The 115343-nt window shown below is 41.2% G+C and carries 98 protein-coding genes and 1 other RNA gene (1 of these 99 only partly in view); 26 read left to right on the top strand and 73 right to left on the bottom strand.

From position 1 onward, the window contains the following. Positions 1 to 134 precede the first annotated feature (134 nt). Entirely contained in the window at positions 135 to 527 is a 393-nt protein-coding gene (gene rpsI, locus ABJV04_RS00765; protein ID WP_303472592.1) for a 30S ribosomal protein S9, read from the bottom strand. 11 nt (positions 528 to 538) lie between these two features. Further along, complete coding sequence (gene rplM / locus ABJV04_RS00760; protein WP_348489194.1) at positions 539 to 967, bottom strand: 50S ribosomal protein L13; 429 nt, start codon at positions 965 to 967, stop codon at positions 539 to 541. 507 nt (positions 968 to 1474) lie between these two features. Here rplM and ABJV04_RS00755 point away from each other — a divergent pair. Continuing rightward, a complete protein-coding gene (locus ABJV04_RS00755) occupies positions 1475 to 3556 on the top strand; it encodes a trypsin-like serine protease (RefSeq protein WP_348489193.1) in 2082 nt (693 codons plus the stop codon). Here ABJV04_RS00755 and mazG read toward each other — a convergent pair. The 7 genes from mazG to ABJV04_RS00720 are packed head-to-tail and all read right to left on the bottom strand — an operon-like array spanning position 3545 to position 10125. Next, a complete protein-coding gene (gene mazG, locus ABJV04_RS00750; protein ID WP_348489192.1) occupies positions 3545 to 4381 on the bottom strand; it encodes a nucleoside triphosphate pyrophosphohydrolase in 837 nt (278 codons plus the stop codon). The two genes, ABJV04_RS00755 and mazG, sit on opposite strands and share 12 nt — an antisense overlap. Next, complete coding sequence (gene relA / locus ABJV04_RS00745; protein WP_348489191.1) at positions 4359 to 6515, bottom strand: GTP diphosphokinase; 2157 nt, start codon at positions 6513 to 6515, stop codon at positions 4359 to 4361. Before relA ends, mazG begins: the two co-directional genes overlap by 23 nt. Positions 6516 to 6533: 18 nt before the next feature. Further along, complete coding sequence (gene rlmD, locus ABJV04_RS00740) at positions 6534 to 7988, bottom strand: 23S rRNA (uracil(1939)-C(5))-methyltransferase RlmD (RefSeq protein WP_348489190.1); 1455 nt, start codon at positions 7986 to 7988, stop codon at positions 6534 to 6536. A gap of 2 nt (positions 7989 to 7990) precedes the next feature. Next, positions 7991 to 8374 carry a holo-ACP synthase gene (gene acpS, locus ABJV04_RS00735; protein ID WP_348489189.1) on the bottom strand — a complete coding sequence of 128 codons (384 nt, stop codon included), beginning with the start codon at positions 8372 to 8374 and terminating at the stop codon, positions 7991 to 7993. Between the two features lies 1 nt (position 8375). Then, on the bottom strand, positions 8376 to 9107 hold the full coding sequence (pdxJ, locus tag ABJV04_RS00730; RefSeq protein ID WP_348489188.1) for a pyridoxine 5'-phosphate synthase: 732 nt from the start codon (positions 9105 to 9107) through the stop codon (positions 8376 to 8378). Further along, positions 9104 to 9832 carry a DNA repair protein RecO gene (gene recO / locus ABJV04_RS00725; RefSeq protein WP_348489187.1) on the bottom strand — a complete coding sequence of 243 codons (729 nt, stop codon included), beginning with the start codon at positions 9830 to 9832 and terminating at the stop codon, positions 9104 to 9106. The genes pdxJ and recO overlap by 4 nt, the downstream gene beginning before the upstream one ends. An 11-nt stretch (positions 9833 to 9843) precedes the next feature. Further along, entirely contained in the window at positions 9844 to 10125 is a 282-nt protein-coding gene (locus ABJV04_RS00720; RefSeq protein WP_216046961.1) for a hypothetical protein, read from the bottom strand. 372 nt (positions 10126 to 10497) lie between these two features. Here ABJV04_RS00720 and ABJV04_RS00715 point away from each other — a divergent pair, with 372 nt between their 5' ends. Together ABJV04_RS00715 and ABJV04_RS00710 are read left to right on the top strand one after the other, a co-directional pair. After that, positions 10498 to 11958: a sensor domain-containing diguanylate cyclase gene (locus tag ABJV04_RS00715; protein ID WP_348489186.1), complete on the top strand. Its 1461-nt coding sequence runs from the start codon at positions 10498 to 10500 to the stop codon at positions 11956 to 11958. A gap of 121 nt (positions 11959 to 12079) precedes the next feature. Further along, positions 12080 to 12733: a hypothetical protein gene (locus ABJV04_RS00710; protein WP_348489185.1), complete on the top strand. Its 654-nt coding sequence runs from the start codon at positions 12080 to 12082 to the stop codon at positions 12731 to 12733. On the opposite strand, the gene mutT is transcribed toward ABJV04_RS00710, so the two are convergent. The 19 genes from mutT to mraZ form a co-directional block, all read right to left on the bottom strand. Next, a complete protein-coding gene (gene mutT, locus ABJV04_RS00705) occupies positions 12705 to 13094 on the bottom strand; it encodes an 8-oxo-dGTP diphosphatase MutT (protein WP_348489184.1) in 390 nt (129 codons plus the stop codon). The genes ABJV04_RS00710 and mutT overlap by 29 nt on opposite strands. Positions 13095 to 13151: 57 nt before the next feature. Beyond that, positions 13152 to 15872, bottom strand: a complete 2721-nt coding sequence (gene secA / locus ABJV04_RS00700) for a preprotein translocase subunit SecA (protein WP_348489183.1) — start codon at positions 15870 to 15872, stop codon at positions 13152 to 13154. 87 nt (positions 15873 to 15959) lie between these two features. Then, positions 15960 to 16862 (bottom strand): M23 family metallopeptidase, encoded by a 903-nt coding sequence (locus ABJV04_RS00695; protein ID WP_348489182.1) that lies wholly within the window; start codon positions 16860 to 16862, stop codon positions 15960 to 15962. Between the two features lie 285 nt (positions 16863 to 17147). Further along, positions 17148 to 18062 carry a UDP-3-O-acyl-N-acetylglucosamine deacetylase gene (lpxC, locus tag ABJV04_RS00690; protein WP_348489181.1) on the bottom strand — a complete coding sequence of 305 codons (915 nt, stop codon included), beginning with the start codon at positions 18060 to 18062 and terminating at the stop codon, positions 17148 to 17150. Positions 18063 to 18351: 289 nt separating this feature from the next. Beyond that, the gene (gene ftsZ / locus ABJV04_RS00685) at positions 18352 to 19518 is read right to left on the bottom strand and encodes a cell division protein FtsZ (protein ID WP_348489180.1); all 1167 of its coding nucleotides are present in this window, start codon (positions 19516 to 19518) and stop codon (positions 18352 to 18354) included. A gap of 84 nt (positions 19519 to 19602) precedes the next feature. Beyond that, positions 19603 to 20832, bottom strand: a complete 1230-nt coding sequence (gene ftsA / locus ABJV04_RS00680; RefSeq protein ID WP_348489179.1) for a cell division protein FtsA — start codon at positions 20830 to 20832, stop codon at positions 19603 to 19605. A 21-nt stretch (positions 20833 to 20853) separates the two neighbouring features. Beyond that, positions 20854 to 21600 carry a cell division protein FtsQ/DivIB gene (locus tag ABJV04_RS00675; RefSeq protein ID WP_348489178.1) on the bottom strand — a complete coding sequence of 249 codons (747 nt, stop codon included), beginning with the start codon at positions 21598 to 21600 and terminating at the stop codon, positions 20854 to 20856. Then, positions 21600 to 22547 carry a D-alanine--D-alanine ligase gene (locus ABJV04_RS00670; RefSeq protein WP_348489177.1) on the bottom strand — a complete coding sequence of 316 codons (948 nt, stop codon included), beginning with the start codon at positions 22545 to 22547 and terminating at the stop codon, positions 21600 to 21602. Before ABJV04_RS00670 ends, ABJV04_RS00675 begins: the two co-directional genes overlap by 1 nt. Next, positions 22544 to 23998, bottom strand: coding sequence for a UDP-N-acetylmuramate--L-alanine ligase (murC, locus tag ABJV04_RS00665; RefSeq protein ID WP_348489176.1), 1455 nt, complete (start codon positions 23996 to 23998; stop codon positions 22544 to 22546). Before murC ends, ABJV04_RS00670 begins: the two co-directional genes overlap by 4 nt. Then, the gene (murG, locus tag ABJV04_RS00660) at positions 23995 to 25083 is read right to left on the bottom strand and encodes an undecaprenyldiphospho-muramoylpentapeptide beta-N-acetylglucosaminyltransferase (protein ID WP_348489175.1); all 1089 of its coding nucleotides are present in this window, start codon (positions 25081 to 25083) and stop codon (positions 23995 to 23997) included. The genes murC and murG overlap by 4 nt, the downstream gene beginning before the upstream one ends. Continuing rightward, positions 25080 to 26354, bottom strand: coding sequence for a cell division protein FtsW (ftsW, locus tag ABJV04_RS00655; protein WP_348489304.1), 1275 nt, complete (start codon positions 26352 to 26354; stop codon positions 25080 to 25082). Before ftsW ends, murG begins: the two co-directional genes overlap by 4 nt. Positions 26355 to 26374: 20 nt before the next feature. Continuing rightward, positions 26375 to 27679, bottom strand: a complete 1305-nt coding sequence (gene murD, locus ABJV04_RS00650; RefSeq protein WP_348489174.1) for a UDP-N-acetylmuramoyl-L-alanine--D-glutamate ligase — start codon at positions 27677 to 27679, stop codon at positions 26375 to 26377. A gap of 9 nt (positions 27680 to 27688) precedes the next feature. Continuing rightward, a complete protein-coding gene (mraY, locus tag ABJV04_RS00645; protein WP_348489173.1) occupies positions 27689 to 28771 on the bottom strand; it encodes a phospho-N-acetylmuramoyl-pentapeptide-transferase in 1083 nt (360 codons plus the stop codon). After that, positions 28765 to 30156 (bottom strand): UDP-N-acetylmuramoyl-tripeptide--D-alanyl-D-alanine ligase, encoded by a 1392-nt coding sequence (gene murF / locus ABJV04_RS00640; RefSeq protein WP_348489172.1) that lies wholly within the window; start codon positions 30154 to 30156, stop codon positions 28765 to 28767. The genes mraY and murF overlap by 7 nt, the downstream gene beginning before the upstream one ends. Further along, positions 30153 to 31679 carry a UDP-N-acetylmuramoyl-L-alanyl-D-glutamate--2,6-diaminopimelate ligase gene (murE, locus tag ABJV04_RS00635; protein WP_348489171.1) on the bottom strand — a complete coding sequence of 509 codons (1527 nt, stop codon included), beginning with the start codon at positions 31677 to 31679 and terminating at the stop codon, positions 30153 to 30155. Before murE ends, murF begins: the two co-directional genes overlap by 4 nt. Then, positions 31679 to 33418 carry a penicillin-binding transpeptidase domain-containing protein gene (locus tag ABJV04_RS00630; protein ID WP_348489170.1) on the bottom strand — a complete coding sequence of 580 codons (1740 nt, stop codon included), beginning with the start codon at positions 33416 to 33418 and terminating at the stop codon, positions 31679 to 31681. Before ABJV04_RS00630 ends, murE begins: the two co-directional genes overlap by 1 nt. Beyond that, positions 33415 to 33735, bottom strand: coding sequence for a cell division protein FtsL (gene ftsL / locus ABJV04_RS00625; RefSeq protein ID WP_348489169.1), 321 nt, complete (start codon positions 33733 to 33735; stop codon positions 33415 to 33417). The genes ABJV04_RS00630 and ftsL overlap by 4 nt, the downstream gene beginning before the upstream one ends. Next, positions 33732 to 34682 (bottom strand): 16S rRNA (cytosine(1402)-N(4))-methyltransferase RsmH, encoded by a 951-nt coding sequence (gene rsmH, locus ABJV04_RS00620; RefSeq protein WP_348489168.1) that lies wholly within the window; start codon positions 34680 to 34682, stop codon positions 33732 to 33734. The genes ftsL and rsmH overlap by 4 nt, the downstream gene beginning before the upstream one ends. Next, positions 34679 to 35137: a division/cell wall cluster transcriptional repressor MraZ gene (mraZ, locus tag ABJV04_RS00615; protein ID WP_348489167.1), complete on the bottom strand. Its 459-nt coding sequence runs from the start codon at positions 35135 to 35137 to the stop codon at positions 34679 to 34681. Before mraZ ends, rsmH begins: the two co-directional genes overlap by 4 nt. Before the next feature lie 490 nt (positions 35138 to 35627). On the opposite strand from mraZ, the gene ABJV04_RS00610 reads away from it, so the two are divergent. After that, a complete protein-coding gene (locus tag ABJV04_RS00610; RefSeq protein ID WP_348489166.1) occupies positions 35628 to 36695 on the top strand; it encodes an aldose epimerase family protein in 1068 nt (355 codons plus the stop codon). Positions 36696 to 36741: 46 nt separating this feature from the next. Here the strand turns inward: ABJV04_RS00610 and ABJV04_RS00605 are convergent, their stop codons facing one another. Both ABJV04_RS00605 and ABJV04_RS00600 read right to left on the bottom strand, forming a co-directional pair. Next, positions 36742 to 37521 (bottom strand): SapC family protein, encoded by a 780-nt coding sequence (locus tag ABJV04_RS00605; RefSeq protein WP_348489165.1) that lies wholly within the window; start codon positions 37519 to 37521, stop codon positions 36742 to 36744. Positions 37522 to 37744: 223 nt separating this feature from the next. Beyond that, positions 37745 to 39361: a glycerol-3-phosphate dehydrogenase/oxidase gene (locus tag ABJV04_RS00600; protein ID WP_348489303.1), complete on the bottom strand. Its 1617-nt coding sequence runs from the start codon at positions 39359 to 39361 to the stop codon at positions 37745 to 37747. 385 nt (positions 39362 to 39746) lie between these two features. Here ABJV04_RS00600 and ABJV04_RS00595 point away from each other — a divergent pair, with 385 nt between their 5' ends. Next, on the top strand, positions 39747 to 40943 hold the full coding sequence (locus ABJV04_RS00595) for a dipeptidase (RefSeq protein WP_348489164.1): 1197 nt from the start codon (positions 39747 to 39749) through the stop codon (positions 40941 to 40943). Here ABJV04_RS00595 and ABJV04_RS00590 read toward each other — a convergent pair. The 3 genes from ABJV04_RS00590 to ABJV04_RS00580 all read right to left on the bottom strand — a co-directional run bounded on the left by ABJV04_RS00590 (position 40940) and on the right by ABJV04_RS00580 (position 43061). After that, the gene (locus tag ABJV04_RS00590) at positions 40940 to 41383 is read right to left on the bottom strand and encodes a hypothetical protein (RefSeq protein WP_348489163.1); all 444 of its coding nucleotides are present in this window, start codon (positions 41381 to 41383) and stop codon (positions 40940 to 40942) included. The genes ABJV04_RS00595 and ABJV04_RS00590 overlap by 4 nt on opposite strands. A gap of 311 nt (positions 41384 to 41694) precedes the next feature. Beyond that, a complete protein-coding gene (locus ABJV04_RS00585) occupies positions 41695 to 42324 on the bottom strand; it encodes a hypothetical protein (RefSeq protein WP_348489162.1) in 630 nt (209 codons plus the stop codon). Positions 42325 to 42599: 275 nt separating this feature from the next. Beyond that, entirely contained in the window at positions 42600 to 43061 is a 462-nt protein-coding gene (locus tag ABJV04_RS00580) for a DUF4190 domain-containing protein (protein WP_348489161.1), read from the bottom strand. 495 nt (positions 43062 to 43556) lie between these two features. Here ABJV04_RS00580 and ABJV04_RS00575 point away from each other — a divergent pair, with 495 nt between their 5' ends. Further along, on the top strand, positions 43557 to 43934 hold the full coding sequence (locus tag ABJV04_RS00575; RefSeq protein WP_348489160.1) for a hypothetical protein: 378 nt from the start codon (positions 43557 to 43559) through the stop codon (positions 43932 to 43934). A gap of 142 nt (positions 43935 to 44076) precedes the next feature. Here ABJV04_RS00575 and ABJV04_RS00570 read toward each other — a convergent pair whose 3' ends face one another. The 4 genes from ABJV04_RS00570 to ABJV04_RS00555 are packed head-to-tail and all read right to left on the bottom strand — an operon-like array spanning position 44077 to position 47404. Then, positions 44077 to 44250: a hypothetical protein gene (locus tag ABJV04_RS00570; protein WP_348489159.1), complete on the bottom strand. Its 174-nt coding sequence runs from the start codon at positions 44248 to 44250 to the stop codon at positions 44077 to 44079. Next, on the bottom strand, positions 44219 to 44581 hold the full coding sequence (locus tag ABJV04_RS00565) for a hypothetical protein (protein ID WP_348489158.1): 363 nt from the start codon (positions 44579 to 44581) through the stop codon (positions 44219 to 44221). The genes ABJV04_RS00570 and ABJV04_RS00565 overlap by 32 nt, the downstream gene beginning before the upstream one ends. A gap of 11 nt (positions 44582 to 44592) precedes the next feature. After that, positions 44593 to 47160 carry a hypothetical protein gene (locus ABJV04_RS00560; protein ID WP_348489157.1) on the bottom strand — a complete coding sequence of 856 codons (2568 nt, stop codon included), beginning with the start codon at positions 47158 to 47160 and terminating at the stop codon, positions 44593 to 44595. Beyond that, complete coding sequence (locus ABJV04_RS00555) at positions 47150 to 47404, bottom strand: hypothetical protein (RefSeq protein ID WP_348489156.1); 255 nt, start codon at positions 47402 to 47404, stop codon at positions 47150 to 47152. Before ABJV04_RS00555 ends, ABJV04_RS00560 begins: the two co-directional genes overlap by 11 nt. Before the next feature lie 582 nt (positions 47405 to 47986). Here ABJV04_RS00555 and ABJV04_RS00550 point away from each other — a divergent pair. Together ABJV04_RS00550 and ABJV04_RS00545 are read left to right on the top strand one after the other, a co-directional pair. Then, positions 47987 to 48541: a hypothetical protein gene (locus ABJV04_RS00550; RefSeq protein WP_348489155.1), complete on the top strand. Its 555-nt coding sequence runs from the start codon at positions 47987 to 47989 to the stop codon at positions 48539 to 48541. A gap of 11 nt (positions 48542 to 48552) precedes the next feature. Next, positions 48553 to 48945, top strand: coding sequence for a hypothetical protein (locus ABJV04_RS00545; RefSeq protein WP_348489154.1), 393 nt, complete (start codon positions 48553 to 48555; stop codon positions 48943 to 48945). 129 nt (positions 48946 to 49074) lie between these two features. Here the strand turns inward: ABJV04_RS00545 and ABJV04_RS00540 are convergent, their stop codons facing one another. Beyond that, on the bottom strand, positions 49075 to 49527 hold the full coding sequence (locus ABJV04_RS00540) for a hypothetical protein (protein WP_348489153.1): 453 nt from the start codon (positions 49525 to 49527) through the stop codon (positions 49075 to 49077). Positions 49528 to 49765: 238 nt separating this feature from the next. Continuing rightward, a complete protein-coding gene (locus ABJV04_RS00535; protein WP_348489152.1) occupies positions 49766 to 50326 on the bottom strand; it encodes a recombinase family protein in 561 nt (186 codons plus the stop codon). 528 nt (positions 50327 to 50854) lie between these two features. On the opposite strand from ABJV04_RS00535, the gene ABJV04_RS00530 reads away from it, so the two are divergent. The 3 genes from ABJV04_RS00530 to ABJV04_RS00520 are packed head-to-tail and all read left to right on the top strand — an operon-like array spanning position 50855 to position 53446. Further along, positions 50855 to 51628 (top strand): ABC-three component system protein, encoded by a 774-nt coding sequence (locus ABJV04_RS00530; protein WP_348489151.1) that lies wholly within the window; start codon positions 50855 to 50857, stop codon positions 51626 to 51628. Next, on the top strand, positions 51628 to 51849 hold the full coding sequence (locus ABJV04_RS00525; RefSeq protein WP_348489150.1) for an ABC-three component system middle component 7: 222 nt from the start codon (positions 51628 to 51630) through the stop codon (positions 51847 to 51849). Before ABJV04_RS00530 ends, ABJV04_RS00525 begins: the two co-directional genes overlap by 1 nt. Then, positions 51842 to 53446, top strand: coding sequence for a DUF2326 domain-containing protein (locus tag ABJV04_RS00520; protein ID WP_348489149.1), 1605 nt, complete (start codon positions 51842 to 51844; stop codon positions 53444 to 53446). The genes ABJV04_RS00525 and ABJV04_RS00520 overlap by 8 nt, the downstream gene beginning before the upstream one ends. A 39-nt stretch (positions 53447 to 53485) precedes the next feature. Here ABJV04_RS00520 and ABJV04_RS00515 read toward each other — a convergent pair whose 3' ends face one another. The 17 genes from ABJV04_RS00515 to ABJV04_RS00435 all read right to left on the bottom strand — a co-directional run bounded on the left by ABJV04_RS00515 (position 53486) and on the right by ABJV04_RS00435 (position 71623). Next, positions 53486 to 54787: a tyrosine-type recombinase/integrase gene (locus ABJV04_RS00515; protein ID WP_348489148.1), complete on the bottom strand. Its 1302-nt coding sequence runs from the start codon at positions 54785 to 54787 to the stop codon at positions 53486 to 53488. 76 nt (positions 54788 to 54863) lie between these two features. After that, positions 54864 to 55238: RNase P RNA component class A (gene rnpB / locus ABJV04_RS00510), an RNA gene on the bottom strand. An 819-nt stretch (positions 55239 to 56057) separates the two neighbouring features. Next, positions 56058 to 57062 carry an AgmX/PglI C-terminal domain-containing protein gene (locus ABJV04_RS00505; RefSeq protein ID WP_348489147.1) on the bottom strand — a complete coding sequence of 335 codons (1005 nt, stop codon included), beginning with the start codon at positions 57060 to 57062 and terminating at the stop codon, positions 56058 to 56060. Beyond that, positions 57059 to 57589, bottom strand: a complete 531-nt coding sequence (locus ABJV04_RS00500; RefSeq protein ID WP_348489146.1) for a biopolymer transporter ExbD — start codon at positions 57587 to 57589, stop codon at positions 57059 to 57061. The genes ABJV04_RS00505 and ABJV04_RS00500 overlap by 4 nt, the downstream gene beginning before the upstream one ends. Positions 57590 to 57602: 13 nt before the next feature. After that, positions 57603 to 58142 carry a biopolymer transporter ExbD gene (locus ABJV04_RS00495; RefSeq protein ID WP_348489145.1) on the bottom strand — a complete coding sequence of 180 codons (540 nt, stop codon included), beginning with the start codon at positions 58140 to 58142 and terminating at the stop codon, positions 57603 to 57605. Positions 58143 to 58148: 6 nt separating this feature from the next. After that, positions 58149 to 58802, bottom strand: a complete 654-nt coding sequence (locus ABJV04_RS00490) for a MotA/TolQ/ExbB proton channel family protein (RefSeq protein ID WP_348489144.1) — start codon at positions 58800 to 58802, stop codon at positions 58149 to 58151. A 124-nt stretch (positions 58803 to 58926) separates the two neighbouring features. Then, positions 58927 to 59271: a hypothetical protein gene (locus tag ABJV04_RS00485; RefSeq protein ID WP_348489143.1), complete on the bottom strand. Its 345-nt coding sequence runs from the start codon at positions 59269 to 59271 to the stop codon at positions 58927 to 58929. Further along, positions 59268 to 60071, bottom strand: coding sequence for a tetratricopeptide repeat protein (locus tag ABJV04_RS00480; RefSeq protein WP_348489142.1), 804 nt, complete (start codon positions 60069 to 60071; stop codon positions 59268 to 59270). The genes ABJV04_RS00485 and ABJV04_RS00480 overlap by 4 nt, the downstream gene beginning before the upstream one ends. Next, positions 60058 to 63006, bottom strand: coding sequence for a tetratricopeptide repeat protein (locus ABJV04_RS00475; RefSeq protein WP_348489141.1), 2949 nt, complete (start codon positions 63004 to 63006; stop codon positions 60058 to 60060). Before ABJV04_RS00475 ends, ABJV04_RS00480 begins: the two co-directional genes overlap by 14 nt. Beyond that, a complete protein-coding gene (locus ABJV04_RS00470) occupies positions 63003 to 64955 on the bottom strand; it encodes a hypothetical protein (RefSeq protein ID WP_348489140.1) in 1953 nt (650 codons plus the stop codon). The genes ABJV04_RS00475 and ABJV04_RS00470 overlap by 4 nt, the downstream gene beginning before the upstream one ends. 18 nt (positions 64956 to 64973) lie before the next feature. Beyond that, positions 64974 to 65510, bottom strand: coding sequence for a hypothetical protein (locus tag ABJV04_RS00465; protein ID WP_348489139.1), 537 nt, complete (start codon positions 65508 to 65510; stop codon positions 64974 to 64976). A gap of 8 nt (positions 65511 to 65518) precedes the next feature. Further along, the gene (locus ABJV04_RS00460; protein ID WP_348489138.1) at positions 65519 to 66661 is read right to left on the bottom strand and encodes a DUF3570 domain-containing protein; all 1143 of its coding nucleotides are present in this window, start codon (positions 66659 to 66661) and stop codon (positions 65519 to 65521) included. 13 nt (positions 66662 to 66674) lie between these two features. Then, a complete protein-coding gene (locus ABJV04_RS00455) occupies positions 66675 to 66893 on the bottom strand; it encodes a DUF4266 domain-containing protein (protein WP_348489302.1) in 219 nt (72 codons plus the stop codon). An 80-nt stretch (positions 66894 to 66973) separates the two neighbouring features. Continuing rightward, positions 66974 to 67486, bottom strand: coding sequence for a TlpA disulfide reductase family protein (locus ABJV04_RS00450; RefSeq protein WP_348489137.1), 513 nt, complete (start codon positions 67484 to 67486; stop codon positions 66974 to 66976). A 37-nt stretch (positions 67487 to 67523) separates the two neighbouring features. Next, positions 67524 to 68132, bottom strand: coding sequence for an outer membrane beta-barrel domain-containing protein (locus ABJV04_RS00445; RefSeq protein WP_348489136.1), 609 nt, complete (start codon positions 68130 to 68132; stop codon positions 67524 to 67526). A 5-nt stretch (positions 68133 to 68137) separates the two neighbouring features. Beyond that, a complete protein-coding gene (locus ABJV04_RS00440) occupies positions 68138 to 68878 on the bottom strand; it encodes an SH3 domain-containing protein (protein WP_348489135.1) in 741 nt (246 codons plus the stop codon). Positions 68879 to 68890: 12 nt separating this feature from the next. Continuing rightward, the gene (locus ABJV04_RS00435; protein ID WP_348489134.1) at positions 68891 to 71623 is read right to left on the bottom strand and encodes a hypothetical protein; all 2733 of its coding nucleotides are present in this window, start codon (positions 71621 to 71623) and stop codon (positions 68891 to 68893) included. Between the two features lie 799 nt (positions 71624 to 72422). Here ABJV04_RS00435 and ABJV04_RS00430 point away from each other — a divergent pair. The 4 genes from ABJV04_RS00430 to ABJV04_RS00415 all read left to right on the top strand — a co-directional run bounded on the left by ABJV04_RS00430 (position 72423) and on the right by ABJV04_RS00415 (position 79444). After that, positions 72423 to 73676, top strand: coding sequence for a hypothetical protein (locus ABJV04_RS00430; protein WP_348489133.1), 1254 nt, complete (start codon positions 72423 to 72425; stop codon positions 73674 to 73676). A 2-nt stretch (positions 73677 to 73678) separates the two neighbouring features. Next, positions 73679 to 76147: a LamG domain-containing protein gene (locus ABJV04_RS00425; protein ID WP_348489132.1), complete on the top strand. Its 2469-nt coding sequence runs from the start codon at positions 73679 to 73681 to the stop codon at positions 76145 to 76147. A 36-nt stretch (positions 76148 to 76183) separates the two neighbouring features. Further along, positions 76184 to 77782: a hypothetical protein gene (locus tag ABJV04_RS00420; RefSeq protein ID WP_348489131.1), complete on the top strand. Its 1599-nt coding sequence runs from the start codon at positions 76184 to 76186 to the stop codon at positions 77780 to 77782. Between the two features lie 546 nt (positions 77783 to 78328). Continuing rightward, a complete protein-coding gene (locus ABJV04_RS00415; RefSeq protein WP_348489130.1) occupies positions 78329 to 79444 on the top strand; it encodes a TonB family protein in 1116 nt (371 codons plus the stop codon). 435 nt (positions 79445 to 79879) lie between these two features. Here ABJV04_RS00415 and ABJV04_RS00410 read toward each other — a convergent pair whose 3' ends face one another. The 6 genes from ABJV04_RS00410 to phoB all read right to left on the bottom strand — a co-directional run bounded on the left by ABJV04_RS00410 (position 79880) and on the right by phoB (position 89671). Then, positions 79880 to 82531, bottom strand: coding sequence for a TonB-dependent receptor (locus ABJV04_RS00410; protein WP_348489129.1), 2652 nt, complete (start codon positions 82529 to 82531; stop codon positions 79880 to 79882). Positions 82532 to 82682: 151 nt separating this feature from the next. After that, positions 82683 to 85481, bottom strand: a complete 2799-nt coding sequence (locus tag ABJV04_RS00405; RefSeq protein ID WP_348489128.1) for a hypothetical protein — start codon at positions 85479 to 85481, stop codon at positions 82683 to 82685. 270 nt (positions 85482 to 85751) lie between these two features. Further along, positions 85752 to 86588 carry a 2OG-Fe(II) oxygenase gene (locus ABJV04_RS00400; RefSeq protein WP_348489127.1) on the bottom strand — a complete coding sequence of 279 codons (837 nt, stop codon included), beginning with the start codon at positions 86586 to 86588 and terminating at the stop codon, positions 85752 to 85754. A 36-nt stretch (positions 86589 to 86624) separates the two neighbouring features. Beyond that, on the bottom strand, positions 86625 to 87584 hold the full coding sequence (locus ABJV04_RS00395) for a phosphate ABC transporter substrate-binding protein (RefSeq protein WP_348489126.1): 960 nt from the start codon (positions 87582 to 87584) through the stop codon (positions 86625 to 86627). After that, positions 87581 to 88927 (bottom strand): phosphate regulon sensor histidine kinase PhoR, encoded by a 1347-nt coding sequence (gene phoR / locus ABJV04_RS00390; protein ID WP_348489125.1) that lies wholly within the window; start codon positions 88925 to 88927, stop codon positions 87581 to 87583. The genes ABJV04_RS00395 and phoR overlap by 4 nt, the downstream gene beginning before the upstream one ends. Before the next feature lie 54 nt (positions 88928 to 88981). Next, complete coding sequence (gene phoB / locus ABJV04_RS00385; protein WP_348489124.1) at positions 88982 to 89671, bottom strand: phosphate regulon transcriptional regulator PhoB; 690 nt, start codon at positions 89669 to 89671, stop codon at positions 88982 to 88984. 321 nt (positions 89672 to 89992) lie between these two features. Here phoB and ABJV04_RS00380 point away from each other — a divergent pair, with 321 nt between their 5' ends. Continuing rightward, positions 89993 to 91720, top strand: a complete 1728-nt coding sequence (locus tag ABJV04_RS00380) for a HAMP domain-containing sensor histidine kinase (protein ID WP_348489123.1) — start codon at positions 89993 to 89995, stop codon at positions 91718 to 91720. 236 nt (positions 91721 to 91956) lie between these two features. Further along, positions 91957 to 92856, top strand: a complete 900-nt coding sequence (gene rdgC, locus ABJV04_RS00375; RefSeq protein WP_348489122.1) for a recombination-associated protein RdgC — start codon at positions 91957 to 91959, stop codon at positions 92854 to 92856. 96 nt (positions 92857 to 92952) lie between these two features. Here the strand turns inward: rdgC and ABJV04_RS00370 are convergent, their stop codons facing one another. After that, positions 92953 to 93786, bottom strand: coding sequence for an HDOD domain-containing protein (locus ABJV04_RS00370; protein WP_348489121.1), 834 nt, complete (start codon positions 93784 to 93786; stop codon positions 92953 to 92955). Between the two features lie 272 nt (positions 93787 to 94058). Between ABJV04_RS00370 and ABJV04_RS00365 the strand changes: the two genes are divergently transcribed. Together ABJV04_RS00365 and ABJV04_RS00360 are read left to right on the top strand one after the other, a co-directional pair. Beyond that, positions 94059 to 95738 carry a Zn-dependent hydrolase gene (locus tag ABJV04_RS00365; protein WP_348489120.1) on the top strand — a complete coding sequence of 560 codons (1680 nt, stop codon included), beginning with the start codon at positions 94059 to 94061 and terminating at the stop codon, positions 95736 to 95738. Positions 95739 to 96089: 351 nt separating this feature from the next. Beyond that, positions 96090 to 97862 (top strand): EAL domain-containing protein, encoded by a 1773-nt coding sequence (locus ABJV04_RS00360; RefSeq protein ID WP_348489119.1) that lies wholly within the window; start codon positions 96090 to 96092, stop codon positions 97860 to 97862. On the opposite strand, the gene ABJV04_RS00355 is transcribed toward ABJV04_RS00360, so the two are convergent. Genes ABJV04_RS00355 through folB form a run of 4 tightly spaced genes read right to left on the bottom strand, consistent with a single transcriptional unit; the run spans position 97859 to position 99945 of the window. After that, entirely contained in the window at positions 97859 to 98230 is a 372-nt protein-coding gene (locus ABJV04_RS00355) for a histidine triad nucleotide-binding protein (protein ID WP_348489118.1), read from the bottom strand. The two genes, ABJV04_RS00360 and ABJV04_RS00355, sit on opposite strands and share 4 nt — an antisense overlap. A 57-nt stretch (positions 98231 to 98287) precedes the next feature. After that, entirely contained in the window at positions 98288 to 99088 is an 801-nt protein-coding gene (locus ABJV04_RS00350) for an undecaprenyl-diphosphate phosphatase (RefSeq protein WP_348489117.1), read from the bottom strand. Beyond that, complete coding sequence (gene folK, locus ABJV04_RS00345) at positions 99085 to 99588, bottom strand: 2-amino-4-hydroxy-6-hydroxymethyldihydropteridine diphosphokinase (protein ID WP_348489116.1); 504 nt, start codon at positions 99586 to 99588, stop codon at positions 99085 to 99087. Before folK ends, ABJV04_RS00350 begins: the two co-directional genes overlap by 4 nt. A 3-nt stretch (positions 99589 to 99591) precedes the next feature. Next, complete coding sequence (gene folB, locus ABJV04_RS00340) at positions 99592 to 99945, bottom strand: dihydroneopterin aldolase (protein WP_348489115.1); 354 nt, start codon at positions 99943 to 99945, stop codon at positions 99592 to 99594. A 124-nt stretch (positions 99946 to 100069) separates the two neighbouring features. On the opposite strand from folB, the gene plsY reads away from it, so the two are divergent. After that, a complete protein-coding gene (plsY, locus tag ABJV04_RS00335) occupies positions 100070 to 100696 on the top strand; it encodes a glycerol-3-phosphate 1-O-acyltransferase PlsY (RefSeq protein ID WP_348489114.1) in 627 nt (208 codons plus the stop codon). Between the two features lie 31 nt (positions 100697 to 100727). On the opposite strand, the gene ABJV04_RS00330 is transcribed toward plsY, so the two are convergent. Both ABJV04_RS00330 and tsaD read right to left on the bottom strand, forming a co-directional pair. Continuing rightward, positions 100728 to 101558 (bottom strand): hypothetical protein, encoded by an 831-nt coding sequence (locus ABJV04_RS00330; protein WP_348489113.1) that lies wholly within the window; start codon positions 101556 to 101558, stop codon positions 100728 to 100730. A 235-nt stretch (positions 101559 to 101793) separates the two neighbouring features. After that, on the bottom strand, positions 101794 to 102807 hold the full coding sequence (gene tsaD / locus ABJV04_RS00325) for a tRNA (adenosine(37)-N6)-threonylcarbamoyltransferase complex transferase subunit TsaD (protein ID WP_348489301.1): 1014 nt from the start codon (positions 102805 to 102807) through the stop codon (positions 101794 to 101796). 234 nt (positions 102808 to 103041) lie between these two features. Here tsaD and rpsU point away from each other — a divergent pair, with 234 nt between their 5' ends. From rpsU to rpoD, 4 genes are all read left to right on the top strand, one after another. Beyond that, the gene (gene rpsU / locus ABJV04_RS00320; protein ID WP_008845199.1) at positions 103042 to 103257 is read left to right on the top strand and encodes a 30S ribosomal protein S21; all 216 of its coding nucleotides are present in this window, start codon (positions 103042 to 103044) and stop codon (positions 103255 to 103257) included. 88 nt (positions 103258 to 103345) lie between these two features. Then, positions 103346 to 103789, top strand: a complete 444-nt coding sequence (locus ABJV04_RS00315) for a GatB/YqeY domain-containing protein (RefSeq protein ID WP_348489112.1) — start codon at positions 103346 to 103348, stop codon at positions 103787 to 103789. Between the two features lie 124 nt (positions 103790 to 103913). Next, the gene (dnaG, locus tag ABJV04_RS00310) at positions 103914 to 105698 is read left to right on the top strand and encodes a DNA primase (protein ID WP_348489111.1); all 1785 of its coding nucleotides are present in this window, start codon (positions 103914 to 103916) and stop codon (positions 105696 to 105698) included. A gap of 286 nt (positions 105699 to 105984) precedes the next feature. Continuing rightward, the gene (gene rpoD, locus ABJV04_RS00305) at positions 105985 to 107814 is read left to right on the top strand and encodes an RNA polymerase sigma factor RpoD (RefSeq protein WP_348489110.1); all 1830 of its coding nucleotides are present in this window, start codon (positions 105985 to 105987) and stop codon (positions 107812 to 107814) included. Positions 107815 to 108060: 246 nt separating this feature from the next. Here rpoD and ABJV04_RS00300 read toward each other — a convergent pair whose 3' ends face one another. From ABJV04_RS00300 to ABJV04_RS00285, 4 genes are all read right to left on the bottom strand, one after another. Beyond that, positions 108061 to 108699, bottom strand: coding sequence for an alpha/beta fold hydrolase (locus ABJV04_RS00300; RefSeq protein ID WP_348489109.1), 639 nt, complete (start codon positions 108697 to 108699; stop codon positions 108061 to 108063). A 2-nt stretch (positions 108700 to 108701) separates the two neighbouring features. Continuing rightward, positions 108702 to 109820, bottom strand: a complete 1119-nt coding sequence (locus tag ABJV04_RS00295) for a hypothetical protein (protein WP_348489108.1) — start codon at positions 109818 to 109820, stop codon at positions 108702 to 108704. A 71-nt stretch (positions 109821 to 109891) separates the two neighbouring features. Next, positions 109892 to 113002, bottom strand: coding sequence for an efflux RND transporter permease subunit (locus ABJV04_RS00290; protein ID WP_348489107.1), 3111 nt, complete (start codon positions 113000 to 113002; stop codon positions 109892 to 109894). 9 nt (positions 113003 to 113011) lie between these two features. Beyond that, entirely contained in the window at positions 113012 to 114079 is a 1068-nt protein-coding gene (locus ABJV04_RS00285; protein ID WP_348489106.1) for an efflux RND transporter periplasmic adaptor subunit, read from the bottom strand. 105 nt (positions 114080 to 114184) lie between these two features. On the opposite strand from ABJV04_RS00285, the gene ABJV04_RS00280 reads away from it, so the two are divergent. Next, entirely contained in the window at positions 114185 to 114724 is a 540-nt protein-coding gene (locus ABJV04_RS00280) for an NUDIX hydrolase (RefSeq protein ID WP_348489105.1), read from the top strand. A 102-nt stretch (positions 114725 to 114826) separates the two neighbouring features. Next, on the top strand, positions 114827 to 115343 hold the beginning of the coding sequence (locus tag ABJV04_RS00275; RefSeq protein ID WP_348489104.1) for an acyl-CoA dehydrogenase family protein. Its footprint extends 1247 nt past the window's final position; the window shows 517 of its 1764 coding nt (coding positions 1–517); it begins with the start codon at positions 114827 to 114829; the stop codon falls past the right edge of the window.

Below are 115343 nucleotides of genomic sequence, written 5' to 3'. Positions count from 1 at the left end.
AAATATTCCTAAGTTTTATAGGATTAATCTACTCTGAGGCATTTGAATTAAATGTAATAGACAAAAAAATACAAATTTTTAACAATAAAAAACCCAGCGTTGCTGGGTTTTTTGAAATATTCGTAACGTAAAAATTAACGTTTTGAGTATTGAGGACGCTTACGTGCTTTATGAAGACCCACTTTCTTACGCTCAACTTTACGTGCATCACGAGTTACAAACCCGGCTTTACGTAGCGCTGGACGAAGTGCTTCGTCATATTCCATCAATGCACGAGTAATACCGTGACGGATTGCACCAGCTTGACCACTAATACCACCACCGGCTACGGTGACGTATAGGTCAAATTTATCAGTCATTTCAACTAGCTCAAGTGGCTGACGAACAACCATGCGTGCTGTTTCACGACCGAAGAAAACATCCAAAGGACGCTTGTTAACTACAATGTTACCACTACCTGGACGTAGAAAAACACGAGCGGTAGAGCTTTTGCGACGGCCAGTGCCGTAGTATTGAGTATCTGCCATTTTTCTGCTCCTTAAATGTCTAGAACTTGAGGCTGTTGAGCAGCATGTGAATGCTCAGTACCAGCGTACACTTTCATTTTGCGGAACATAGCACGTCCAAGAGGACCTTTAGGCAACATACCTTTTACCGCTTTCTCGATGATCATTTCAGGCTTGTGAGCTTGAAGTTTCTCAAATGTTGTATCTTTCAATCCACCTGGGTAACCAGTGTAGGAATAATAGATTTTGTTCTGTGCCTTACGGCCAGTAACAGTCACTTTATCAGCATTGATTACGATAATGTAATCACCAGTGTCAACATGTGGAGTGTACTCTGGCTTATGCTTACCGCGTAAACGTATCGCGATTTCTGTGGCCAAACGGCCTAGTGTTTTGTCTGCGGCGTCAACCACATACCAGTCGCGTTTTACCGTCTCTGGTTTTGCAACAAAAGTTTTCATTTTAAAATACCCGAAATATATAAATTGTTACTGGTTAATTTTCTGCTTTGGTTAAATATCAAATGCATTGCATCGATATTTCGCCATCCAGAAAACCTCTTAAATCAATATTTTGACCCCTTCGAGTCGATTGATTCTTCCACTTTCCCAAAGTGGGCGTAACTGGGCAGGGCGCGAATTATACAGAAGTTTTCATAAAACGCGAGGGGGTATTGCAAGTTTTTTAGTCAATATTGGTAATCAGTTCATATTCTATTCATTTAACCTGATCCATTGTATGTCCTAATCTCGTTGCAATAGCAGTAGTGCGATTCTGAAAATAACATAAATGGGCGCAGAATAGCCGATGCATAAGCAGCTCATAAATTTACTCGGAATTAGGGATATAACCGTGTTTAAGATATATTGCGCTAGTTTATTAAACCTTAGGTAAATTCTAGGGTCATAACTCGCACTATTTAGAATATGTGTTTTGAGTTATTACAACTTTTCTATGGAGTCCGTTAGATGAAGTACAGTAAGTGGGTTTTGTTGGCCATTGCCGCCACTCAAGTAAATATTGCCATGGCGACTAGCCTACGCTCTGAGCAGATCGAACTAAGCAAGCAAAATAGTGATTCGAAAAGTTCGGTTATCACCCCTCTTATTGTCGGAGGTGCATCGGCAGACGAGGGAGAATACCCCTTTATGTCGGCACTGGTTGTGGTGGGCACGGAAATAGAAACCACGGTTTCGGTAAATAGTAGCGATTACGAATCCAACTCATTCGGTTTTGGTCCAGACGGCGAAGCAACAGGTTCGTTAGTTGACTGTGGAATTGGTGATTCGCAGTGCCAAGGAGTCAGCAATAACATTTGTTTGATTGAACGAGGAGAAATTAACTTCTCTGAAAAAGCGCTCAATTGTGAATCTGGCGGTGGCATTGGTGCCATTATCTATAACAACGTGGATGGACCTTTAGAGTCAGGTACCTTAGGGGACGACTTTAGCGGTAGTATTCCGGTTGTAGGAATTTCTCAACAAGATGGACAGGCATTAGTCGACTTGCAAAATGCCACAGCTAGTATCACTTCTACGACCCTACCAGGTACTGCCCAAGATGTGGTTTGTGGCGCAACCTTTTTAGGTGAACAATGGATACTAACCGCCGCCCACTGCGTAGATTCTGAATTTGCAGATCAGTATCGAGTTAACGTAGGGGAATATGATCTAAGAGATGGTGCCGACCAAGCCATCGCCATTAAACGTATTTATTCCCACCCTAACTATGATTCAGAGTCATTCGACAATGATGTGGCACTGATTGAATTGGTAGAAAGTGTCGAAGGTACGGCGATTCAACTTGCAGATGCTAGCACCACTGACCAATTAGCTATCGAAAATACCATCGCCACCTCAATTGGTTGGGGTGGACGCACCGGCTATTTACCCAATGAAGGTCCTACAGGCAACTTCCCAGATATATTACAAGAAGTAGAATTACCGTTGCTCACCAATAGCCAATGTCGCAATGAATTAGCCAGTTCACAAGGGATCAACCAAGCCAATACGGGCATTACTGAACAAATGATTTGTGCCGCGCTGGACTCTGGCGGTGCAAGTGCCTGTCAAGGAGATAGTGGTGGTCCTTTATTTGTTGAAACCAGTTCTGGTCCTATGCAACTGGGTATTACCAGTTGGGGCATCGGCTGTGCGGCTGAAGGTTATCCTGGCGTATATGCCAGAGTAGGTGCGTTACTTGATTTTATTAATGCTACCCGCTCAGGTGTGGGTATCACCGGCAATTCAAAAATCACCAACACTCCAGTGGATGTTGCTTTCCAGCAAGAGTTTACAGTTACCAATAATTCCACCAGCACCATAATGCCAACCATCAGCTTATCGAACAACAGTGACTTTAGTATCGACAGTTCACAATGTACAACTTTAGCCCCACAACAAAGCTGTCAGCTACTCGTTACCTTTAATGCACAAAGCCAAGGACTAAAATCCGCGACCATATCAATCACCTCTGATGTGCAAGATATCCCCACTGGCAGTATTAACATTCAAGGTTATGCTGTTGGCGCAGCCTCTGATTTAGCCAGTTCCATAGGCACGCAAAGTTCAGCCGTAAGCTTATACAGTGGCGGCGATGTGTCCTGGCGTAGTAATTCTCTAGGTGGGGTAGTCAGCGGCAATATATCTGGCAACGAACAGAGCATATTAATTGCCAGTATTGAAGGCGCCGGTACCCTTGAGTTTGAATGGGCAGTTTCATCAGAAGAAAACGAAGATGAGCCAAGCGAACCCTATGACGCCCTCTATTTATTGATAAATGGTGTAGAAATAGAGTTTATTTCTGGAGAGGTGGATTACACCGAACAAAGTATTTCACTTAGTGAAGGGACTAACCTTGTGGAAATCTCTTATCGCAAAGACTTCAATGTGTCAGACGGTGATGATCAGGGCAAAGTGCGTAATTTAACATTTACTGCTAGCAATCCAATAAGCGAGCCAACTGACAACAGTTCAGGTGGTGGTGGCACTATGACCTGGTTACTTTTACTGATGTTTGCTGGCTTAGGTATACGAAAACTAGCTTTCTAACTGTTTTACCTTTTGCCAGATGGCTTCCATCTGGCCAAGGGTAGCCTCAGAAAGTTCGCTGTTTTGCTCAGCAAAATGTTGCTCTACCTTTGTAAAGCGCGCGGTGAACTTATGGTTGGCTTTTCTAAGTGCCGTTTCTGGATTCACATTAAGGTGCCTGGATAAATTCACCACAGCAAATAGTAAATCGCCCATTTCCTCTTCAATGCGCTGTTGGTCTTGGGGCTGTTGCTTCACCTCCTCCATCACCTCAGCGATTTCTTCCTCAACTTTTTCAACCACTGGAGTAATATTGGGCCAATCAAATCCCACTTTTGCACAGGCTTTTTGAATCTTATCGGCGACCATCAGAGGTGACATACCCTGGGGAATATTTTGCAAAATGCTCGTTGCAGCGGGCATGCCCTTTTGCGCCCTTTCTTGTTGTTTAATAGCATCCCAATTAAGCTTTACTTGCTCAACACTGAGATCACTTTGGGTGCTGAATATATGGGGATGGCGACGCACCAGTTTATCGCTAATGGTTTGCGCAATTTTCTCAAAATCAAAGGCCTGTTGCTCTTTCCCTAACTGGGCATAAAACACAACTTGGAACAACAGATCGCCTAGCTCGTCTTGAATATCCAGCATACTGCCGTGTTCAATGGCATCAGCAACTTCGTAAGCTTCTTCGATAGTATATGGCACTATTGATGCGAAGTTCTGTTGCTTGTCCCAAGGGCAGCCCGTGTCGGGATCACGCAATTTCGCCATAATCTTAAGCAAGCGCTCTACTTGTGGATAGCGCCCCTGATCATCCGACTCATTTGTCGAGTCTGATGACATCAGTAACTCCTTTAACCTGCTGTAATCTGGCGATGGTTCTAGATAAACTCGCCAAATCTTTAATTTCCAATGACACCTTAATTTTAGCTGTTTGATCTTTGGTATTACTCAGGCTATTTACACCTAACAAGGTTACCTTGTCGTTAGCCAGCACTGTGGTGATATCACGTAATATGCCATCTCGGTCTGAGGTGTGAACGTCTAAATCAGTTTGGAAACTGGCCCTTAAATCATTTGCCCAGTTTACTTCAATTTCTCGCTCGGGATGTTGCTCCAACAGGTGATTTAATTGATCGCAGTTTACCCGATGTACACTTATCCCCCTTCCCATAGTGATATAACCTTGTATTGCATCACCGGGTAACGGCTGGCAACACTTAGCAATCTGACTCATGAGATTACCTACCCCTTCTACGACTATGCTATCTGTCGTCCCTTTGGCAGGTTTACTTTGAGTAGTCTTAACTCTAGGGTCAATCTCCGGTGGAGGTGCATCAAGTTGTTGTAAATAGTTAACCACCTGCATTATACGCAGATCACCGCCACCTATAGCAGCGTACAAATCATCAACCTGATTCATGTTAAAGCGTTCGCAGGCTTTTGTAGCATCTTTCAATACTAAATTCGCTTTAGAGAGTTCTCTATCTAACAGTTCTTTTCCTGCTTGTAGGTTCTTCTCTTTGTCTTGTTTTTTAAACCAAGTGTGAATTTTTGCCCTAGCCCGAGAAGAGTGCACATAACCTAAACTAGGATGCATCCAATCACGACTAGGATTGAGATTTTTACCGGTTAAGACTTCAACCTGATCGCCGGTTTGCAACTGATAAGTAAAGGTCACAATACGCCCATTTACCTTGGCTCCGTTACAACGGTGTCCCACATTACTATGAATGTAGTATGCAAAATCTAATGGGGTTGAGCCAAGAGGCAAGTCGATAACGTCGCCTTTAGGCGTAAACACATAAACCCTATCATCGAAGACCTGACTGCGTAACTCTTCAACCAAGTCCCCTGATTCGGCCACTTCCTCTTGCCACAACAAGATTTTACGCAACCAATTAATTTTGTCTTCATAAGCAGAACGCTCTGTACTCACCCCTTCTTTATATTTCCAGTGAGCAGCAATCCCCAACTCCGCATCCTGATGCATTTGCTCGGTACGAATTTGTATTTCGACAGGTCGTTCTTCAGGGCCTCGCACTACGGTATGGATGGATTGGTATCCGTTAGGTTTTGGCGTGGCAATATAATCATCGAATTCATTAGGAATATGCTTAAAAAGCGAATGCACAATACCCAATGCGCTATAACAATCTTGTAATCTCTCAGCGATGATGCGCACAGCTCGAATGTCAAAAAGTTGCTCAAAAGACAAATGCTTTTTTTGCATTTTTTTCCATATGCTATAGATATGTTTGGGTCGTCCGTAGACTTTTACCTTGATATTCGCATTATCCATTTCAGTTTGTAAATTATTAACAAACTCTTCGATATATTGCTGTCTATCGGTGCGCTTCTCATCTAATAAATTAGCAATTTTTTTGTAGGTCTCGGGATGCAAATAGCGAAAGGATAGATCTTCAATTTCCCATTTTAGCTGACCAATCCCTAACCGATTGGCAAGGGGAGCATAGATAGTTGAACATTCTCTAGCAACAATGACGCGAGTTTCCTCGTCGGCATTTTTCATTTTTTGCAAGGTACAAATACGCTCAGCCAACTTAATGAGTACCGTACGGACGTCTTCGACCATGGCTAATAACATACGTCGAATATTATCTATTTGTGTTTCGTCTGGCTTTTTACTACTGCGGCTATGTAAGGTTTTAATTGCATCCATTCTGCGTACACCAGTGATGAGGTGACGCACGCCTTTGCCAAATTCTTCTTCTATTTGATCATCGTCTAAGCCATGCATCTCACAGTATGGATAAACCAAAGATGCCTGCAAAGTTTCATCGTCCATGTTCAATTCATGGAGAATTTCCACCATTTCTTGCCCCACCAGTAAAATTTCTGGTGACTCAGAAGTATCTCGCAGTTTTTGTTTGGTATTATCCGACAGGTTCAGGCAATCGAGCCATTTATCAAATGTAGGTCTTTCTGGTTGATGAACTGTTCGGATAGAAACCATAATAATAGCCCAGTAGCGTTATTTTCGTTTATTCAGAGGCACAAATAATGCCATCAATTCAGTATGTGCAGTTTGTGGAAACATATCCATGACACATAATTTATCTAACCTATAATTTTTTTCAATTAATTGTGCCGCATCCCGAGCAAAAGTAGCGGGATTACAGGAAACATATAAAATATGCGATGGCTGCAACTCTGCTAACTGTTTAACCACCGCTAGGGCACCTTCTCTAGCAGGATCAAGTAACACTTTATTGCAGCTTTTCATTTGAACATCATCAGACAATTTAGTGCTATTCAAATCTGAATGGATAAAATGACAATTGTTAAGTTTGTTGATGCTTGCATTATGTTGGGCTCTTTGCACCATTTTAGGTACACCTTCGACACCAACTAGGGTTTTACATTGTTCAGCAATAGGTAAACTAAAATTACCAATTCCGCAGAATAAATCTAAAACCACATCGGTTTTTTCTAATTCTAACCAGTCTACTGCCTGCTTAATCATTTGTTGATTAACATCGCGGTTAACCTGTACAAAGTCATCGTTATGAATTTGCAAACTCAATGAGCTATTCACTCCATAAACTAATTGTTTATCAGCTTGAGTGGCTAAATCTGAGCTACTTTGTTTGTCTTCTATAATCAGCTGTAAGTCATTTTGTTTAGCAAATTCAGTACATAACTCTCGGTCCTGCTGACTCAAAGTATGGATGGTGCGAATACTAACTTGCACACCATTATCGCCGTTAAGCAAACTAATATGACCGATATTGGACGGTGTTTGAAATTTAACAAACAAACTCTGCAATGGCTCAATTAATTGCTCAAGCTCTTGGTTAAGCACTGGACATTGTTGCAAGCTAAATATTTTGTTACTGCCCTTGCTTCGGAAGCCTAACTTTAAGGCATCGGGGTTTCTTGCATCCACAGACAAGCGAGTTTTGCGTCTATAGCCTTTAGGATTCGAGTGCAGCGCGGACTGCCAATTTATCTCCCCTTGTTTATCGCTAAATTTGCGTAATTTTTTATTTTTTCCACCGCGAGTTGCTTTGCTAAGCACCCGTTTAGGTTGAGGCGCAGATTGATTGGATTCTAAGGCTGTATGCAATATAAGATTTTCAATGGCAGACTGCTTGAACTGCAACATAGCATCGGTTTGACAATGTTGGGTTTGGCATCCACCACAGATATCTATATGTGGGCAAAAGGGCTGTTGTCGATATTCTGAGGCCTCGACAATGTTTAATAAGCGCCCATGACAAACCTTGCCTCGATGCTCTGTTATTTCTACTTCAACGACTTCATTGGGCAAGACACCTTCAACAAAAAGAAGTGGCTCATGATCTTTACTAACCCCTTGAGCCAAATGATCAAGGTGGGAAATAGTCACTGTCACTCGTTGACCAATTAATTGACTATTGGTAGCAGCGCTTTTTTTATTCTTTTTTGGTGAGTAGAAGTTAACCATGATTAATTACTTTGCTCCAAAATCACTGTGGCCATTGCATAGTGTTTTTCATCTGAAATAGACAGCAACGCATTATTAATCCCTCGCTGTTCACACAACTTGGCGAAATGTCCGCTAAAATGAATTTGCGGCTGCCCTAACTCACTATTAGTGATTTCGATTTGTTGCCACCCCACACCATTGCCAATCCCTGTGCCCAGGGCTTTAACGGCTGCTTCTTTGGCCGCAAAACGTTTAGCCAAATAGCGAGGTGGAAACGGATGCTCTCGGTAAATCTGCATTTCAGTACTGGTTAAAATACGCAAAGGCAGACGGTCGGACTTTTCCAGTAACTTCTCTAATCGTGCAATTTCAATTATGTCTGTACCCAGACCCAGAACGGCCAACTTATCCCCTCGCCTCTAACATTAATCGTTTCATATCTGCCACAGCGGCGGCAAGACCATCGAATGCAGCACGAGCAATAATTGCATGACCAATATTCAATTCAATAATTTCATCAAGTGCAGCAATAGGTTTTACGTTGTGGTAATGCAACCCATGACCGGCATTAACTTTTAGTCCTAAAGAATGGGCGTAACTGATACCAGTTTTAAGCTTTTCCAGCTCAACTAGCATTTGCTGCTCGCTTTTCGCCTCAGCATATTGACCAGTATGTATTTCAATGTACGGAGCCCCCGCTTTTAACGCGGCATCAATTTGCGTCTTTTCTGAATCAATAAACAGCGAAACTTGAATATTTTGTTCAGCTAGCCGCCCACATGCGTCGGTAAGCTTACTAAGATTGCCCGCTACATCTAAACCACCTTCAGTAGTAAGTTCTTGTCTTTTTTCAGGTACTAAACAACAAAACTCAGGTTGTGTCTGAATCGCTATTTCGAGCATTTCTTCAGTCACCGCCATCTCAAGGTTTAAGCGGGTATTGATGGTTTCTCGCAGTAATCTGACATCACGATCTTTAATGTGTCTGCGGTCTTCACGTAAATGAACAGTGATCCCATCGGCGCCGGCTCGTTCAGCAATATCAGCGGCATGCACTGGGTCAGGGTATTGGGTTCCTCGCGCATTTCGCAATGTGGCGATGTGATCAATATTCACACCCAAAAAGATATCACTCATTCAGTTCGCTCCAATTTAATAAATAATTCTCTGCTTTTTAACGGTTTATCACCGAGTATAGGCTTAAATGCCATCCGTGTTACACGTTTGGCAATTAATAAACTTCGTTTGTCCCAAGTGAAACTTGCCACATTTTTTAAATCTGTTCCTAAAAAACAGTTAGCAGTTTGTTCACCATGAGCAAGTCGCTGAAACCCTTGGTCATTTATAAAACTATAATAGCCATTTGCTTCTAATTTGTCGCCGGTTAGGCAATCGGCTTGCCAATCGAAACCATATCCAATGTTGTGAATTAAACTAATTTCGAATTCACGTAAAACAACTTCAATGGGTTCATGCTCAGTTAAACGAAGGAGGCTAGCCATGTAGAGGTCATATACTTCAGGATATGAAACTTCTTTTGGTAAAACCCGATTCAGTAATTCATTTAAGTACATTGCGGAAAATAAAACCGGGCCTTGCATTAAAAAAGCACGGGCATCACCTTCAACTTGAGCGAGATTTTTTAACTCATGTCTTCCGCTAAACGACAGGAGTAAAGGTTGGAATGGCTGTAGTAGACTCTTTTTTTCATTCGACTTAGTACTCTTGCCGCCTCTAACTCCACGGCAAACAGCTGAGATGCGACCCTGTTGTTTAGTAAAAAAATCGACAATAAAACTCGTCTCTCGATATTCCCGTCGATGAAGTACTAACCCGTTGAGCATTGCGTTTGGCTCAGCCATCGCCAAAATTCCTAAGCTATTTTGATTCGAACTACTTTCATCGCTTCAAATTCTATTCCCGCCACGGTTTCCACTATTGGGTAATAAGTTAGGTTCACCTGACAACCGTTAAGATTTTTGTATTGTTTTTTTCGTCGGAATTTAAAAGGCACATCTTGTCCTTCAACCATCACTGTATTCATGATCCAGTCTTCATCTTTGCGTTGTACATGAGAAACTACTTTCATCATCTCGGAATGAATCAAATTATCATGTTTATCCAGTAGCTTGGAAATGTTGGATTTGGCCATAATCTTCTTAGTCTAAATGTATAAGGTAAATAAAGGTAACCAAAGCTAAGTAAATGTACTTAAAGGCGAAATATTACCTCTTTATTCGCCTCTTCTATGGTTGCAGCGTCCCTATAATAACATTTACCGTGTAAAAATGGACAATATTACTCAACCACCACTTGCTAGGTAGCTAATCTAGTGTTTAGACCTAATAAACACCGCTTTAGCCAATAAAGATAACTAAAAGCTAGAAACATCCCTTTTAGTTAGTCCATAAAACTCCCCCCTGAGTGCGTCCCCTAGTGACAATTGCATAATTTTCATACTAAAGTTGAATGGTACTTAAGCTTGGATTTGCTAGTATCTGCGGCTCTCTAAACGAAGGCTAAAGTAATGTTTCAAAAGTGGCGTAGATACTTCAAGAATAAGTTTATTGTCGCCATTGTTGCATTCATTTTTGCAGTGGCGCTAAGTGCAACTATTTCTCTTTTAAAATCGGTGGAAACACAAAGTTTATTAGAGCAAGAAAGCCTCACCCCTGCCTTCAATTTAATTTCCGAAGAAATCATAAAACCCCTATATGTCGCTGAAACCATAGCACGCGCATCAAACCTCAAAAATTTGATGAATAGTCCAGTGCTGGATGAAGTAGCTATCAAGCAGACATTGCATGAGCTCGGAGAAGAGTTTCAAGTAGAGTTTTTTGTGGCCAATGAAAGTGATCGTACACAATATAATTCGGACGGTTCTTCTCTGGCTTTAGATATCAATAAAGTTGAATGGTATTTTCGTGCCATGTATACAGAACAGGATATCGTGGGTGTTTTAGGCAATAGGGAAGACATCCGTATCTATTATGATGTCAAAATCTACAACGATAAAGGAGAGTTTCTCGGGTTTATCGGCTTAAACAAAAAGCTCACCACGTTTCTAAACGCCTTCGATAACTTTAAGAAAGAGTTTGGCTATGACTTCGTTTTTGTTGATCATAATAACAACGTTGTTTTGTCTTCTGATACAAACTTAGTGGCCGATGGAAAACGTATTTTACAACTGAACCAACTTCCATGGTACGCGCCTTATATTTCCAAATATAATGATTCTGAACAACACCATAATTTCTTAGTTGAGGTTGCAGGAGAAGATCTTCTAATTGCACAGGCAAACTTTGAACCTTTAAATTGGAAGATGTTTTTAATCAATCCACTAAAAGTACGTCAAACTGCGGCTACTCAAGACTTTGCCATTCAAACAACCTATATAACCGTCGCAATATTTACTGCCATTCTGATTATCTGGTTAATCGGTAAGTCGTTGCAAGGCGAGTTTGCTAGGCGACACCTTAAAGATCCATTAACACAACTGCCCAATCGAGCTCATTTAGCTTGGCACTATGAAAAATTTGCTCGAATGAACAAGTCCATTGCAGTGATAATGGTGGATCTAGATCATTTTAAAGCAATAAACGATACGTATGGTCATAGCGCCGGTGACAAAGCATTGTGTGAAGTGGCAAACTTACTTAAATCATTACTTAGAGATATTGATATTGTCGCCAGGTGGGGAGGAGAAGAGTTTGTTATTCTGCTGCCCGCAGCTGATATTACGATTGCTAATCATATTGCCGACAGAGCTCGACAGGTTATTGCTAAACATATTTTTGTTGCCAACAGTAAAGTGATACAAATCACTGCAAGCTTTGGCGTTAGTGCAGATACCGGTAAGTCTAATTTGATCCAATTGATCAATAACGCTGATGCGGCTTTATACGAAGCCAAAAATAGTGGTCGAAATAAAGTCTGTACGGGTAAAAAAACAGCCACTCAAAATCTAAAAAAACAAGCTAGTTCATAGTTAATCGTAAACTTAGCTTGTCTTCATCCCAGATCTTTAGTTAATTTGATTTGTATGACTAAAGAGAGGCCTTTGATATACTTCAGCTTCATAAAAATAAAGTATTTTTAAAGGTTTTAAAGTGGTTAAAACAATCTGCTGTAATCTAATTTTAGTATGTGTTGTACAAGGTTTAATGGGTTGTCAGCAAGAGCCAGCTAAAACAGATGCTATGTTGTTCAGAGAAGCAACCATCGCTAAAGCTCAAGTTCCCTTAGATAAGGCTTTAGGCTTACTCACTCCAGAAGTACGAAACTTACCTATGGCCAACCTCGACACCTTGATTGTTGCTAATCAAGGCTTACGTGATGCCCGCCAAGTTTATAAAAATAATAATATAACTCATTACCAAGATAATAAGCTGACAGAGTTAAATGAGGTTATTAGCGCACTTGAACCTGGACTCGTTACCCAGGCCAAAACATTGTTGAATCAAACCGTAGACCGCACGATTGAACTGCGTAAACAAATTGAAGAAGCGAAAAACCAACCTTATAGCGCGAGGGGAAATGATACAGCCCAATTAGTAGAGTTTCTTGGAAAGCAATATAACCAAGATGTGAAAGATTGTTGCTTAACTCAACTTTCGCAAATAGATCAATTACTCAAAAGTAAAACTAAGGAACACAGAGAATTAATCATTTTAATTCGTTCGATTAATCAAGAGTTAGCTAAAGTCATTAAACAAAAAGGCTACGATGTAGCCCTTAAAAATCAGATTCAAGCCTCTCAATAATGGCTTGATTTGCTGCGGGAAACGTCAAACTGCTAAGGTCGTTAATGGCAATCCACTGGGTGAGTTGCCCTTCTTTTCCTGATGGTTCATGATTAAATTTTTCAATTAGTTGGATATGTAATCGTACCTGCTTATCGCCGTAGTCGTGTTCAATTAACATATACTCTGACTGCGAAATAACGTCTATGCCAACCTCTTCAAGTAACTCTCTAGACGTTGCTAGCTCCACTGTCTCATAAGCTTCAATTTTCCCGCCTGGAAACTCCCATAATCCGCCTTGATGCAAATCATCAGCTCGTTTGCTGATAAAGATAAGGTTATCACGCTTAATTACACCAACCGCTACATCTACAATTTTCATTTGCTAAATTCCACAAAAAAAAGGGCACTAGTGCCCTTTTTGTTTATCTATTTGTGCTTAACTTAATTTACCACAGCACTGTTTGTATTTTTTACCTGAGCCACAAGGACAAGGATCATTACGACCGACCTTGGCACCTTCACGCACAGTCGTCGTTGGCCCAGCATCTGCGCGTTGCTCTGGTTCATTTACTGAATCGTGCTCATAACTCTTTTGTACTTCATCAGCTTGTCTGCGCTGCTCTTCAACCGCTTCAACATCTGACTCAGCTTTAACTCGAACTTTACTCAGTATATTAATCACTTCTACTTTTAGATTTTCTAACATTTCAGAAAACAGTTGGAAGGATTCACGCTTATATTCTTGTTTAGGATTTTTCTGAGCATAGCCTCGTAAATGAATACCCTGACGCAAATGATCCATCGCAGCTAAGTGTTCTTTCCAAGAGCTATCGAGGTTTTGCAACATGACCGCTTTTTCAAACTGGCGCATAACATCTGCACCTACTGCGTCTTCTTTTTCTTTATACGCATCATTTACGCCGGTGTGGATACGCTCACGAAGTTTTTCTTCAAATAATTTGTCGTCTTCATCCAACCATTTTTGGATTGGCAATTCCAATAAAAAATCCCCTTGAATACGCTCTTCTAAGCCAGCAACATCCCACATTTCTTCAAGAGATTGTGGTGGGATATACTCGTCAATCACACTGCTAACAACATCTTCACGGATAGCTTGAATGGTTTCACTGATATCCCCTTCATCTAACAATTCATTACGTTGCTCGTAAATTACTTTACGTTGATCATTGGCTACATCATCGTATTCTAGCAGCTGTTTACGCATATCGAAGTTACGTCCTTCAACTTTGCGTTGGGCATTTTCGATGGCACGTGAAACCCATGGATGTTCAATGGCTTCACCGTGCTCCATGCCTAAACGTTTCATCATGTTACCCATTTTTTCAGAGGCAAAGATACGCATCAATGCATCTTCTAAGGATAGGTAGAAACGTGAAGAACCTGGGTCACCTTGACGACCAGAACGACCACGTAGCTGGTTATCTATACGGCGTGATTCGTGACGCTCTGTACCGATAATATGTAGTCCACCGGCTTCAAGGACTGTTTTATGATCCTCTTCCCATTGAGCTTTAATTTTTGCGACTTTCTCAGGTTTAGGGTCGTGAATTTTAGCCACTTCAGATTGCCAATTACCGCCTAATACGATATCTGTTCCACGTCCAGCCATGTTGGTAGCGATAGTCACAGCACCCGGACGACCGGCTTGTGCAACAATATCGGCTTCCCGTAAATGCTGTTTGGCATTCAATACTTCATGGGGAATCTTAGCTTTTTTCAGAACTCGAGACAGCAGCTCAGAGTTTTCAATAGACACTGTACCCACTAAGGTAGGTTGACCACGTTTAACACATTCTTTTATGTCTTCGACGATAGCTTCATACTTTTCTTCGGCAGTTAAGTAGATTAAATCTGCTTTATCATCGCGCAGCATAGGTTTATTGGTGGGTATGACTACTGTTTCTAAACCATAAATATGATTAAATTCAAATGCTTCAGTATCAGCTGTACCAGTCATACCGGCTAGTTTTTCATAAAGACGGAAGTAATTCTGGAACGTTATGGAAGCAAGTGTTTGGTTCTCATTTTGAATTTTCACACCTTCTTTGGCTTCAACAGCTTGGTGTAAACCTTCCGACCAGCGACGTCCTTCCATAGTACGACCAGTGTGCTCATCAACGATAACGATCTCATCGCCGTTAACAATATAGTCGACATCTTTACTGAATAATTTATGGGCTCTTAAAGCCGCGTTAACGTGATGCAATAAGGAAATGTTCGACGCGGCAAACAAAGATTCATCTTCAGGTAAAATTCCATTGCGTTGTAAAATTTCTTCCACATGAACTTGACCACGTTCCGTAAGATGAATTTGTTTACCTTTTTCATCTATGGTGAAATCGCCCTCACCTTCACGTCCGGCTTCATCACCTTCTTTATCTTCATCTGCCTGTTGGATTAATTCAGGAATAATTAAATTAATTTGACGGTAAAGCTCTGAGCTATCTTCTGCTTGACCAGAAATAATTAGTGGCGTTCTTGCTTCATCGATGAGGATGGAATCAACTTCATCTATAACTGCAAAGTAGAGTTTCTTTTGTACCCTATCATTAGGGCTGAAAGCCATGTTATCGCGCAAGTAATCAAAACCGAACTCATTGTTAGTACCATAGGTAATATCAGCAGCGTAAGCTTCTTTTTTCTCAGCGTGAGACATACCAGGAACATTACAGCCTACTGTCATTCCTAAGAATTCAAATAATGGGCGACTCCAGTCAGCATCACGTTTAGCAAGATAGTCATTAACGGTAATAACGTGCACGCCTTTACCAGATAGACCATTTAAATAAGCAGGTAAAGTAGAGGTAAGGGTTTTACCTTCACCGGTACGCATTTCGGCTATTTTACCTTCATGCAACACCTGTCCACCAACCATTTGCACATCGAAGTGACGCATGGAGAAAACACGTTTACTGGCTTCTCTGACAACCGCAAAAGCTTCAACCAAGATATCATCTAAACTTGCGCCGTCTTCAATACGTTGCTTAAACTCAACCGATTTCCCTTTAAGCTGCTCATCGTCTAAGGCTTCGAGTTCAGGCTCTAGAGCGTTAATTTCGACAACACGTTTGTTAAGTTTTTTTAGCAGGCGGTCATTACGACTACCGAAAATTTTTCTGAATATACTCGAAAACATCGCTTTAAAGCTTCCAATCTAGTAGAGAGATAAAACAATCGGCTCCCAATGGAGCCGATTTTCAAATTTACGTGGTTAAATTACTTATCACTTTCGATAAACATAGGGCAACGGATCTTGCTGCTTACCATTTTTAATCACTTCGTAATGCACATGAACGCCTGTTGAACGTCCGGTGCTACCCATAAGGGCTATTTTTTGGCCTTTGGTGACCACATCCCCAATCTTAACACTGATGCCTTGATTGTGACCATAACGGGTAATTAGTCCGTTGCCATGATCTATTTCAACTAAATGACCGTAGCCATAACGTTCACCAGCCCAAGTCACTAAGCCTGCGCCAGTAGCCACAACCGAGTCGCCTTCTTTACCTGCAAAGTCTAAACCTTTATGCATGGTAGGTAAGCCGCTAAAAGGGTCTTTTCTTACACCATAATATGAAGACAACCAGCCAGTGGTAATCGGACGACCTTCCAAACTAGTCTGTTCGTCTATATGGTGATTCATCATGATAGATTCAAGGGCTTTGAGTTGCTGAGTTTTACTATCTAAGCTCTCAAGCATTGCATCCATTCGCGCTAGGAGCTCGTTACTACCTTCAATAGTAATAACCGAATCTGTCATTGGACCACCTAAGTTATCCAAATCTTGAAACCCAAATTCATCTTGATTTAAACCGGCTTGCTCAACTAATTTAGCGCCCAGAGCATTGATTCGTTGAATCTGGCTTTGCACATCAGCTAAGTTAAGCATGATACCAGCCAGTTGTTGTTGTGTTGCAGATTTTAGTTCTGTTACGTCTCGTTGTTGCTCGATAAAGCCGCTTTTTGCATACTCTATACGAGCATGAGACTCATCAATTTTATGATCAGTCCGACTTGATAGCATAACCAGCCCGCATACCAAAACAAAGCCGACAACCAATCGTTGTTTACCTATTTGATAGGAAAACTCCGTTGATTTGCCTTTATAATGTAGTGTTAAACTCATGTAAGGTATTCTCGTGATTTTTTAGCTGCATTGGATTCTAAACCTGATAGCCTTATGTTGACAGCTATATTAGGTATCTAGAATCAACCCAACCGATTGCTTTTCATACAGTCATAATTGGCTTTTAGTTAGTTATTTTTTGCCAACATCTGTATCGTTTTTTCTAACCCCAAACAATACCTTGTAGAACATAAGGTTATCAAGGTATTTATATGAAGTGTTTTATCTTTTTGCTAGATGCCAAACTAAAAAATGCCGCAGATGCGGCATTTTCATGTTCGATAGCTAATTTGCTAACACTGCTGGTGCAAAATGAATGGGGACTTCATCTTGATTTTCATAAGTGACGTATTCCCAACAAGTCTGGTCGTTTAACATCGCGTTAAGCAATTTATTATTCAGACCGTGACCCGATTTATAGGCTCTAAGCTCACCTACAATACTGTGGGCACCTAGGTACAAATCACCTACCGCATCGAGAATTTTATGTTTCAAAAACTCATCTTGGTAACGCAAACCTTCAGGGTTTAAAACTCGGTATTCATCAAGAGCAACGGCATTTTCCATGCTACCGCCTAGCGCCAAGTTATTAGCATTCATATATTCGAAGTCGCGCATGAAGCCGAAGGTTCTTGCTCGACTAACCTGATCAACGTAAGAGGATGCATCAAAATCCAACACAATGTGTTGACGAGTTTGACTAATTACTGGGTGTTCAAAGTCGATTTTAAAATCGACTTTAAAGCCATCATAAGGATGGAATTCCGCCCATTTGTCACCGTCTTCAACACGTATATGTTTGGTAATACGAATGAATTTTTTAGGTGCATTTAGCTCTTCAATGCCAGCAGATTGCAATAAGAAAATGAACGGACTCGCGCTGCCGTCCATAATCGGAAGTTCATTGCTATCAACTTCAACAATAATGTTATCGATGCCTAAACCAGCTAATGCCGAAGACAAATGCTCAACTGTATAGATAGAAACCCCGTCTTCATTGCTCAAACAGGTACACAGCACTGTATCACCAACAGCGTTAGCTTTGGCAGGAATATCCACATGGGGCTCAAGATCTATGCGGCGAAATACAATACCCGTATTCGCCGGCGCAGGCCGGAGAGTCATGGAGACCTTTTCACCTTTGTGCAGACCTATCCCTGTTTCTTGCACAGCATGTTTGATTGTGCGTTGCTTTATCATCTAAACGTTGCCTATCCAAAAACATTATCAGCTAAAAACCGGCGCGTATTATACTGACCAGCTGGTCTAATGTCAAAAAACCGTCATATTTGTTATGCCGTGCTTTTTGCATCTAACCGATCACTTTGTCAATTTTCAATTGTTAACACAATCTCAAACTAGACACTTACCATCAAATAAGTGATCAAGCACAGTATAACCCCTCGCGTATTTACGCTCTCAAAAATACGCTATTACCTATATTGCTAAGACCTCAAATTCATCGAAAAATTCACATTCCGATGAAAAATTAGTCAGCCTGTTTACGCAAAAAGGCTGGAATATCCAAATACTCATAATCAGTATTTGCTTCCGTCTTCTCTTCGGTCGCTACCGCTTTATTCATATCGGTAGCCGTATTACCAATGCGATCACCGCTATCAGGTTGAAGTTTGAATTGCTTCGCTTCAGCAGAAACCCGTGAACCTTGGCTACTAACCAATGAAATATCAGGTTTGCGCTCTGCACCGATGCCAGTTGCAACAACAGTTACACGCAATTCATCGCTCATATCCATATCGATTACTGTACCTACAACTACGGTTGCATTCTCAGAAGCAAAGGCTTTAACTGCGTTACCGACGGTTTCAAACTCATCGATAGCAAAGTCAGGTCCAGCAGTGATATTCACCAAAATACCGCGAGCACCAGATAAATCGATATCTTCCAATAATGGACAAGCAATCGCTGCTTCAGAAGCTTCTTCTGCACGATCTTCACCGCTGGCAGAGCCACTTCCCATCATCGCTGTACCCATTTCAGACATCACTGTTTTAACGTCTGCAAAGTCAACGTTGATCAAACCTGGGCGAGTAATTAGCTCGGCAATACCTTGAACCGCACCACGTAATACGTCGTTGGCTTCACTGAAAGCTTTAAGCAGCGGCGTACCGCGTCCCATGACCTTCAATAGCTTTTCATTAGGAATGGTAATCAATGAGTCAACATATTTGGACAACTCTTCAATACCTTGGTCTGCAAATTCAGTACGCTTTTTGCCTTCAAATGGGAAAGGTTTAGTAACAACAGCGACAGTCAGAATACCTAACTCTTTTGCTACTTTAGCCACTTCAGGTGCTGCACCTGTTCCAGTTCCACCACCCATGCCGGCAGTAATGAAAACCATGTCTGCACCTTCTAGGGCTTGACGAATGGTTTCACGATCTTCTTCAGCCGCTTGACGACCAATATTAGGATTAGCACCAGCTCCTAGGCCTTTAGTAACACCCGAGCCAATTTGTAAGGTCAGGTTAGCAGAAGAACTACGCAACACTTGAGCATCGGTATTGACGGCAATAAACTCTACACCTTCAATACTTTGTGAAACCATGTGCTCGATTGCATTACCACCGCCACCGCCGACGCCGATGACCTTTATGACAGCTTCTTCGCTGTGACTATCCATTAATTCAAACATTATTTTTCTCCGATTTTTGCGCGATAGAACATGGGCGCTTAAAACCCAGCTCCAATTTTTTAAGATCCCGAGATTTCTCCATCCTCAGAATTCCCCCTTAAACCAACTTTGAATACGATGCCATAAGCCATCACTGGCTCCGGCTTTTTGTGCAGATTTCGATTGCATGGATTCTTTACCATATTGCAAAAGTCCTACTGCGGTTGCGAAACTCGCATCCTCAACGTATTCAGATAAACCTTTCATGCCTATTGGTTCTCCAACTCGAACGGGCATTTGAAATAATTCTTCTGCAAATTCTACGGCTCCTTCCATTTTAGCCGAACCACCGGTTAAGACGATTCCTGCAGCAATTTGCTCTTCCAATCCACTGGATTTGATCTCTTCATGGATCAATTCAAACAATTCCTGATAACGAGGCTCAATCACCTCAGCCAATGTATGTCGAGACATCATCCTAGCGGGACGTCCGCCAACACTCGGCACTTGTATTTGTTCTTCCATGCTGACCATGTCACGAAGGGCACAGGCATAGTTAATTTTTATTTCTTCCGCATGATTTATTGGTGTTCTAAAAATCTTAGCGATATCACTAGTAATTTGGTTGCCAGCTACCGGAATAACAGCGGTATGACGAATCGCACCATCGGTGTATACCACCATATCTATGGTGCCACCGCCGATATCAACCACACATACACCCAACTCTTTTTCATCATCGGTTAATACCGCATAACTTGATGCAAGGGCGGAAAAGATCATTTGGTCGGCATTGAGTTCACAACGCTCTACACATTTCACTAAATTTTTAGCCATATCATCAGCGCAAGTAATAATGTGTGCTCTGGCTTCCATTCGCACCCCTGACATACCGATTGGATTTTTTATCCCTTCTTGCACATCAATTGTGTATTCCTGAGGAAGCACATGTAACAACCGACGTTCCAATGCTATGGGTACCGAGCGGGCTGCATGTACCACGTTATCGACATCATCTTGCGTCACTTCTTGATTATTAATTGGCACCATGCCGCTCTCGTTTTGACACTTCACGTGACGCCCCGAGATCGACATAAATACTGACGATACTCGACAGTCTGCCATTAATTCCATTTCACCAACGGCTCTTTGCACAGACTGCACAAGCAAGTTCAAATCATTAACGCCGCCTTTATCCATGCCTTTGGCTGAATGAGTGCCAACACCAACAATGCTGATATCACCGTCGTCGAGAATTTCCCCAACCACAGCTTTCACTTTACTTGTGCCCATGTCTAAGCCAACGATTAGATTTCTTTCTGTTACCTTAGACATATTATTTGCTACCCACTTTAACTAACTCTCTTGTTCATTTGTTGATGCGTTTTTCCACCCCACGGCCAATCCCGTGTCGTAACGCAAATCAATGTAATCTACTTGTTTATCCTGCTTCTTTAACAATGGATAAACGTCTACAAAACGTTGCAATCTATCGACATACTCAGAGCGTCCGAGGTTGAGTCGAATGCCATTTTCAAGTCGTAAATTCCAAGCAAAACGTTCACTGAGATATAACTCATCGATACGCAAACTGGCTGAATTCAGTAACGTTTGCATATCACGATATCCATTTAACGCAGTTTCCTCACTGCCACCTGGTCCGAACAAGTCTGGCAATATCTCATCGGGCAACTGCGCTTCAAACATTTCGCCGTATTGATTCAACAACGAATCTTGATTCCATCTTGCACTGGCAATTTCTTCCACTACATGAATGTTTAAGCTATTAGGCCAACGTTTTCGTACTGAAGCTCGGTGAACCCAAGGCAACGCCTCAATCTCCCGATGCAGCCGATCAACATCAACTTCAAAAAAACTTTCTGGATGTTTTGAACGAATGGTATTTTCGATCAATGCATCTTCAATATTTACTCTCTTTCCACTAACAATGACTTGCTGAATGGGAGCTCGCTGAGCATCTTCCAACCAATCATCTAACCACCAAATGGCATACACTAGACTTAGCAGAACAATGGCCAAAAACACCATTCCCACTATTTGATAGCGGGTATTGGGCTGGTTTGTCACTGCTAATTGTTGCATTAGTGCTCATCCGCCGTTTTTAATATGGCTAACACTAATTGTTCAAAAGTCATACCGGCCTGCTTTGCCGCCATAGGTACTAAACTCTTCTCAGTCATGCCAGGAACAGTATTGGCCTCTAATAAATAGAACTGGCCACTTTGATCACGCATAAAATCAATCCGTCCCCAGCCAATACCCGATACTGTATTGAAGGCTTGCAGCGCTAACTTACCAAGCCTAGTTTCATCCTCAGCAGACAAACCGCTAGGACAAAAATATTCTGTCGAATCAGAAAGATACTTTGCATCGTAATCATAAAAAGTATGGGGCGTAGACATACGAATAGATGGTAAAGCGTTACCATTTAAAATTGTCACTGTGTATTCTGAACCATGGATAAAGCGCTCTAACAAGACAGTATTATCGTAATTAAATGCGTCTTGAATGGCCGCTTCTAATTGTGCAGCATTCGTCACTTTGGTCATACCTATGCTGGAACCTTCCTGCGCAGGCTTAACCATGACTGTGTCCCCCAACTCTTCCATTATAACCTTGCAGGATCTTGCATCAAAGCTACTTTTCTCTGCAATTTGATAATTTGCCGTAGGTAATCCTAAAGTTTGCCAAATTTGTTTGGTTTTAATTTTATCCATGGCCAATGCGGAACCTAAAACACCACTACCGGTATAGGGTAAATTGAGGACTTGTAATGCACCTTGCATACTGCCATCTTCGCCACCGCGACCATGCAGCATAATGAGAACCCGCTGAAAACCTTGGTCTACAAGTTCGGTAATAGGGTGTTCTGCAGGATCAAATTTATGGGCATCGACGCCAGCACTTTGTAAGGCTTTAAGAACAGCATTGCCAGACAGCAAAGACACTTTGCGTTCCGCTGAGTGACCACCAAATAAGACGGCCACTTTACCAAACTGTTTCACATCAATGTTTAATCCATCAGTCATTCGGCACATCCAACATTCATTTTTTCTTTGTTTAGTTCAACCGATTGCAAATACTTAGCAATCTGGCCAATGTTTCCTGCGCCTTGAGTCATTAATACGTCTTGATCTCTTAATGCCTCTGACAATAATTTTGGAAGCTCATCTTTGTTGGCAACATAAATGGGTTCAATTTGACCACGTTGTCTAATTGAGCGGCATAAAGCCTTACTGTCTGCCCCTTCAATGGCGGCTTCACCGGCAGAGTACACTTCAAGTAGTAAAAGACAGTCAACCTGAGACAGCACACGTACAAAATCTTCGTATAAGTCTCGAGTGCGGGTAAATCTATGGGGTTGATAAGCCATGACTAACCGTTTGTCTGGCCAGTTATTACGTGCAACAGCAATGGTTGCTGCCACTTCCGTAGGGTGATGGCCATAATCATCAACCAAAATGACTTCGCCTTCACCAGTATCGAAGCAACCCAGTTGCTCGAAACGACGGCCAATGCCTTCAAAGGCACCTAAGGCATCAACAATTGCTTGATCGTCAACCCCTTCATCGGTGGCCACAGCAATAGCAGATAAAGCATTTAAAATGTTATGTTTGCCAGCAATATTTAAGGTCACTTGCAAATCGGAACGGCCTGCTCGTTGGGCGACAAAACGGCTCTGATTAAAGCCCATTTCAATATCGACAGCACGCACATCGGCTTGCTCTTCAATACCGTAAGTCATCACTTTACGACCCACTCTGGGCAATAGTGCTCGCACAACGGGGTCGTCAACACACATCACTGCTAAACCATAGAAAGGTAAGTTATGCAGGAAGTCTAAGTAGGTGTCTTGCATTCGTTGGAAATCACCGTCATAGGTTTCCATATGATCAGCTTCAATATTAGTGACTATGGACACCATGGGTTGCAGGTGTACAAAAGATGCATCACTTTCATCAGCTTCAGCGATTAGGTATCGACTGCTACCTAATTTGGCATTGGTACCGGCGCTGTTAAGCAAACCACCAATGACAAAAGTAGGATCAAGTTCAGCTTGGGCAAATATAGTCGCCAATAAACTTGTTGTTGTGGTTTTCCCATGGGTACCGGCAACCGCAATTCCATGGCGGAAACGCATCAACTCGGCCAACATTTCCGCTCGGCGAATCACTGGGATCCGCGCTTCTTTGGCTGCAATAATTTCTGGATTTGTATGATCAATGGCACTGGAAACAACGACCACATTGGCATTGTTAATGTTTTCCTGACGGTGACCAATAAACACTTTCGCGCCTTTGCCCTCTAATCTCTGGGTCATGCCGTTAGTTTGTTGGTCTGAACCAGAAATTGCATAACCTTCATTTAGAAGAACTTCGGCAATCCCGCCCATACCAGCGCCGCCAATTCCAATAAAGTGAATTTGCTTGATGCGACGCATTTCTGGTACATGATAATTCGCTTTATCTGGCTTAATCATGATGCAATCCCTCCCAGCGTAGCGCAGATATCACTCACTGTTTTAGTTGCTTGAGGTTTCGCTAAAGCTTTGGCCTTTTGGCCCATAATCACTCGACTTTTTCCGTCGTTGACAAGTTGTTGAATAATAACTTTCAAACCACCTTCTTCTAATTGAGGTTGAGGTAATAAAACCGCTGCATGATGATCCACTAATGCTCTTGCATTCATTGTCTGGTGGTCATCCACAGCATGGGGAAGAGGAACAAAAATCGCTGCCACACCAACCATAGCAACTTCGGCAACCGTTAATGCGCCGGCTCGGCAAATAACCACATCGGCCCAAGCATAGGCTTCAGCCATATCATCGATAAACTCGCTGACCTGCCAATTAGCGCTGTCTGGCCAAACTTGTTGATAAGTATCAACCACTGCTTGCTGATGTCCTTTACCCGTTTGATGACGTACTTGTACGTTATCAATGCCAGCTAAGGCAGGTGGAACATAGGTATTAAGTGCGCTTGCACCTAAGGAACCGCCAACAATAAGAATGTTGCATGTATCATCGCTAGTTTGTTTTTCAGGCAAATTAGCAAAATCACTTCTAACTGGGTTACCCACCCAGTTGTATTTCTTTTCCGACTGCTCACCAAATGCCTGATTAAAGCCAGTCAATACTCGTTTTGCGAGTTTAGCCAATACCTTATTGGTTAATCCCGGTAGCGCATTTTGTTCATGAACAACCAAAGGTACACCGCGTAACCAAGCTGCGATGCCGCCTGGTCCACTGGCAAATCCACCCATTCCCAAAACTACGTCGGGCTTGGTTTGTTTGATCACTTGCAAAGCTTGATAAACAGAGTGAATAATTTGAAAAGGCGCTTTAAGTAAACGCACGATGCCATTACCACGTACGCCAGCAACGTCGATAAAACTAATCTCAAACCCTGCTTTAGGCACAATATCCGCTTCCATACGCGCGGCTGTTCCTAACCAATGGATTCGCCAATTACGTTGTTGCAGTTCTTTTGCCACCGCAATGCCTGGGAAAACGTGTCCCCCAGTACCGCCAGCCATAATCAAAATGGTTTTGTTTATGTCATTCATTCTGCTACCCCCTCATTACTTTGTGGGGCCGCTTCAGCAAGCAGTTTTTTGACTTTAGACTTTGCTTTATTGGCTCTTTTCTTTGTTCCTTTGCTCATGGCTTGAACACCATCAACACGAATTTCAAAATCAATTCGAATTAAAATGGCGACAGCAACGGCCATGACGATAAGACTTGAACCACCGTAACTCACTAACGGAAGGGTTAACCCTTTAGTGGGCAAAATGCCTGCACTAGCACCGACATTAACAGCAGTTTGAAAACTAAACCAAATGCCAATGGCGTAAGCAAGGTAGCCATCAAAGGGACGCTCAGCAGTTAAGGCCAAATTACCTAATTTTAATGCCTTGAATACCAGCACAAATAACAACAGTAGTACGCATGTCACGCCCATGAAACCGAACTCTTCGGCTAAAATAGCAACAATAAAATCCGTATGGGCTTCAGGCAGAAATTCGAGTTTTTGCAAACTGTTGCCTAAGCCTTGACCAAACCAATCACCGCGTCCATAAGCCATTAAAGACTGGGTTAATTGATAACCGGCACCGAAAGGATCTTCCCAAGGCTTTAAGAAAGAGCTCATTCGTTCCATTCGATAATCAGCGCTCAGAATAAGTATGGTAATCAAAGTAAGACCTGTAAACACTAGGGCAAAGAACTGCCATAATTTTGCACCGGCTAAAAACAATAGACCTACCGTGGTGGCAAACATCACCACAACTGTGCCTAAATCTGGTTGCATCAGGATTAAAAACGCCAACACAAAAAATACCATTAGCGGTTTAATAAAACCTTTAATGTTTTCAGTGACTTCTTCATACCTACGGACCATGTAACCAGCCAGATAACAAAAGAAGAATAACTTGGCTAATTCAGCCACTTGAATGGTAATAGGACCAACTACCAACCAACGACGGCTACCATTTACCGTGCGCCCAACAAACAACACCAGCAATAACAAAATAACCGCTAATAACAGCAACCAAGGGTTACTAACCCGCCACCACTGCATGGGAATTTGCATTACAATGCAGGCAGCCACACCAGCCAAACACAAATAGATACCGTGGCGAATGGCAAAATGGAAAGGGTTATCAAATAAACGAGCTGCCACTGGCATTGAGGCTGACGTCACAATAACTAAGCCAATCGCCATCAAGGCAATGCTAATTAGAATGAAGTTAACATCAAAAGCACTACCGTTAGTGTGGTTTACATCATGGCGTTGAGAAAACATTCTGCGCAACATTGAGTCGTTTTCTGTATTCATCGTGGTGGTTCTGTTATCACTCATTGGGTGACCTCCAGAACACTTTGTTTAAACACATCACCGCGATGTTGATAGTTATCAAACATGTCCAAACTCGCACACGCTGGAGACAACAAAACAATGTCGCCGCTTTCCACAATGCCACTTGCAAAGGTCACGGCTTCTAATAAATCGGCCACTTCGATGCTGCCAGGTTTTAAAGACGCTATTTCTCTGCCATCTTTCCCCAAGGTAATTAATAAATCCACATCGTCCAGCAATAGAGGTTGTAGTTCGGTGAAATTGGCTTTTTTACCATCGCCACCCGCAATTAAAATAAGCTTGCTGTTTCCTCTATTTTTGAGACTCTGTAGAGCTGCAATAGTGGCTCCAATATTGGTAGCTTTAGAATCATTTATCCAACGAATATCTTGGTGGGCGCTGACCAACTCAAATCTATGGGGTAGTCCAGTAAATACACCAACGGCTTGGGCAATGGCAGATTGGCTGACTCCCAAAGGAAGAACACAAGCAATAGCCGCTTGAATGTTTAAAATATTGTGTAGCCCCTGCAAAGCACATTGTTGAGTTGAGATAAACGCTTGCCCTTCAACTAATATGTTTTTAGCTTGAGCATCCCAACTGATCCCCACTGGCAAATGACTCAACCCGAAGCTATGTTTAGGCAGATAATTTTGCGGCCAAGTTTTTACATCATCTCGGTTGGCAATAGTATATTCAGCATTCTGATAAATGCGTTTTTTGGTGTCTGCATAGGCCACAAAAGTCAGATGACGGTCGATGTGATCTTCGCTGACATTCAATATTGTTGCACAAACTGGTTTTAACGAATGCAGTAATTCAAGCTGAAAACTCGATAACTCAAGCACTAAATATTCGGCGTCACACTGGAGTAAATCCAACACTGGAGTACCTATGTTTCCGCCCATTTGTGCTTTCATGCCTGCGCAATTGAGCATCTCAGTGACTAAACAAGTGACCGTAGATTTACCGTTTGATCCTGTAATAGCAATAACCGGAATTGTATTAAAGCGAGCAAATAACTCCACATCGCCAATTACCTCTACCCCAGCTTTAACAGCATTTTGAATTTCAATCCCATTGGGATTAACACCTGGGCTTAACACGACTAAGTCGGCGTTTAATAATACCTCTTGATTGAAGTCACCACTGAGGGTTTGGATCCCACTAGGTAATTCAACTGGATTGCGATCCATGCCAATAACGTTCGCCCCTTGATCTTGTAAAAATGACACGCACGACTTGCCAGTCAGTCCTAAACCAACCACAACAACCTGCATGTTTTTTAAATCAGGGGTTTGCATTACGTTTATTTATCTCAACTTCAATGTCGCTAAACCAATTAGCACTAAAATTAATGAAATAATCCAAAACCTTACGATTACTCTAGGTTCTGGCCAGCCTTTAAGCTCAAAATGATGGTGTATGGGTGCCATTCTAAATATGCGTTTACCACGCAACTTATAAGACCCCACCTGCAAAATCACCGATAAGGTCTCGACTACGAAAACCCCACCCATAATAATTAATACGATTTCTTGGCGAACAAGGACCGCCATAATTCCCAACGTTCCGCCTAATGCCAAAGAGCCCACATCTCCCATAAATACTTGAGCCGGATAAGTGTTAAACCATAAAAAGCCTAATCCAGCGCCGACAATTGCGGTGCAGACAATGACTAACTCACTGGTTTCTGGGATATAAGGGATATTTAGGTAGGCAGAAAAGTTTATGTTTCCTGTGGTGTAAGCAAAAATAGCTAGCGCCCCAGCCACTAATATTGTTGGAACAATAGCCAGGCCATCTAAACCATCAGTGAGGTTCACCGCATTACTGGTGCCCACTACAGTGAAATAGACCACGACCATGAAAAACATCCCAAGTTGCGGCATCACTTCTTTGAAAAATGGTACTAGTAGAGCTGTTTCAGCTGGATCTTGACTGCTTGCATATAAATAGATAGCTACTGCGATAGCAATAATCGACTGCCAGAAGTACTTCCATTTGGCTATTAATCCCTTGGGATCTTTACGCACCACTTTACGATAATCATCAACAAAGCCAATCAATCCGTAGCCAACAACGATAGACAGCACAACCCACACGTAACGATTACTTAAATCTGCCCACAACAAAGCACTTGTCAAAATCGCGGCTAAAATTAACAAACCGCCCATAGTCGGCGTCCCGGACTTAGATAAATGACTTTGCGGGCCATCATCGCGCACGGTCTGACCTATTTGCATAGTTTGCAACCAGCGAATCATGCCTGGACCAATTAGAACAGCCATCAACAACGCTGTAAGTGTGCTAAGGATGGCGCGCAGGGTAAGATATGAGAACACATTGAACCCAGAATCATATTGCTGCAACCACTCCGCCAACCAAATTAGCATGCGATTCGCTCCCTAACTCGTTCAAACTTTCCCACAGGAGATTCCTCCAAAGCTTTAACCACATTTTCCATACGTGCGCTTCTCGATCCTTTCACTAAAATAGTTATGTCGCGCTGCTCAGAGGCTAACTGGTGGTTAATATATTCAATTAACAACTCAATATCGCTGAAGTGTTTACCACCAAAAATATCGCTGGCCGCCTGACTTAACACCCCAAGCGTCATTAAGTTATCTATACCTTTTTGTTTAGCATGCTCGCCAACCAGTTCATGGTAATAGCGAGCTTTTTCACCTAACTCACCCATGTCACCCAACACCAAAATACGGTGCCCACTAAAACTACTTAGTAGATCAATTGCAGCATTTACAGAGGCAACATTTGCGTTATAGGTATCATCTAAAATTTTAACTTGATTGGTTAACTGCTTGACTTGCAGTCTGCCGCTTACTTGCTGCATGTTTTGCAAACCAAATTTAATATCTTCTAAGTTAGCGCCAACGTTCATGGCCAAGGCTGCAGCAACTAAGGCATTGCCAACATTATGAGTTCCGGGTAATGACAATGTGAGTTGGACTTTGCCCTTTGGTGTGCACATCAAGAATTGCGCGCATCCATCAATGCCAAGGCTAATGTCTTGAGCATAAAACTCGGTTTCTTTGCTTTCTGAAAATCCTTGAACATGGCACTCTTTCAATTTACCCAACCAAAAATCGCTAAATTGGCTATCTTTGTTGATAATTGCCGTACCTGATTTACTTAAACCTCTAAAAATCTCACTTTTTGCCCGCGCTACACCTAGTAAACTTCCAAAACCCTCAAGGTGTGCAGCGGCAGCATTAACGATAGTGGCAACATCGGGTTTGACTAAATTTGTGGTATAAGCAATTTCACCTAAGTGATTCGCGCCCATTTCAATGACCGCAAAATCGTGATCTTGTTGTAGCCTTAATAAGGTTAAAGGTACGCCAATCTCATTATTAAAATTGCCGTCAGTAGCCAAAACATTACCGATGCGCGATAAAATGCTAGCGACCATTTCTTTCACGGTAGTTTTGCCACTACTTCCGGTTATGCCAACGGTTTTCGGAGCTACTTTTTGTTTTACCCCTGCGCCTAACGCTCCCAATGCAAGCTTAGTGTCTTCAACTAAAATATAGGGTAAGTGGGTATCGATTTTGCGCGACACTATGAATGCCACGGCACCACTGTTGGCAGCGTCATTTATAAATTTATGACCATCGAAATTAGGCCCCTCTAATGCAATAAAAACATCCCCTTGACTCAAACTTCGTGTGTCTGTGCTAACGCCAGTGACATTGCCATTGGCACCAAACAACTCCCCACTTGTTTGTTCTGCTATCCAATCTAGAGGTACTTCAATCATTGCATTTTCCCTACACTCAGCGTGTTTACATAATTTCTTTCATCGTACGGTAGAATTTGGTCACCGATAATTTGCTCGGTCTCATGTCCTTTACCTGCAACCAAGATCAGATCTCCTTTCTGACTTTGCGCAATAGCAAGTTGAATCGCTTTTCTACGGTTGGTTTCAACTTTGACTTTAGATTGATCTTTTATGCCGGCGAGTATATCGGCAACAATAGTCGCAGAAGGTTCAGAGCGACTATTGTCTGAAGTAAGAATAATTTGATCACTATTTTGCTCAGCTGCCGCTCCCATTAATGGGCGCTTACCTTTGTCTCTGTCGCCACCACAGCCAAATACACAAATAAGTTGTTTTTGGCTATGCACTCTAGCTGACTGGAGTGCCTGCCCTAAAGCATCTGGCGTATGGGCGAAATCAACAATCAAATTTCCCGCACTGGGATGTTCAAATAACTCCATTCGTCCTGCAACAGGTTTCAATTTATTGCACGACTTGGCTAATTCATTTAGCGGTAAACCTATGACCAGTAGACTGGCTAGAGCTGCCAGTAAATTAGATACATTGAACTGGCCTAATAAACCACATTTTATGGCTGCACTGCCCCATGAAGATTGCAGATCAAATGACAAGCCACTATGGTCATATTGAATATTGCTTGCCAAACAAAAGTGGTGATGTTCGGGTAGTTGTTGGGCATTTAAATGAGTAGAAAACAAGGTGATTTTTTGTTGTCTTGATGCTGCTGTTATCCAGTTTATAGTTTCTGGATCATCTGCATTTAAGACCACCTGATTCAGCTCTGGCTGATTTAATAATTGCCGCTTTGCTTTAGCATATTCAAGCATATCCCCGTGATAATCCAAATGATCACGAGTTAGGTTAGTGAATACTGCCACGTCCATTTTAAGCCCTTGGATACGATCTTGAACCAATGCATGGGAGGACGCTTCTAGGGCGACTTGTTTCGCACCAGAGGCCACAAATTTTGCTAATAACTTTTGTACCTGACAAGCGTCTGGAGTGGTATTTAGGGTTTTCTCTAATTGGCTATTATCCACACTGAATAACCCTGCACCTAAGGTACCAATTGATGCCGATTTATCGCCGCATAAAAAGCGAAGTTGACTGATCAGTTGCACTACTGAGGTTTTGCCGTTTGTACCGGTTACGCCAATCACATCTAAATGTTGTGCCGGCAAACCATAAAATACAGCCGCTAACTGGGATAGTTGTTTCCCCAACTGATAAAACGAGATCAAAATACTTTGTTCACGCATTTCAATTTCGCCATGGCATTGTGGTTGTTCAACTTCTTGCAATATTAATTTCGCACCAAGGCTAATCGCTTGAGGAATAAAGTCACGGCCATCTAACTGATGACCTTTTATTGCCACAAACACACTATGAACAGCAACTTCACGGCTGTCTAAAACCAACTCACTAACTTCTACATCGGGAGCATCAATCTTAAATTGCGCCAATATGGTTTTGATATTAATGCTGTTTTGGGAATCTGGCATTATTGCTCTCCTCGTTTAGCGATTGAGGAGACATTTTTAGCATCTGGCGGAACATTTAATAACTGCAGAGTGTTGGCCATAATCGAGCTAAAAACGGGAGCGGCTGTATCACCGCCATAATATAAATCACCCTTTGGTTCATTGATCAGCACAACTACTGCCAGTTGCGGATCCGAGACTGGCGCTACACCAGCAAAGATATTTACATACTGCTCACCGTAGCCACCTTTGATAGCTTTACGGCTGGTACCGGTTTTACCAGCAACACGATATCCTGGCACCCGCGCTTTGCGGCCTGAACCACCATCTTCAAGTACACTTTCCATCATGCTCAATACGCGGTGAGCATTTTCTTCGCTAATAACCCTTTCCGTTATTTTTTGCTCATCAGACATAACAATACTAAGAGGCTGTTTAATACCGCCATTACCTAAAATGGAGTACATCCGCGCTAATTGCATGGTGGTGACAGATAAACCATAACCAAAGGACAAGGTAGATAATTCAAATTTCGACCATCTTCGTTGTTCGTTGAAAAGTCCGCCTTGTTCGCCAATCAAGTTAGTCCCGGTTTCGCTCATCAACCCCATATTGTAATAGGTGTCGAGCAGAAACTCTTTAGGAACAGACAAAGCCAGCTTTGAAGTACCAATATTGCTGGATTTTTTGATGATTTGCTGCAGGGTTAATTTACCGTAATTGCGGGAATCACGAACGATACTTCCACCTAAACGTCGCCAACCCGGCGAAGTATCTATAATGGTTTCAGTATCCGCAGAACCAAACTCTAGAGCACTTACCACAGCCAGAGGTTTAACTGACGAACCCGGTTCAAAGGTATCGGTAATGGCTCTATTTCTAATTTTACGAGGCGAGACACCTTTACGGTTATTTGGATTAAATGACGGGCTATTCACCATCGCCAATATTTCCCCAGTATTCACATCTGCCACGACGACTGAGCCTGATGTTGCACGGTAAAAGTGTACCGCAGACTTTAATTCTCGGTAGGCAAGAGCTTGAATTCGTTGATCTATGGTCAATTGAATATTTTGCGGATCTTTACCTTCTTCCTGCTCTAATATTTCAACTTGACGACCTTTAGCATCGCGACGAATGGTTCTAGAATCAGGTGTCGCAGACAAATATTCGTCATATAACTTTTCAATCCCTTCGATTCCCTGATCATCCACATTGGTAAAACCAACCACATGAGCTGAAGCCTCACCCGCTGGATAATAACGGCGAGATTCATTGACCAAATAGACTCCTGGAATTTTCAGATTCTTCACAAAGGTTGCCATGGCCGGCGACACTTGACGTTGCAAATACACAAATTTGCTATTTTCGTTACTCGCTTTTTTAATAAGCTTATCAACGTCTTGACCTAAGACTTCAGCAAGGGCTTGCCATCTGCGAGTGTCAGATAACGCACCTTTTTCTGGATCTGTAACCGTAGGTGGATGGGCCCAGATAGCTTTTGCAGGAACACTTACCGCTAACTGTTCTCCATTTCTATCGGTGATCAAACCACGATAAACTTCATTATTACGCACTCTTAAAGTACGGTTATCACCCTCTTCGATCAGTTGATCCGGATTGATGACTTGAATATAAGCAGCTCTGACCGTAAGTACTGAAAACACTGCGAGAATAGCACCAACAACCACGAAGAAACGCCACTGCACCAAACTTGGAGCAATGTTTTTCTTAGCTTGTTTAGTTCTAGCCTTGGTCATTTCAAACGCACCACAATTTCATTTTCTGGACTTGGTCTATGCATATTAAGTTGCTTCTTCACAGCAACTTCAATGCGGTTATGATCAGTTAGCGCCCCTTGTTCTAGGATTAGGTGACGCCACTGAATATCTAACTGATCTTGTTCTTGCATTAGTTGTTCTAAGGCCATCGACATCTGTCGATTATGGTGCGCACTCATGATCACCGCGAACGCACTTATCAATACCATTAAAAACAACAAAACCCGTATCGGATGACGGGCTAGTTCGGTGAAGATTAAGTTGACCAAATTAAAGTTGGTCCTAGTATCTGTCACAGCTTCTGAGCCACCCTTAACACTGAACTTCGCGACCTCGCATTCACTTTAATTTCATACTCACTAGGCTTAGTCGCCTTTCCTATTAACTTCATTGCTCGGGTTGCATCTATTTGTGCCTGAGTAATTGCCATTCGAGCTGGCACCTGCATTCCGCGGCTTTGTTCGCGCATAAAGCGTTTTACCAATCGATCTTCTAGGGAATGAAAACTGATCACTGCCAGTCGTCCTCCTGAAGAAAGGCACGCTAATGCTCCTTTAAGTCCGTCCCGAACTTCATCTAATTCGCTATTGATATAAATACGAATTGCCTGAAAAGTTCGAGTTGCAGGATGTTTAAATTTATCTTTAACCGGCACAGCTTCATCCACTAACTTTGCTAATTGCAATGTTGTCGTCAGTGGAAATTCATCGCGACTATTCACAATTGCATGAGCTATACGCTTGCCGAATTTTTCTTCACCAAACTCTTTAATCACCTGAGTGATGTCATCTTCGTCGGCTTTTGCCAGCCATTGGGCTGCACTAATTCCCTTACTGGTGTCCATGCGCATATCCAATGGGCCTTCACGCATGAAACTAAATCCTCGTTCGGCATCATCTAATTGAGGTGACGACACACCAAGATCCATCAAAATACCGTCAACTTTGCCGAATACTTGATGTTTTTGAGCCACCTCTTCGATATTCGAAAATGCCACGTGTTCAATACAAAAACGCTCATCATCGGCAAATCGTTTAGCCGCTTCAATGGCATATGGGTCGCGATCCAAAGCAATCAAACGACCTTTAGCAGATAACTTCTGCAACACTTTTTCTGTATGCCCACCGCGCCCGAATGTGGCATCCATATAAACACCGTCTGGTTTAATATCTAGCCCTACAATGGACTCTTCTAACAGCACTGAGCGGTGCAACTCCTGGGACGATGGATTTTCAGTTATCAAAGTGAGAAGTCCTGTAAACGCTCAGTTAATTCAAATTCGCCGCCTTTCTCAGTTTCAATATCTTGATGAACCTGTTGCTGCCATGTTTCTGCGTCCCAAATTTCGAAGCGATTGAGTTGCCCAACTAACATTATTTCTTTATTTAAGTTGGCATGTTGACGAAGTGGTGCTGACAATAAGAAGCGACCATTTTTGTCCATATCACCTTCCATGGCATATCCTAAAAGAAGTCGCTGTAAGCGGCGTTCTTGAGGTATCATGCTAGAAAGTTTACTAAGTTTAAGTTCAATCTCTTCCCATTCGGGAAGTGGGTAAAGTAGCAGACAGCTTTGCTGTGTATCGATTGTGCAAACCAGTTGTCCCTGACAATCATCTAGCAACAACTGTCGATACCGTGTTGGTATCGCCACCCTGCCTTTTACGTCTAGATTGATTGCGTTAGCGCCGCGGAACATATCCCCTAGCCTTTTTTATTAGTTTGCTTTTATTGTTTTGGTAGCATCAGTTTGCAACACATTGAGATCACTTTGATCCACTTTCTGCCACAATTACCCACAAATGAGAGTTTAGGTTTCCACTAACCCCATTGTCAAGGACAAAAAACGGGTTAAACAGAGGCCGTGAATGCCAATTAAATTAAGGGCTAGACGAAAGCGGCTGATATATATAAAGAAAGCTTTCAAAGCTGTTTTTATGTACAGTGAAAATCAAGGATCGATGAAGTTCAAAATAAGCTAAAAAATCTAAACTAAAATGCGCTCCCTTATGCTTAAAAACGCAAAATAATCATGAAGATAGTAGTTTTTATAATAAGCTAGGTGTCAACTTATAATAAGATACCCTCTAGCATGCCGATTATTGAGTCTTTCATGGCCTGAAAGGTTAATGATTGGCTGACGAAAACGAGCCTATAAACAATCAATCTATGCAGTGGAGAGATGAACTATGATCGATAAAAGTCAATTTGGACAAATGCCCGACGGCCAAATAATAGATAGCTACATTTTGACCAATAATAATGGCATGTCCGTTGAGATATTGACTTTAGGAGCAATTATTCGATCCTGGAGGTTAGCGACAGATCCCAGTGTAGATATTGTTTTAGGCTTCGATAATGTGACAGATTATTTGTCCGATCAAAGTTATTTGGGCAGAACCGTAGGACGTTATGCGAATCGCATTAAAGATGGTGAGTTTAAAATTGCTGATAAAAGCTATTCGGTAAGTACCAACTTACAAGGAAACTGTTTGCATGGTGGCGTTGATGGCTTTCACAATCGGCTTTGGTCAGTGACTAACACAGAGGACGATTTATATCCAAGTGTTACCTTGAGGTTGACCAGTGATGATGGTGATCAAGGTTTTCCAGGAACCTTAAATCTTGATGTGACCTTCAGCCTTGATCAGGAAGATCGCTTAACCATTGAGTATCATGCCCTCAGTAGCCAAGATACGGTTTTCAATCCTACCCAACATAGCTACTTCAATTTAGCAGGGCACGATTCGGGAACTATTTTTGATCAGCAAATTCAGTTATCCGCGAACAACTATACGCCAGCCGATGAAAATGCAATTCCCACGGGTGAAATCAAACCTGTAAAGGATACGGCTTTCGATTTACGCCAACTAACCCCTTTTGGACAAGCAATTAATCAACAAGACCAAGCAATAAAAGCGGCTAATGGACTTGATCATAATTGGTGTGTAGAAGGATTTTCAACAGCACAAGACAAACTGCAATGGGTTGCCGATGTGATTGAGCCAAAGTCTGGACGAGTATTAATTACTCACACGACTATGCCGGGTGTGCAAATATATACGGGTAATTTTATTGGGGAAGCTACCCTAGGTAAAAACAATATAAAATACGCGCCTTATCACGGCTTTTGTATTGAAACTCAATTTTATCCGGATAGTCCAAATCAAGCAGAATTTCCGAGTGCGACTTTGCCTGCCAACACAGCTTTTGTGTCAAAAACGAGTTACCAAATTAAACAAAAAAGCCAGCAGTAAACACACTGCTGGCTTTAGTTTATTTCGCTAACTAAGTTGCTAGGAATTAAGCGCTTGGCGCTTCTTCTTTAGCCGCTTCTTGCTGCGTATCTTCCACTAAACTAATATGGATAGAGCGAATAGGTTTATCCGTATTAACAGAAAGTTGAGCTAAACGATTCAATTGAGTAAGTGACAACATTGCAGTGTAAATAGCACCAAGGTAACCACTGTTTTTCAACTCAATAATAATTTCGTCAGATAATTCATTTACGCGTTTTTCGTTGATACCGAATATACCAGTCACGTTGCGCTTTTCGCCATTTGCGTACTGAACATTAAGTTGGACAGCATCAAGCAATTCTAATTCAACAATTCGTTTGATAAAACGCTGGGTCGCCAATTCGCTGTTAGTAATTTCGCCCAAAAGGTCCTGACGGTTTTTTAAGTAATCCGTTGGTTCGCCTTCTGCAGTGAATAAACTTTCACCTTCTTCTTCACCTACCAACACACTGTTTTCGTCGATGTAAACACCTAACTTGTCACCGTCAGGGCGAACATCAAAAGGATAACGTTGAATGTTCAAAGGCATAACATGGCCTAACCATTTGTCATCTTTGAAGTATAAGTTGCTGCCTTGCTCCAAACCTAGCATAGCAATTGAATGGTAATTGCCAGAAGGTTGATCTTTAATAAATGCGATTGGCATACAGCTAGCAATTTGAGCGAACTCACGAAGAGTCGCGGATGCTAAATGGGTTTCTTTGGCAAATTCAAAGTTATGCTGCGTTTTTACTTTTAACGCACTATGTTTATTTTTATCCAGTGGAATATAATTCGTTTTCATTACTTCTTGTTCTCTTTTAAATGATGCTCCGTGGGAAAAAACACGACGGAGATTAAAATCACTTTCAAACACTTTACTTGCTCTTTGCACTACCTGAGCACGGTAAAATATAAGTCAGCTTGTGCCAGAAAGTGTGCAAGTATGTTTTATTTGGCGTGGGAAGTCACCACCCTAGCCGGTTAAATTAGAAATACTTTGCTAAAAAATACACATCACACTGAAATTAAAGCGAATTGGTGACGGTGGCGATATATTCAGCTAACTTCGCCTCAGCCTCATCTGCAAATAAAATGTCACAGGCTTCTTTTAATCCTGGAGCGTGCAAAATATCTTGTTGAGGAACCACTAAGGCGATTTTTGAACGTCGTCGCAGAAAATCCTCTAGGGTTGTTATCATTTCGCGATTGGCCGCATGTTCCACTTCCACTCGCAGGTACTCACTGTTTTCAATCAATAAGTTCCCCATTGCTGGATTTTCACGAATACTCTCCAACATATTGATAGCGTTGCGTCCGTACCTTCGCCAAAATCGTTGACTCAGGGGTTCCGAAGAGCTAGCAGGAGTAAGATCGTCAAGTCTCATCAGTTTAGCGCGATGAAAAAACTCTCGTTTTACTGCCTTCCCAGGTTCGCCATACCATTTGTAGTCAGGGTAAGTTAATGGAATGCCGAAGGTTTCTATCCATTTACAAACTTCCTCTCCAACATTAATACAATCGGTTAACTTGCCACCAAAAATTGATAAATATTGGCTGTCTTTGTCTACATCAATGGCATGTTTTCGCGACAGTTGCACCCAATCGGCTTTGCCTTCATGGCCTTTAATTGCCAAGGGCCTGACCCCACAGCGTTCAGCGATAATGTCTTTTTTAGTTAAAGGTTTGGGCAAGGCCAAAAGCTTATTGACGTTGGATAGAATAAACTCTCTGTCTTCATCGGTAACCTGGGCATCTGGACTGGGGACTTGGCTATCGGTGGTGCCAATACAAGTTTTAGGTCCCATGGGGATGACAAAAAATAGGCGGCCATCATCAGCAAAAAAGGTTAATACTTTCTCAGTGTCGGTGATTTTATTGACGATTAAATGTACACCTTTGGAAAATACATGATGATGTTCGGTTGTTTGTTGATTGATTTGATTAACTTGATCGACAAAAGGGCCGGTTGCGTTAATGATAGCTTTGGAGCGAATATTGAAGGTTTCGCCACTCATTTTATCCGTGACCTGACTAACCCATTCCTCCCCAACCTTTTTGGAATGATCTAACCCCACATAGTTAGCAGCGATACACCCATAACTCATGCTAGAACGCACAAAATTAAAGACGAACCGAGCATCATTATCATGTAAATAGGCATCTGAGTATTCAAAACCACCAGCTATCTGTTCGGTATTAATGATAGGTTCCATTTGTTTGATCTTTTTAGAACCTAAATATCGAGGCATTTTTGTGAACAATCGTCCCATTAACCAATAAACTAAAGTGCCTAAATAAATAAAAGCGGGAGCAAAACGAAAACCACGCTGAATACTGGTGAAAAAACGAATCTCTTGAACCGTAGACGGATAATGACGCATTAAATGATTACGGCTTTTACAGAGTTTGTTAACTAATCCAAACTCAAAGGTTTCTAGGTATTTAATTCCTCCCCAAGCTAAATTGGATGAATTTGAGCTGGTAAAGCCAGCAAAATCACCTTTATCAATGAGCGCAACTCTGGCACCTTTTGCAGATAGTGCAGCCGCAGACACAGCTCCATTTATCCCACCACCAACAATGAGCACATCAAAAGTATGTTGAGGAAGCTTGGCAATATTACTTTTACGTAAATTCATGATTTCCAGTTATTCCAGTAGTATGCAAAGGGATGCTAATAATTCCAATATTAAATTGCCAACCAAGGGATTGTATTCATCGAGTTTGCTTAATAATGAAAACTTCCCCTTTATAGCAAATATTAGAGTACCTTGATTTAAAAAATCCATTATTTGATACTTCAGAAAGTGATAAACTAGCCATTCTTTACACAACACTATGTTTGATGTGCGAAATCAAATGGAACGAAAATAAGGCGAGTATTCACAGCCTCAATAAACAAAACAAAGATTTTGCATACTCGTTTTGCATATTAACAATGACAAAGTACCCACTATCACCTTGGGCATTTAAATCAGAGTCATAATTGATTAATCATTTATACACAGAATAATAAGGATAAATTGTATGAAAAAGAGTTTATGGATTTGCACAGCAATGGCATTGAGCGGCTGTGTTACTGCCTCTGACGGTGAATACCATGCATCACAGAAGGCCACAGAAATAAGCCAAAAGTATATTTTAGTGGATGGTCATATTGATGTGCCATATCGTCTTCAGCAAAAGTGGGAAGATGTCACCCTTGCTACTGATAGTGGCGATTTTGATTATCCTAGAGCGAAAGCCGGCGGACTCAATGCACCATTCATGTCAATTTATATTCCCGCGTCTTTAGATGACTCACCTAAATCAACGGAATTGGCGCACAAATTAATTGATTACGTTGAAGCCATAGTAGGCAGAGCCCCAGATAAGTTTGCCATAGCTAAATCCCCCGATGATGTTAAAAAGCAATTTGAGCAAGGTTTGATTTCGTTGCCTATGGGAATGGAAAATGGTTCTCCCCTACAAGGTGATATGGACAACCTTAAAACCTTTTATGACCGTGGTATTCGCTACATCACTTTGGCCCATTCATTAGCCAATCATATTTCCGATTCTTCATACGACCTCCGAAAAAAATGGAAAGGCCTAAGCCCTTTTGGTAAAGAGTTGGTTGGTGAAATGAACAATATCGGTATTATGATAGATATCTCCCATGTCTCTGATGATGCCTTTTACCAAGTCATAGAACTAAGTAAAGCACCCGTTATTGCTTCTCACTCGTCATTACGTCGATTCACTCCAGGATTCGAACGCAATATGACCGATGAAATGCTAGTCGCATTAGCCGAAAATGGTGGCGTTGTAATGATTAACTTTGGCTCTACTTTTGTTGATCAAGTATCTAGGGGCTGGCGTATTACTATGGGTGAGAAACGCAAAGCCGTGGAAGAGGAATTTGGAGCTGACAGCCCTCAATTAGCCGCCTTTGATGAAGAATACTCAACCAATAACCCGTTTCCCTTTGCCAATGTCGATACCGTTGTTGAGCACGTCGATCATGTGGTGAAATTAGTGGGAATTGACCATGTAGGGATTGGTTCAGATTACGATGGTGTTGGCGATTCGTTGCCCATTGGCTTAAAAGATGTATCCGCTTATCCTAACTTAGTACAAGGTCTATTGGATAAAGGGTACAGCGAAACAGATATCGCTAAAATTCTTGGAACAAATTTACTGCGGGTTTGGAGTGAAGTAGAAGAGTACGCGGCAAAACACTAAAAATGAAAAGCTGCAGGGTTAGTCAATTCAGAATCGTGTTGGGTTTGTACATACACATTCTGCACTAACTCTGCATCACAACTGGCTCTATGCCTTGTACAATCCATACTTCTAGCCAAGTTTTCTTGCGTGTCATGCCAAAGCTCCATCTGTTTTTCAGATAGAATATTCTCTAGAGGACTTAGCCTAAACGTCATGTTCTGTTTACCCGCGCTAAATAGTTTTATTAACCAGGGATAGTCGACGACCCAACCATCTGAATAAACGGTTTGTCCTCTTAAAAGGTTATTCAAGTCTTCACATACCTTAGATGCAGCAGTACCTTTTTGCAGCAAAACGTCACGGGATATGCCATGTAAGTCTTCAGCTTCTTGGGTCCAATGCTGCCAATTCGATTCAGGCTGTATCAATCGACAGTAACGTTGGGACAAATAGGTCACAACGCCCACTTCAATTGGATAACTGTGGCTTCCAAAACCACTGGCCTCTATATCGAGAATTGTAGGAATAATCGTCTTGTTGATAACAACCTCTGACTGACTTTAAATAAACACTAACGAGTAAGTATAAATTTTAATCAATGTACCTTACTTGTTGATTGATTAACAATTAGACTAAAGAATAAGACACATAATAATCTACTAATCTGACGTTAACATTAACTTATATCAAAAACGTTAACGTCTGATTAAATAAATAACAAGGAAAGTTAGAAGCGGAACAAAAATCGAGTTAACCTGATCAGCCTCACTTAATCTTCAGTGCCAGAATATTTTTTAGTCAACAGGTCAGTTTGACCATGGGATGTAAAATATCCACCTTTAGGCGAGATGACCCACTCATTGGTATTATTTACAACTTCCCTAGCATCTTTTAAATAATCAACTAGTGTTTCTTCCGGCATATTTTCTTGTTGATAAACCGCTGCTTGCTCCTTAGCTTTTCCCCACTCAACAAATTGAGAAAGTTTTGCAGTTTGTTGCACTAAACTGTTGAGGCGACTATCGCGGTCAAGATACTTTTGCAGTGCCTGGGCTGACTGGTCGTCTCCTGTCACCGTCAACTTGTCATTTTCAATGCTAATTTCAAGGCTATCAACAGAGTCGAATTGCGCAAGTAATTGTTCGACTTCTTTATTGAGTCTTTCCTGATTGAATTGATAATAGTTTTCAACGGTGTTCAAGTCTAAATCAATTTCGCCTTTTTCTAGCAACCTCAGTGTCTCTTCGAATTCTTGATTAGCTAACCCACTGTCTAATACTGCCAACCCACCTTTAATGTCTTGCTTGGCGGAGATCGCGATATTTTCAAGGTCCTGATTTCCTTGAGTTTGGTTGCCTATGTAATCAAATAAGGACAGAGGTTGAGTGTTAATTTCCATGTTAATAGCCATTTCAAACGGATTGCATTGCTAAGGGTTTAGCAGAATTAATGCCAACTGAAATAATTTTATGGCTTGTAGGGAAGTATTTTAATTATCAGCGCCAGAGTAGTAGAAAATTCCATTTAGTTCATTAATATCAATGAATTAAAAAACAAAACTGGAAGTTAACTAGTGATAATTTATTAGTGATAGTGCTAACCGTTAAATTGGAGCGCAGAGCGCTCACTAAAAAGCACTATCGACAAGACATTGCGGCAATGTATTGCCTAATTTTAATAACCAGGGGTTGATTGTGCGGCAAGAATCAGAAAGAAAATAATGTTAATTAACAGTCCGATGTAGCCTAAAGATAATCCCCAGGTTGTCATTTTGTTGCCGATTAATTTGCCATGACTATGACGTATTTTAGAGCGTGCAATATGACCAAAAATTATCGCTAACAAAGAACTAAACAGAAAGAGCGAAAAAATACCAAAGATTAACGATGCCACAGCACATTTAGATCGCTTAACTAGGGTTTTAGTTTTAGACGCTAAAACAATGGCATTAGGGGCTTTAAATATAGCCTTAATATCTTTGGCTTTACCCAAGTGCCCAGTAAATTCAACATGTTGTCCTGGCCGCGCAGAGTGACTGTATTTCCATTCAGCCATATTAAAGGTAAAACGTTTATTGTCAGCGCAGATGACCCCTTCTTTAGAGTTGGGCTCAAAATCCAGAATGGTTCCTTTCATTTAGCTTCCTAATATACAACGAGTTAATGGTACTGGTTTAAATTCGATCCGATTAATTGAATTTACCCCATTATTTAGATTAACTCTATAATTTTTATATACTTAGAAAAGTAAATTTACCGAGGATAGGAATTAGTAGGAAAAGTTAGAGCTGGTCATTAAGCCGGGTTCTGTATTTCTCAAAGAGATTAACAATCATTCATCTAGGCCAGCAATCGCTCACTGGCTCAAGCAACCTACCCGTACTTTACAAAAAGTCACTACTTGGCTTTTCAGTGAGTTTTGTAGCACTGATTGTAGCATACATAGTTAGTTTTTTATTCAAAAAATGTAAATAAAAGTACTAGCCAGCATAACCCCTCGTCCCTCAAAAATGTTATGCGTGCAATATAGTGTTATTTAAATCAGGGGTTTACCGTTTTAAATTTTGCTTGATTTCAACCCAAAGAACCAATAAGTTGGTGATATCACATTTAGATAAAAAAAGGGAATATTGTGAATAATGTTAAAAATTTAACTACTCTAGCTACCATTGCATTACTCTTGTCGGGATGCGGGTCAACTACCACAAACATGAAAGATCCGGAGGTTAGAAATGCAGTTAGTCAAGTCAAACATTTTGAGTCAAAAGATAGCTTGAAGGACTATAAGGTTTTAGGAAGTGTGGAAGGAAGATATTGCCAGAGTGACCAAATATCCCTTACACAAGGTGGGAATATTACAAAGGAGGGGGCAATAACTGAAATGAGATATGCTGCATCAGAACTAGGTGGAAATGGTTTAATTAATGTGGCTTGTCAGACCGATGGAGTCAATTTTAGCACTAATTGCAATAACTCTGTTGCATGCTATGGAGACGCGATAAAATATTAACAATTATTTTCTATTTAAAAAGTACTTAAATTCCTTATTTAGCCTTAGATGTCCAACATACCATTTAGAATTGAACAAAATAATTTGGAAAAAAAACCTTGTCCACAATAGTGGGCAAGGTTTTCGGCTGGTGGACTAGTTTTTAAAAGTTAGCAAACCTCACTATGAGTTGAGCTTCATACTCTAGTTTATCTATCCACTTTGATACTTGAATTCTAAAGTCGTCAATTTCCTCTTCTGATAACTCAAGCTCTTTAACGATTTGTCGTTCGGAATAACCATCATTAAAGTATTCCATTAGAATTTTTATATCCATTTTTGCTCCTTGGATTTCTGAAAAATCCTCCTTCGAATTTTGGGTTTTCTAGTAATTTATCGATTGCTCTTGCTTGTTCAATACGAAAGACAAGAGATACTATTGCCTCTATTATTTTGGGGTTTACATCACTAATATTTTTATAGCAAAGATGGGAGTTTTTACTTTTTCCTTGGGAAAAAGCTCTTGCTATAGAGTTTGGAACCTTGAGAATATTAATTAACGTGGATCTCGAAAAGCGCTTGCTATCTAAAACCCAAATTAACTCGAGAAAATTTAATAATTCAACTTTCGCATTATATTCGTAAACCCCTTGATATTTGGAGCTCATGACGACTCAACCTACTGATTTAAGTCAGAGCTAGTTTCAATAACTTCGACATGCCTAGTTCCTATGATTCTAATCCCAGCTTCCCTTTTATTAGTTTTGCGGCATTCTTTTAGATGAAAGTATCTTTTAAAAACTTTTCTATAATTATTTTTAGTTACACGAGCGAAGGACTTTTGACCAACATATTCAGATAGAAAGTTGTTACACTCTTTTGAACTGTAAAAGTTGTCAATTTGGAATTTTAAATAGATTGCCTTTTCAAGCTTTGAATCTATGTATCTAAAGCGTTCCGTATAGGCTTGAAACTCATTTTTATCTAAACAAATTTTACGTATGTTTTTAATATTGTGCTTTTTTAATTGCTCAATCAAGCGCATTAAGTCCGGAAAATCAGGAGCTTCTTTCTCCCCTGCCAGAATAGAGTCAACTGCGATTGAATAATCATCTTTTTCACTTTCAACCTTTAACCTCTTAATATCTTGCAGAGCTAATGATGGTTTACTATTCAGTGTTTTAACGTCCAAAAGTTCATAGCCATATTGACTAAGATTCAAATTTTTAAAATTAGCTCTATCCATTGCTTGTTTCTGCTTTATAGGAGCATATAAACAATTAATGTACAGCTCATTTGAAGTTGTCCTTAGTAACATATCGGTATCTTTAACGCCGATTAGTTTCATTCCTTCTAAGCCAATTCGGTCGACTACTTCAGTAAATATCTGATTTTGGTATTCCTTTTCTTTGTCCGAATCAGGGATATATATATCACAGTCTTTAATTGGTTTTCTAATTAGGTGGCATGTTGCGGATAAATCTCTATCACGTTCAAAGAACTGAACTATTTGCTCCCTTCCATAATGCTTTTTAGCAACTATCACAATATTATCCAAGCCGAATAAATTTATCCCCTCCATCAGCACCTGAGTTGTCAAAATAGTTCCCTTTACTTGACCTTTTAGCACTTTGGGATTAACAAGCTCATTAATGAATTCTTTCTCGTTGCTAGTTACGATTTCGACTTCAGTTAACACTTTCTTAATTGATGCCAATAAACTTTTATCATCAAATAAAACCAAATTGTTGGTATCGGAATCAAGGTTCTTTAGAAATTGAATCAGCGCGTTATCTAATCCACTGTTTGTTTCCCAAACCTGTATATTTCTAACATCTCTTTTAGCTTTAAAATCATAGTGAAAGTCGAACTCAAATATATTGAAATGACTAGGATCAAACGTACCCGATACGCAGAATATTGTATTGCTGCTTGCAGCAACAAGATCTACTAATTCTGATAATTTTCCGGTTCTAAAATCATCCGATATTACTCTATGGAATTCATCTAAAACAATTACGTAATCAGAAGGAACACCCAATCTTAATAGTTCAACTAAGTAATTGTAGGAACAAATAACTTTGTCTTCTTTAAGTGGGTTAACATTAGTACCTGTTTCGAAAGGATAATTGTGTTCTAACTTTAATTGTTCCCCAATAGAATTAATTGGAACAGCAAAGATTACTTTATGATCGCATCCACGCCCGAGAAAAAATGTTGTTTTACCTGTTCCAGTAGTGGCTGTTAGTAAGTGTTTTTTTCCTTCATGAATTTCAAAGTCAGACACTTTCAAGTAATCTACCTGCTGAGTGACAACTTGCTTACTGTACTCTTCACTTCTTGCATTTAATGCAGAAAGGTTAATAGAATTACAGTACTTTCTTGCTTCCTCAACAGTCCTGTCTGTTGTATTTCTGCTACCGTCCCAGTTCATATTATTGGCTAACTGTTTTTGATACTCTTCTGTAGGTCGATATTTAGCGATCTCAACATGAATTCTAAAAAAGGCATCATTCCTTTGGTATTCAATTCCGTTTACTTCTATCCGGTCGTTTTCCGCCGAATTTGCATAAAGGTTAGCTAATGACTCAATTTCAGGAATACCATCTTGAGAATTGATTCCATTAACAGTTAAATTATACCTAGAGATAGGAATAAAATCGGATTTAGGCAGCTCTGAAAGCTCGAAATATTGGTCAGATTTAAATTCGTATTCCCTGAAAAACTCTAACTCAATAGGTATTACAAAGCCCCGCCCCTTCGCTAAAAAACTTTCGTCAAGATAGCTTTTATCATTATGAGAAAAGTATTCAATTAAAGCTTGTTTTCTATCTATAGCGTCTTCTATGCGCATTGGTTCTTTTAATGGAATAATTACCCGAAACTTATCTATACCAGTAACTCTGTGGGTTACAGTTGTATATAGATAGTAAGCAAAATTGTGATGCGATTCGATAAATGTATCAACGGTACAGCCCCCATCGATATCCAGTACCAACATTTCTAAAAATTCGATGTTCTCTTTCACTAATTTTTGCGATGTATCTTTAACACTGTATGGAAAAATCAAAGGTGCACTAAATTTAATAGCTCTGGAAATGTCATTTTCAGTTTTATATGTTCTAGTTAGATCAGCAAGTGAATACTGGGGGCTAGGTTTTATTTTTAACTTTTTAATTGCTTGGATGGTTGGGTCGATATATCTGTATTGATCTTTAGGAGCCTGTATCCCTTGATTAATCTGCATTGTCGAACCCCATCACCATCAAGCGAACTTTTAAATCGCTATATTCCTCTAGTGCCGTATCTCTAGCTTTATCGTAAAACCGCTTCTTAACTAATTTAACGAATCCTTTCTCGAAAAGATATTGTTGAAATTCTCTGGCTTCCGTTTCTGACAAACCGGCATACCTTAACGTTTCTATGGTTGGAACATATTTAGCGCCACCTGTTGCTTTTAAAAGGGCATCTGCCCATTTTTGAAATTTCATATGAAATTCTCCTTATTGAACCTCTTTGGGGTTCATAAAATTGTTTTAATTATTTTTATATAAGAGTAGAAAAATATTGATGCGCTAAGTCAGCGCTTTTGATTACTTCGATATATAGGTGATTTAGATTTTTGATTTAATCGAGTGATTATTCAGAAAAACATGAATTTGACGTAAGTTGTTGAATTCATTACGAAATTATATTTGTTTTTCGGTAATTTGTCAACATTTTTCTTTATTTTTCAATGGGTTAGGGGTTCATTGAACTAAACTCGGAGAGCCTCATACCTAAAAAATTATTTATGGGTATTTTCACATCAACATTCTAATGCATCATCTGACATCCCAGCTGACTAAACCCGCCTTAAACTTCGCAAAATATTCGTATCAAGTTCGAATGAGCCATCGAATGAAAAACGCTAATATTTCCAATCAAGAGGGTTTCAAAACATCTGTTAAAAAATAAATAAACATCGAAAACAAACGGGCAAAACCTATAATTTTTGCACACACACTACATTTATTCTACACTCCCTAAAATACTAGCCTTTCTGAGCATCATAGGGACTTAGCGAAAAAAAAATGAACTTGCCAAATAACCCAAAAAAGGACGATTCTAAAAACGAACGCGGCTACATAGGTATTGAGCCTTACAGCAAAAAAGATGATTCGAAAGTTAGTCAGGAATTAGTTCGAAAGCGATGCGAAATTGTAATAGAAGAGAAGGCGACATGGTTTAGCAAAAATATGACAATCGACATCGTCATAAGGGAACTCAACCAAGGAGACAAGCTCATTATTGCAAGTTTGATTTTCTTAGCAAACAATTTGTCAGATTTAATCCGACGAGTACAAAGCATAGAAAATCAAGGTGCGACGTTAGAAGTTTTGGACATTAGGGGTGGGCTTTTGAATTACCTACAAGCTTTTAAGGATTTTAATGCATATGTTGCGAGTTCAAAAATAAAAGCGGGTCAAAGCAAATCCAAGAAAAGGCAGGGGCGCAAACCAGTTTTGAGTTCAATCAGCGAGAAGGGCATAAAATCTCAATGGAATTCAGGAAGATTTACAATTAGTAAACTAGCTGAAACTTGGCATGTTTCGAGACGCACCATTAAACGTATTATTGAAAAATAGGAAATACAAAAATGAATATTTTTGAAAAATTAGAAGCACCTGAAGTTAAAGTTTTGAACCCTAGAGATTGGACTTTGGAAGACTGTAAAGAAAAACTGAGAGTGCAGTTTAGAAACCTTAAAAACAAACCTGATCACGTTAGTGTTTCAATTAGATTAGGAGGTGTGACACAGCTTAAAATTGGCAAAAATGAGAAGATGTCTATTCATGTACTTAAAAAAGAAGCCAACGCCGAGTTATTTTTAAAAGAAGCCAAAAAACAAGACGCAATTATTGAAGATGCACGACAAAGGTATATTGATTCTTTAAATATTGCGCGAACGACAAGGAATACAACCCAATCAAAAACTCGGTCAAAATCTAAAGACCCAGCTTTAGTAGTGAATAATATATCTACAAACTAGAAATGATACAAAATACTAATACGGAGGGCCTATCAAAGGTACTCCGTACTGCTTTAAATTACTTAACGTGAAAGGTAGTTACTCAATATAAATTATCCCTTTAAAACTCTGATAAAGGCTACTTCCAGTTTAGTCTCTTAATATGGTAATAGAAATAGATGAGTTATCTGCATTTTCCACCTCAAACAAAAAGTTTTGAAAGCTAATTTCTTTCGACCCCGACAAGTCATATTTTAGAGACTGAAAAAATGCTGGTGCAGCCATTCCTCCGCGATATTCCCTATAGCTAACTTCTATTATGCTTCCAGACTTACCAGAATAAACCAGTTCTTTTTTCAAGTAATCTGTTGAGTATACGTCTTTACTTTCCCAGCCGTCAGGAGAATTTAATATGCCTACCCAACTACGGACAGTTTGCACTGTGCCAGTCTGGGCAACCAAAAACGGCGAACCAATATTGGAGTTAACCGTTTGACCAACGGTATAGGTTTTGAACGACTCGGACTTTATTACTCTAGAAGCACAACCAGTTATACTTACAAGCGTTGACATAAAAATTAAAATACTAGCGATTTTTAACATTACTTTCCCTTTCTAATAGTTAAACATAGAAGACTTCATAAAAGCATGCTAATTATAAAACAAAAGTTAAACTACATACTTTAATAACATCAATAGCTTACACTAGTAATTAACCGTTTGACTACTAATCTTAGTAGCTTAGTAATCAAAGGGCCGCAACTGTAGTCCATGAACATTGGTAATAAAGCATTAAAAATATACTCTTTTTAGTATTTCAATTAATTTAGTTAAATATTTTCTATTTAAGTTTGTCTTCTCTATAAATTTTGTACACTTGATTTCTAGAACAACCGATCATATCTGCTATTTCTTGCTTAGTTAAGTCACTATTTTCATCATCCATTAATTCAACAATTCGCTTTCTTTTATCATTTGAAATCTGACGAGGTTTGCCAAACTTTACTCCTCTAACTTTGGCTCGTTCAAGGCCTTCTTTGACTCGTTCATTTATCAAATCACGCTCAAACTCAGCAAAAGCACCTAACATGCTAAACATAAGTTTGCCGCTGCTTGTCGATGTATCGATTGCTTGGTTTAGAATATTTAGTGTGGCTCCCTTTGCTTCAATTTCAGCAACTAAGTTATGAAGATCTGTAAGTGACCGAGCTAAGCGGTCTAACTTAGTTATTACAAGGCTATCTCCCTCTCGTAAATAATCAATTGCTTTGTGGAGCTCTGGCCGATCACTATTCCCCCCACTCAGTTTCTCTTTAAATATTTTGTCACATTGTTTTAGTTGCTCTAATTGAGCATCAAGGTTTTGATTTTGTGTTGAACAACGAGCATATCCAATTTGCATTACTGTAGCCTTTTCCCTAGAAGTTAGATTACAATAGTTAGATTACGATAAAGATTACACAAAAACAAATGATTTTGGCGCAAAGATGAGAAATAGAAGTGGTGTAATCTAAACTGTAATATAAATTACAGAGGGTATTGAGTTGGGTGGGGCGGTTTGTGGACTATAAAAACTTAGAATGCATACAGACCCCTTATTACATTCTAAATATTAGGTTGCAAAAAATTAAACTAGTTAAGGCGCGAGCACTTCTACTGATCAGTCTATGATCTTTATTTAAATGGATATTGCTCGTTCTTACCTTGTACAAGAGATCTAGATCAAATCCTGAACTTCACTACATTAAGTTTAAAGCCTCTGCAATGCGCTCGATTTTGCATCAAGACAAATGGGCTAACTTGTGTTTATAATCAATTAATTACAAGGGAACAATTAAGTAAGGGATTAATAATTTTGATTTCGTTAAATAATAGCCAAATGGACACTTGTCGCTGCCAATTAAAGCATTACAAGCGGAATGGCTAATACATGTCGAAAAGATTAAGAAGAGCAAACGTAACTGACACAGTAAAAATGAGCCTACTATGTGAAGTTAAAGGATTTTGCCCACTATGCAGATGTTCTCTTATGGGAAAAAAAATAAGTGGGGACAACATTCGCTTGTTCGATGTCGCACACATTTACCCTCTCAATGCCACACCAAGTGAACTTATCTTATTAAAAAATGAACGGCGTCTTAGTAGTAATATTGATTGTGAAGAAAACTTTATCCCTCTGTGCAAACCCTGCCATAAAAAATACGATACAAATAAAACAGTTTTGGAATATAGGCAGCTTTATAAAATAAAAGTTGAAATACGAAAACTCAAAGAGCTTTCTGAACAGTGGAGTGCGCAAGTATTACATGAAGACATTGCTAGAGTAGCTGATGTCATAAACAATATGGCGGCAAACAAAAATAGCTCGACTAAATTATCTCTTGATGCTTTGACTTTAGAAGAGAAAAAAAATGATACTTTAGGCGTTTTAAATGAGATAAAAGTTTCTCATTTCATAACACAATTTTATATCCCCATTAAGCAATCCTTTTTTCGCTTAGAGCAAGAAGAACGTGCCAGAAGTCAGTTTATATATTCTCAAGTTAAAAGTTATTATCTATTATTATTGTCAAAAAACTTTAATCAAGCTGACATTTTTGAGCAAATGTGTGAGTGGTTCATGACAAGCCAAGCAATAAAGGAAAGAGCTAAAGCTGAAGTGCTGGTGTCATATTTTATTCAAAATTGCGAGGTGCTTTCCTAATGTTTGTACCAAATAAGACAATTTCACTTTCAGAAAGTTTTCTATCAATCGCGGCAAAATTACTGCCAAAACTTAGAGCTGACGAAGATATTTTTATATTATATCAAGAAAACAAAAGGCTATTTGACGACTTGTCTCAGTACATGGATACACTTGTTTTACTATTTGTATTGGAAAAGATTGAAGTCGATTTTGAAAAAGGAGTTTTACAACTTGCTTAAGACTATAACCTGTGAAAAGTTGATAAAGTCACCACTAACTTTTGAAAATGGCCTAAATTCCGTTGTAGGTGCCGATGATGCGAAGAACTCGATAGGAAAATCTTCGATATTAATGCTAATCGACTATGCATTTGGTGGGGCTGATTTTCCACAAAAATGTGATGACGTAGTGAAACATGTTGGTCACTTTAACGTAGGAATTAAATTTGAATTTGATAAACCTTATTCATTCATTAGACAAACGAAAAACCCTGATTATGTTTTTGATATTAATAAAAACGAGCTAATTGATCTTTCTAAATTCAAAAACTTTCTGAAAAACAAATATCTTGGAGAATCTGCGCAAATTTCATTTAGAGATTGCGTTTCAACATATTTTAGAGTGTATCAACGAAATAACTACAATGATAAAAGACCTCTAGATGCGGCTACAAAAGAAGGTTGGAAGAGTATTCGAGTTAGGCTAATCAAGCTATTCAATCAATTTGATGGCGTTTCTGCGTTGTTAGAAAGTCAAAAACAGCTTAAGAAAACAAATGATAATGTTTCAGGCACGCATAATAGCGGTGCAGTACGAAAAATCACGAAACGCCAATTTACGATAAATCAAGAGCGACTTCTTAAGTTAAAAAGTGACTTAGAAGAGATTAAAAATACTTTCAAAGGAAAAGTAACGGATATCCAAGGTATCATCAATGAAAGAAGCCGCGAATTAAAAGCAAATAAAGATAAGCTGATAACGAAACAAGATGAACTAGAAACTCAGCTAACTCGAATTGAAAATAATCTCAGTAATCAAAAAGTTAGAAGTTCTAAATCGTTTAAAGAAGTTGTTGAATTTTTTCCAAACGTAAATGAATCAAGACTATTGCAAGTTGAGACGTTCCATAAGGGAATAACTAAAATTCTTAAAAGCAAATTAGAATCAGAAAAGTCTTTATTGCTTCATGGGTTATTGCTTATAAAGAATGAAATAGCTGATGTAGACAGAAAATTATCAGAAATAGTGGATTCTAAAGAAGATTCAAGCTACCTACTTGAGCGTCTAATAGAATTAGATAGAGACGAGCAAAGCTTAACCAAAGAAAACTTATATTACGAATTAGGTACAAAGACCAAAAAAGAAATAAAGGACAATACAACGGCAATTGATGATGCTGTAAATACTTCTCTTGAAAATATCCAAACTGCTATTAACAAGGAAATAAAAAAGTTTATTGAGAAGATATACATAGATAAGCCAATTGCTCCCGAACTAAATTTTTCGGCAACCGATTACGTTTTTAAACCAGGCGATGATAGAGGAACTGGAAAAGGTTATGGAAATTTAATTAGCTTAGACCTAGCGATACTTGAAAAGACAATGTTGCCATGCCTTATTCATGACAGCGTGTTATTCAAACATCTTGACGTTCCAGCGGTTGAGAACCTGATAAAAACCTATTCAAGTTTCAAAAAGCAGATTTTCATATCTATTGATGAGGTACCTAAATACTCAAAAGAGATTCAGAATTTAATTAAAAAATCCGAATTTTTAAAATTGTCAAAAGATAACCTCGCTTTTGGAATAAGCTGGAAAAAGATAAACTCTGCTTAAATGTACCATCTTTAAGTCAGTCCTCACCTTCACTGATATCTAATTTAAAGTAAAGCTATCAACCACCGAAATCAGATAAATTAATTGCGTAATTCGGTGAGTATATATATCAGTGCTTTGACCATGCTGTAGCCTATGTCCTACAACTTCTTGTATGTGGTGTAGGTTAGGGTAAACGTTCCTCACTTTTGTAATAAAGCTATGTCTGAGGCTGTGAAAAGATCTCACATTTCCGTATTCGTCATAACTAGATATGCTGCTGTCTGCTATAAATCTAGAAAACCAGCCAGTGACAGAGTGAGCTTTAACATCGGCAAATATTTTACCCTCTTTTTTAGTAATCCAATCAATAAAACCCAATTTTAAAATAGTTTTGTGGATTGGTATTTTCCTTATTGAGTTTGCGTTTTTGACGTTTTGCTCAGCGTCTATTTCTCTGACAAAGATAAAAGGCCTTTTTGTTTCGGGGTCGATTTGTATATCACCGCGCCTAATCTGGCAGATTTCACCTCTTCTCATTCCGTGATACATCGCCAGTAACGTTATCCATTTCTGCCATGGCTTTGCTGGTTTCATGACTTTTTCTTGGATCTGCATTAATTCAGTATCATTAAAAAAACCTCTTTTTTCTTGCTTGAAATTACGTTTAATCGCACAGGGGTCTTTCTGTATATAACCAATTTCTTCACTAGCAGCAAAAGCAAATACACTTTTCAGCCACTTATAAATAGCTCCTACTGACTTTTTGGAAATTTTTTCAGATTCATCCGTCACTTTGCATTTAACTCTTTCCTTCCAAGACATGCGGTTATAAGGCGATTTATTCGAGGCTGGAAGTTGAAAACATCGGTCAATGAACTGGCCTATTTCACGAGTGGTATATTGATCTATAGGTTTATCTTTTACTAAATTAAGCCAGATTTCTAAATTGCGTTTGTATCCTTCAAGCCCCTTTAAACTAGCTTTGCTGCGCTTTAGTGATTCTTTAGCTACTAGTGAGAATCTAGGCTTAGGAGCGCTTGATTTTACGTGTGGACTTCCGGCAGGTATTAGACCTTTAGATAGCATACTTTTCTGGAGATTAACGCATTCAATTTCAACTAATGAAGAGTTAATTTTCAGTCTAATAGTGTGCAATAACTTTGGTAGTTGTTTGGAATCTATTGTGGCGAAAACTAAAGTGCTTGATAAAAGAGGTTTTATTTGTGCCCGAATTAAAACCGCAGATTCCAAAGAGTCAGTTTTTAGACTCAGCCAAACTTGTTTGGAATCAATAGTGAATCGTAAATAGTACTTACCATTTCGACGATAGAGGTAAGGGAAGTTTTGTACAGCAATCATAAGGTTTCCTTATTTTACTGTAGCAACTTTTGTAGCAGATCAGACTCGAAATTAAAAATTCCCAATAAAAACAGAAAGTTAGAGCTGGTCATTAAGCCGGGTTCTGTATTTCTCGAAGAGATTAACAATCATTCATCTAGGCCAGCAATCGCTCACTGGCTCAAGCAACCTACCCGGTTCCGATGCGGGCCGCACCATAAGGAACCCTATTTGGTCTTGCTCCGGGTGGAGTTTACCTTGCAACCAACTGTTGCCAGTGGCCCGGTGCGCTCTTACCGCACCCTTTCACCCTTACCGGCGCTTACGCGCTTAGGCGGTATCCTCTCTGCTGCACTTGTCGTCGGCTCACGCCGCCCAGACGTTATCTGGCACCCTGCCCATTGGAGCCCGGACTTTCCTCCCCTTTGAAAACCTAAAAGGTAACAAAGCGGCGATTGTCTTGACCAGCTCTGGCGCGCAGTTTACGTTGATTGCCGATTAGATACAATATTTTGTCACCGGCTATTTCCCATTGACTATTGGCCACGGGCTGAAGCCCGTGCTACAGAGGATGTATTAGGTTTTCCATGGATTATAAAACCTGTAGCACGGTATTTATGCCGTGGGCTGTGCCTTGGTTATTTGCCTTAGGCTCTTTCTCCACGGGCTGAAGCCCGTGCTACATGGGATGTATTAGGTTTTCCATGGATGATAAAACCTGTAGCACGGTATTGATGCCGTGGATGCTGTGCCTTGGTTATTTGCCTTAGGCTCTTTCCCCACGGGCTGAAGCCCGTGCTACATGGATGTATTAGGTTTTCCATGGATGATAAAACCTGTAGCACGGTATTTATGCCGTGGATGCTGTGCCTTGGTTATTTGCCTTAGGCTCTTTCCCCACGGGCTGTAGCCCGTGCTACAGGGGGTATATTAGGTTTTCCATGGGTGATAAAACCTGTAGCACGGTATTTATGCCGTGGATGCTGTGCCTTGGCTATTTGCCTTAGGCTCTTTCCCCACGGGCTGAAGCCCGTGCTACAGGAGGTGTATTAGGTTTTCCATGGGTGATAAAACCTGTAGCACGGCATTTATGCCGTGGATGCTGTGCATGTGCTTGGTTTCATCTTTAACTATTGGCCACGGGCTGAAGCCCGTGCTACATGGGATGTATTAGGTTTTCCATGGATGATAAAACCTGTAGCACGGTATTTATGCCGTGGATGCTTTGCATGTGCTTGGTTCCACCTTTAGCTATTACCCACGGGCTGAAGCCCGTGCTACAGGGGATGTATTAGAACGGGAAGAAATCGAGGGAATAATCCAAAACGGTGGCGGTGACTTGATCGGCGCCGAAGTTAATCAAACGAATCCGATTCAATAGCTTTTCTTCCAGCTCTGGAAAATCCAATTCACTGGATACCAACTTCACTTTGCTAACAGATCCGTCTGGCGCAATTTCCAAGTTGACTGTAATTTTACCCTGCAAGCTTGGATCATCTCGTAGGGCCCGACGATAAATGGTGTACAAAGCGCCTTTACTGACATCAAAACCTTTACGAATCGATTCAATATCTCGGCTTCCCAATACAGTATCTTCGGTAACCAATTCTTTAGCGGCCAAGGAAGCTAAGCCTTCATTAGGAGCATCGAACTCTGTGGTTTTGCGACCGGCTAATTGGCCTCTCGCGCCCACATCGCTGGATAAATCACTGGTATTTAAGCCACCACTTTTATCTGCAACCTTTTTGCCCACAAAAGCCCGTTGTTGTTCGTTGGTTTTGCCTGCACCTTGGATCATTTCAGTATCTGCCAAATTATTAATATTGGCTTGCTCACGCATACTATTTAGATCATCGGTAAACTGTAACAAACCACTTTGACTGGCCTTTTCCCTAGCCTGATTGGCTAACTCGGCGTCCGTTGGTTTTTCAACCTCGACTTTAGGTTTGGGTTTTTCCTGAGGTTTTTCAGCCTTTTTTTCTGGTTTTGGTGGTTCAGGTTTTACTTTTTCTGGTTCTTTCTTAACTTCAGGGATCTCATCTGGAATAGGCTTTGGCGGTTCTATGGGTTTAGGCGGCTCAACTTTTTGAGCTTCAATAATTCGTGTAAGTTGGGGAGGAACACGCTCTTTTTCCTCTCGCGTTTGTTCTGGCAATTGCTGCAATTTGACGATTAACGCCAACACCAAGGTTATCGCTAAAATCGCGATGGTAAGTTTATTAAAAAGCTTATTTTCTTGTTCGCTGGAGGACCAAGGTAACTGACTTCTGAACGGGTTATGACTTAGGGTGCTCATTGCTCCCCCTGTGCAGGTAATTGTTGCTCAACTGCCAAGGAGATATTGGTATATCCAGCTTGCGCACATGTTTGCATTATTTTTTTAAGCAAACTGTAGGGTATGGCTTGATCACCCATTATCGTAATTGCCCGCGCAATCTCGTTAGGATCCTCTTCTTCATTGGACTCAACCGCGATGATTTTAGTGCGGTTCTTTTGATAAGTTAATTCTTTTTCCAGCGCTGGAATAATATCTGCAGCCTGAGCCATCACTTCTACTACGTCCGCCATTTTTTGACCTTGTAATAAAATATGTTCAGCATTAACCAACAATACTAAAGTCTCTTGTGCCGCGGTATCTGCGCTAGACTCGGGTAATTTAACGCTTTTGTCAGTTTGTAAAACCTGTACATCTGAGGCATTAAACATTAAGAAAAACACCAAAATAGTAAAAATGTCCATTAAAGACACTAAACTGAGTTTTGAGGTTTGCGCCATGCGTTTGTGGTGTCTCTCCATACGAGAGGCGCGTACTGATTTTTTCATCGCTTATCCTCTGTTATGGGGTTTGGTCAGTTGGGTTAGAAACGTCTTCTAATGGCGCGTCACCCAGTGAAATTTGCGGAAAGAGTTCAGCCTGTACCACAGAAGCCACTACCACCTCGTCATAGGATCGAGTGGTATCCATTAACGCCACAATGACTTGGTAAGGTATATCTTGTTCCAATAATAAAGTGGCCTGGTTTTTTTCTAATTGTTGATTTTTGAGCGTTTGTTTAATTTGCTTTAGAACATATTGCAACGCTTCGTAGTCATACTCTTGTTCTATATTTGGAATCGCTTTAACCAAGTAACCTTGGGGATAAAACACTTCGAGGCCAGATTGACGCACTACAATTTCCAACTGTTTGTCTTTTTCATCCAAATCAGTTTGCTCAGATGCCTCACCGAGCTCTGGTAATGTCAGCTCTAACACAGTGATCCGTGAAAATACCATCATCATAAGTAACACAGGTACTAACACGATCATCAAATTCATAAATGAAGTGATATCTAATTCAGCATCCTGCTTTTGCAGACGTTTTTTTCTGCCTAACATCTGAAATTAATCCGTGTCACGGGAGCGGCTAGAAATGGCTTGGCGTCCCATCAGAGTGTTTAAACACTTCACCCCGGCCATTTCCATGCTATCAATAATCTCTGTAGTTTTGGTTTGTAATATGGAATGACAAGCTAACAACGGGATAGCGGCAATCAAACCAAATGCTGTGGTGTTCATAGCCACTGAAATACTTTGTGAAAGCAAACTGGCCTTTTCAGATGGATCCGCAGTGGCAACCGCTGAAAACGCAGCTATCAAACCAATAATGGTACCCAACAAACCTAACAAAGTGGATATGTTTGCTAAGGTTGCTAAATAAGCCGTGCGCTTCTCCAAACGAGGTGTTGTCTCCATTAACCCTTCTTCCATGGCGTATTCAATATCTTCACGACGTTGGCTCAAGGACATTCTAGCGATGCCTGCTCCAATGATTCGGCTAATAGGCGCACGGTTAGATTTTCCGAAAGTTAAAATGCCTTCGTAGTTAGCCGATTCCAACATAGGTTCAATTAATTTAAACGCTTTTTGATTGGTTTTTTTAGCGTTGCTCAAAAACACGTAGCGCTCTACTGCGATAGCGATACCCAATGCCAAAACCACAGCAATGGGAAACATAAAGGAACCACCTTCTTGAAAGAAGCGAACTATAATATCCATAAATTTACCTTAATTTTGCAATACCGACAGTCTACGCTTTACTGTCAATTTTTAGCGTATGGGATTATCCACACAGTTAATACATTTAATAACTTATCTGCTTTGGAATTAAGCTGCTAAGTTTTTATTTCTTGCCACTGGCGCGTTCAAAATGCTCCACTTTACGAGAAAACTCTTCACGATCGATGGGCACAAAGTCCTGCTCTATTCGTTTTACAAATGGGCTCGGTAGGGATGCCTTATCTCGCGGAGGTTGCCAAGGGACAATTGATAACACTCGTGGTTGCTCCCTATTTCCGCGAATAGTATCTTGGATCAGTATTTTACCATTTACATCTGTCACAATTTGGGTTGATTTTGGCTTAGCTTGATCAGCATCCAAAACCGGCTGCTCAGATTGTGCCATCACACTAACAGAACTAAAAATACTAATGAATGAAAAGCTTATCAGGCTGATTGCAATTTTCATTTATTCTCTCCATTTTGAACCTTTGCTATCTGCCGTTTTAGGTCGGCAATCCATCCCCTAACTTGTCTTTTCGGCTTATCTTGCAATGCTTGATACAGCTCATAGTTTTCCAAAGCTTGCTGCTTTTTACCCAAATACAAATCATACAATATTCCCAAGTTTAAATAAGCATTGTCGTAGGCGGGATAACTTTGAATCGCATATTGATAGTGTTGCTCAGCCTGGGCAAAATCGCCCATTTCTCGAAATACTTTGGCTAACCGATTGTGGGCAAAGTAGTTATGTTGATTTATCTTAATAGCCTTTTCGTAATTTACCTTAGCCGCTACTAAATGGGCTTGTTTTTGCTCTTGATCGCCTTTTGGGCTACCAGCAAAGTCTAGCATGTTGAGATCACCGAGCTGCACCCAAGGACCGGACAATTTAGGCTCATCGTCAATTAACTTTTCTAATATTTGTTTGGCTAGCTTAAGGTTGCCTGCCTGTTTAGCAGCAAGGGCTTGGTCAAACTGGTATTTGACTGACGCTTTTACTGGTGTGGAACCTGATAGATATAAATTTGTTTCTGCTCTTAAAGCTAACACCTTGGCCTGCATAGGATCCAATGGCACCACTTCAGGAGAGGCATCAGTGCCGCTATCTTGTTGTTCAGTCTCAATATTCTGAGAGCTTGTATCCGTTGTTGATTGGGCGCTAAACAAACTATCCATGCTGGCACAACCAGACAAAAACAACATGAGGACCAACAAAACAGACCAACGGCCACCCTCATTGGCTGACTGACGGTTAGAATATTCCATTGGCGGCCTCCGACAACTGCTCTTGTTTATTGTAGCGACCCGGCGACAGCTTACGTAGGGCATCAAAGCTATCTTTTACCCAACGGTCGTAAACACCTTGCCAAGTGCGCTGAATATTCGCTTCATGAATATTAATGGCCTGCTCTTCGAATGGATAAGCTTGTTCTTCAAGGAGAATATTGTATTGTTCCAACTCTAATTCAGACAATCCCTTAGGTCGTTCTGAGTCCATTAAATCCCGCGCTAGTTGGCCATAAATTTCACCAATTTTAAAATTGGCGACTGTACTAAATTCGGCAATTTTATAATCCAAAGTGGCATTCAAAGATGCCAACGCCTTATCCAACACCTGACGCTTTTTGTTCAAGCTTTTATTTAGGGGTAAAGATAATTTAACCTGATTAAAGGCTTGCACGTTGTCTTCGGCAAATACCATGGATGCCATTGCAGCTAAATAGCGTGAACGCTCAGTGCGATCATCACTGGCTTGTGCATCTCCTTGGATGAGCTTTTTCAGCCAAAAACGTCGTTTACTCTGTTCCTTACTTTGGGCATAAAATTCACTCATTTGAAAACGTGCTTCGGTGACTTGATTAAATGGCAATGGATAACGATGGGCATAGGTTCGATAAGTATCAAGTGCCGCGTCCCGCTGATCAGCCTTTTGATAATATTGAGCGGCAATATACAGCGCTTCACGACCTTCTTCTGAATCTGGGTTAGCTTGCCATAATTGTTTTAACTCGTCTGCGGCTGGCACCCAGTTCTGATTTTGTTGATAGGCATAGATTAATTTCTCTTGAATATTTTCAGCCAGCGGATGGGTTGCAAAACGCACTCTGAAATCTTCAAGTAAGCCAATAGCTTCTGACCATTGTTGTAATTCCATTAAGTAGCTGGCGGCATCATATTGAGCGTTTACTCTAGCGCTACTTGCCGGAGCTTTAGCTATCACCCGTAAAAAGTCCTCAATGGCCAAGGCGACATATTGTTTGGCTAAATTAGCTTCAGCTTGTTTATAAATACTTGCAGCTAAGCGTTCGAGCATGTCGTTGTAGCGGGGATCATTTTGGTTTAACTGCGCCAAAATCTGTTCATAGCTCAATTCAGCTTGTTGATATTGCTGGAGCGCAAACTCACTATGAGCAATAACCAGTTGCCCGGCCATTTTGCGCTGGGCATTGACTGCTGGCTGCCAAGCTAGAATATTTTCTGCACTTCTAATTGCCGGCAAATAACGCTGCAGGTCAAATAACTGCTGCATGCTGTCATATTGCACATCTACCGCTCTGGGATCGTCAGCAAAGCGGTTTACAAACTGGTATTGGCTAGCGAGTTGTTCATCCTGCCATTGTTGTTGCAAGGTTTCATCCGTTAGACTTTCTCGCAGTGCCCGAAATGCCAAAATCGCCGCATAACCTGCTTCTGCAGCTTTAGGTTCGTTGAGGTATTCGTAGGCATATCGCTCGTAAGCAATAATTGCTTGTTGATAGTTTTGTGCTTCAAATAAACTTTCCGCCAAATTAAAGGTAATTTGCGGGGTTAAGTCATCATGGGGAAAGGTTTCAATAAACTCGCGATATAAACTCGCCGCTTGAGTATAAGCCGCTTGTGCTTTTTGGCGATTGTCCTCGACCTTATCCAACTGTTCCGGCGTGGGCTGATTAACTGCCTTAGTTAATAGTTGGGCTTTGCTGTGCTCATATTGTGCCAGCTCTTGAAGATAGTTTTTTAGGAAGGGTTTAACCTCTTCTTGGATCAGTTGTCCCCATTGCTCCCAAAAAGGCCCGTTAATCCCATATTGATCAACAAAATCTTGTTTTGCTGGCAGTACTAAAGTGGGAAACTCCCCCAGAATGTAGGCATCAATTTGTTTTACTGCAAATACTGGCGCTTGATTGTGTTCAGGGTGAACATCCGTAAAGCCGCGATACACCAAGGCACTATCTCGAAAGCGGTCTTCGTTTAAAAATTGCTGGCCTAAACGATCGTAAAGTAAATTCTCATAGTGACGCTCTCCCGCCTGCTCATAAAAAGCTTTTAAACTTTGTTCAGCCCCTTGGTAAGAAAACAGCAGGGCCATAATGCGGATACTGTCGTTGACTACGCGCTTTTCTCCCACCGGCAACCTTTCGAGTTGCTCTTCGGCATTCAACTGCCTCAACATCTGCGAGTCAATTACACTGTTCGGTAGTTTTTGATCTAGTAGCTCAGTAAAGGCAAATAACGCATCTTCATAAAGATCCAGTTTGAAATAACTCCACCCCAACATATAAGCGGAGGTCATGAAATAATCCGTATTTGGACCTTGTTCAAGTACAATATGATAAGCCTGAACCGCGCCAACATAGTCTTGATTATTAAATAGAATTTCACCCCGTCTAAACTGCAACTCAGCTAAATAAAGTGTATTCGGATATTCCTTCAAAAGCTCATCAATAACCTGCAAACTTTGTTCCGATTCACCCTGTAAATCGTGGGCTTTGGCTAACTGGTAAAGTACTTCAGCATTTTCCTTTTGTTCAGGATGGCGCTCTAAAATAGATTGGTATTGAGCAATCGCTAAGTCGTATACACCTCTGTCTACTGGGGCAGTACCAACTTCCTGTTGCTGCTCAGCTAACAGCACTTCTAAGTCAGCTAAACGATATTGAACGATTTTAATGGTTTCCTGATCATCAACGATAGAAAGTAAACTCACATAGGCATCGCGTAACGTCTCAAGTCCTTGATCCGGTAAGGGGTCGTGATTTAACGAGACCGGCTCGAAATAAAACTCACCCAGGGTTTTGCGCTTTTCCACTGGGGTGGATGCTGCTGGTTCATCGAACAGGCCCGCACAGGCAGCTACATAAAAGCTGCTAATAAGCAGTGTCACAGAGCGTAGCAAATACACTGAAAATAACCGTGAACGGCAACCAACACGACGGGTCATTGTTTTGCCCCCTGTCGATCGGCTTCGGCTTTTCTAAACGCCTTGTCGTTTAGCCTAACAACCGCTAACTTGGCTTGTAATTCATAACTCTCTAGCTGGGCAATTTGTTGTTGTATCTGTTCTACAAACAGCTCATTTAAACTGGCTAATTGTTGGCTCTGTATAGATTGATTACGCTGTTGTTGCAACTCAAGGTTTTGTTGAAGATCGGCAATTCGTTGTCGTTGTAATGGGTATTCAGGTGTTTGGTTCAATTGCTCCATGAGCTGTGTTTGCTGTTGTGTGGTTTGTGCAATTAACTCATCTACCTCATTCAACAGTTTCTGTGCTTGCCAACGCCTTTTTGCATAAGATTCAGAGGCATTCCACAGCATAATTCCTTCTAGACGTTTTAAACGCGCCACATACAGGGGCTTCAATGGTTTATTATTTAAGCTCAACCAAGCTTCACTGATGTCTTTGTGTCGCTGTTTCGCCCGTTCTAAGCGAGATTGCCAGTCCAGTTCTTGCTGGTCGGCTAAAATACGTGGCTCATCGGTGGCGGCTGCTAACCTAGCCTGCAATTTATCCCGTAATAGTTGGTAATCTTGCAGCTTGGATAACAAATCATTGTTTTTCAGGGTCTGTTGTCTTAACTGAGCTTCTTGTTGCCTTTCATCTAACATTAAACTAAAGGTATTCAGCTGTTGTTGCCAACGTTCAAAGCGCTTTTGATGAGTTAAACTCTCTTCCAGCCATGCCATTTGATTTCGAAACGCGCTGCTAAGCATGATCGATGATAAGTGAGCAGGTATTTGCTCTGACCAGTCTTTTGACTTAGCTAACTGAATAAAATACTGGTCATTGATTTCCTGTTGATTGGCACGCAGCAATTGTTTTTCTAAAGCAAATCGCTTTAGTCCTCGCTGTAAATTTTCTAACGCCTGAGTGGGCGCAAAAGCCTGTTCAAAAGCATATGCTGAGGCTAAATATGATTCCATCACATATTCGTTACTACGAGGCTGTTGTTGCAGGCGCTGCCAAGCTGATAAGGCAATTTGATATTCTTCTCTTTGGGCTGCTGCCCATCCGTAGCCAAGAAGTGCAGAATCTGAGTCTAAGCTATCTAACCGAACCCGATTAAATGCCTCTAATGCATCTAATGCTTGCTGATTTTTAAGGTGCGCATAACCAATGGTAAGATTGGCGCGGTCACGCAGCGCATCAGTTTCCGTTTGATCGATAACCGTCAATGGTGACCACCAGCCGCCTAAAAAACTATCAAAGAAGCTTTTATCAGATAAACCAATCTGCTCTAAGGTTTGCACGCCTGCAGAGTATTGATTGCTTTGCAGTTGATGCAACCCTTGGTTATAAATTACATATTGTCGATAAACTGAGTCTTCCGATAACTCCCCTAACCAATAGCTGTTGTCTCGCGCAGCGGTAATAGATTGGGTAGTTTGCCAATTAAACAGTTGGCTCTGCATATATAACCACTGGTCTTTGTCTTTTACATGCAAATACTCATCTGCGTTATCAATGCTGATTTTATTCAAAATATTAGCAGCAACTTCATATTGCTGTTTATCAAACAATGACTTGCCCAACAAATACCAGCTTTGGGTTTGGGTTTCTAATGTCGCAGCTTTGGTTAATAATCGATTAAAAATATCTGCAGCTTGCTCGTCTAAACCATAAGCTAAGCTAATGCCACCTTTAAGTAGGTTAGGGTCAACTCCAGGTTGGCTAATGTTTGATAACGAATCGGGACAGGCTTGTTGGAGTATTTCAAATTGGGTTAAAGCTTGGTAAAAATCCTGTTGAAAGTAAAAATACAACACTTCTTGATAGGCTTTGTCGATTATAGCGGTATCACATTTTTGTGCCGACAAAGCGGGGCTGCTTAGCATTAGCCAAGCACCAACTGATAACAAAGAATGTCGTAAGACTAAATACCCTTTACGCATTTGGCAAAATTCCAGTCACTAAAGTTCTACCACTGCGAACTCAGGTTGTTGTTTGCCGGTTGCGTCATTGATATTTAATTCCAGCGCTTTAGCGTCACTGTCTTTACTAAAGGTTAAGCTAGTTGCTCGTTTGTATTCTCGTCCCTCTGGCCCTAGCCCAATGAAAAACGCACTAATTTGATGTTCCCCTTGAGCCAAATTGCCAATATGTAGACGCTGTACGCCGCCACGATAAAGGGCATCAACTTGACGGTCTGTGTACAGGTATTCAGTAACCACTTGGTCATCTATTTTCAGCTCTACGGCATCCAACTTAAAGTAAGTACCCACATCCACTGAAAGGTAGACGACTACTTGAGTGCTAGAAGGAAAAAGTAAGTCTTCTTCAAGTACAAATAGATCTCGATTAAGGGCAATAACTTCTTTTCTCAATTGCTGTAATTGTTTTGCCACTGTTTGTTGTTCGTTGCCGTCAGCTTGTTGTGCGCTGCTATTCCCGGCAAGGGTGCACAACAAAACAGTTAGCATAAAAGTGCGTAATTTCATCGGTATCATCTCGTCGCCTAATACCAAAATGACACATACAAACGTGTCACATTGGCAGAAAATTCAAATAACGGCTCTTCGCCAACGGGGGCATCAGCCAAAACATTTCTAAAATCATCATACTGGAAACGCAAATGATCTAACTCGTAATTTAATGTCCCTTTTTCCAGCCATGAACTTTGAGAAAACCGGTATTCATAGGTCACGCTCAGTCCAATAGAGGTATTTTTGAAAGAACTCATTTCTTTATCGCGGGCACGAAAGTTAAATTCTGCGCTGCGAGAAAATAAATCTTGATAAAAATCAGCATTACCTTGCTGGTATTGCCTAACCCGCAGATCTAAGATCCAGTTATCACCAAAGGTGTGGATATAGCCGAGTTTGTAAGTATTTGCATCGATTCCCCAAGTATCTGAAAATATTCTCGCTTCCCCGTAAATACTCGCTCGGTAAGGTAAATAATAATTTAGATTAATGGCCGCCGCGTTACTCGTTCGCGTATTAGGATAAACTTCGGTTTCGAAACGATATCCTCGATCGGCAGTGGGATCAATATAACGAACAGACCGATAAGGATTATTTAAGTAACCCTCATCAGAAATATTCTCGAAATTAATACCAAGGATCATATTTTTGGTTAGCACTTGAGTTAAACCAAACTGAAATTGTTGACGCTCAGCTTCCTCTAGAAAATTCTCATCACCACGTTTACCGACCTCATCCCACCCTTTGGAATAGCCCATACTTAAAGTAGTAAGATCACCGAAAAAGTCCTGAGATATACCAAAATGAACCGAACGGGCTTCAAAGTCGTTTTCAGAACTACTAGTGAAATTAAGGTTCATTAACGTCTTATTATGCAGGAAATCAACTCCCACACTATGCTCTGTGCGCTCTTCTTCATAAGCACTGGCAGTGGCTAATACATCAATGGACGCGCCGGAAATCGTATCCACATAATAGTTAGCAGATACAGATACTTTATTGCCAATTTGTTTGCGCACCAAAACCGATGGACCATCAATAGACATGCCATCACCTTCGTAAGAGTGATACATCACATCTGCTCGCTCTTGAGGCAACACTGCTGAGGTACTGTTAAATGAAAACACCAGCAGAAGCGGGAAAAGCGTGAATAAAACTAACTTGGTTGGGTTCATAGCTATGTTCACTCTAGTTGCATCCACAACCACCACCGGCACCACCTTCTGCGCCCCGTGCACCTTCGCGCGCTTGGAAAGCGTGCATGGTATAACTAGAGGAAACAGGATTGCGATTGGCGCTCATAATAGGATCCGCCAAATTATCACGTTCATAAGGTTTGACCCATGGTTCAATAGACGTTGCACAGCCGCTGACAAACAACACGCAGGAGACAATTAACCCAGTCATGCTGTATTTAAGCAGTTGTTTTTTCATCGTCAATCCTTGTAAGTTATTTTCTAAAATTAGCTTTATACTGCAGTAATTAATTACTCTCTAAGTAACGCTTTAACGACTTCTTTATACTTAGCCTCATCACCACTTTTATACCCATAATGGGTTAAACGTTTGTTGCCATCACGGTCAATAATGACTGTAGTAGGCATAGCTCTTACATCATAAAGTTTGCTGACTTTATCAAGATTATCAAACAATACTGGAAAGCTAACGGGAATATCATTCAGTAAGTTATTGGCTTTTTCTGGATATTCGTCGACATTCACTGCTAAAACCGTAAAACCAAGATCTTCATATTCTTTTTGCATTGCATCAAAGTGCGGCAATTCTTCTCGGCAAGGGGCACACCATGAAGCCCAAAAGTTCACGATAACCACATTCCCTTGCTGCTCTTCGAGCCGTAAATTTTCACCACTGTTACTTTTTAAGGTGAAATCTGGAGCTGATTGCAGCTCAGCTGCACCGGCCGTAAAAGCGGTTAATAGGGTTAACGACATTACCGCGATAAACAATAATACAAAGTTAGATAAAGGTTTTGAATTCATGACAATACTCCGTCAAATATTCTGTTATTTATTAGGCTCAAAAGAAAAACGTTGCACCGAGTCCATACTCGATGTTGTGCGTGGTTTTTTCTTCGCCAATAATTTCACTATTAAAAATGTGGTCTTTTACCCCCACATGTACTGCAAAATAGTCAGTTAATAACAACCGATATCCTGCGCCTACACTGACGGTGAAACGATTATCACCGCCGAATTCTGTACTACCTGCGCCCAATGTAAAATAAGTTGCTGAGTTAAATATCCAATCGCTACTTAAGAATACTTCGCCATTGAGGTTATAACCCAACGAAAGGTCATAAAAACTATATTCACGCTCGTCCTCAGTTAGAAAGGGCGCACCGCCACTGAGCAGTTCAAAGCTTGTTTCCCCAGCAGTCGCTTGACCGTAACTAGCTTCCACAAAAAAATCTTCGTTGATGTGATAAGTTAGTTGGGCTCCAACTAATGAACTAGACGAAAAGTCTTCAATACTAATCACCCCAGCAAATACCCCAATTTCGAAATCTTCGGTATCAATGCTCGACTCGTTTATGTCTCTACGCTTTAGATCAGGCTCAATCACATTTTGCACTGAGGCTCTGTTGTCAGCTTGGGCAAACGCTAAGTTGCTTGCACTAATTAACATGGCTCCTAGAAAAAAACTGCAAATCCGAGTTTCCACTCTTCAAGTTCCTCATTTTCATCACGCTCGGTTAGCGCAAGTAAGTTTTGATATTCAAATTTCACCACAAAATTCTGTGCTAGGTAATAGCGCACACCAATTCCCCCCACCAATAAATCGTTGGTTCGCGTTTCTTCACCAGATTGCACTAAATTCGCTCTCGGTTTAGTTTTTATCTGTCCAAAACCAAGACGAAAATACGGTGATAATCGCCACTCAGGAAAAGTGGTATGAGTCACACTTAGCAACCCAAATTGGTTTTCAGAAAAGTCACCTAGTGCTTGACTGTAACTGACTTCGGCCGCAAGATTTTCGGTTACCACCCAAGCACCATAGATACTTAAGGATGGCACCCCTTCTAACGAGCCGCCGCTGGCACCTAATTCAAAATCACGATTTTGGTAACTACTAAAACTACCATCTTCAATCTGTACAGGCTCACCTGCACTGCTGACGGTTAGTCTGAGATTATCCAGTGACACCCAACCTTCTTTGCCTTTTTCGGTGCGAACCTTAAACCAACTTGTGCGACGTTTAAGAATACTTATCCATTCACCTTTTTCAGCCACGTGAAAAATGGGATAGCCAACCGCAGGTCCTGTTCGCATATCGATATAAGGTTCAACTACCTGAACTTCAGGAAATTGTGCTTCGGCATTTGCCGTACTGTACATTAACACTAACCCAATCAGGGCGATCCACTTTGCCATACTGTCCATCTATTAATCTGCCGGAGCTGCAAAGGGATTATTATAGTATTGCGCACCAATATCCAGCCATTCAGCGATTAGTTTCAGCTCAGATTGCGTTAACCAACCTTGATGGCTGCCACCATCTTCAAATAAGCTGAAAAAGGCTGTGCTACTGCGCGCACCATTAGTGCTTAGAGTATTGGCCACTGTTACCGTTTGGTAGATGGGAATGGGGTTACCTTCGGCATCTAAAATTAGCTCGCCATCTTCATCTCGTTCATAAACAGGATCGCCGTTACCATCAAATACTTGAACCAAACGATCGACTATTGCTCCTTCTAGCAACTCTTGCTCAAGATCAGCAAACATCAGCTCTCGATAGCTAGTCAGATAATCAGGATTGTCCGTTGATGCTGTACCGCTCAAATCTAGCTGGGCAATGGGTACGCGAGACATCTCAGCTTCATCTGTTGGCGAGTGACAACTCACACAGGTATTATCTTCGATTACCGTCAGACCATCATCGGCAAACACTTGTCGTGTTACCTCAAAAATAGGATGGATAGATTCAGGGTAATTAATCTGAATCCGACAAAGGCTCGTCCAATTTGTTGCACAAGCTGTGCTAATTGGCAAAGGGGAAGATAAATCAGCATAGGAATAAGTAAATGAATCGGCAGGGGTCGCGATGGCAGGGTCAGTCCAAATATCATTAAATTCAAGGTCGGGCTGAGGATAGTCTACGCCATTAATCCGCGCGGCGGTTTGCGCCATGGTTTCGCCTAAATCGGCAAATAATACCGGGTTGGTGTTCGGAAAAGGTACTCCGGTTGCAGTTGCACCAAAATTAATGGATGCCGCTTCGGCACTCAAACGACCATGGGGTAATGTACTTTGCTGGGTATGGCAACCATTACAAGTTTTAACCTCACCTGGGGCAAACTGTAACCAGTTCTGATGACGGGCCCCAACACGTTTGCCGTCAATATCCACTAGGCTCAGTGCCAAAGGCAAATTTGCTGGAACTTCAAATATCGCCGAACCATCGGGCTGCACAGGCACATAACCAATAATTTCGCGCATTAATTGTGTGCGGCTACGACCAAAAGCTGAAGCATTAAAATCTTTTACTTCATCATCGGGAATTGACACCGACTTAACTACTCTTAAAAACTGTACTGGACGCGCTAACACTGGCGTTTGCGTGGGGTCGGCCATGGCCGCAATACCTTGGGCAGAGGTATCAACTCCAGCAAAATCATAGACACTACGAATGTGTACTTTTGCTAAATTTTCATCGGCTAATGCCTGTTCATATTCATCTGCAATTTGTGCACTGGCCGGATAGGCACGTTCTCCCATCGCCACAGCTTCAGTGTACATTTCACCTTCAACGGGTACACCTATGGGTAGCTGAGTATTTTCAATACCATCATACATCCACAGACCAAACAACAACGGTGCTTCTTCAATATCGGGATTATCTAGATGACTGTCATCACAAGGCAAAATTTTCCGTTCAACCGACTCACCGACTACCACTTCTTGTTCGGGATCATAAACGCGACATTGACTCCAACTAAAAATAACCCGCTCACTGCCATCCCACAGGGGGTAAACCGAGGCAAAACGCCCGCCTAATGAGAGGCTGCCGTCAATCACAATATTATCAAATAATGCTGGGGTTTGAGCTGGACCAGACAAACTAGACTGGGACGCGATTCCTTGACTATTATCGATGTAATTTAGGTAATCAATGCTAACAAAGTCCCCGCCTATGGTATCGCTATCAAAGGTACGAATGGCGCTTAAAATGTTGCCATCCTGTAATTCGCGAACTTTAACAAACTGCAAAAGTTGATCTGAGCGTTCACTGACATGACTGTGTCGGCCATATAAAATTTCTAAGCCTGAGCCGTCACTGTTCATTTGATAAAGATTAATACTGTTGTTGTTACCCGCCTGATCCCAACGGCTAAACAGAATTTTACCATTGGTGAGCACTACAGGATCTAAATCATGACTCTGATTGAAGGATATTTGTTGTATGTTAGTACCATCACTTTCCATCACATGGATTACTGATGCATATTCATCCAAGCCTTCATCTAACCCTTGGTATTGGGGTTTGCCTTCGTCTAATAAAATAGCTTGATTACCCGCCTGACGAGTTGAGCTAAACACAATTCGGCCATCGGGCAAATAGGTTGGTCCGGTATCCTGACCTTCTTCGGCTTGAATATCAGAACTGATGACTCGGCGTAATTCATCGGTAATTCGATTATATTCCCAAATATTCCAAGTGGGCTGCTCATCATCATCCGCATCTTCAATTTCTGGGGCGCGCATGGCAAAGATTAAACGTTCAGAGTCATAAGACACATCCACATCTTTTACATCGTATCCCCCTAAAGGAGTTTGCTCTGTGGCTTGTTCAATTTGTTCTGGGGTATAAAAAGCGCGGTCAGTGATATTGGTTTCTTCAACACTGGCGGAAGCCCGAGGCTTAATGTACAAAGCGGCTCCAGGTAAAAACTCGAACGGCTGTCTTAAATCGTCGGTAATTAACAAGCCATCTTCGTCTAAAGGTAAAGCCCGTTTAACATACGCGATAGGGATATCGAGAACCACAGGATCAGGCTCTTGAGAAGAAGTAACCAAAAGGTCATCGGAACCACAGCTACTTACAAATGCGCAAATAACCGTTAAAAATACGGCTTTGCGGATCAATCCTGTTGTAATGTGATTAAAACTACGTGGCATAAATATCGCTGAACCTTAACGAGTTGGAAACTCACGCTTCACAACTGGATTAGAGTGTTAATTATTTTACTTAAGCTCTAATGAACTAAAAGATATCAATTATCCATCGTTAGCAAACAAGTTTAAACTGTCTCTGCTTCACGACAACCTGCTAATACCCGTCAATACATCAGTCTGTCAATTTAGTTTGAATTACAATTCAACGGTATTCCATGGACTAAATTGTTTCATTAAGTGATGAATAAAACAATTTAAGTATTGATGCATAGTGATAGTTTTTAATACCTTAGCTGTACTAGATTGATTAACATTAAGGCACAAAAAAAGTGTTAAAAAGCCGATAACAACCTAATTTTATTCTTAGTGTCGCAGATTCAACACGCTATTTATCTCATGCTTAAGTTGCGCTACCTTACTGTTTTTACTTTACTTTTTTATACAGCAAAATGATTACTTTAATTACTAGAAACTTTTGTGTAGTCCGATGAATACAAATTTTCTGTTTTTAACCCCCTCTATAAACAAACAACTACGCCATATGCCTTTAGTTTCAGCACTGGCCCAAAAACTGCTATCTAATTTAAGATCAATAACTTGGTTTTATACTCTTTGCTATATTAAAAGAGTCCGCAAAGCTGATTTAAATTAAAACACCCTAGTAAGAGCCTTCACCTTCCTTGCAGTTGTGTTTTTGAAAAGTATTTGGGTATTAAAATTAACACCCATTAGTAGACTGTCATATTTACCCTAGCTGGCAAATTCGACTATTTTTAAGTGTATCGTATTGAGGAGTGCCAGCTTGGAAACAGTTCTATCACAAAAGAGGAAGTATCGTTTTTTTCCTCAACTTCAAAGGACTCGCTTTTTTGTATTAGCGCCCCTAATGTTTATCGTCAGCCATTTGAGTGCTATGGCCGGTCCCACTGAACAAGCCCAGCGAATGCACGATCGTTTAACCGGCGTGCCAGCAACCTCAACCACCCTTGAACAGATGAGCAACCTCATTGAACAAGGAGAAACCCAAGAAGCCGCCTATTTAGCTATGGATAATCCGGCTTTCTATAACGTCACTTTGAAAAACTGGATCACCCCATGGACGAACGAAGAAGCTGATGTTTTTGCACCTTTAAATGATTACACCGCCACAGTTATTGGCATGGCTCGGGACGATATAGACTTCCGGCTAATTTTAAGTGGCAACATTCTTTACGTGGGCGATAACACCCTAGACATTCCAGATTATGAAGTGGATAACAACGCCCATTATCAAGCACTAGAAGATCAAGAAATTGATCTCAGTGAAGCCTTAGTTGCCACTACACAAACTGCAATGACAGGCTTACCCGACAATGCTACGGCAGGCGTGTTGACCACCAGAGCGGCGGCAAAGTCATTTTTTAAAGATGGAACTAACCGCGCCATGTTCCGATTTACCTTAATCAATCATTTATGTACCGATTTGGAAGGTGTGAAAGACACTAGTCGCGTGCCAGATCGCATTCGCCAAGATGTGAGCCGCAGTCCCGGCGGTGATAGTCGGATATTTTTAAACTCCTGCATTGGATGTCATTCAGGTATGGATCCCTTGGCACAAGCTTTTGCCTACTATGAATACGATTATGATAGTGATGCTGATCCCGATGGCGAAAATGGTCAATTACATTACAACCTAGAGGGTCAGATTGATCCTCAAACCGGTTCAAGAGTCACCGCTAAACATCAAATTAACGGTAATAATTTCCCCTATGGATTTATGATTGAAGATGATAAATGGGACAACTATTGGCGCGCAGGATTGAACAAAAACTTGGGCTGGGATGAAAGTCTACCAGGAGGTGGAAATGGTGCGAAAAGTATGGGCCAAGAACTTGCTCACAGCGCTCAGTTTTCTCAATGCCAAGTCACAAAAGTATTTGAAAATGTCTGCTTACGGTCTCCGCAAGACAGTGCAGACTGGAGCCAAGTCGACTCTATGGTGGTGAACTTTCAAGGTAGCGGCTATCAGATTAAACAGGTATTTGCAGATGCCGCCAACTACTGTAAAGGGAGCTAGCAATGAGCATTTCATTCTCTTCCCGATTACAGCAACTCACTATTAGCCTAACACTGACCATCGTCCTTAGTGCTTGCGGTGGCAGTGGGACAAAAGTAGAAGAAACCCCGACTCCACCTTTAGTATCGCAACCTGGCGATTCATATTCTGGCCCCCCAGCAGATACAGACGATGTGCAACAATACAAACTCAATTTATGGGACAACATAAGTAGCGCTGAACGCTGCGGCGCGTGTCACATTGAAAATGGTCAATCTCCGGAATTTGTAAGAGCGGATGATATTAACCTTGCTTATGCCGCGACCAATCCACTGGTAAATTTAGATGAACCTGAAACCTCGACTTTGGTCACGAAAGTAGCTGGCGGCCACAACTGTTGGTTAACAAGCCCTTCGGCTTGTGCAGATATAATGACAACGTGGATCGCCAATTGGGCAGATAACGACGTGACAGCCAATAAAATTCAACTAGAAGCGCCGACGTTAAAATCCCCCGGCGCTAATAAAAACTTTCCTGAAAACAGTGGCCTGTTTGCCTCTACCGTATACCCCTTATTACAGAACTACTGTGCAAGTTGCCACACCAATTCAGCCAGCATACCCATATCCCCCTATTTTGCATCTAGTGATATTGACGAGGCTTACCTGGCCTCAAAAGCCAGAATCAGTTTAGACACCCCAGCGTCCTCACGTTTTGTTGGGAGACTTCGAGATGAATTCCATAACTGTTGGAGCGATTGTAACAGTGATGCCAATGAGTTAACTGCAGCGATCCAAGCCATGGCTGATGGTATAGATATCACAGAATTAGCACCTGAGTTGATAAACAGCCAAGCATTGACCCTATTTGATGGCACTCTAGCCACAGGGGGCGGACGATTTGAAAATGATCTGATAGCTAAATGGGAATTTAAAACCGGCTCAGGCACGACGGCCTTTGACACTAGTGGTGTGGAGCCGGCGATTGATTTAACCCTCAGTGGCGATGTTGCATGGATAGGTGGATGGGGCTTGCAAATGGTAGATGGTAAAGCTCAAGGCAGTACAGCTAGTAGTAAAAAGTTACATACACTGCTAACCGCCACAGGTGAAATGTCAATTGAAGCTTGGGTGGTGCCAGCGAACGTCACCCAAGAAGGTCCGGCTCGTATTATTAGTTACTCTGGTGGTGCACAAACCCGCAACTTCACCCTAGGTCAGACACTTTATAATTATGATTACCTACTAAGAACCAGTAATACCGATGCCAATGGAGAAACTGCATTATCGACAGCAGATGCCGATGAGTTACTGCAATCCAGTTTGCAACATGTGGTACTGACGTATGATCCCATCAATGGCCGTCAAATCTACGTAAATGGTATGCATTCAGGGGTAACCGATGAGGTAGAGATAGGCAATTTTAACGAATGGAATGACACCTATGCCTTTGTGTTAGGGAATGAAGTATCCGGTGATATTCCATGGGCGGGTTCAATTCGTATGGTGGCGGTGCATAATCGCACCTTAAGCGCTGAACAAATCGCGCAAAACTTTGCCGCCGGTATCGGCCAGAAGTTTTTCTTATTGTTTAATGTGAGCGAACACACCGATATTGCGCAAAGCTATGTAGTGCTCGAAGTCAGTCAGTTTGATAGTTACAGTTACCTCTTTGCCGAACCTTTTTTCATTAGCTTAGACGACAACGTCAGTATTTCATCGGTTCCCATTCAAGGAATGCGTATAGGCATTAATGGCCGTGAAGTCACCTCAGGACAGGTTTTTCAAAACCTAGATCTGCTGATCAGTGATAACAATTATATCCCCGGCGAAGGTCAACCCTTATCTTCCTTAGGCACCACAGTGGCAATTGAAAAAAGCCCCGAAGCCGATGAGTTTTTCTTAACCTTTGAACAACTCGGCAGTGCCACTAATGTGGTAATAGAGGCCGATCCACCAGCGGCAGCATCGCCAATGGATTTAGCCCCTCAATCAGATATTGGCGTACGCAACTTTGCTGAAATCAATGCCAGTATGTCAGTGGTCACCGGCGTACCAACCAGTAATGCCGCAGTAAAAGCAGCATTCGAAAAACTGAAACAACAACTTCCTAGTGTCACCAATATCGATAGTTATTTAGCTTCGAACCAAATGGCGGTGACCCAGATGGCCATTAAGTACTGCGACCAGTTGGTGGAAAACAGCAGTTTGCGGGCTGACTATTTTAGCGGCTTTGATTTTACTCAATCGGCAGACAGCGCCTTTATCGATCAAGATCGTAATCTGATTATTACCCCATTGTTAGATAGAACCATTGGCAGCAATATCGCCACACAGCCGCAACGGGATCAGGTGAGTACTGAATTAAACAATTTAATCGATACTCTGACCAACTGCAGCGGCAATAAAGTATGCGACGCCACTTACACACAAACGATCGTTAAGGCCACATGTGCAGCCACTATCGGCAGTGCAGCCCTTCTCATTCAATAAATAGAATTCAATAAGTAGAGAGTTTAGGTACATAAAATGAAGAAAACTAAGTTTGACAATTTATCCACCGATGCTCCTCTACTGCATGATGACCACGCCAAACCTGTTAGCCGTCGTGAGTTTATCTCCCAAGGATTTACCGCAGGTTTAGGCACAGTGATGGCGGGCTCAGTGTTTAGTATGTTTGCCAACCCCAAACAGGCGAATGCGGCTTTATCCAGTGATTTAGAAGCGTTAAAAGCCAATTGTGGTATTGCCACCCAAGGGGCGGGAAAAATTCCGTTTATTTGTTTTGATCTTGCGGGCGGTGCAAACATCGCCGGTTCCAATGTGCTAGTTGGTGGCCGCGGCGGACAGATGGATTTCCTCAGCACAGGTGGCTACAGTAAATTAGGTTTACCCGGTGATATGGTTCCTTCGATTATGAACCCCGCATCTGGCTTAAGTGATTTTATTAATAATGAGCTTGGCTTGGCCTTTCATGCTGACAGTGCTTATCTACGAGGTATCTTAGAAAAAGTAAATCCAACAAACCGAGCCAATGTTAACGGCGCGGTGATTCCGGCACGTTCTGAAAACGACACGGGGAATAATCCTCACAACCCTATGTATGGTATTAACAAAGTAGGCGCGGATGGTTCTCTGTTAACCTTAATCGGTTCTCGAAACTCTGACTCTGGTGGCAATAGTATGTCTCCGGCGTCGATGATAGATACTGCAAAGCGGCCCACCAAAGTGGACCGCCCTTCTGATGTCACTGGCTTAGTGGATACCGGAGATTTAGTTGGACTATTAAGCCAACAAGACTCTGTGGCCGTTATGGAGTCTATTCAACGTATTAGTGACATGAAGTTAGGCAAAGTGAATACGCAGATTACCACTGATGATGTGATCAAAGACTTGGTTCGTTGTGGTTATGTGAAAAGTGCTGATATTACCGACCGCTTCGGCGATCCATCGGCTCTTGATCCTGAATTGGATGAGGATATTGTGGGTCCATCGGGAATTTTTAGTCAGCAAGAATTCGATAGTGATGGTGAGTTTCGCAAAACTGCGGCGGTTATGAAACTGGTTATGAACGGCTTTGCTGGGGCTGGCACTATCACCATGGGTGGATTTGATTACCATACTGGTAATCGTATGGTAGGGGAAACCCGAGATCTGCGAGCTGGCCGTTGTATGGGTGCTTGCATTGAATACGCCGCGCGGGTTGGCGTACCGCTAATGATGTACGTTTGTAGTGACGGTTCCGTATCAAGTAACGGCATGATAGACGATTCTGAGGATGGCAGAGGTAAAGGGGTTTGGACCGGGGATAATTCATCTACCGCAGCCTCATTCTTTTTAGTGTATAACCCCAATGGCACCCCAGAGCTCATGGGCGCAACCAGTGAACAGCAAGCGCAACATCAGCAAATAGGCTATATGCGTAGTGACGCATCAGTTGAAACCGCAGCAACACCCGCTGCCAACAACGTCAACTTGCTGGTAGAAACCATTATCTTAAATTACATGGCGTTACATGGTGAACAAGGTAACTTTAGCAGTTTATTTCCCTCCAATGGCTTGGGAAATAGCACGCTCATGGATAGCCTAACCGCCTTCCAACCCATTGTCTCCGGCACCATGTCGTGATCTAAGCAACCTGTAGCATGGCCTTCAGGCCATGAAAACCGTTCATCGGGCTAAAGCCCGACCTACAAATTCCACCAAGCACAACCAACCTTGTAGCATGGCCTTCAGGCCATGGAAACCGTTCATCGGGCTAAAGCCCGACCTACAAATTCCACCAAACACAACCAACCTTGTAGCATGGCCTTTAGGCCATGAAAACCGTTCATCGGGCTAAAGCCCGACCTACAAATTTCACCAAACACAACCAACCTTGTAGCATGGCCTTTAGACCATGGAAATCGCTCATCGGGCTAAAGCCCGACCTACAAATTCAGCCCAAACATAACCAACCTTGTAGCATGGCCTTTAGGCCATGGAAATCGTTCATCGAACGGCAAAACCTCTCATCGGGCTAAAGCCCGACCTACAAATCACTTCAAACACATCCACCCTTGTAGCATGGCCTTTAGGCCATGGAAACCTATCACAGGCCAATGCCCAACCGACTACACATGATTTAATTGTTATGGTACATTTTATTCTCAAACAAAGACCAAGGACGATTCAATGTTTAAAAAACTACTTGCTCCATCACTTTTACTCTCCTTATCAATCAACGTCGCATTGGCACAAACACCTACATTTAAGGATGTTTACGGACAATATAATCAAGCCTTCGCCTCTGAAGATTACGAATCTGCTGTTACCTATGCAAAACAGACATTAGAGCTTGGAAAACAAATCTATGGTGCAAATTCAGAAAATGCAATCAACCTAGAATACAATTTAGGCTTAGCCTACTCTGCAAACAAACAACCAGAATTAGCCTACATAACCCTTGGTAATGTCGCCAACGCCTATAAAGAATTATCTGGTGATAACTCGGTACAACGTTATAGCGCGATTTTGGATCAAATAGCGACAGCTGAAAACTATACGCAAATGAACTTCGAGAAGAAGGTATTAAAATATCGCTCAACCATAAACTCAGCTTTAAATATTGTTGACAACGTTCCTAATAGCGATATAGCAACTAAGGCAAACATGTATTATCAACTTAGTCGCATGTTAATTAAGTCACCGATAAACAGTTATCATTTTAAACAGGCATTTTCGACCCTCGAAAAAACAGAGTCATTATTATTGGCAGCCGTCGGTGAAAAGGATACTCGCACAGTAGAAGTACAGTTTTTGTTGGCAAAATATAATTCAGCTAAACGTCGCACACAAAAAGCCATTGAGTATTATGAAACTGTGGTTAACGTCATCGAAGGTGAAATAGAAACATCCCATCCATACGAGTTAGCCTCTCGCGCAGCCTTAGTAGGCTTGTACGAAGGTTCTGGAGACTCGAAGCTAGCCACTGAACATTGTATCGCTATCGGTCATATGACACCTTGGAACGACAATATTGACCCTACCCCTTTATATCGCATGCCTCCAGATTATCCCATGTCAAAAGGCCGCATGGGTAAAGATGGTAGTGTTGTTTTATCCTTTGATATTGACCAAGCAGGGTTCGTTAAGAACATTAATATGCTAGAACAAGAAGGTGGACAAGCATTCGTTACAAAAGCAATTAAGGCGCTAGAACAATGGCGTTATGCCCCTAAAATTGTTGATGGACAAGCTGTTGTGGCTGAAAATATGAAAGTACAGTTAGACTTTAAAGTACAAAGCTAATAACCCACTAAAACCATGGCCTGTGGCATCACCTTCAGGCCATGAAAACCGTTCATCGGACGGCAAAACCTCTCATCGGGCTGAAGCCCGACCTACAAATTCCACCAAACACAACCAACCTTGTAGCATGGCCTTTAGGCCATGACAACCGTTCATCGGACCGCAAAACCTATCATCGGTCTGAAGCCCGACCTACAAATCACCCCAAACACAACCAACCTTGTAGCATGGCCTTCAGGCCATGAAAACCGTTCATCGGGCGGCAAAACCTATCATCGGGCTGAAGCCCGACCTACAAATCCCCCCAAACACAACCAACCTTGTAGCATGGCCTTCAGGCCATGGAAAACACCCACCAAACTAAATCCAACCGACAAATAATAGGCAATAAAAAAGCCGCTATACGAAGCGGCTTTGTTGGCTTTAAAGAACAACTTAGAATTCGTATTTTAGCGACAAGTTTATGCTTGTGCCTCTAGTTTCAGAACGTAATAACGTATCTTCAAATTCAATGTCTTTTTGTTGGTTCAGCATATTCTGCACTCGAAACTTCACTGTGGTATTGAAGTTTGGATAATAGGTATAGACCACATCCAAAGAGTGGAATGGTTGCTCATAACTGTCATCAAATCCATCAATACCTGGGATCAAAATACGCTCACCAAATACGTTGTAAACCAATGACGCTGAATGTTCACCGTTGTCCGAATCAAAACCAAGCTGGGTATTCACCACATACTCAGAGTGACCGGTTAAGCGGCGAGTTAAGTTGGTAACTGAGGTAGAAACCCCTGTTTGTTCAACCACATTCTGACCGTCTAGTTGAATTTCAGAATCACTTAAGGTCAGGTTTCCAGATAAAAACAAGTTATCCCAAACACCATCACCGATGAAACCAAGTCCTTTTAAGAACTCAAATTCCACACCATACAACTCACCGGTTTCAGCATTAGCGATACGCACTAACGGCGGACCATCTTGAGCGGGTGATTGCACCGATTCAATTGGACTGTCCATATCTTTATAGAAAAGCGCCACAGACAAGTTGTCGCCCTGATCTAGGTACCATTCCCAGCGGAAATCGTAGTTTTTGATTTGCGTAGTACGCAAACCAGGAGTACCACCAATTGGGAAATCAGTTAGGGGATCAATGTAAGTGGATGAAGCCAATTCACGAGTATCGGGGCGAACAACAGTTTGCCCATAACTTGCTCTAAATTGCACTTTTTCACTCATAATATAAGTTACTGCTAGCGCAGGATAGAAATCACTTTCTTGGAAGGCTAGTTGTGAACGGTCATCTTCATCTGACAAATCAATTTGATTGGTTTTAGGATCAAATGGCACTACCGCTTGACGGTAATCTTCCCAGCGCACACCACCACTAATACGCCAAGTATTGTCGAAGAAAATATCCGCTTCAAAGTAATAGGCATCAACCTTTTGGGCTGCCACATAGTCATCACCAGCAATGGTTGTATCTGATAACAATGGAACAGAAGACAACTCTGCCCCATCCAAATTCTCATCGCTAAGGATATCGTTAAAAATACCACCAACTAATACTGAGCTGTCAGAAAATCCACGGGTGTTGATATCGAAACGACGGTTTTCCGCGGTTCTCGATTTAGACACAAAATCCCCACCCACTTTAAATTCCATATCAAAACGGTCAATGGCATAAGGATAATTAAGATTCCAACTTAAGTTTTCAACTCGGTCATCGAGACGTTGGAATTGATAACGGGCTGCAGTAGTTGCATTGGTTAACGAACTTTCCGTTGTTTTATCAAAGATACCGTCTTCGTTATCATCGGTTAAGATAAAACGAGTTTCCATGGTACCTGGCGCGTAACGGCTCGAGCGACTTTTAGTATACTGCCAATCAAAACCTAAAAAGTTCAGGTTAGTGAAAGTGTGCTGACCACGGATTTGGTTTGTCCACATTTGACGTTCTTCGTAAACAACTTCAAAATCTCGAACTCGCTGACCATCACTCAATTGAATGTTATTGGTATTACCCACTTTTTCACTGATAGCATCATTAGTGTCGTTTAACGCCACCGTTGAAAAATCAATGCGATGGTTTCGGTTATAATCAATCCCGAAGTTAGCCATTCCCGAAAAACGCACATTGTGCTCGGTTACATCCACTTCATCAAAATAGCGAGGGAAGGAAATAACGTCGCCACTACGTTGGGCTTGCTCACCAATAAACTGCTCGCTGACATTCCAGGTATTGTCATAACCAGCGGTGACTAAAAAGCCAACGCGCCAATCCTGATCTATATCAAAACTGTTACCTAGAGATAAATTAAATCCATAATCCGGATCAACACTTTGTAACATGGGATCATAATCAGTGTTTAACTCTTTCAACAAATCGCGAGCTTCAGTGGTACTGATATTATCTAAAAACTGTTTGTTATCCCAAAGGGCAACAATGGACGCTGGCGCTGCACGAGTGCCGTCATCTTCACCCATCCAATCGTTACTTCCGCCATTATATTGATAGGCATCATCAAAGTTATCCGTGTTGGTGCCAAATTTTCCTGTCATATTAAACACGAAATCAGTGGGAATAGACTTTAAGCGAATATCAACATTTCCCCCACCAAACGCCGCTGGCATTGATGGTGAAAAGGACTTTTGCACTGACAAACTTTCAATAATATCCGACGGAAATAAATCCAGAGGAATAACAGAACGGGTGGGATCCGGACTTGGAACCGATGCGCCGTTTAATTGAGTACTAGAGTAACGTTCCCCTAGACCACGGACATAGATGAATTTCCCATCCACTAACGTTAGGCCGGTTACACGGCGCAGTGCCGCTGCAGCATCACCATCACCGGTTCTAGATATTTGATCAGCGCCGAGAATATCTGCTACGAAAGCTTGGTTTTTACGTTCCTGTAATACAGCTGACGCTGTACCTTTTAGGCGAGTACCGGTAGCAACGACTTCCTCAATTACATCTTCTTCAGAAGCACTTTGCGCGAATAACGGTGCACTTGGCAAAGTTACCGCAACCAAAATTGCTAAAGAAACTGGCTTGAGAGGAAACCTGTTAAAAGGCGTATTCATTATTAACCTCATTGTCGTACAAACTGGCAGCTAAATGCATTTAAAATGACGTTGCTGCCGTATACATTGTGTCATTTATCTTAATCGTAAAAGCGCTTTTTCGTTGCCAAAAAAGCGCGTATCAAATCTAAAAACGAGTGAATAAAGAACCCTATTCTAGACCGACAGTCCAGCCTGAAGTCCAATCAGCATCTTCGTCAACAGCACCAACAAAGTCAGCGTTATCAAAGAAAGTATCACCGCTGAAATCTTTTGGTGTTACTTCAGAGATACTGAATATTCCGTCTAAAACAGCAGCTTGGTTAGCCCCTACAGAGTTATCAGCCTGATTGTTTAAGAACCAATCTTCTAAATCTACGATTGTGTGAGTCGCGCCATCTGGTAACGCACCATCTTTGAAGTTCTCATCATTTTCACAAGCAATAACTGAGTTAGTGAAAGTGATATTGCCATCGCCTAGGTTAGTTTGGCTTTCAAGTACACCTTCAACTTCGAAACATTCGCCCATACCAGCAGAACCAGTAATGATAACGTTAGATAGTTGTGCGCCAGTACCTTCACGTAAGTAGATACCTTCAGCATCGTCTTCACCGTCGAAATCGTTACCAATAATCGTCATGTTAGCGATAGTTGGGTTAGATTGTGGTTCGTTATCTGGCACTGAACCGTCGTTGTCAGCTTCGATTGCACGGTTCGCATCAGAGTTATCTTGTGCTTGGCGTACTAAGACATATTGCATGCGACCTACAAAGCCGTTATCCCAATCCACACTGTCATCTTGGATATCAGTTAACACTAAGTATTTAACGTCAACGCTTCCACCGAAGAACTCAACACCGTCATCAGCATTTTTGTGAACTTGTAAATACTCAACAGTTGTACCTGAACCAACACCACCGAAAGTAACACCATTCAACTCATTATCAGGTGCAACCTCGAAACCACCGTGCATAACACGAACGTAGCGAAGTGTGCCTGAGTTATCCGTTGAATCTGTACCACCGAATACGGCACCTTCTTGTACACCTTCCACTTGAAGAGAACAATCTGCATCAGCAGGACATTTGTTAGAAGGAGCGTTACCTAGGATAACTAAACCACCCCATTGACCCGCTTCACCTGCTTCTAGACCACCAAGAACAGCAGCAGAAGAGGTAAGAGTTACAGGGTCAGTCGCTGTACCTTGAGCATCAATTTTTGAACCACGGCTTACAACTAGATAGTCATTACCAGAGGCACCGAAAACAGTCACACCAGCATCAATTGTCAAGGTTGCGCTATCTTCGTTGTCATCACCTACAAATACGGCACCAGACAATGCGTACAAGTTGCCTTCGGTTAGGGTCAAATCAGAAGTAATACGACCTGATAATTCACAGGTGTTAGTCACACCATCGGCAGCTGCGACAGTGGTTGTGCCAGCAGGGCAACCTGAAGCAGTTTGTGTCACTTTAACGGTTCCACCGCCAAATCCGAATGCCCAACCTTGGCGCCAATCGTCTTCAGACGTTACCGCACCAACAAAAGTAGTAGCGTCAAAGAAACCATCAATTTCAGAAACGTCAGCAGCACCTTCAAGCAATAAAGAACCTGTCATAGGCGTACCGTCAGCATTTAACATTACAGACTCAGATACACGGTTATTGCGAGACTCTTCTAAGAACCAAGCTTCTAGGTCAACGATGGTGTGAGAAGCGCCATCTGGTAATGAACCATCTTTGAAATTCTCGCCATTGGAACAAGCCATAACCGAATTTTCAATGGTGATAGTTCCGTCAGAAAGGTTAGTTTGGCTTTCTAACACACCTTCAACTTCCAAACATTCACCCATACCGTCTGTACCAGTGATAACCATGTTATATATTTGTGCACCTGTACCTTCACGAAGATAAACACCTTCAGAATCATCTTCTCCGTCAAAGTCATTGCCGATTATAGTTAGGTTAGCAATAGTTGGATTAGATTGAGGGTCGTTGTCAGGAGTAGAGCCGTCATTATCAGCTTCGATACCACGGTTAGCATCGCCATTCGCGCTGTCTTGTTCAATGTAAACGTACTGTAGTTTACCTTGGTAACCGTTATCCCAATCAACGCTGTCATCTTGGTTAGAAGTTAACACAAGGTGCTTAGCTGTTACGTTACCACCGAAGAACTCAACACCATCATCGGCATTGGCGTGTACTTGGATATAGTCCACTTCAGTTGCTGAACCTACGCCACCAAAGGTAATACCATTTAATTCGTTATCTGGAGAAATTTCGAAACCTGCATACTTAACCACTAGGTAATTCAAAATACCTGAGTTGTCGTCTTCTGCATCACCACCAAATACTGCACCTTCCTCTACACCTTCAACTTGAAGTGCACAATCAGCATCTGCAGGACATTTGTTAGATGGAGCATTACCAAGTAGAACAAGACCACCCCATTGACCGGCACCAATCTCATCACCAATCACATCGTTATAAGAAGTCATAATAATTGGATCAGTTGAAGTACCCATGGCTTCGATTTGTGAACCACGGCTAATCACTAAATAATCGCTACCAGTGCTTCCGAAGATAATAGTACCTTCTTCAATTTCTAATACTGTGCTGTCTTCGTTATCAGAACCAACAAAAACCGCACCATCTAGTGCCCATACAGTATCGTTTGTTAGCGTGATTTTTCCGCTGCTATCTTCGTCTTCATCAGTTAAACGACCAGATAGTGTGCGTACTTCGATGGTTTCACCCAAGGCAGTTGAGATTTCTGTACTTAATGTAGAATCAACCTCGCCTGGTGCATCGTCAGTTGGAGTTGGCGTTGGTGTAGGCGTAGTAGTCGGGGGATTGTTAACGGTAGAACTGTTATCAATATCGCCTTCGCTAATATTAATGTCACCACCACAACCAGCAAGTACCAAAGCAGTTGCTATAGCGCTTACTTTAAAGATGTTTTTGATTTCCATCGAGCTCTCCAAATGCGAGTGTTAAATAGTTTCAAGTTCTTTCTATTAATGACTTGATAACGAAAGTTTTAAAATCGCGAGAAGAGTACCCAAGCTCAATGACAGTTTTGTTACATTACAGAACTGTCACAAAAGTTTCATAATTGCAGTTAGGTTAGTAAATCTATGAATCGTGTAGGAAATCTACCCAATTATTTTGAGGGCGGTAATAGTTTGAGCAAAAAAGGGCAAGAGGGAGGCCCCATGAAGCTTGAGGTTGCGTCAAAATGACTAGCTTTTTTTATCTTTTGTCACAAAAACATCTTCTCTAAACCACTTAGTGATAACCACTTTTTCACCAGAAGTAATAGGGTGGGCATGGTGCAGGGTATTGGTATTGATAGAACCATTGGGTAGCAGATTATTCCAAACCAGCGCCATGCCTTGAGTGGGCTTAAATTTGCGACCTAGTTTAATAAACTCGGTTTCTCCGCCCTCACAATCTTCATTTAGATACACCATGAAGGTCCAAGTGCGCTGCCCACCGTTTTTACTGTAGAGTTTAAAGTCGTTAGTTCCTGGCACAAAGTAATCGCAATGAGCTTTGAACTCTTGGCCAACAGCGTAATGCTGAGCTTGAATGACTTCTTTTTCACCGAAGCCTAACCCCAAAGTATCAATAATCTTCTGGTCAACTTGTTTCGCTAGGGGATCGTTAGTGAAGGGCAAATCGCAAGTCGAGGAGGTTCTAAACTTTTCATAAGCGTCCCCTTCCCTTGCTGGGATCTCAGAGGGCCTCAACTTAGTTTTAGTCAACGAAATTAAGGCTTGGCATTCTTGTTGCGACAAGAAGTGATTAATTTGTATCATCTGTACGCGAGGATCATCAATCACCTTGGCATCAAACTGGTCGAGATTTTCCAACAATTTAGGTTGAGAGACTTTGGCAAAAAAGGCTTCATCTTTATTACAGCCGGTGCCCGCGGGTAAATTGTTGCCAAGGGCATTTTTAGCCGCCTCAAAGGTGAACCCGTTTTGCAAAAGGATCTTTAAAATTTCAATACTATCTGTCCCTTGCAATAAATTTTGCAAAACCCAAGACTTCCAATTTTGCGGTAAAGATGACATCTAACTAACCTATATTGAATGATTTGACGGTAACACTTAATTTGACGTTAATACCTTAAGTTGCTGTTTTATAACGTCGCTGGAAATACTAACATAGCCATCTTGCTGCACTGCTTGTTGTCCTTTTTTAGACAACACAAAGCGTAAAAACTCTTCCTCTAGCAAGGGTAATTTTTCATTTGGTGGTTTATTCACCACCAAATACAAAAACCGTGATAAAGGATACTCTCCACTACTTATGGTCTGTGTTGTTGCAGGCACAAACTTACCCGTGTAATCGGCAATGGCTAACGCTTTAACCGCAGCGGTTTTTTGTCCATAACCGGCGTAACCGATTGCACCATTGGAGAAAGCGACTGACTGAATAACCGAAGCAGAGCCAGGAAGTTCATTTACCGTGGCTTTGAAGTCTCCATCACATAAGGCTAATTGCTTAAATAATCCATAAGTACCTGACACTGAATTACGCCCGAAAACCTGAATTTTTCGACTGCCATAACTGCCTGTTACACCAAGCTGATTCCAATAACGCGTTGCTTGCCGAGCCCCACAGAAACGTGTTGCCGCAAAGATGCTGTCGATCTGTTTAATCGTCAAATTTGAAATGGGATTATTCACATCCACAAATAATGCGATGGCATCGATGGCCACTTTAATAGCAAGAGGCTGATAGCCATGCTGACCACTAAAATAACGTAACTCGCTGGTATGCATCTCGCGGCTCATAGGGCCAATATTTGACGTTCCTTCGGTAATGGCCGGAGGAGCAGTGGAGGAACCTGATGCCTGAATTTGAAACTTTACCTGAGGATATAACTGCTTAAACTCAACAGCCCAGATTGTCATCAGGTTAGCCATGGTATCTGAACCAACAGAGGTAATAGAACCGGCTACACCGGGTTTCTTTTGATATGTTTGCGCTTCTTGCCCAGAAGACAAAGCAGAAAACAGCACACAAAACCAAGCCAAACCAATTGCCTTCAATGGCTTAATCAAAGTAATTGTTCCACTTTATCAGCAGCCGAAGTGTCGGCAGAGGGATTCTGTACTGACAGTTCACTTGAAAAAGAAAAAGAAAATTCACTTCCAACACCCACCTCACTGGTTATTTCTAATTTTGAATTATGATGGGTTAGCACGTGTTTCACAATAGATAAGCCTAAACCTGAACCTCCGGTTTTACGTGAGCGGGCTTTATCTACACGATAAAATCGCTCCGTGAGTCGATTAAGGTGTTTCTCTGGGATCCCGTCTCCATTATCTTTTACTGAGAAATGCCCATGACCATCCTGTTCCTGCCAATTAACATCAATTTTACCCGGAGAAGGTGTGTAATGAATCGCATTGAAAATCAGGTTTGAGAAAGCACTACGCAGCTCGGTTTCGATACCATAAACCTTAAGAGAAGGTGCTATATTAAACGTAATTTCATGGCCTTTATCTTTATTCAATGTTTCAGCTTCAACTTTAATTGCGGCTAGCATTTGCGGCACATTAACAGGCTTTTCAAATACCCGCTCAGAACTGGCTTCAATTCTTGATAAAACCAACAACTCTTCCACTAAGTTTTGCATTCTTTCCGATTGTGAGCGCATTTCACTAAAGGCTTTATTCAAAAACGCGGGGGGAACGTTTTCAGTATTTGGAAGCATCTCTAAATAACCATTCAAAACGGTTAACGGCGTGCGTAATTCATGGGACACATTGGCAACAAAGTCTTTGCGCATTTGTTCAAGCTGAGTCAATCGTGTTACATCGCGGGCTATCAGCAACAAGTGCTTTTCACCGTAAGGCATAATACGATATTCAAATATTTTTTGAACATTAGAAGGCGATGGCACCTCCACCGGATAATCATATTTACCGCTATGAAAGTATTCAATAAAGTTGGGATGGCGGATTAAATTGTCAACTCGGCGTCCTGAGTCTTGAGGCCAGCGTAATCCCAACTCAATTCGTGCTAGTCGATTGCACCAAACTATACATGCATTTGAATCTACCACCACAGTGGCATCAGGTAAGGCTTCTGAACCTTCACGAAATCGTTTGACCATGCGAGTGAGTTCTTTACGTTTACGCCTATTGCGACGTTGAATGTAATAAACCCCTTCATAAACATGTTCCCAAAAGCCTGGCACTTTTGGGGGTGTCATTTTTTTACTGTGCCAAATCCACCGATTAAATCGGTACATGTGCCACGAATAAAAGCCTAATAACCAAGTTGAAGCAAATGCAACAGCAATAGCCAATGCATCAAAGTACAGGCCGATTAAAATCACGATGACGTAAAACCCACCAATTCTGAGTAAATTTTTTAACCAAGAAAATGGATAATACATGTATCAATGGATCCTTTGTTGAACGTTTTATTCAACCGTTTTGCGTTTTAAAGATTACACTTTGGCAGAAAAGCGATAACCAGCACCGCGAACAGTTTGAATCATGTCATCATGAGAATATTTAGAAATCGCCTTACGCAATCTACGTATGTGAACATCAACCGTTCGGTCTTCCACATAAACATTAGTTCCCCAAACATTATCTAACAACTGTTCTCGACTATATACTCTTTCAACATGTGTCATGAAAAAGTGCAGTAGTTTAAATTCAGTAGGCCCCATATCTAAAGGCTCATCTTCAGCCGTTACTCGATGTGAAACCGGATCTAACACCAAGCCATTGATGGCAATAGGCTCTTCAGCTGAGGTGGGAGTTACTCTGCGCATCACAGCTTTAATACGAGCTACCAGTTCTTTGGGTGAAAATGGTTTAGTAATGTAATCATCGGCACCTGAATCGAGGCCACGTACTTTATCTTCTTCTTCACCACGTGCGGTTAACATGATAATTGGAATGTCACGGGTAAACTCGTGTTGTTTTAACTTTTTAGCCAGTTGCACGCCACTGCCACCAGGCAACATCCAATCAAGTAAAATCAAGTCAGGATAAGGTTCTTTAACTAAATCCAATGCAACTTGATAATCTTCCGCTTGTTGTGTTTCAAAACCGGACTGCTCTAACACAAAATCAAGCATTTCTCTGATAGGCGCTTCGTCCTCTACCAGCAAAATTTTTCTGGCCATTACTTTTTTCCTGCTCATAATAAAGGCGCCATTATTAGTTTAGGTTGTGACACTTTTATTAAACTTATCATATAAATGTCAAATTTCAGTCATGTTAAGGAAAAGAATGCCTTTAGAAGCCTAATTTATGGCTATTTTTAGTCCTTAAACTTTATTCACCTATAAGGGTAAACCTTTGACCGAGATAACAAAGCGTCATTTTTAATTAAAAATCCGTCCTCGGGGGAAACTATTATTCAGCGCTTCTTGTTAATTGAACGTTTTACGCATATTCTTTACCTTCTTCATCGATATAATTACTGGGTTTTTAAAGGTTCGTGAATGGCTAAAGTCAAAACGGGTTTGTCCAAAAAGTTGTTGACACGCGTGTTGTCTGTTTACTTCGTACTGACGTTAGTCGTCACGGTCGGGCAAATTTTGACTGAATATTTAAATGCCAAAAATCATATTCAAAGCGAACTGCAAACTCTTAAAAATACCTTTAGCGTAAGTTTAACTCGGGCTATATGGGAACTTAATTATATCCAAGCCGACGATTTGGCAAATGGATTAATGGCACTGCCCATAGTTGAAGGCGTGCAAATTCGCGACGAAAACGGGGCATTTATTGCCAACACGGGTCGCACCTCTAAGTTACCAGCAGAAATGATTACCTCAGGGATTATGCTTGATCACCCTGGCGGCACTTTTGGCTATTCTTTCCCTCTTATATTCGAGTTCTCTGGACGAACCTCACATGTAGGTGATGTCACTTTGTATTCTAGCGCAAGTATAATATTTGGTCGTATTGAAGTCGGGGTGTTTTTCTTAATTGGGAATGCGATCATTAAAACCGCATTTTTAGTCTTTCTATTTTTAAACGCTTTTCGACAAATGTTAACCGATCCCCTCGAGGAATTGACCCAACAAATTAGCGAATTTGATGTTAATCGACCAGAATCCTCCAAACTGCATTTGCACATAGAAGACGACAATGAGTTAAAGCTGTTACAAGTGTCATATAATGAATTAATCGATGATTTAATTGACTACAAACAAAAGCTTAGAGCCACCCGAAACGACCTCACCGACGCAAACCGTAGACTCGATGACCAAAATATTATGCTAGAGCAGGAAGTCGCTAAAAAAACGGCTTCCCTTAGTAAAATAATGCTGGATTTAGAGCAGCAGAAAGATGAGTTAATTATTAATCAACGAGAATTACGTCAGGAAAACGAAAACCGTCAGTATATCGAAGACGAATTGCGTAAACGTAATACCGAATTGGCAGACTCTATGGAAACGGTGAAGCTTGCCAAAGATCAGTTAATTGAATCTGAGCGTATGGCATCACTTGGTGGTTTAGTTGCAGGTATCGCTCATGATGTTAATACACCTATAGGTGTGGGTGTCACCGCTGCAAGCTTTTTGCAGGAGCGGATCAAAAACCTGCAAACGGCATACGAGGATAAAACCTTGACCGGCAAAACAATGAGTACCTTTTTATCCGAAGCGAATCAAACAACAGAGTTATTAATGGGCAACTTAAACCGCGCTTCCGATCTCATTTCGAGTTTCAAGCAGGTAGCCGTTGATCAAACTAGTGAGGCGGTTCGTGATGTTGACCTTAAACTCTATATTCATGAAGTCATCCAATCATTAGCGCCAAATTTCAAAAAAACGTCACACTCAATAAGTGTCAATTGCCCTGAAAAGTTAGTTGTAAAATGCGCTCCAGGAGCCATCGCTCAAATTTTTACTAACATGATTATGAACTCTTTAATTCATGGCTTAGATGATAAAGAAAACGGTAAAATAACCATAGACGTTAGCCAACAGAATGACGAAGTGGTGGTTAAATATGCTGATGATGGAAAAGGCTTATCTGAAGAAAACTTAGATCGACATTTTGATGCTTTCTATACAACCAAACGTGGCAAAGGCGGCAGTGGCTTAGGTACGCACATTATGTACAACTTGGTTACGCAAACCTTAGATGGAAAAATCACAGCCCATAGTGTTGTAGGTGAAGGCTTGAGTTATGAAATTAGATTCCCTTTGCAATCATAATAAGTCTCCCAAACTTCTCAGCGCTAAGTTATAGATGATGATAGAAAAATCTCAAGTAACCACTAGCACTTCCGAATAAATAGCCCAATACGCTGTTAGATAAACGTTTATTGTACGAGACGCATCCGCCATAAACATGTTAATCTTCGCCCCTTTCATTGTATTTACCTTCAGCTAAATAATGCATTCAGTAACAAGGTTGAATACCAAATAAAAATCTTATTTAAGTAGAGAATATGTGGTTTAAAAATCTAAAACTCTTTGCAATTACGCAAACACTAGACTGGCAAGAAGATGACGTTGAGCAAAAGCTAGCGGAATTTAAATTTCGTCCTTGTAATAGCCAAGAATTATCCACTATGGGTTTCTCATCTCCTTTTGAATCTGGCAGCACATTACTACACAGTGCCCAAGGTCGAATTTGGATAACCCTAAAAAAGCAGGAACGTATTTTACCCGCCGTAGTGGTGAATGCCGAATTAGCTGAAAAAGTCGCGCAAATTGAAACTGAAACCGGCTCAGCCGTAGGCAAAAAAGCTAAACAGGATCTAAAAGAAGAAATAATTCGTCGCTTGTTACCTCAAGCCTTTACCAAGAATAGTTTTACCCACGGTTTTATTTCCATTAAAGATAACTTGGTTGTGGTAGATGCTTCCGCTGATGGTAAAGCTGAAGTGTTCTTAGCGATGATCCGTAAAGCTATGACATCTTTGCCTGTCGTCCCGTTGTCGCGCACTAGCATCCAAGGAGAGCTAACAAATTGGATCAAAGACTCTGCAGCGCCTAGTGATGTAGTTTTATTAGAAGAAGCAGAACTCCGTGGCCAAGGCGAAGAAGACAGCATTGTTCGTGTTAAAAACCAACCTCTTATGGAAGATGAAATTCTTAATCATATTGAAGCCGGAAAATTTGTGCACAAACTGGCTATTGAATGGGATGAAAGTCTTACTGCCATGCTTGAAGAAGACTTATCGGTTAAACGTCTTAAATTTACGGACGTGGTAAAAGAACAAAACGATGATATTCCTAAAGAAGACAAACTTGCCCGCGTGGATGCCGACTTTACGTTGATGTCTGGTGAAATCGTACGTTTTTCCCAGTGGCTAATAAAAACCTTTTCCTTAGATCAAGACTAAGGTTCTATCAAAGCAAACACGGTTTAAATAAAAATGCTGTATTAGAGTTTTCTCTAATACAGCATTTTTTTAGCAAAAAAACGAATTGGCTAATTATTACGCGAACACAGATTTAGCACTAGTTCTAGCATCAATAAATTCAGGACTATCTAAAATGCTTAAGTCTTCTATTATGTTTTTATCTAAACAGATTTTCAAAACTGCATCTTTTTGACTATCAAACACCCCACTTAGGGCCGCGCCGAGACGAACAAAATCGATGAAACTAACGTCTTCTTCTTGATAGCTCATATCTCGCCACTTTTCGGCAATTTTGACAAACTGCTCATCAAAATCCCACTGACGCATAATTTTGCCACCTATGTGTCCTGATAACTTGATAATAGACGTGTTTAAAAATTGAGGGTTAGCAAACACTTCTTCATGGCGCTCAGCTTCGGTCAATATTGGTAATACCCCAATGTTATGAACTAGCGATGCAAGGGTGAGAGTATCTAAACTTAAATGACGCTTTTTACTTTTACTATAAAATTGCAGTGCCGCAACAGAATATGAAAGGCTTTCGATGGTTTGCGCCCACATTTTAGCAATATAATCTCTAACCAACTCATTTTTAGAAACAAACAGCTGTTCCATCGCCAAGGCTGTTGAAATATTTTTGATTTGACTAAGACCAATCCGAGTTACAGCCTGAGAAACCGATGTCACTTTGATTGCTCGACCTAAATAGGCACTATTGGAAATTTTAATTATTCGCGCACTTAATGAGGGATCTTGAGCAATAATATCGCCCATTGAATTAAGATTTATTTTCGGATCATCTGCAGCACGTCTAACTTTCAGTGCTATCGCGGGAAGTGTTGGTAAAACAATTGTATCATTCTTGATTTTTTCAACCAGAATGGTTAGCAACGCGTTTTCTGTGGACATATTTCTTCCTATATAATTGAGCGATGACCTACTCGACATTGAGAATCAAGGCAGCCGTATCAATATTTAGTCTGATGAGTATCTTCATCTCCATTGAATTGGTAAACTTAACGATACCAAATAGTCTGGGGCTCGTGTTGCAGTTAATAATTTACTTAAGGTATCTTAAACTGCACTAAACACTCTACAGAGACTATAAACTACGCATACCAATTTAAATTTGCAATTCAATTATTTATGCATTCAATAAAAAAAACAAATTAGGATGAGCAATGATTAGAAAAAACCTCCTCGCGTTAACTATCTCCGCACTGTTTTTAGGGGCTTGTTCAGATTCATCAACGCAAACACAAACGCCAACACCACAAAGTTCGACTGAATCAGAAAAAGTAGAATTGGTGGCTGCTGCTGAAGAACGTTTAGATATCTATTTTCCAGTCACGTTATCAGCAGATTTATCAGCATATAGTGAAAACCAGAAAAAAATGTTATCTCTGTTGATTGATGCATCGAAAATTATGGACGACCTGTTTTGGAAACAAGCATTCAGTCAACCTAAACAAGAGTTTTTAGACTCATTGCAAGATCCGAAAGTACGTAAATTTGCAGATATAAATTATGGACCTTGGGATAGATTGAACGGCGATAAACCTTTCTTAACTCAAACTCGTGAAAAGCCATTAGGCGCGCAGTTTTACCCTGAAGACATGAGTAAGGAAGAATACTTAGCCAGTGATATAAAACGTAAAGATAACCTGTACTCAATGGTTTCTCGTGATGAGAGCGGTAAATTAATCGAAGTGGCCTATTCAGACTATTTTGCAGATGATTTGCAAGCGGCGGCTGATTTATTACTGCAAGCCTCCGAGTTGGCTGAAAACCAAACATTTGGGAATTATTTAAAAATTCGGGCTGAAGCGTTAATTACAGACAATTATCAACCATCAGATTTTGCTTGGATGCAAATGAAAGATAACCCCATTGAATTGGTAATAGGCCCCATTGAAACCTATGAAGATCAACTATTTGGATACCGTGCAGCGTTCGAAGCTTATGTTTTATTAAAAGATTTAAGTTGGAGCGAGCGTTTAGCAAAATATGCAGCTTATTTACCTGAGCTACAAACAGGTCTTCCAGTGGCAGACGAGTATAAAGCGGAAATGCCAGGTAGCAACGCAGATCTAAATGCCTATGACGTTATTTACTATGCTGGTCACTCAAATGCGGGTAGTAAAACTATTGCCATTAATTTGCCCAATGATGAAGAAGTACAACTGAAAAATGGTACCCGCAGACTGCAGCTCAAAAATGCCATGCAGGCCAAGTTTGAACACATTTTGCTGCCAATATCGGAACTATTGATTACCCCAGAACAGCGTAAACACATTACCTTTAATGCCTTTTTTGCCAATACCATGTTCCATGAAGTGGCTCACGGTTTAGGAATTAAAAACACTCTTGATGGTCAAGGCACTGTTCGCGGCGCACTTAAGGAACATGCGTCAGCGTTAGAAGAGGGTAAAGCGGATATCTTAGGTTTGTATATGGTTGAACAGCTTCTTAACAAAGGAGCGATTACCGAGGGTCAATTAGAAGATTATTACGTCACCTTTATGGCCGGTATTTTCCGTTCAGTGCGATTTGGAGCATCCAGTGCACATGGAAAAGCCAACATGATTCGATTTAATTTTTTCCAAGAAAAAGGAGCCTTTAGTCGAGATGAAAATGGCCTTTACCAAGTCAATATGGAAAAGATGGGCGAGGCAATTGCTGCTTTATCTGAGGTTATTTTAACCCTACAAGGTGACGGCGATTATCAAGGTGTTAGCCAATTAGTAGCAGAAAAAGGCATTATCAAAAAAGTACTTGCTGAAGATTTACAAAAGCTGACTGACGCCAATATCCCTGTTGATGTGACATTTAAACAAGGTAAAGAAGTGCTTAGACTTTAGTCTAAAGTTGTCTTATCAACGCTTTGTAGCTATTCACAATAGCTACAAAGCGTGATTTAATATTCACTGTTAATTAGGTTCCAGCCCAAAGGCTAATTATCAAGTAGTTAAAATAATCGATTAGCTAGAGTTATTCGCCACATCATCAGCCTTTGAGGCTATTGAAAAATATGAGGCAAAACGATTAATTCCAATTTAGCACTTCAATCGAAACATTTTCAGGATGCTGCTGAAATCTTATATAGCAATAGCTATGCTGGCATAGTTATAAGCCTTGTCGCCTCTACTCTCCTTGTATTCGGTTTTACCAATCCAGACATTGATACGTTTAAATTCTACTGGTGGATTTCGATGATGGTACTGCTATTAATACGATTAGCGGATACCTATTTTTGGCTCAAAAAAAACAAAACATCGCCAAATAACAGTAAAAAATCGATTTTGCGGTTTGCACTAGGAACCATTACAACTGCAAGTATGTGGTGCATCTACTGTCTTGTACTGTTTCCCTACATAGATACTATTGAACTGGCATTTAACATCATCATTGTCTCAGCCATGGCCGGTGGTGCTAGTACTGTCTTGGCCGGTAGTAAAGTAACAGCAATGTTATATAGCGGAATTTTATTAATCCCTTTTTCAATAGCACTGCTATTAGAGCCTGAATTTCACGAGTATATTTTGGGTTTATTAGGGATGTCTTTTGGTTGCGTAATGTTAATTACCGCAAATAAATCCGCTAATTTTACAGCCCTGGCAATACGTTTGAAAAATGAAAATGCGGTTTTAGTGGAAGACATGGAAGCAGAAGTCACCGCTAGGACGAGACAAATATATGAGCTCTCCAATATTGATCCCCTAACCGGTTTATTTAACCGAAACGCATTTCTCACTCACCTGCGCACGAATATAGACAAAAGTAAAAAAGCAAACGAATCCATTGCTCTGCTGTTTATTGACTTGGATGGTTTTAAGAAAATAAACGATACAATTGGCCATGAAACCGGCGACATGGTTTTGAAACAAACCGCTGAACGATTAAAAGAGATATACAAAAATCATCAACTTATATGTCGTTGGGGAGGCGATGAATTCCTAGTTGCGGTGGAAAACTCTAATAAAAGTAAAGCCATTTTACTTGCGGATAAGTTAATTAAGCGTATTTCTGAGCCTTATATTTTCTCTCGAAACCGCTTATCAATTAGTGCCACTGTTGGTATTGCCATGTTTCCTGAACATGCTACTCAAGAGAATGTGCTTATCCAACTCGCTGATACAGCTATGTATTATCAGAAAAAAGCCTTTCCCTCTACCGCCGGCGTCTTTTCTGCCCACCTCGGCAAACAGCTAGCTCGAGAACAGCGTTTAAAAGACGGATTAAGTGAAGCAATTGAGAATCAACAACTACGGCTGGTATTTCAACCCATAGTAGATAGTGAAACCTTTCAACCCGTAGCATTTGAAGCACTTTTAAGATGGCAACTTGTCAACGAAAACATCCCACCTTATGAGTTTATTTCCATTGCTGAACAATATGGTCAAATTCGAAAAATTGGTGCTTGGGTTTTGAACGAAGCATGTAAAGCGGCTAAATCTTGGCAATCGCAAATGCCCTTATCTGTGGCAGTGAACGTCAGCGTGATTCAATTACAAGATGATGATTTTATTGATATTGTAGATCAAGCCTTAGTCGACTCAGGGCTACCTTCGAAGTTTCTCCATATAGAAATTACAGAATCGGTATTTGCAGCTGATAAAGAAACCCTATTAGACAAGATAACTTGTCTTCAAGAGCGCGGTATTAAGGTTTCTATTGACGATTTTGGTACTGAATATTCATCACTATCGGTGATCCAAGATCTATCGGCTAACAAAGTTAAAATTGATAAGGCGTTTGTAGACAGCCTAGATAGCAATGGAATGCCTATAGTTAATGCCGTACTGCAAATAGCGAAAGCGTTTGGCTACGATGTGGTCGCCGAGGGAGTTGAAACTTTGCAGCAAGCAGAAGTTTTGAGAAAAGCGGGGGTAAACCACCTCCAAGGGTATTACTTTGCTAAGCCCTTGGAGTCAACTATTCTAAAACAGTATTTAAAAGGACGTGCCTTACCCCTAATAGATTAGGGTAGCTGCTGTTTAAGTGTATCTTGGTAAGGTGGCCAGCCCATAGGTTTGCCGGCTAAAACATGCAGATGAATGTGGTATACCGTCTGCCCGCCATCCACATTACAATTCATCACTGCGCGATAACCACTCTCAGCAAAACCTTGTTCCTTGGCTATATGAGCCGCAGCTAAATAAAGCTGTCCCACGATTTCAGCATCTTCTGGTTGAATATTATTGATGGTGGCAATAGCTTTTTTAGGGATAACTAAAAAGTGTATTGGAGCTTGAGGGTTAATATCCTTAAACGCTAACACCTGCTCATTTTCAAAAATGATCTCAGCTGGGATCTCGCGATTAATTATTTTTGTAAAGATAGTTTCAGACACAATAACACTCCTAAATAACTACGTTTAAACACTAGGCTTTATAACAAACACGCCGATTTACCAAAAAACAAACCCGAGTAAAACAGCACCTAGCACTAAGCGATAAATGACAAACGGCAACATACCAATTTTGGAAATCCAAGAAAGAAACAAGAAGATACAGGCATAAGCGCTAATAAATGATAAAACAATGCCATAAAAAAGAGCTTCCCAATCAACCGCCGTGTCCGCCTGCAACAGATCTAAGGTTGCTAACAACCCTGCCCCCAAAATAACCGGTATCGACAATAAAAAAGAAAATCGTGCTGCACTTTCTCGATTCATACCTAACATCAAACCCGCCGTCATAGTGATGCCAGAGCGGGATGTACCTGGGATAAGCGCGACGGCTTGAGCTATGCCGATAAACAGTGCGTTTTTCCATGTCAGTTGATAAATATTTTTAGTCAGTTTGCCCGTTACATCGGCGTACCAAAGTACTAAACCAAATACTATGGTAGTGCAGGCTATGACTAACGCTGAACGAGCATATTCTTCAATGAAATCTTTGGCCAGAAAACCAATTACAACGGCTGGAATGGTAGCCAAAATTACCCACCATGCTAGCTTACTATCATCGGTTTGTTGTTTACTAAACCCGGATTGCAACCAAGCTACCAACATGCGCGCAATATCGGCGCGAAAGTAGATCATGACCGCCAGCAAGCTCCCGACATGAACTGCCACATCAAAGGCTAAACCTTGATTTTTCCAACCAAGTATTTCAGACGGAAGAATCAAATGTGCAGAGCTTGAAATGGGTAAAAATTCAGTTATACCTTGAATAATAGCGAGAACAATAATTTCGAACAAAGTCATAATGTCGCGGGTCTCCAGTTAAATTCAATCGTCCATAATTTTTGTTGGCTTTGATCGTAATCGGCCAACATTGCGGCAATACTTTTTTGGTGAACAGGGTGTATCACATTTCCAGCAATTTCACTCAGAGGTAGTAAAACAAAGGCATTGTAATCAATTTCTTGGCGCGGCAATACCACCCCTTCTTCGGTCACAATATCATCAAACAAAAGTAGATCGAGATCTAAGGTCCTAGGTGCGAATTTTTTCTCGCCCCTAATTCGGCCATTTTCATTCTCTATAGATTTGAGGATCTCACACACTTGTTGTACAGATTTGCTGGTTTTAGCACCCACCACCAAATTATAAAAGTGAGAGCCACTAAAACCAACCGCTTCGCTCTCATAGACATTGGAAAGGGTTAACTCACCAAACTGTGCAAACAAACCATCTAATCCAGCACGGGTATATTTGTCCCGCTCAACATTGCTACCGATACTAATATAAATTTGATGTAACATTAGTTAAGCATTTTCCCGATAAAGTTCTACTGTCACCGCTTTAGCATTGGGCAATATGTTAGGTTTTGTCACCGATACTTTTGTGCTTTTAACACCGTTATAACTCAAAATATGATGAATAATATGGTTTGCTAATGCTTCTAACAACTGGAATTGACTGTTGAAGGCTATTTCTTCTACGGCAAGTGCTAACGCAGCATAATCGAAGGTATCTTTCACATCATCGGAATTTGCCGCAGTGCTAAGATCGCTAGATAGCTCAATATCGATTAGTAATGGTTGTTTTGCCTCTCGTTCCCACTCGTAGACCCCGATTAGTGACTTAACTTGCAAGCCTTGTATAATAATTTTGTCCATGACAGATCCGCGCAGTTATAATATCTAAATGCAGTAAAGTGAAGACCTATGTGAGAAGCTAACACAAGATCACTTTTACCCGTTTATAGGTTCGAGAGTTTAACTTGTTAGGAAGACCAAGTATATGACAGCACTAACAATATTGATGATCACTTCTGCCTATTTAGCCGGATCTATTTCCAGTGCAATGCTTGTCAGCAGTTTGTTTTATTTACCTAACCCCCGCTTACACGGTTCTGGCAACCCTGGCGCGACCAATATTTTACGTTTGGGCGGCAGGTTACCGGCGGTTTTGGTACTTTTATTCGACGTACTAAAAGGCACTATTCCGGTTTGGTTTAGCTATTATCTTGGATTCTCTCCTCTCGTACTCGGATTTGTGGCAATAGCAGCATGCCTAGGACATATTTTCCCGTTGTTTTTCAGCTTCAAGGGGGGAAAAGCAGTAGCCACGGCATTTGGTGCTATGTTACCCATTGGCGTAGAATTGGCTGGAGCATTAATAGCTTGTTGGGGATTAGTTGTATTTGCTACAGGTTATTCCTCATTGGCTGCCATATCCGCAGTGGCCTTATCGCCAGTTATTACTTATTTCGTGAAGCCAGAGTACACCTTGCCAGTTAGCATGTTAGCTGTGCTTATAATTTTGCGCCACAAAGACAATCTAATACGTTTATTTCGTGGCCAAGAAAGCAAGATATGGGAAAAGGGCAAAGCGAGTGGTTTAACTAAGCCCCCAAAAAAACGCTAGTCTTATATAACGAGTGTACTTTTTAAGACATTTATCTATTTATTTTTCGCCCACGTCTTAATAAGCCAATTCCCAATACGATCAACATTAGGGTAGGTACATTAGGCACACCAATAGGGTCTTCTGATGTTGCCAGAAACGCAAATGCATTTAATGCAAAAATACCGTTATCATTTAGCGGGTCAAATTGTGCCTGAGTGGTAAACATATCAATATCAGCAACAACAATAAGTGATCCTGCACCTGCAGCAAATTGTCCAGCCCCCCATGCAGCAGCAATCACTTGATTTTCAGTATTTGTACCGATAATACTGCCATTAGCATTAAGTACGTCAGCGGTTGATAAAAAACCTTCTTCTCCCCCGCCTTGCGTAATATTGTTTGCTACACCAAATGGCCCATCAAATAGAGGCGATATACCATTTACTGGAGAAATTGCAGTCTGACCAATAGTCGGAATACCTAGATCTGCACCTATACCATCACGTCCAGAACTGTCCTGCATTAACCATAGATCTCCACCATTTAGGAAAAAATCTATTACATCAGCATGGTATGCGCTCGATTCAGATACCGCCCACCAAGGCGCTATAAAACCATCAACTCCGGCTAGACCTGCTGCATCCGGGATTATATCCATGGTGGTGATTGACTCACTAACGACCCCTCCAGCACCAAAATATAAAGGATTCTCCAATGCAGTTCTGAAATCACTCACATACACCCCACCATCCCAGGTATAGGTACCATTTGTTGTTTGGAGTGACGAATTGGGCCCTCCCACAAGATAGGCCTGAACACTAAACATAGGTAAAAGGGTGATTAAACAAATTATACTGTTTCTTAAAATACTCTTATTCATGAAATTTTCCTTTTGTGAAATAAGAATCATTGTGAGCAACTGCGCGAGAACGTAACTGCTCACTTTTTAAACAGCATAAAGTATGCCACGGTAGGAAAATCATATAGTTGCAAGTTAAATGTTTACAACTTGTAAACAAAGTTGACACCAATCCCAAAAACAACAACTTAATAAAGAGTGTTGTTTATAGGACATGGGAAATTATATTAAACAAATTACAATTAAAAATTTGTAATTAAATGGCAGGCAACGTATCTAAAGACCAGCGAGGTTTGGCTTTACTATTGAGCGATTCTACTTGACCGGCCTTAAGACGTTGTAAACCGGCGTAAGCAATCATAGCGCCGTTATCGGTGCAAAATTCTAATCGCGGGTAATACACCTTACCGTTAATCTTTTTCATCATCCCTTCGAGTTGTTCTCTGAGCATAGTGTTGGCACTGACTCCGCCGGCAATCACTAAGCGCTTTAATTTTGTTTGCTTGAGAGCTCGTCTACATTTAATTGCTAGGGTATCCACTACCGCATCTTGGAATGCATAAGCAATATCGGCTTTGGTTTGTTCATCTAGGTTTTCAGAGCGAATAGTGTTGGCAGCGGCAGTTTTTAAACCACTAAAGCTAAAATCCAATCCAGGTTTCGAGGTCATTGGTCGTGGGAATTGGAAACGCCCGGGTGTGCCCTGCTCTGCCAGTTTAGCCAACAAAGGACCACCGGGATAATCAAGACCCATCATTTTTGCGGTTTTATCAAAGGCTTCTCCGGCGGCATCATCCACCGACTCGCCCAAGACTTTATATTGTCCAATTCCTTCAACCTGAACCATCATGGTATGTCCACCAGAAACCAACAACGCAATAAACGGAAATTCAGGTTTAGGGTCATCGAGCATAGGTGCAAGTAGATGGCCTTCCATATGATGAACACCAACAGCAGGCACATTCCAAGCAAAGGCTAAACTTCTACCCACAGACGCGCCTACTAATAAAGCGCCGATCAATCCAGGCCCTTGAGTGTAAGCAACTCCATCTATCTGCTGTGCAGTGGTATTTGCATCTGACATGGCTTTTTTAATTAATGGAACAATTTTCCTGACGTGATCTCTAGACGCCAACTCAGGCACCACGCCACCATAATCGGCATGTAACTTCACTTGACTATATAATTCATGGGAAAGCAGCCCTTGCTGATCATCCAAAATAGCCACGCCAGTTTCGTCACAGGAAGTTTCAATTCCTAAAATTCGCATATTCATTTATACTCTGTATCAAAATTGCTCGAAGTTTACCTTTGCGCCCTCAAAGACGCTAGGGTTCTGCGAATTTAAACCGCAAAAAGCAAAAAACTTGCGGCAAAAGTGAAATAATCTTCAATCTTCCCTTTACAAGCGCTCAGCGAATGATTAAAATTCCGCACCATTTTTGACCGCACCGGCTATTTTTTGGGCTGGTAACCAGATTTAATATTTTGAGGTGAGATTTTAATGCCAATCGTTAAAGTAAGAGAGAACGAACCATTTGACGTAGCACTGCGTCGTTTCAAGCGTTCATGTGAAAAAGCAGGTGTTCTTTCAGAAGTTCGTCGTCGCGAATTCTTTGAAAAGCCGACTTGGGAACGTAAGCGTAAGAAAGCAGCTGCTAAAAAGCGTCACTTGAAAAAGTTAGCTCGCGAAAACGCACGTCGCATCAAGTTATACTAATATCTCGCTTCTGTTGCTTGGGATTAAATCTAGATTTTTAATTCCAAGCCTAAGCTGTCTAAATAGTTTTACGTTTTAGAGTTTTCAGATGACCCTTCTTGAACAACTAAATCAAGCAATGAAAGATGCTATGCGCGCTAAAGACAAACTTCGTCTTGGCACAATTCGTATGGCGCTTGCAGCAGTAAAGCAGCGTGAAGTAGACGAGAGAATTGAGTTAACTGATACTGATGTCATTGTACTGCTAACAAAGATGGTTAAACAGCGTAAAGATGCTGCTAGCCAATTTGAAGATGCTGGACGCCAAGATTTGGCTGACACTGAAAAAGCAGAAATCGATGTTATCCAATCATTTTTACCTCAGCCGTTAACGGCCGAAGAATTAGATGATTTGATTCAACAAGCGATGCAAGATACTCAGGCTGCGGGGATGCAGGATATGGGCAAGGTAATGGGCTGGTTAAAACCAAAAGTTCAGGGCCGTGCTGATATGGGCAAATTAAGTGGTCAAATTAAAGCTAAGCTTGCCTGATTACCTTAAGCCACTCGCGAAACTATTCTCAAGCCGCAATTGCAAAATTGCGGCTTGTTTGTTTCTGTTCCTTACTGATAAAGTAATGTTTGTTTAACCCCTTTTACAAGTTTGAATCCTATTCATGGCTGGACGAATTCCAAAAGATTTTATCGATGACTTAATTGCTCGCACTGACATAGTGGAGTTAATTGACAGTCGCGTTAAATTAAAAAAAGCAGGCAAAAATTACCAAGCTTGTTGTCCTTTCCATAGTGAAAAAAGCCCATCATTTACAGTCAGCCAAGAGAAACAGTTTTATCATTGTTTTGGTTGTGGTGCCCATGGCAACGCTATATCTTTTGTCATCGAATATGATCGTCTTGAGTTTCCAGAAGCCGTAGAAGAATTAGCCAGATTTCACAGCTTAGAAGTGCCACGAGAACAAGGTGGTAAACCAGGTCCCACTCCTCAGCAAAAAGCGCAAATTGCCGACGATTATCAATTAATGGAACAAGCTTCTCGGTTTTTTGAACATCAATTAAAGCAGCATGATCAAAAAAACAAACCCATTGACTATTTGAAGCAGCGTGGACTCAGTGGTGAAATAGTTAAAGCCTTCGGCATAGGTTATGCTCCGCCGGAGTGGGATGGTATTTATAAGCAATTTGGCACCAGTCCTGAAAAGCAACAACAGCTACTTGATTTAAAGTTAATTACTGAAAATGACAATCGTCGCCGATATGATTTTTTCCGCGATAGGATTATGTTCCCGATCCGCGATAAACGCGGCAGAGTGATTGGTTTTGGTGGCCGTGTTTTAGAAGATGGCGGTCCTAAATACCTTAACTCCCCGGAAACCAGAATTTTCCATAAAGGTCATGAGTTATATGGCTTTTATCAAGCGAAACAGGCCAACCGTAAACTTGAACGTTTAATGATTGTTGAAGGTTATATGGATGTCGTTGCGTTAGCCCAATATGGGATCGACTACGCCGTTGCCTCATTAGGTACCTCAACAACGCCAGAACATATACAAATGTTATTTCGTGCCGCCCCAGAAATAATTTGTTGTTACGACGGCGATCGCGCAGGCCGAGATGCCGCATGGCGCGCCTTAGAAAATGCTCTTCCTCAGCTCAAAGATGGTGTGGAGATGAAGTTTTTGTTCCTCCCCGATGGTGAAGATCCAGATACCTTGGTGAGACAAACCGGTAAAGAGCAATTCGAAACCCTTTTACGGGAAAAGTCCGTTCCCCTATCCCAGTTCTTTTTTGAGAATCTAATTCAGCAGTTTAATGTCGGCAGTAGCGAAGGAAAAGCAGCCTTAACTAAAGCAGCTAATGAGTATATTGAGCAAATTAATGCCGAAAACCTCGTGGTTTTGCTCAAAGAAGAGTTACGTAAAAAGATCAAAGGCGATAGCTATAAAGCAGATATTTTGCAGGATATTAAACAAGCTAATCGCATCGGCAAAGCACAAAAACTGGATTATCAGTTACCTAACAAAAACAATATGTCGCCAGTTAGAAAACTCCTACGACTGTTGTTATTACATCCTAACTTAGCCAAACAACACCCAGATATTCAACCGGCAGCATTGAACCCAGATTTTATCAAAGGCTTACATGTGCTGATTAAAATGCAGCAATTCTGTGCCTCTCAATCGGACATCAATACAGGACATGTATTAGAGCATTTCAGGGGCGATCCGGAAGCGAAGTTCTTACAACAATTATTGCAAATCGACCATGACGCTGACGACAATCGGCCAGATAAGTTATATATCGACAGTTTTAATCGCTTAATTGAACAACAACTTAAAGCGAGATATCAACAACTTATGGCAAAAGGTTCAGCAATGACCAAAGAAGAAATGCAAGAAGTGAAATTGCTTACCCAAACAAAAGCCACTTATAGCGCAGAATAATTCAGGTCATTCCTTTCTAGGTCAAATATTTAACCCGCAATTTATCCCTATGTTTTCATCAAATTGCACTTGAATAAAAACTATTCACCCATACATATAGAGAACTGTAAGGTTTGACGATAAAATACCGGAAAATGGCTTAATTAACTGGCCTGAGTACAGGGTTTTCTGCTATACTGGCTAATTCGCAAACGCCTCGGTGCACGCAGATTTTATCTGGATTTTGACAATTTAGATTGCTCAGTTCCAGGTACACTTTCAACTGATTTTGAGAAACGTAGGTTATATGGCGCAAAGCAAGCAGTCTCAGATAAAACTCCTTATTGTAAAAGGAAAAGAGCAAGGTTATTTAACTTTTGCTGAAGTAAACGATCACCTTCCCCAGGATATTATCGACTCTGATCAAATCGAAGATATTATTCGAATGATCAATGATATGGGTATTCAGGTATTCGAATCAGCTCCCGATTCTGACGAATTGTTGATGCAAGAAACTACAGCCGATGAAGAAGTCGCTGAAGCCGCAGCCCAAGCGTTAGCTACGGTTGAGAGTGAAATTGGTCGCACAACTGACCCAGTTCGTATGTACATGCGCGAAATGGGAACGGTAGAGCTTCTGACTCGTGAAGGCGAAATTGAAATTGCCAAACGAATTGAAGATGGTATTAACCAAGTTCAGTGCTCTGTAGCAGAATATCCAGAAGCAATTACCTATTTGCTAGATCAATGGGACCAGTTCGAAGCTGAAGAAATTCGTCTTAGTGACATCATTATTGGTTTTGTCGATCCTAACGAAACGGATGTTGCTCCTACCGCCACTCATGTTGGTTCTGAGTTATCTGAAGAAGAGTTGGAAGACGAAGATGACGACGAAGATGATGAGGACGAGGAAGAAGAAGATACCGGTCCTGATCCTGAACTAGCCAGAGAAAAATTTGATGCTTTGCGTAAGCAATATATCAAAGCTCGCGATGTTATCGCGGTTAAAGGTCGTTCACACAAAGACGCTAGAAAACAAATTAATGAACTAAGTGAAGTCTTTAAAGAGTTCAGATTAGTACCAAAACAATTCGACCGCATGGTTAAAAACATGCGCAGCATGATGAATCGTGTGCGTGTGCAAGAACGAATTGTAATGAAGCACTGTGTTGTCAACGCCAAAATGCCTAAGAAAGACTTTATTAAGGCATTTGCAGGCAACGAAACCACCACTGATTGGTTGGTTGCAGTACTTGAAAGTGGAGCAAGCTATGTGCCTGCTTTACTTGAAGTTAAAGAAGAATTAGAACGCGCTATCGGCAAGATGAACCAAGTTGAAGAAGAAACTGGCTTGATCATCGCAGATATTAAAGACATTAACCGTCGTATGTCGATAGGTGAAGCGAAAGCACGTCGCGCGAAAAAAGAAATGGTAGAAGCAAACTTACGTTTGGTTATCTCCATTGCTAAAAAGTATACCAACCGTGGACTGCAATTCTTGGATTTGATTCAAGAAGGTAACATTGGTTTGATGAAAGCGGTTGATAAGTTCGAATACCGTCGTGGTTATAAGTTCTCTACTTATGCGACTTGGTGGATTCGACAAGCGATTACTCGCTCAATTGCTGACCAAGCGCGAACTATCCGTATTCCTGTACACATGATCGAGACGATTAATAAACTAAATCGTATTTCTCGTCAGATGCTACAAGAAATGGGTAGAGAGCCAACACCGGAAGAGTTGTCAGAACGCATGATCATGCCTGAAGACAAAATCCGTAAGGTACTTAAAATTGCTAAAGAGCCAATCTCCATGGAAACACCAATTGGTGATGATGAAGATTCGCACTTAGGTGACTTTATCGAGGATAGTACCATTGTACAGCCTCTCGATTCAGCTACAGGCGGTAGTCTTAAAGACGCCACTCAAGAAGTACTTGCTGGACTAACAGCCAGAGAAGCGAAAGTATTACGTATGCGTTTTGGTATTGATATGAACACTGACCACACTTTGGAAGAAGTTGGTAAGCAGTTTGACGTTACCCGTGAACGTATTCGTCAGATCGAAGCTAAGGCGCTACGTAAGTTACGTCACCCTAGCCGTTCTGAGCAATTACGCAGTTTCTTAGACGAGTAGATTCTTGCTTTAGATACAAACTTTTAAAAGCCGCTTAATAGCGGCTTTTTTGTTTGTGTTTGTTGGCATCCATGGCCTAAAGGCCAGGCTACAACACTCCCTGTAGGCGGGCGCTTTAGCTCCGCGATTAATTGGCTAGACCCCATGGCCTAAAGGCCATGCTACATGAGCGGCGAAAACACTCGCTGTAGGCGGGTGCTTTAGCCCTGCGATTACTTGGATAGATCCCATGGCCTGAAGGCCATGCTACAGGGTTGCTAGGGTGGATTGGATGGTGCTTATTTTGTCTAAAATTATCTTGCTGACTTTTCGGCTACTAGGTAAAAAGGTGTGTACAATCGGCACTTTAATCACTTCTGAAATATCTTTGTGAGCGCACTCATTGACTGATACTACCCCATCATTCTGTTCATCTAAGAAGTACTTTTTGGTTAAAGGAAAACTTCGTGTTCCAACAATTGCCGTTTTGGGGATATCCGGCATACCAATTTCTAAAAGCCTTGAGGGAGTAGCCAGTAGTTGACCACAATCACCTGAAACTAATTGAAAGCCCAGTTCATGTTGACTTTTTTGAGCTAGTCTCGCTGGCGTCACTGGAGAACCTAATAAAAATAGATGATTAGGTAACCTAGTAGCTACAGGCATATTTTGCAACGCTGCCCTTAACATAATACCGCCGAGGGAATGACCAACAACCACATATTCCCCTTTTACAGCGATGTCTTGAATTTTCCGCTTAACTCTATCTACTATCTCAGTGAAAGTCTCAGTACCAGTAAAATAGCCAATTACATCAACACAATGGCCGTGTCTGCGTAATCGCCATAACATGGGAGTTGCAGATATTGGCGTACGCCCCATGCCATGGACAAATAAAACCTGCATCCCTACCAACTGCCTTTGGTACGCATTAATTCAACTGTCGTAATAAAGCCATTACAGACTTCTGCATCTTGTTCTAACATCATCTCAAAAATAGCATCCGCATGTTTTGTGTTTTTTAATGCCTGTGAATACAGTAGATGACTAAAAGCAATATTACACATTCCAAAAGGATCTTTAATCGATCGTAATAGGTCTATAGATTTTTCGAAGAAGTCAGCACTACCGATAAGATTGTAAGAAGCAACTTCAAGGTTTTCATTATTCTCGATTTTAAGAGCGGTAAACATCTTTTTAGCAAGCGCTAGGAGCTCTAAATCTTCCGTATTAGTCTCATATAAATCATATAGATAAGAGGACATCAACACTTGGGCTTTACCACACATATTCGCGCTATCATCAGCATGCTCTTCTTCTAATTGTTCTATTAATTCAAGAATTGCAGGCGTCCAATCTCGCCATTGCTTATTGTCTGATACCTCGGGAAACAAAAATAACATTTCTCGTAACTTTCGTGCAGAATAAACACCTGCACAATGAAAGGTTGTGCCGGTTAAATAGGTTTGATTGTGCCAATAATAGGATTTTTCTAGGTCTTGTCGAATACCAAAACCGCCGGAAAAATAATTGAAAGCCAAGATATTCATGCAGCCCGCATGAGCCTGTTCTGCGCACAAGTGCCAATATTTATAGGCCCCATGTGGATCTTGAAGCAAAAACCGAGCGATGTGCCCAGATTCAAATATCAAATTGCCAAAATCTGCAATATTAGGATTATTTTTAAGAAACAAATCAACTTTGTCGAGACCATTTTCTAGCTGTTCTAGGTGAACACTTTGATCAAGATCGATTCTTGCGAAGTTTAATATGACAATAGAATGTATCAGTACCTGATGATAAACAAGCTCAGCTTGGGTTGGAGAATCATATTGCTCAATAACTTTATTCATCACGCCAGCTGCATGTTCTAATGCATCTAAATCAATGTCACTGTAAAGTCGGTTTTGAACTTCATCTCCATATACAAATACTACAGCCTCTCTAGCTTCATCTAACAGGCTCTGCTCAGCTGAGGCAATCGAACAGAACCCACAGAAAAATAGTATGCATATCCGTATAATCATTTAATTCCTCAAACTTCAACCGTTCAGTTGAATAAGTCTAACGCCAAATTTGACGTTAGACTAGGTTCTGATTAAACGGCATCACCTTTGGTATAAGGAATTTTTTCATCTAGCTCTTCGAGTTCATGGGCAATCTGCTCAGGAGAGCCGGTATGTCTAGCTAGCCAATAATAAGCAATTGGTACCACATAAAGGGTCATTAAAGCTGATAACAATACGCCGTAAAAGATGACGATACCGATAACAGTTCTACTCTCAGAGCCAGGGCCTGTCGCTAACACTAACGGAAGTGAACTGAAAACCGTAGTAAAACCGGTCATCACTATGGGTCGTAAACGTTGCGTGGCCGCGCGTTTTAACGCGGTTTCAAACTCGATCCCGGCATCCCGTAATTGGTTGGCAAATTCGACTATCAAAATACCATTTTTCGCAGCCAAACCAATCAACATAACCAATCCTATTTGGCTGTAGATATTTAAACTGGCTCCTGAAATATAGAGCCCAATAAACGCACCTAACAAGGCCAATGGAACCGTTAACATAATTACCAGTGGATGGATCCAACTTTCAAATTGCGCAGCTAGAACGAGATAGGTAATTGCCAGTGCTAATATGAAAACAAAGATAACTGAACTGCCAGACTCTTTATAAAGCTGAGACTCACCTTTGTAATCAATCGAAACACCATCAGGTAACTCGGTCTCCACAATGTTTTCTAAATAGGTTAATGCTTCACCCACGGTGTAATCGCTGGCCAAGTTAGCGCTAATGGTGACACTGCGCATACGGTTATAGCGATTCAAACGAGCCGAAGTAGCCTGTTCTTCAAAGGTTAGTAGGTTATCCATGGGGATAAGCTGATTGGTGGTAGCTGATCTGACATAGAGATTCTCAATGCTTTGAGGACTGCGGTAGTCTTCTTCTTGCCCTTCGAGAATAACATCGTATTCTTGGCCACGGTCCAGATAAGTGGATACCCGTCTTTGACCAAGCATGGTCTCCAAGGTACTACCGATTTCCGATATGGAAACCCCAAGGTCAGCTGCTCGTTGTCTATCAATATTAATCAAAATTTGTGGCAAGGTTTCTTTGTAGTCTGAATCCAAACGCAGTAATTTTGGATTTTCAGCGGCTTTTTCTAAAACCGTATTACGCCACTTTACTAGGTCTTCATAGGTATCACCTTGAAGTACAAATTGTACCGGACGACCTAGTCCGCGACCGCCGATTCCCGAGCGCATAATCGCGAATGCTCTAACATCAGGAACTTCCGATAACTTAGCACTTAGCTCGTCCATGACCTCGAAGGTTGAACGTTTGCGATCTTCGAAGGCAACCATGCCCACTACCGCCATCCCTGCAGAACCACCGAAGCCGGGGGTACGCACTAGAATACGGTCAATATCACCTTCATCTAAATAAGGTAAAAGTAAAGCTTCAACTTTTTTTAAGTTTGCCGCATTGCTTTCGAAACTTGCCCCTTCCGCTGCTTGCAGCGAAATAAAGAAGTTACCGCGGTCTTCTTTAGGTACAAACTCACTGGGGATCTTTTGGCTTAACTGCACTAAAGCGACAACGCTGACGATCAGCATAATTGATACTAAAATAGGTTGATGTAAGGTTTTGTTTAAGCTTTTGTAATAAGAACCTTCCACTTTCTTAAAGGTATTGTCCATCCACATACCAAAACCTGAATTGCGTGAACGATTTTTCAATAACTTCGAAGACAACATAGGTGAAAGAGTTAACGCGGTAAAACTTGAAAATGCCACAGCTGCGGCAATAGCTAAGGCAAACTCAGTGAATAAACGACCAATATTCCCTTCTAGGAAAACCAAAGGAACAAACACCGAAATCAATACCAAAGTGGTGGCAATAACAGCAAAACCGACTTCACTTGCCCCTCGAAATGCGGCCAATAAAGGAGGTTCGCCCATTTCGAGACGGCGATAAATATTTTCGATAACCACTATAGCATCATCAACCACCAGACCTATGGCCAGTACCATCGCCAAAAGCGTCAGAAGGTTGATTGAGAAGCCTAAGGCATACATCACAATAAAGGCGGCGACGAGTGACACTGGGACGGTCACTGCGGGAATTAAAGTTGCGCGAATATTACCTAAAAAGATATAAATAACGATGATAACCAACGCCATCGCTATACCTAAGGTGTTATAAACTTCACTTATTGACTCTTCTATAAACACTGAGGAATCATAACTTGGAACGATAAATATGTTTTCCGGTAAAGTGGCGGAAATTTCCTCAATCGCTTTTTTCGCTTCTCTAGCCACTTCCAAAGTATTGGCTTTAGACTGTTTAATAACCCCCATGCCGATCATGTTGACGCCATCACCACGGAATTGTGACTCATCATCTTCAGCGGCAAGTTCAACTTTACCAATCTCACTGAGTTTAACTAAATAGCCACCAGCTCCAACTTTTATGGTTAAGTCAGCAAAATCTTCTGGTGTTAGGAAACTCCGTGCCACACGCACTTCAAAATCTCGATCGTTGGATTCAATTTCGCCTGCGGGTAACTCTACGTTTTCAGAACGAATAACTCTTTCCACGTCGGCAACGGTGATCTCCCTAGCCGCCATCGCGTTGCGATCTAACCATACTTTCATGGCGTAGGTACGTGCACCGCCTAAACGTACACGGGCAATACCATTTACTACCGATAAACGATCGACAATAAACCGGTCGGCGTAATCGGTTAATTCCATTACCGACAAATTATCACTACGCAAGTTATACCAAACGATAACATCTTCATCGGAGTCTGACTTAGACACTTCCGGTGGATCCGCTTGATCAGGTAAGTTATTGAGTGCGCGACTGACGCGCTCGCGCACGTCGTTCGACGCCGCATCTATATTTCTAGAAAGATTAAATTCAATACTGATATCCGAACGGCCATTACGGCTGGTAGAAGTGATATTTTTAATCCCTTCAATTCCAGATATTCGGTCTTCTAAAAGTTGAGTAATACGGGTTTCCACAATGGATGCTGAAGCCCCAGGGTAATTAGTATTGATAGATACAATAGGAGGATCAATATCTGGGTATTCGCGCAATGACAAAAAGGTGATTGCAACAACCCCGAAAATGATCAGAAGCAAGTTGACTACCGATGCGAATACCGGTCGTTTGACTGAAATATCGGATAAAAGCATGCTAACTCCCTACAAAGTCGCTTGTTCTAAAAGCGAAACAGTGGAGCCATTAACTAATCGCAATGCCCCTTCGGTAACGACTTTCTGACCTTCTTCTAGTCCAGAGAGTATCTGCACAATGCCAGGGCGTCTAAGGCCTACTTTTACTTCTTTTAATTGCGCCTTATCGCCTTCGATAACAAACACAAATTGTTTATCTTCGTTGGGAATAATCGCTTTTTCAGGTAACACTAAGGACTTCAACACTTGTTTTTGTAGATTAATTTGTAACAACATACCTGGCAGCAGTTTTAAATCAGGATTATCAATGAGTGCTCTCACTTGAATAGAACGAGTATTTGCATCTACGCGAGAATTAACACTTCGAATTTCACCGATGAAAATTTCATCTGGGTATGCCACTGAATATGCTTTAACTTTTTGCCCTTGGGACAGAGAGGGTAAATGACTCTCTGAGATATTAAAATCCACCTTTACTTTGCGTAAATCATCTAAGGTAGTTATCACATTCTCAGGAGTAACGTATGCGCCTACACTGACCATACGAATGCCTAATTTACCGGTAAAAGGTGCACTTAGGGTGAGTTCAGATAATTGCGCATTGGCCACTTCAATCTGTGCCCTTAAGGTTTTAACTTTCGCTTGTTGCTCATCCAACAGCTGCTGGGAAGCCACACTACTTTTTGCCAAGTTAACAATACGTTTAAGCTGGCGCTGGGCTTCTTGTAAGTTGATATTCAATTCGTTTAATCGGGCCTGCTCTTCGCGATCATTCATTCGCATAAGCAATTGACCTTTTTTCACTACATCACCATCATCAAAAAATAACTCTTGGATCACGTCTGACTGCAAAGGCGTAAGGGAAACAGCTTCATTTGCTCTGGCGGTTCCTAACGCTTCCACTGTAACTGGGAAATCGGTTTTTAGTACCTCAAAAAAGACCACTGGCGTTGCCACTTTTTCTTTCTTTTTTTGACCATCTTTTTCAGCCAATCCTGGGTAATTTAAGAAAACAAGTAGGCCGATGAGGGCCAGCGTGGCTATCAACAATGGTGATAGCATTGTCTTTAATGTCATGTAAGGTTCCTGAATAATGTAGTGAGTTAATCTAAGCAGTTATTTTTTGGCGTTAAAAGTAGTAAACTGCCTACAGTAAGATTATTGAACATTGTACCCTCTATTGTGAAAAATAAATTAGTCATCTACCTAGCAATATCGTCATTCTGTCTTACTTCATGTAGTAAGCCGGTACCAAGCGATCCTGTTTGTCGTGTTGACCAATCAGAATATCCTCAACAAACTGCAAATGCGGCCTGCCTTATTAGGCTAGGTGATAAGTTAGTTACAATAACTCAGAGACTTAGCGGCAAACTGGATTTACCCGGGGGCACTTCAGACAACATTGAGTCGGCAAAATGTACAGCCCATCGTGAAACGTGGGAGGAAACTGGCTTTAATGTAGAAGTTCGCCAGTTGTTAGGTACAAATAACAAGGGTATGCGTTTTTACGAATGTAATTTAGCCGCAGATTTCGATGATAGTTTTGTCGAGTTTCCAGTGCCAGAATGGTCAGCTTTAGAAGTATCTTCGATACAATTAGTCGACCCCTATGTAACTGATTTCAATCAATGGCGTTTCCCTGAAGAGTTAACCCATGTTCGTGAAATGTTCAATAAAGTAGAAGATTCTGCAATCCAACCTAAGCCAGATCACATTAAATAATAAACTATTACTATCTGTAATTTAAAATTTAGTTAACAAGGCTGTATAATTCTCAAAATCAACTGGTCTGAACAGTTAACTTAACCAAAAGGGTGGAAATATATGCCGCAATACACAGCTCCGTTAACAGATATGCAATTTCTTTTGCACGACTGGTTAAAATTAGAAGAACATTATTCTTCTTTGGGCCTTCAAGACTTTGACAAGGACTTAGTCAACGAAATACTCAGTCAAGGTGCTAAATTTGCAGAGCAAGCAATCGCCCCACTCAATCGAGAAGGCGACGAACAAAGCTGTAAACTTGAAAATGGCAAAGTTACCACGCCGGACGGATTCGCCGCTGCTTACCATGAATACATCGCCAATGGCTGGAATGCTATGCTTGGAAATCCAGAATACGACGGCCAAGATCTCCCCCATACCATGGCTGTACCTGTTCAAGAAATGCTATGTTCAGCCAATGTGAGCTGGCGTCTAATTAGCATGTTGACGGAAAGTGCCGTTTTAGCAATTAATAAACACGGTGACCAAGCACTAAAAGATACCTATCTTAGAAAACTAATCTCTGGTGAGTGGACAGGCACTATGTGTTTGACTGAGCCCCAAGCAGGAACGGACT

Source organism: Aliiglaciecola sp., assembly GCF_039982535.1.
In the GTDB taxonomy this organism is placed as follows: domain Bacteria; phylum Pseudomonadota; class Gammaproteobacteria; order Enterobacterales; family Alteromonadaceae; genus Aliiglaciecola.
This window is presented reverse-complemented; position numbering and strand designations above follow the sequence as displayed.

What these genes read in the sequence shown, in the direction of transcription:
- ABJV04_RS00495 (WP_348489145.1), bottom strand. Translation starts at nt 58,142, where the DNA reads ATGTTAGGCAGAAAAAAACGTCTGCAAAAGCAGGATGCTGAATTAGAT.
- ABJV04_RS00295 (WP_348489108.1), bottom strand. Translation starts at nt 109,820, where the DNA reads ATGATTATACGGATATGCATACTATTTTTCTGTGGGTTCTGTTCGATT.
- ABJV04_RS00515 (WP_348489148.1), bottom strand. Translation starts at nt 54,787, where the DNA reads ATGATTGCTGTACAAAACTTCCCTTACCTCTATCGTCGAAATGGTAAG.
- folB (WP_348489115.1), bottom strand. Translation starts at nt 99,945, where the DNA reads ATGGACAAAATTATTATACAAGGCTTGCAAGTTAAGTCACTAATCGGG.
- ABJV04_RS00415 (WP_348489130.1), top strand. Translation starts at nt 78,329, where the DNA reads ATGTTTAAAAAACTACTTGCTCCATCACTTTTACTCTCCTTATCAATC.
- ABJV04_RS00670 (WP_348489177.1), bottom strand. Translation starts at nt 22,547, where the DNA reads ATGACTGATGGATTAAACATTGATGTGAAACAGTTTGGTAAAGTGGCC.
- ABJV04_RS00285 (WP_348489106.1), bottom strand. Translation starts at nt 114,079, where the DNA reads ATGACATTAAAGACAATGCTATCACCATTGTTGATAGCCACGCTGGCC.
- ABJV04_RS00555 (WP_348489156.1), bottom strand. Translation starts at nt 47,404, where the DNA reads ATGAAATTTCAAAAATGGGCAGATGCCCTTTTAAAAGCAACAGGTGGC.
- ABJV04_RS00450 (WP_348489137.1), bottom strand. Translation starts at nt 67,486, where the DNA reads ATGAATTCAAAACCTTTATCTAACTTTGTATTATTGTTTATCGCGGTA.
- phoB (WP_348489124.1), bottom strand. Translation starts at nt 89,671, where the DNA reads ATGGCCAGAAAAATTTTGCTGGTAGAGGACGAAGCGCCTATCAGAGAA.
- folK (WP_348489116.1), bottom strand. Translation starts at nt 99,588, where the DNA reads ATGTTACATCAAATTTATATTAGTATCGGTAGCAATGTTGAGCGGGAC.
- ABJV04_RS00490 (WP_348489144.1), bottom strand. Translation starts at nt 58,802, where the DNA reads ATGGATATTATAGTTCGCTTCTTTCAAGAAGGTGGTTCCTTTATGTTT.
- ABJV04_RS00610 (WP_348489166.1), top strand. Translation starts at nt 35,628, where the DNA reads ATGATCGATAAAAGTCAATTTGGACAAATGCCCGACGGCCAAATAATA.
- phoR (WP_348489125.1), bottom strand. Translation starts at nt 88,927, where the DNA reads ATGTATTATCCATTTTCTTGGTTAAAAAATTTACTCAGAATTGGTGGG.
- ABJV04_RS00380 (WP_348489123.1), top strand. Translation starts at nt 89,993, where the DNA reads ATGGCTAAAGTCAAAACGGGTTTGTCCAAAAAGTTGTTGACACGCGTG.
- ABJV04_RS00545 (WP_348489154.1), top strand. Translation starts at nt 48,553, where the DNA reads ATGAATATTTTTGAAAAATTAGAAGCACCTGAAGTTAAAGTTTTGAAC.
- mutT (WP_348489184.1), bottom strand. Translation starts at nt 13,094, where the DNA reads ATGAAAATTGTAGATGTAGCGGTTGGTGTAATTAAGCGTGATAACCTT.
- ABJV04_RS00530 (WP_348489151.1), top strand. Translation starts at nt 50,855, where the DNA reads ATGTCGAAAAGATTAAGAAGAGCAAACGTAACTGACACAGTAAAAATG.
- murF (WP_348489172.1), bottom strand. Translation starts at nt 30,156, where the DNA reads ATGATTGAAGTACCTCTAGATTGGATAGCAGAACAAACAAGTGGGGAG.
- mraY (WP_348489173.1), bottom strand. Translation starts at nt 28,771, where the DNA reads ATGCTAATTTGGTTGGCGGAGTGGTTGCAGCAATATGATTCTGGGTTC.
- mraZ (WP_348489167.1), bottom strand. Translation starts at nt 35,137, where the DNA reads ATGTTCCGCGGCGCTAACGCAATCAATCTAGACGTAAAAGGCAGGGTG.
- ABJV04_RS00630 (WP_348489170.1), bottom strand. Translation starts at nt 33,418, where the DNA reads ATGACCAAGGCTAGAACTAAACAAGCTAAGAAAAACATTGCTCCAAGT.
- ABJV04_RS00540 (WP_348489153.1), bottom strand. Translation starts at nt 49,527, where the DNA reads ATGTTAAAAATCGCTAGTATTTTAATTTTTATGTCAACGCTTGTAAGT.
- mazG (WP_348489192.1), bottom strand. Translation starts at nt 4,381, where the DNA reads ATGTCATCAGACTCGACAAATGAGTCGGATGATCAGGGGCGCTATCCA.
- ABJV04_RS00585 (WP_348489162.1), bottom strand. Translation starts at nt 42,324, where the DNA reads ATGGAAATTAACACTCAACCTCTGTCCTTATTTGATTACATAGGCAAC.
- ABJV04_RS00365 (WP_348489120.1), top strand. Translation starts at nt 94,059, where the DNA reads ATGATTAGAAAAAACCTCCTCGCGTTAACTATCTCCGCACTGTTTTTA.
- ftsA (WP_348489179.1), bottom strand. Translation starts at nt 20,832, where the DNA reads ATGTCTAAGGTAACAGAAAGAAATCTAATCGTTGGCTTAGACATGGGC.
- tsaD (WP_348489301.1), bottom strand. Translation starts at nt 102,807, where the DNA reads ATGCGAATTTTAGGAATTGAAACTTCCTGTGACGAAACTGGCGTGGCT.
- ftsW (WP_348489304.1), bottom strand. Translation starts at nt 26,354, where the DNA reads ATGAATACAGAAAACGACTCAATGTTGCGCAGAATGTTTTCTCAACGC.
- murC (WP_348489176.1), bottom strand. Translation starts at nt 23,998, where the DNA reads ATGATTAAGCCAGATAAAGCGAATTATCATGTACCAGAAATGCGTCGC.
- ABJV04_RS00560 (WP_348489157.1), bottom strand. Translation starts at nt 47,160, where the DNA reads ATGCAGATTAATCAAGGGATACAGGCTCCTAAAGATCAATACAGATAT.
- ABJV04_RS00470 (WP_348489140.1), bottom strand. Translation starts at nt 64,955, where the DNA reads ATGCGTAAAGGGTATTTAGTCTTACGACATTCTTTGTTATCAGTTGGT.
- rdgC (WP_348489122.1), top strand. Translation starts at nt 91,957, where the DNA reads ATGTGGTTTAAAAATCTAAAACTCTTTGCAATTACGCAAACACTAGAC.
- ABJV04_RS00535 (WP_348489152.1), bottom strand. Translation starts at nt 50,326, where the DNA reads ATGCAAATTGGATATGCTCGTTGTTCAACACAAAATCAAAACCTTGAT.
- ABJV04_RS00420 (WP_348489131.1), top strand. Translation starts at nt 76,184, where the DNA reads ATGAAGAAAACTAAGTTTGACAATTTATCCACCGATGCTCCTCTACTG.
- ftsZ (WP_348489180.1), bottom strand. Translation starts at nt 19,518, where the DNA reads ATGTTTGAATTAATGGATAGTCACAGCGAAGAAGCTGTCATAAAGGTC.
- ABJV04_RS00370 (WP_348489121.1), bottom strand. Translation starts at nt 93,786, where the DNA reads ATGTCCACAGAAAACGCGTTGCTAACCATTCTGGTTGAAAAAATCAAG.
- ABJV04_RS00330 (WP_348489113.1), bottom strand. Translation starts at nt 101,558, where the DNA reads ATGAATAAGAGTATTTTAAGAAACAGTATAATTTGTTTAATCACCCTT.
- ABJV04_RS00360 (WP_348489119.1), top strand. Translation starts at nt 96,090, where the DNA reads ATGATGGTACTGCTATTAATACGATTAGCGGATACCTATTTTTGGCTC.
- ABJV04_RS00440 (WP_348489135.1), bottom strand. Translation starts at nt 68,878, where the DNA reads ATGGCAAAGTGGATCGCCCTGATTGGGTTAGTGTTAATGTACAGTACG.
- ABJV04_RS00570 (WP_348489159.1), bottom strand. Translation starts at nt 44,250, where the DNA reads ATGGATATAAAAATTCTAATGGAATACTTTAATGATGGTTATTCCGAA.
- ABJV04_RS00475 (WP_348489141.1), bottom strand. Translation starts at nt 63,006, where the DNA reads ATGACCCGTCGTGTTGGTTGCCGTTCACGGTTATTTTCAGTGTATTTG.
- lpxC (WP_348489181.1), bottom strand. Translation starts at nt 18,062, where the DNA reads ATGATAAAGCAACGCACAATCAAACATGCTGTGCAAGAAACAGGGATA.
- ABJV04_RS00695 (WP_348489182.1), bottom strand. Translation starts at nt 16,862, where the DNA reads ATGAGTTTAACACTACATTATAAAGGCAAATCAACGGAGTTTTCCTAT.
- ABJV04_RS00675 (WP_348489178.1), bottom strand. Translation starts at nt 21,600, where the DNA reads ATGCAACAATTAGCAGTGACAAACCAGCCCAATACCCGCTATCAAATA.
- rpsI (WP_303472592.1), bottom strand. Translation starts at nt 527, where the DNA reads ATGGCAGATACTCAATACTACGGCACTGGCCGTCGCAAAAGCTCTACC.
- rpoD (WP_348489110.1), top strand. Translation starts at nt 105,985, where the DNA reads ATGGCGCAAAGCAAGCAGTCTCAGATAAAACTCCTTATTGTAAAAGGA.
- ABJV04_RS00480 (WP_348489142.1), bottom strand. Translation starts at nt 60,071, where the DNA reads ATGGAATATTCTAACCGTCAGTCAGCCAATGAGGGTGGCCGTTGGTCT.
- ABJV04_RS00350 (WP_348489117.1), bottom strand. Translation starts at nt 99,088, where the DNA reads ATGACTTTGTTCGAAATTATTGTTCTCGCTATTATTCAAGGTATAACT.
- ABJV04_RS00580 (WP_348489161.1), bottom strand. Translation starts at nt 43,061, where the DNA reads ATGAAAGGAACCATTCTGGATTTTGAGCCCAACTCTAAAGAAGGGGTC.
- ABJV04_RS00425 (WP_348489132.1), top strand. Translation starts at nt 73,679, where the DNA reads ATGAGCATTTCATTCTCTTCCCGATTACAGCAACTCACTATTAGCCTA.
- ABJV04_RS00290 (WP_348489107.1), bottom strand. Translation starts at nt 113,002, where the DNA reads ATGCTTTTATCCGATATTTCAGTCAAACGACCGGTATTCGCATCGGTA.
- ABJV04_RS00595 (WP_348489164.1), top strand. Translation starts at nt 39,747, where the DNA reads ATGAAAAAGAGTTTATGGATTTGCACAGCAATGGCATTGAGCGGCTGT.
- ABJV04_RS00550 (WP_348489155.1), top strand. Translation starts at nt 47,987, where the DNA reads ATGAACTTGCCAAATAACCCAAAAAAGGACGATTCTAAAAACGAACGC.
- rpsU (WP_008845199.1), top strand. Translation starts at nt 103,042, where the DNA reads ATGCCAATCGTTAAAGTAAGAGAGAACGAACCATTTGACGTAGCACTG.
- ABJV04_RS00400 (WP_348489127.1), bottom strand. Translation starts at nt 86,588, where the DNA reads ATGTCATCTTTACCGCAAAATTGGAAGTCTTGGGTTTTGCAAAATTTA.
- ABJV04_RS00500 (WP_348489146.1), bottom strand. Translation starts at nt 57,589, where the DNA reads ATGAAAAAATCAGTACGCGCCTCTCGTATGGAGAGACACCACAAACGC.
- ABJV04_RS00435 (WP_348489134.1), bottom strand. Translation starts at nt 71,623, where the DNA reads ATGCCACGTAGTTTTAATCACATTACAACAGGATTGATCCGCAAAGCC.
- secA (WP_348489183.1), bottom strand. Translation starts at nt 15,872, where the DNA reads ATGTTTTCGAGTATATTCAGAAAAATTTTCGGTAGTCGTAATGACCGC.
- pdxJ (WP_348489188.1), bottom strand. Translation starts at nt 9,107, where the DNA reads ATGAGTGATATCTTTTTGGGTGTGAATATTGATCACATCGCCACATTG.
- plsY (WP_348489114.1), top strand. Translation starts at nt 100,070, where the DNA reads ATGACAGCACTAACAATATTGATGATCACTTCTGCCTATTTAGCCGGA.
- ABJV04_RS00460 (WP_348489138.1), bottom strand. Translation starts at nt 66,661, where the DNA reads ATGAACCCAACCAAGTTAGTTTTATTCACGCTTTTCCCGCTTCTGCTG.
- rplM (WP_348489194.1), bottom strand. Translation starts at nt 967, where the DNA reads ATGAAAACTTTTGTTGCAAAACCAGAGACGGTAAAACGCGACTGGTAT.
- murG (WP_348489175.1), bottom strand. Translation starts at nt 25,083, where the DNA reads ATGAATGACATAAACAAAACCATTTTGATTATGGCTGGCGGTACTGGG.
- ABJV04_RS00315 (WP_348489112.1), top strand. Translation starts at nt 103,346, where the DNA reads ATGACCCTTCTTGAACAACTAAATCAAGCAATGAAAGATGCTATGCGC.
- murE (WP_348489171.1), bottom strand. Translation starts at nt 31,679, where the DNA reads ATGCCAGATTCCCAAAACAGCATTAATATCAAAACCATATTGGCGCAA.
- ABJV04_RS00715 (WP_348489186.1), top strand. Translation starts at nt 10,498, where the DNA reads ATGTTTCAAAAGTGGCGTAGATACTTCAAGAATAAGTTTATTGTCGCC.
- ABJV04_RS00505 (WP_348489147.1), bottom strand. Translation starts at nt 57,062, where the DNA reads ATGAGCACCCTAAGTCATAACCCGTTCAGAAGTCAGTTACCTTGGTCC.
- ABJV04_RS00605 (WP_348489165.1), bottom strand. Translation starts at nt 37,521, where the DNA reads ATGAAAACGAATTATATTCCACTGGATAAAAATAAACATAGTGCGTTA.
- dnaG (WP_348489111.1), top strand. Translation starts at nt 103,914, where the DNA reads ATGGCTGGACGAATTCCAAAAGATTTTATCGATGACTTAATTGCTCGC.
- ABJV04_RS00405 (WP_348489128.1), bottom strand. Translation starts at nt 85,481, where the DNA reads ATGGAAATCAAAAACATCTTTAAAGTAAGCGCTATAGCAACTGCTTTG.
- ABJV04_RS00565 (WP_348489158.1), bottom strand. Translation starts at nt 44,581, where the DNA reads ATGAGCTCCAAATATCAAGGGGTTTACGAATATAATGCGAAAGTTGAA.
- recO (WP_348489187.1), bottom strand. Translation starts at nt 9,832, where the DNA reads ATGGCTGAGCCAAACGCAATGCTCAACGGGTTAGTACTTCATCGACGG.
- relA (WP_348489191.1), bottom strand. Translation starts at nt 6,515, where the DNA reads ATGGTTTCTATCCGAACAGTTCATCAACCAGAAAGACCTACATTTGAT.
- ABJV04_RS00410 (WP_348489129.1), bottom strand. Translation starts at nt 82,531, where the DNA reads ATGAATACGCCTTTTAACAGGTTTCCTCTCAAGCCAGTTTCTTTAGCA.
- murD (WP_348489174.1), bottom strand. Translation starts at nt 27,679, where the DNA reads ATGCAAACCCCTGATTTAAAAAACATGCAGGTTGTTGTGGTTGGTTTA.
- ABJV04_RS00300 (WP_348489109.1), bottom strand. Translation starts at nt 108,699, where the DNA reads ATGCAGGTTTTATTTGTCCATGGCATGGGGCGTACGCCAATATCTGCA.
- ABJV04_RS00755 (WP_348489193.1), top strand. Translation starts at nt 1,475, where the DNA reads ATGAAGTACAGTAAGTGGGTTTTGTTGGCCATTGCCGCCACTCAAGTA.
- ABJV04_RS00445 (WP_348489136.1), bottom strand. Translation starts at nt 68,132, where the DNA reads ATGTTAATTAGTGCAAGCAACTTAGCGTTTGCCCAAGCTGACAACAGA.
- ABJV04_RS00465 (WP_348489139.1), bottom strand. Translation starts at nt 65,510, where the DNA reads ATGATACCGATGAAATTACGCACTTTTATGCTAACTGTTTTGTTGTGC.
- ABJV04_RS00525 (WP_348489150.1), top strand. Translation starts at nt 51,628, where the DNA reads ATGTTTGTACCAAATAAGACAATTTCACTTTCAGAAAGTTTTCTATCA.
- rlmD (WP_348489190.1), bottom strand. Translation starts at nt 7,988, where the DNA reads ATGGTTAACTTCTACTCACCAAAAAAGAATAAAAAAAGCGCTGCTACC.
- ABJV04_RS00455 (WP_348489302.1), bottom strand. Translation starts at nt 66,893, where the DNA reads ATGACTGGGTTAATTGTCTCCTGCGTGTTGTTTGTCAGCGGCTGTGCA.
- ABJV04_RS00485 (WP_348489143.1), bottom strand. Translation starts at nt 59,271, where the DNA reads ATGAAAATTGCAATCAGCCTGATAAGCTTTTCATTCATTAGTATTTTT.